Annotated in this window: 98 protein-coding genes, 7 tRNA genes, 1 other RNA gene and 2 pseudogenes (2 of these 108 running past the window's edge); 54 read left to right on the top strand and 54 right to left on the bottom strand. The window is 71.5% G+C overall.

Annotated features, from left to right (window positions below):
• The 5 genes from ACZ3KP_RS18935 to ffs form a co-directional block, all read right to left on the bottom strand.
• On the bottom strand, positions 1-593 hold the 5' portion of the coding sequence (locus tag ACZ3KP_RS18935; protein WP_467500870.1) for a N,N-dimethylformamidase beta subunit family domain-containing protein. Its footprint begins 898 nt before the window's first position; 593 of the gene's 1491 nt are visible here — the first part of the coding sequence; its start codon is at positions 591-593; its stop codon lies off the left edge, out of view.
• Positions 594-844: 251 nt separating this feature from the next.
• Positions 845-2845, bottom strand: a complete 2001-nt coding sequence (locus ACZ3KP_RS18930; RefSeq protein ID WP_467500868.1) for a M48 family metalloprotease — start codon at positions 2843-2845, stop codon at positions 845-847.
• Positions 2846-3141: 296 nt separating this feature from the next.
• Complete coding sequence (gene purD, locus ACZ3KP_RS18925; RefSeq protein WP_467500866.1) at positions 3142-4395, bottom strand: phosphoribosylamine--glycine ligase; 1254 nt, start codon at positions 4393-4395, stop codon at positions 3142-3144.
• An 83-nt stretch (positions 4396-4478) separates the two neighbouring features.
• The gene (locus tag ACZ3KP_RS18920; protein WP_467500864.1) at positions 4479-6791 is read right to left on the bottom strand and encodes a DNA polymerase III subunit gamma and tau; all 2313 of its coding nucleotides are present in this window, start codon (positions 6789-6791) and stop codon (positions 4479-4481) included.
• A 60-nt stretch (positions 6792-6851) separates the two neighbouring features.
• An RNA gene (ffs, locus tag ACZ3KP_RS18915) (signal recognition particle sRNA small type) lies at positions 6852-6950 on the bottom strand.
• A 72-nt stretch (positions 6951-7022) separates the two neighbouring features.
• On the opposite strand from ffs, the gene ACZ3KP_RS18910 reads away from it, so the two are divergent.
• From ACZ3KP_RS18910 to ACZ3KP_RS18895, 4 genes are all read left to right on the top strand, one after another.
• Positions 7023-7107 (top strand) — tRNA-Ser (locus ACZ3KP_RS18910).
• Positions 7108-7365: 258 nt separating this feature from the next.
• A complete protein-coding gene (locus ACZ3KP_RS18905; protein WP_467500862.1) occupies positions 7366-9792 on the top strand; it encodes a helicase-associated domain-containing protein in 2427 nt (808 codons plus the stop codon).
• A gap of 104 nt (positions 9793-9896) precedes the next feature.
• Positions 9897-10112 carry a type II toxin-antitoxin system VapB family antitoxin gene (locus ACZ3KP_RS18900; RefSeq protein ID WP_132835829.1) on the top strand — a complete coding sequence of 72 codons (216 nt, stop codon included), beginning with the start codon at positions 9897-9899 and terminating at the stop codon, positions 10110-10112.
• Positions 10109-10531: a PIN domain nuclease gene (locus tag ACZ3KP_RS18895; protein ID WP_053752750.1), complete on the top strand. Its 423-nt coding sequence runs from the start codon at positions 10109-10111 to the stop codon at positions 10529-10531. Before ACZ3KP_RS18900 ends, ACZ3KP_RS18895 begins: the two co-directional genes overlap by 4 nt.
• Before the next feature lie 101 nt (positions 10532-10632).
• Here ACZ3KP_RS18895 and ACZ3KP_RS18890 read toward each other — a convergent pair whose 3' ends face one another.
• From ACZ3KP_RS18890 to ACZ3KP_RS18870, 5 genes are all read right to left on the bottom strand, one after another.
• Complete coding sequence (locus ACZ3KP_RS18890; RefSeq protein ID WP_467500859.1) at positions 10633-11964, bottom strand: helicase-associated domain-containing protein; 1332 nt, start codon at positions 11962-11964, stop codon at positions 10633-10635.
• Positions 11965-12003: 39 nt separating this feature from the next.
• The gene (locus ACZ3KP_RS18885) at positions 12004-12726 is read right to left on the bottom strand and encodes a hypothetical protein (RefSeq protein WP_467500857.1); all 723 of its coding nucleotides are present in this window, start codon (positions 12724-12726) and stop codon (positions 12004-12006) included.
• Positions 12727-13259: 533 nt separating this feature from the next.
• The gene (locus tag ACZ3KP_RS18880; protein ID WP_467500968.1) at positions 13260-15224 is read right to left on the bottom strand and encodes a copper resistance CopC/CopD family protein; all 1965 of its coding nucleotides are present in this window, start codon (positions 15222-15224) and stop codon (positions 13260-13262) included.
• A 152-nt stretch (positions 15225-15376) separates the two neighbouring features.
• Entirely contained in the window at positions 15377-15979 is a 603-nt protein-coding gene (locus tag ACZ3KP_RS18875) for a GNAT family N-acetyltransferase (protein ID WP_467500855.1), read from the bottom strand.
• Complete coding sequence (locus ACZ3KP_RS18870) at positions 15972-18101, bottom strand: penicillin acylase family protein (protein ID WP_467500853.1); 2130 nt, start codon at positions 18099-18101, stop codon at positions 15972-15974. Before ACZ3KP_RS18870 ends, ACZ3KP_RS18875 begins: the two co-directional genes overlap by 8 nt.
• 107 nt (positions 18102-18208) lie before the next feature.
• Between ACZ3KP_RS18870 and ACZ3KP_RS18865 the strand changes: the two genes are divergently transcribed.
• The 4 genes from ACZ3KP_RS18865 to ACZ3KP_RS18850 all read left to right on the top strand — a co-directional run bounded on the left by ACZ3KP_RS18865 (position 18209) and on the right by ACZ3KP_RS18850 (position 20237).
• On the top strand, positions 18209-18826 hold the full coding sequence (locus ACZ3KP_RS18865; RefSeq protein WP_467500851.1) for an HhH-GPD-type base excision DNA repair protein: 618 nt from the start codon (positions 18209-18211) through the stop codon (positions 18824-18826).
• A gap of 106 nt (positions 18827-18932) precedes the next feature.
• Positions 18933-19583 (top strand): HdeD family acid-resistance protein, encoded by a 651-nt coding sequence (locus ACZ3KP_RS18860; RefSeq protein WP_467500849.1) that lies wholly within the window; start codon positions 18933-18935, stop codon positions 19581-19583.
• Positions 19584-19668: 85 nt separating this feature from the next.
• Entirely contained in the window at positions 19669-20028 is a 360-nt protein-coding gene (locus ACZ3KP_RS18855; RefSeq protein WP_467500847.1) for a hypothetical protein, read from the top strand.
• Positions 20029-20087: 59 nt separating this feature from the next.
• Entirely contained in the window at positions 20088-20237 is a 150-nt protein-coding gene (locus tag ACZ3KP_RS18850; RefSeq protein ID WP_467500845.1) for a hypothetical protein, read from the top strand.
• A 43-nt stretch (positions 20238-20280) separates the two neighbouring features.
• On the opposite strand, the gene ACZ3KP_RS18845 is transcribed toward ACZ3KP_RS18850, so the two are convergent.
• Positions 20281-21828, bottom strand: coding sequence for a helicase HerA-like domain-containing protein (locus ACZ3KP_RS18845; protein ID WP_467500843.1), 1548 nt, complete (start codon positions 21826-21828; stop codon positions 20281-20283).
• A gap of 112 nt (positions 21829-21940) precedes the next feature.
• Between ACZ3KP_RS18845 and ACZ3KP_RS18840 the strand changes: the two genes are divergently transcribed.
• The gene (locus ACZ3KP_RS18840; protein WP_003999914.1) at positions 21941-22237 is read left to right on the top strand and encodes a type II toxin-antitoxin system VapB family antitoxin; all 297 of its coding nucleotides are present in this window, start codon (positions 21941-21943) and stop codon (positions 22235-22237) included.
• Positions 22238-22359: 122 nt separating this feature from the next.
• Positions 22360-23013, top strand: coding sequence for a LytR C-terminal domain-containing protein (locus tag ACZ3KP_RS18835; protein WP_467500841.1), 654 nt, complete (start codon positions 22360-22362; stop codon positions 23011-23013).
• Between the two features lie 157 nt (positions 23014-23170).
• Here the strand turns inward: ACZ3KP_RS18835 and upp are convergent, their stop codons facing one another.
• Positions 23171-23806, bottom strand: a complete 636-nt coding sequence (gene upp / locus ACZ3KP_RS18830) for a uracil phosphoribosyltransferase (RefSeq protein ID WP_046726381.1) — start codon at positions 23804-23806, stop codon at positions 23171-23173.
• A gap of 135 nt (positions 23807-23941) precedes the next feature.
• Here upp and ACZ3KP_RS18825 point away from each other — a divergent pair, with 135 nt between their 5' ends.
• From ACZ3KP_RS18825 to ACZ3KP_RS18785, 9 genes are all read left to right on the top strand, one after another.
• Positions 23942-24139 (top strand): hypothetical protein, encoded by a 198-nt coding sequence (locus tag ACZ3KP_RS18825; RefSeq protein WP_132888574.1) that lies wholly within the window; start codon positions 23942-23944, stop codon positions 24137-24139.
• 442 nt (positions 24140-24581) lie between these two features.
• Positions 24582-25109, top strand: a complete 528-nt coding sequence (locus ACZ3KP_RS18820; protein ID WP_132888231.1) for a tRNA adenosine deaminase-associated protein — start codon at positions 24582-24584, stop codon at positions 25107-25109.
• Between the two features lie 59 nt (positions 25110-25168).
• On the top strand, positions 25169-25600 hold the full coding sequence (gene tadA, locus ACZ3KP_RS18815) for a tRNA adenosine(34) deaminase TadA (protein ID WP_132888232.1): 432 nt from the start codon (positions 25169-25171) through the stop codon (positions 25598-25600).
• Between the two features lie 78 nt (positions 25601-25678).
• Positions 25679-25763 (top strand) — tRNA-Ser (locus tag ACZ3KP_RS18810).
• Positions 25764-25927: 164 nt separating this feature from the next.
• Positions 25928-26104, top strand: a complete 177-nt coding sequence (locus tag ACZ3KP_RS18805; protein WP_165939313.1) for a hypothetical protein — start codon at positions 25928-25930, stop codon at positions 26102-26104.
• A gap of 17 nt (positions 26105-26121) precedes the next feature.
• Positions 26122-26415 (top strand): Dabb family protein, encoded by a 294-nt coding sequence (locus ACZ3KP_RS18800; RefSeq protein ID WP_467500839.1) that lies wholly within the window; start codon positions 26122-26124, stop codon positions 26413-26415.
• Positions 26416-26603: 188 nt separating this feature from the next.
• Positions 26604-27515: an RNA polymerase sigma factor SigF gene (locus ACZ3KP_RS18795; protein WP_358971349.1), complete on the top strand. Its 912-nt coding sequence runs from the start codon at positions 26604-26606 to the stop codon at positions 27513-27515.
• A 384-nt stretch (positions 27516-27899) separates the two neighbouring features.
• On the top strand, positions 27900-28826 hold the full coding sequence (locus ACZ3KP_RS18790; RefSeq protein ID WP_361333084.1) for an RNA polymerase sigma factor SigF: 927 nt from the start codon (positions 27900-27902) through the stop codon (positions 28824-28826).
• A 393-nt stretch (positions 28827-29219) separates the two neighbouring features.
• Positions 29220-29720, top strand: a complete 501-nt coding sequence (locus tag ACZ3KP_RS18785; RefSeq protein WP_467500836.1) for a hypothetical protein — start codon at positions 29220-29222, stop codon at positions 29718-29720.
• 161 nt (positions 29721-29881) lie between these two features.
• On the opposite strand, the gene ACZ3KP_RS18780 is transcribed toward ACZ3KP_RS18785, so the two are convergent.
• Positions 29882-30085 carry a hypothetical protein gene (locus ACZ3KP_RS18780; protein WP_358971357.1) on the bottom strand — a complete coding sequence of 68 codons (204 nt, stop codon included), beginning with the start codon at positions 30083-30085 and terminating at the stop codon, positions 29882-29884.
• A gap of 195 nt (positions 30086-30280) precedes the next feature.
• On the opposite strand from ACZ3KP_RS18780, the gene ACZ3KP_RS18775 reads away from it, so the two are divergent.
• From ACZ3KP_RS18775 to ACZ3KP_RS18760, 4 genes are all read left to right on the top strand, one after another.
• On the top strand, positions 30281-30826 hold the full coding sequence (locus ACZ3KP_RS18775; RefSeq protein ID WP_358971360.1) for a MarR family winged helix-turn-helix transcriptional regulator: 546 nt from the start codon (positions 30281-30283) through the stop codon (positions 30824-30826).
• 95 nt (positions 30827-30921) lie between these two features.
• Positions 30922-33399 carry an MFS transporter gene (locus ACZ3KP_RS18770; RefSeq protein ID WP_467500966.1) on the top strand — a complete coding sequence of 826 codons (2478 nt, stop codon included), beginning with the start codon at positions 30922-30924 and terminating at the stop codon, positions 33397-33399.
• A gap of 130 nt (positions 33400-33529) precedes the next feature.
• Entirely contained in the window at positions 33530-34351 is an 822-nt protein-coding gene (locus ACZ3KP_RS18765; protein WP_132888238.1) for a YceI family protein, read from the top strand.
• Between the two features lie 64 nt (positions 34352-34415).
• Positions 34416-34889 (top strand): PPOX class F420-dependent oxidoreductase, encoded by a 474-nt coding sequence (locus ACZ3KP_RS18760; protein WP_358971366.1) that lies wholly within the window; start codon positions 34416-34418, stop codon positions 34887-34889.
• Between the two features lie 97 nt (positions 34890-34986).
• Here ACZ3KP_RS18760 and ACZ3KP_RS18755 read toward each other — a convergent pair whose 3' ends face one another.
• The 7 genes from ACZ3KP_RS18755 to ACZ3KP_RS18725 all read right to left on the bottom strand — a co-directional run bounded on the left by ACZ3KP_RS18755 (position 34987) and on the right by ACZ3KP_RS18725 (position 43625).
• Positions 34987-35721, bottom strand: a complete 735-nt coding sequence (locus ACZ3KP_RS18755) for a TetR/AcrR family transcriptional regulator (protein WP_467500964.1) — start codon at positions 35719-35721, stop codon at positions 34987-34989.
• A gap of 132 nt (positions 35722-35853) precedes the next feature.
• The gene (locus tag ACZ3KP_RS18750; protein ID WP_467500833.1) at positions 35854-38139 is read right to left on the bottom strand and encodes a glycosyltransferase family 39 protein; all 2286 of its coding nucleotides are present in this window, start codon (positions 38137-38139) and stop codon (positions 35854-35856) included.
• Positions 38136-39659 (bottom strand): bifunctional glycosyltransferase family 2/GtrA family protein, encoded by a 1524-nt coding sequence (locus ACZ3KP_RS18745; protein ID WP_467500831.1) that lies wholly within the window; start codon positions 39657-39659, stop codon positions 38136-38138. Before ACZ3KP_RS18745 ends, ACZ3KP_RS18750 begins: the two co-directional genes overlap by 4 nt.
• Positions 39660-39673: 14 nt before the next feature.
• A complete protein-coding gene (locus ACZ3KP_RS18740; RefSeq protein WP_467500829.1) occupies positions 39674-41296 on the bottom strand; it encodes a sensor histidine kinase in 1623 nt (540 codons plus the stop codon).
• The gene (locus ACZ3KP_RS18735; protein WP_046727718.1) at positions 41293-42033 is read right to left on the bottom strand and encodes a response regulator transcription factor; all 741 of its coding nucleotides are present in this window, start codon (positions 42031-42033) and stop codon (positions 41293-41295) included. Before ACZ3KP_RS18735 ends, ACZ3KP_RS18740 begins: the two co-directional genes overlap by 4 nt.
• Before the next feature lie 237 nt (positions 42034-42270).
• Positions 42271-43143, bottom strand: coding sequence for a DUF2797 domain-containing protein (locus ACZ3KP_RS18730; protein WP_467500827.1), 873 nt, complete (start codon positions 43141-43143; stop codon positions 42271-42273).
• A gap of 59 nt (positions 43144-43202) precedes the next feature.
• Positions 43203-43625, bottom strand: a complete 423-nt coding sequence (locus ACZ3KP_RS18725; protein ID WP_467500825.1) for an HGxxPAAW family protein — start codon at positions 43623-43625, stop codon at positions 43203-43205.
• Between the two features lie 119 nt (positions 43626-43744).
• On the opposite strand from ACZ3KP_RS18725, the gene ACZ3KP_RS18720 reads away from it, so the two are divergent.
• From ACZ3KP_RS18720 to ACZ3KP_RS18710, 3 genes are read left to right on the top strand one after another with little or no spacing between them, the layout of a single operon-like run.
• Entirely contained in the window at positions 43745-44236 is a 492-nt protein-coding gene (locus ACZ3KP_RS18720) for a MarR family winged helix-turn-helix transcriptional regulator (RefSeq protein ID WP_467500823.1), read from the top strand.
• Between the two features lie 43 nt (positions 44237-44279).
• The gene (locus tag ACZ3KP_RS18715) at positions 44280-44513 is read left to right on the top strand and encodes a hypothetical protein (protein ID WP_358971379.1); all 234 of its coding nucleotides are present in this window, start codon (positions 44280-44282) and stop codon (positions 44511-44513) included.
• A gap of 44 nt (positions 44514-44557) precedes the next feature.
• Positions 44558-44782, top strand: a complete 225-nt coding sequence (locus tag ACZ3KP_RS18710) for a hypothetical protein (RefSeq protein ID WP_132888247.1) — start codon at positions 44558-44560, stop codon at positions 44780-44782.
• A 20-nt stretch (positions 44783-44802) separates the two neighbouring features.
• Here ACZ3KP_RS18710 and ACZ3KP_RS18705 read toward each other — a convergent pair whose 3' ends face one another.
• The 3 genes from ACZ3KP_RS18705 to ACZ3KP_RS18695 form a co-directional block, all read right to left on the bottom strand.
• On the bottom strand, positions 44803-45633 hold the full coding sequence (locus tag ACZ3KP_RS18705; RefSeq protein ID WP_467500820.1) for an alpha/beta fold hydrolase: 831 nt from the start codon (positions 45631-45633) through the stop codon (positions 44803-44805).
• 247 nt (positions 45634-45880) lie between these two features.
• Positions 45881-45953 (bottom strand) — tRNA-Arg (locus ACZ3KP_RS18700).
• A gap of 201 nt (positions 45954-46154) precedes the next feature.
• Positions 46155-46248: transfer RNA gene (locus tag ACZ3KP_RS18695), tRNA-Ser, on the bottom strand.
• Between the two features lie 192 nt (positions 46249-46440).
• Between ACZ3KP_RS18695 and ACZ3KP_RS18690 the strand changes: the two genes are divergently transcribed.
• Together ACZ3KP_RS18690 and ACZ3KP_RS18685 are read left to right on the top strand one after the other, a co-directional pair.
• The gene (locus ACZ3KP_RS18690) at positions 46441-46863 is read left to right on the top strand and encodes an SSI family serine proteinase inhibitor (protein WP_467500818.1); all 423 of its coding nucleotides are present in this window, start codon (positions 46441-46443) and stop codon (positions 46861-46863) included.
• Between the two features lie 224 nt (positions 46864-47087).
• A complete protein-coding gene (locus ACZ3KP_RS18685; RefSeq protein ID WP_467500816.1) occupies positions 47088-51545 on the top strand; it encodes a hybrid sensor histidine kinase/response regulator in 4458 nt (1485 codons plus the stop codon).
• Between the two features lie 126 nt (positions 51546-51671).
• Here the strand turns inward: ACZ3KP_RS18685 and ACZ3KP_RS18680 are convergent, their stop codons facing one another.
• From ACZ3KP_RS18680 to ACZ3KP_RS18645, 8 genes are all read right to left on the bottom strand, one after another.
• Positions 51672-53327, bottom strand: a complete 1656-nt coding sequence (locus ACZ3KP_RS18680) for a long-chain fatty acid--CoA ligase (RefSeq protein WP_467500814.1) — start codon at positions 53325-53327, stop codon at positions 51672-51674.
• A gap of 110 nt (positions 53328-53437) precedes the next feature.
• Positions 53438-54007, bottom strand: coding sequence for a SigE family RNA polymerase sigma factor (locus ACZ3KP_RS18675; RefSeq protein ID WP_467500812.1), 570 nt, complete (start codon positions 54005-54007; stop codon positions 53438-53440).
• 170 nt (positions 54008-54177) lie between these two features.
• Positions 54178-55344: a lipid-transfer protein gene (locus tag ACZ3KP_RS18670; RefSeq protein ID WP_467500810.1), complete on the bottom strand. Its 1167-nt coding sequence runs from the start codon at positions 55342-55344 to the stop codon at positions 54178-54180.
• Complete coding sequence (locus tag ACZ3KP_RS18665) at positions 55341-55850, bottom strand: MaoC family dehydratase (protein WP_467500808.1); 510 nt, start codon at positions 55848-55850, stop codon at positions 55341-55343. The genes ACZ3KP_RS18670 and ACZ3KP_RS18665 overlap by 4 nt, the downstream gene beginning before the upstream one ends.
• A complete protein-coding gene (locus tag ACZ3KP_RS18660; RefSeq protein WP_467500806.1) occupies positions 55840-56955 on the bottom strand; it encodes an acyl-CoA dehydrogenase family protein in 1116 nt (371 codons plus the stop codon). Before ACZ3KP_RS18660 ends, ACZ3KP_RS18665 begins: the two co-directional genes overlap by 11 nt.
• 1 nt (position 56956) lies before the next feature.
• Positions 56957-57898 carry a bifunctional MaoC family dehydratase N-terminal/OB-fold nucleic acid binding domain-containing protein gene (locus ACZ3KP_RS18655; RefSeq protein ID WP_467500804.1) on the bottom strand — a complete coding sequence of 314 codons (942 nt, stop codon included), beginning with the start codon at positions 57896-57898 and terminating at the stop codon, positions 56957-56959.
• A complete protein-coding gene (locus ACZ3KP_RS18650) occupies positions 57879-59051 on the bottom strand; it encodes an acyl-CoA dehydrogenase family protein (protein WP_467500802.1) in 1173 nt (390 codons plus the stop codon). Before ACZ3KP_RS18650 ends, ACZ3KP_RS18655 begins: the two co-directional genes overlap by 20 nt.
• A 174-nt stretch (positions 59052-59225) precedes the next feature.
• Entirely contained in the window at positions 59226-59543 is a 318-nt protein-coding gene (locus ACZ3KP_RS18645) for a hypothetical protein (protein WP_358971458.1), read from the bottom strand.
• 358 nt (positions 59544-59901) lie between these two features.
• Between ACZ3KP_RS18645 and ACZ3KP_RS18640 the strand changes: the two genes are divergently transcribed.
• A complete protein-coding gene (locus ACZ3KP_RS18640; RefSeq protein ID WP_467500800.1) occupies positions 59902-60846 on the top strand; it encodes a bifunctional DNA primase/polymerase in 945 nt (314 codons plus the stop codon).
• Between the two features lie 43 nt (positions 60847-60889).
• Positions 60890-61089 (top strand): annotated as a pseudogene (locus ACZ3KP_RS18635) (hypothetical protein); the annotation flags it as partial.
• A 124-nt stretch (positions 61090-61213) separates the two neighbouring features.
• Here ACZ3KP_RS18635 and ACZ3KP_RS18630 read toward each other — a convergent pair.
• Positions 61214-61298, bottom strand: a tRNA-Ser gene (locus tag ACZ3KP_RS18630).
• A gap of 197 nt (positions 61299-61495) precedes the next feature.
• Here ACZ3KP_RS18630 and ACZ3KP_RS18625 point away from each other — a divergent pair.
• The gene (locus ACZ3KP_RS18625; RefSeq protein WP_467500798.1) at positions 61496-61987 is read left to right on the top strand and encodes a hypothetical protein; all 492 of its coding nucleotides are present in this window, start codon (positions 61496-61498) and stop codon (positions 61985-61987) included.
• 397 nt (positions 61988-62384) lie between these two features.
• Here ACZ3KP_RS18625 and ACZ3KP_RS18620 read toward each other — a convergent pair whose 3' ends face one another.
• The 5 genes from ACZ3KP_RS18620 to ACZ3KP_RS18600 all read right to left on the bottom strand — a co-directional run bounded on the left by ACZ3KP_RS18620 (position 62385) and on the right by ACZ3KP_RS18600 (position 68542).
• Complete coding sequence (locus ACZ3KP_RS18620; protein WP_467500962.1) at positions 62385-63440, bottom strand: HTTM domain-containing protein; 1056 nt, start codon at positions 63438-63440, stop codon at positions 62385-62387.
• A gap of 79 nt (positions 63441-63519) precedes the next feature.
• The gene (locus ACZ3KP_RS18615; RefSeq protein ID WP_467500796.1) at positions 63520-64284 is read right to left on the bottom strand and encodes a DUF5819 family protein; all 765 of its coding nucleotides are present in this window, start codon (positions 64282-64284) and stop codon (positions 63520-63522) included.
• A gap of 199 nt (positions 64285-64483) precedes the next feature.
• Entirely contained in the window at positions 64484-65671 is a 1188-nt protein-coding gene (locus tag ACZ3KP_RS18610) for an ice-binding family protein (RefSeq protein ID WP_467500794.1), read from the bottom strand.
• 1147 nt (positions 65672-66818) lie between these two features.
• A tRNA-Ser gene (locus ACZ3KP_RS18605) sits at positions 66819-66914 on the bottom strand.
• 164 nt (positions 66915-67078) lie between these two features.
• Positions 67079-68542, bottom strand: coding sequence for a S1C family serine protease (locus ACZ3KP_RS18600; protein ID WP_467500792.1), 1464 nt, complete (start codon positions 68540-68542; stop codon positions 67079-67081).
• A 257-nt stretch (positions 68543-68799) separates the two neighbouring features.
• On the opposite strand from ACZ3KP_RS18600, the gene ACZ3KP_RS18595 reads away from it, so the two are divergent.
• The 3 genes from ACZ3KP_RS18595 (at position 68800) to ACZ3KP_RS18585 (ending at position 71735) form a co-directional block, all read left to right on the top strand.
• The gene (locus ACZ3KP_RS18595; protein WP_467500790.1) at positions 68800-69627 is read left to right on the top strand and encodes a glycerophosphodiester phosphodiesterase; all 828 of its coding nucleotides are present in this window, start codon (positions 68800-68802) and stop codon (positions 69625-69627) included.
• A gap of 218 nt (positions 69628-69845) precedes the next feature.
• Complete coding sequence (locus ACZ3KP_RS18590; protein ID WP_358971517.1) at positions 69846-70484, top strand: ATP-binding protein; 639 nt, start codon at positions 69846-69848, stop codon at positions 70482-70484.
• Positions 70485-70769: 285 nt separating this feature from the next.
• Positions 70770-71735, top strand: coding sequence for a DUF5926 family protein (locus ACZ3KP_RS18585; protein WP_467500788.1), 966 nt, complete (start codon positions 70770-70772; stop codon positions 71733-71735).
• A 367-nt stretch (positions 71736-72102) separates the two neighbouring features.
• Here the strand turns inward: ACZ3KP_RS18585 and ACZ3KP_RS18580 are convergent.
• Positions 72103-72606: pseudogene (locus ACZ3KP_RS18580) on the bottom strand (hypothetical protein); the annotation flags it as partial.
• A gap of 55 nt (positions 72607-72661) precedes the next feature.
• Positions 72662-73336 (bottom strand): bifunctional DNA primase/polymerase, encoded by a 675-nt coding sequence (locus tag ACZ3KP_RS18575; RefSeq protein WP_358971523.1) that lies wholly within the window; start codon positions 73334-73336, stop codon positions 72662-72664.
• A 613-nt stretch (positions 73337-73949) separates the two neighbouring features.
• Between ACZ3KP_RS18575 and ACZ3KP_RS18570 the strand changes: the two genes are divergently transcribed.
• Both ACZ3KP_RS18570 and ACZ3KP_RS18565 read left to right on the top strand, forming a co-directional pair.
• Positions 73950-75335 (top strand): PP2C family protein-serine/threonine phosphatase, encoded by a 1386-nt coding sequence (locus tag ACZ3KP_RS18570; protein WP_467500785.1) that lies wholly within the window; start codon positions 73950-73952, stop codon positions 75333-75335.
• Between the two features lie 89 nt (positions 75336-75424).
• On the top strand, positions 75425-76918 hold the full coding sequence (locus tag ACZ3KP_RS18565; RefSeq protein WP_467500783.1) for an aminopeptidase P family protein: 1494 nt from the start codon (positions 75425-75427) through the stop codon (positions 76916-76918).
• A gap of 59 nt (positions 76919-76977) precedes the next feature.
• Here ACZ3KP_RS18565 and ACZ3KP_RS18560 read toward each other — a convergent pair whose 3' ends face one another.
• The 4 genes from ACZ3KP_RS18560 to ACZ3KP_RS18545 form a co-directional block, all read right to left on the bottom strand.
• Entirely contained in the window at positions 76978-77793 is an 816-nt protein-coding gene (locus ACZ3KP_RS18560) for a triphosphoribosyl-dephospho-CoA synthase (protein WP_467500781.1), read from the bottom strand.
• A 10-nt stretch (positions 77794-77803) separates the two neighbouring features.
• Positions 77804-78775 carry an intradiol ring-cleavage dioxygenase gene (locus ACZ3KP_RS18555; protein ID WP_467500779.1) on the bottom strand — a complete coding sequence of 324 codons (972 nt, stop codon included), beginning with the start codon at positions 78773-78775 and terminating at the stop codon, positions 77804-77806.
• An 81-nt stretch (positions 78776-78856) separates the two neighbouring features.
• On the bottom strand, positions 78857-79432 hold the full coding sequence (locus ACZ3KP_RS18550) for a GNAT family N-acetyltransferase (RefSeq protein WP_467500777.1): 576 nt from the start codon (positions 79430-79432) through the stop codon (positions 78857-78859).
• A 38-nt stretch (positions 79433-79470) separates the two neighbouring features.
• A complete protein-coding gene (locus ACZ3KP_RS18545; protein WP_132888277.1) occupies positions 79471-79920 on the bottom strand; it encodes an ATP-binding protein in 450 nt (149 codons plus the stop codon).
• A 322-nt stretch (positions 79921-80242) separates the two neighbouring features.
• Here ACZ3KP_RS18545 and ACZ3KP_RS18540 point away from each other — a divergent pair, with 322 nt between their 5' ends.
• The 9 genes from ACZ3KP_RS18540 (at position 80243) to ACZ3KP_RS18500 (ending at position 90268) form a co-directional block, all read left to right on the top strand.
• Entirely contained in the window at positions 80243-81103 is an 861-nt protein-coding gene (locus tag ACZ3KP_RS18540; protein ID WP_467500774.1) for a hypothetical protein, read from the top strand.
• A 182-nt stretch (positions 81104-81285) separates the two neighbouring features.
• Complete coding sequence (locus ACZ3KP_RS18535; RefSeq protein ID WP_467500772.1) at positions 81286-82035, top strand: YcnI family copper-binding membrane protein; 750 nt, start codon at positions 81286-81288, stop codon at positions 82033-82035.
• Positions 82036-82152: 117 nt separating this feature from the next.
• Positions 82153-82806 (top strand): SCO family protein, encoded by a 654-nt coding sequence (locus ACZ3KP_RS18530; protein WP_467500770.1) that lies wholly within the window; start codon positions 82153-82155, stop codon positions 82804-82806.
• Positions 82807-82859: 53 nt separating this feature from the next.
• On the top strand, positions 82860-83321 hold the full coding sequence (locus tag ACZ3KP_RS18525; RefSeq protein WP_467500960.1) for a copper chaperone PCu(A)C: 462 nt from the start codon (positions 82860-82862) through the stop codon (positions 83319-83321).
• 14 nt (positions 83322-83335) lie between these two features.
• Positions 83336-85339 carry a copper resistance CopC/CopD family protein gene (locus ACZ3KP_RS18520; RefSeq protein ID WP_467500768.1) on the top strand — a complete coding sequence of 668 codons (2004 nt, stop codon included), beginning with the start codon at positions 83336-83338 and terminating at the stop codon, positions 85337-85339.
• A 7-nt stretch (positions 85340-85346) separates the two neighbouring features.
• Complete coding sequence (gene efeB / locus ACZ3KP_RS18515; protein WP_467500766.1) at positions 85347-86624, top strand: iron uptake transporter deferrochelatase/peroxidase subunit; 1278 nt, start codon at positions 85347-85349, stop codon at positions 86622-86624.
• Between the two features lie 91 nt (positions 86625-86715).
• A complete protein-coding gene (gene pheA / locus ACZ3KP_RS18510) occupies positions 86716-87651 on the top strand; it encodes a prephenate dehydratase (protein ID WP_467500764.1) in 936 nt (311 codons plus the stop codon).
• A 542-nt stretch (positions 87652-88193) separates the two neighbouring features.
• A complete protein-coding gene (gene serS, locus ACZ3KP_RS18505; protein ID WP_467500762.1) occupies positions 88194-89471 on the top strand; it encodes a serine--tRNA ligase in 1278 nt (425 codons plus the stop codon).
• The gene (locus tag ACZ3KP_RS18500; protein ID WP_467500760.1) at positions 89468-90268 is read left to right on the top strand and encodes an HAD family hydrolase; all 801 of its coding nucleotides are present in this window, start codon (positions 89468-89470) and stop codon (positions 90266-90268) included. Before serS ends, ACZ3KP_RS18500 begins: the two co-directional genes overlap by 4 nt.
• Before the next feature lie 19 nt (positions 90269-90287).
• Here the strand turns inward: ACZ3KP_RS18500 and ACZ3KP_RS18495 are convergent.
• The 6 genes from ACZ3KP_RS18495 to ACZ3KP_RS18470 form a co-directional block, all read right to left on the bottom strand.
• Positions 90288-90393: transfer RNA gene (locus tag ACZ3KP_RS18495), tRNA-OTHER, on the bottom strand.
• Between the two features lie 230 nt (positions 90394-90623).
• Positions 90624-90836, bottom strand: coding sequence for an SGM_3592 family protein (locus tag ACZ3KP_RS18490; protein WP_467500758.1), 213 nt, complete (start codon positions 90834-90836; stop codon positions 90624-90626).
• 85 nt (positions 90837-90921) lie between these two features.
• The gene (locus tag ACZ3KP_RS18485; RefSeq protein ID WP_132888287.1) at positions 90922-91641 is read right to left on the bottom strand and encodes an ABC transporter permease subunit; all 720 of its coding nucleotides are present in this window, start codon (positions 91639-91641) and stop codon (positions 90922-90924) included.
• A 10-nt stretch (positions 91642-91651) separates the two neighbouring features.
• Complete coding sequence (locus tag ACZ3KP_RS18480; RefSeq protein ID WP_467500755.1) at positions 91652-92563, bottom strand: ABC transporter ATP-binding protein; 912 nt, start codon at positions 92561-92563, stop codon at positions 91652-91654.
• A complete protein-coding gene (locus tag ACZ3KP_RS18475; protein WP_132888288.1) occupies positions 92560-93468 on the bottom strand; it encodes an ABC transporter permease subunit in 909 nt (302 codons plus the stop codon). Before ACZ3KP_RS18475 ends, ACZ3KP_RS18480 begins: the two co-directional genes overlap by 4 nt.
• Complete coding sequence (locus ACZ3KP_RS18470) at positions 93458-94423, bottom strand: ABC transporter ATP-binding protein (protein WP_467500958.1); 966 nt, start codon at positions 94421-94423, stop codon at positions 93458-93460. Before ACZ3KP_RS18470 ends, ACZ3KP_RS18475 begins: the two co-directional genes overlap by 11 nt.
• Positions 94424-94640: 217 nt before the next feature.
• On the opposite strand from ACZ3KP_RS18470, the gene ACZ3KP_RS18465 reads away from it, so the two are divergent.
• From ACZ3KP_RS18465 to ACZ3KP_RS18445, 5 genes are all read left to right on the top strand, one after another.
• Positions 94641-96401: an SDR family oxidoreductase gene (locus ACZ3KP_RS18465; protein WP_467500753.1), complete on the top strand. Its 1761-nt coding sequence runs from the start codon at positions 94641-94643 to the stop codon at positions 96399-96401.
• Positions 96402-96555: 154 nt separating this feature from the next.
• Complete coding sequence (locus tag ACZ3KP_RS18460) at positions 96556-97131, top strand: RNA 2'-phosphotransferase (RefSeq protein ID WP_358971571.1); 576 nt, start codon at positions 96556-96558, stop codon at positions 97129-97131.
• Between the two features lie 19 nt (positions 97132-97150).
• Positions 97151-97618, top strand: coding sequence for a hypothetical protein (locus tag ACZ3KP_RS18455; protein WP_467500750.1), 468 nt, complete (start codon positions 97151-97153; stop codon positions 97616-97618).
• Positions 97619-97704: 86 nt separating this feature from the next.
• Positions 97705-98607: an LLM class flavin-dependent oxidoreductase gene (locus ACZ3KP_RS18450; protein ID WP_467500748.1), complete on the top strand. Its 903-nt coding sequence runs from the start codon at positions 97705-97707 to the stop codon at positions 98605-98607.
• A gap of 72 nt (positions 98608-98679) precedes the next feature.
• Entirely contained in the window at positions 98680-99567 is an 888-nt protein-coding gene (locus ACZ3KP_RS18445; RefSeq protein ID WP_467500746.1) for a Cof-type HAD-IIB family hydrolase, read from the top strand.
• Here ACZ3KP_RS18445 and cydD read toward each other — a convergent pair.
• The 4 genes from cydD to hisC all read right to left on the bottom strand — a co-directional run bounded on the left by cydD (position 99564) and on the right by hisC (position 107122).
• Positions 99564-103172 (bottom strand): thiol reductant ABC exporter subunit CydD, encoded by a 3609-nt coding sequence (gene cydD / locus ACZ3KP_RS18440; protein ID WP_467500744.1) that lies wholly within the window; start codon positions 103170-103172, stop codon positions 99564-99566. The genes ACZ3KP_RS18445 and cydD overlap by 4 nt on opposite strands.
• Before the next feature lie 92 nt (positions 103173-103264).
• Entirely contained in the window at positions 103265-104272 is a 1008-nt protein-coding gene (gene cydB, locus ACZ3KP_RS18435) for a cytochrome d ubiquinol oxidase subunit II (RefSeq protein ID WP_467500742.1), read from the bottom strand.
• Between the two features lie 18 nt (positions 104273-104290).
• Positions 104291-105799, bottom strand: a complete 1509-nt coding sequence (locus tag ACZ3KP_RS18430; RefSeq protein WP_467500740.1) for a cytochrome ubiquinol oxidase subunit I — start codon at positions 105797-105799, stop codon at positions 104291-104293.
• Positions 105800-106042: 243 nt separating this feature from the next.
• Positions 106043-107122, bottom strand: coding sequence for a histidinol-phosphate transaminase (gene hisC, locus ACZ3KP_RS18425; RefSeq protein WP_467500738.1), 1080 nt, complete (start codon positions 107120-107122; stop codon positions 106043-106045).
• A gap of 460 nt (positions 107123-107582) precedes the next feature.
• Between hisC and ACZ3KP_RS18420 the strand changes: the two genes are divergently transcribed.
• The 3 genes from ACZ3KP_RS18420 (at position 107583) to ACZ3KP_RS18410 (ending at position 111090) form a co-directional block, all read left to right on the top strand.
• Positions 107583-108695: a LacI family DNA-binding transcriptional regulator gene (locus ACZ3KP_RS18420; protein WP_132888298.1), complete on the top strand. Its 1113-nt coding sequence runs from the start codon at positions 107583-107585 to the stop codon at positions 108693-108695.
• 255 nt (positions 108696-108950) lie between these two features.
• On the top strand, positions 108951-110039 hold the full coding sequence (locus ACZ3KP_RS18415) for a metallophosphoesterase (RefSeq protein ID WP_467500735.1): 1089 nt from the start codon (positions 108951-108953) through the stop codon (positions 110037-110039).
• Positions 110040-110220: 181 nt separating this feature from the next.
• A complete protein-coding gene (locus ACZ3KP_RS18410; protein WP_467500733.1) occupies positions 110221-111090 on the top strand; it encodes a hypothetical protein in 870 nt (289 codons plus the stop codon).
• A 99-nt stretch (positions 111091-111189) separates the two neighbouring features.
• On the opposite strand, the gene thiC is transcribed toward ACZ3KP_RS18410, so the two are convergent.
• Complete coding sequence (gene thiC / locus ACZ3KP_RS18405) at positions 111190-112992, bottom strand: phosphomethylpyrimidine synthase ThiC (RefSeq protein ID WP_467500731.1); 1803 nt, start codon at positions 112990-112992, stop codon at positions 111190-111192.
• Positions 112993-113232: 240 nt separating this feature from the next.
• On the opposite strand from thiC, the gene ACZ3KP_RS18400 reads away from it, so the two are divergent.
• Positions 113233-113599: the beginning of a YibE/F family protein gene (locus tag ACZ3KP_RS18400; RefSeq protein ID WP_467500729.1), read on the top strand. Its footprint extends 1139 nt past the window's final position; only the first 367 of its 1506 coding nucleotides appear in the window; the start codon lies at positions 113233-113235; the stop codon falls past the right edge of the window.

The raw sequence follows: 113599 nt of genomic DNA, 5'->3' as shown, positions 1-113599 counted from the left end.
AGCAGGAGCAGCAGGTCGGCCGGGTGGTTGTCGCGGACCGTGAAGGGGACGTGCGAGCGGTAGCCGTCGGCCGTGGTCAAGACGGCGACGTACGCGCCGATGCTCCAGTACGACGGGACCTGCAGCCGCCAGGACAGCCACCAGTGGTGGCAGGAGACCGTACGGTCGGCGGCCAGCGGGGGCGGCTGCACGATGCCGGACAGCCGGGGACTGGTGGTGATCTTCGCCGCGCCGTCGCCCTCGTAGTGGCCGATGCGGTAGATGTCGACGCTGAACTCCTGCGGCGGGTCGACCGTGACGTGGAAGTCGACGGCCTCGCCGGGGGCGACCGCGCCGGTCGAGGTGAACCCCTTGATCTGACGGTGCACGTCGTCCGCCGAGCGGGGGCCGACGGCTTTGCGCGGTGCGGGGATCCGCGGGTTGCCGCCGGTCGGCTGGACGCCCGGGTCCACGTACCACGGGACGACGTGTCCGGTGTCGTCGAAATACGTCTCGCTGCCGCGCAGCCAGGGGACCGGCCCCAGGCCGAAGGGGTCCGTGACGGCGTGCGCGAGTGCTCCCGACTCCCAGCGGCGGATGTGGTCCGATGCCATGGTGGCTCCCCTCCCTCGTGCCCCCGTGAGGTGTGCTGATACGAGTCGACGTGCGCTTGCTGTTCGGGCGGTGGCCGTGGCGCCTGTCCTCGTGTCGCCTCGTGCCGGATGCGTTTGTCTTATGTCGGATGCGCTTGCCATTCACCGAACGGTCCAAGCACATCACATAACGCACGCGTCCTGTCACGGTTCGTTGCGAATTTGCCTTAAGTGGAACAGTTCGCTCCGTTAAGGCGTCGGAACGCCCCAGGTCAGACCAGCCGGACGGGCTTCTCGGGGCGTATCCCGGACTCGACCAGCCAGGCCCGGAGCGGGGCCGGGTCTCCCTCCTCGATGAGGCTGAGGACTCTGGGCGTCAGGTCGGCGGCCCGCACGCCGTCGACCAGCAGGGACGGGCCGTCGAGCCAGTCCAGGCCGGGGGTGGCCCCGGCGGTGTCCATGGCCGCGCAGCACACCATCGCCTTGACGTGGTCGGCGAGGAGTTCCCGGGCGGTGCGCGGTGGCTGGAGCGGGAAGAGGGGCAGCGCGCCGTCGTCCCAGAGGGGGCCGCCGAGGCCCGCCTGCCCGGCGGTGCCGACGGGGCCGGGGCGGGCGGCAGCGGTGGCGGTGGCGCCGACGGCCGCCTGCTCGCGTTCCTCCTGGGCGAGAGCGGCGGTGAGACCGGCGGCGAGAGCGACACTGCGCTCGGTACCGGTGGGCTCGTCGTCGTAGGGCGGGGGGTGCTCGGTGTCGGCCGGGGGGTGCTCGGTGCAGGGCGGAAGGTGTTCGGTGTCGGTCGGTTGGTGTTCGTCGTGGAGCGGGGGACGGTTCGCATCGGCCGGGAGGGGGCCGGCGTACGTCGGGAGGTGCTCCGCGTCGGCCCGGAGGCGGTCCCCTTCCGTCGGGAAGTGCTCGGCGCGGGTCGAGGGCCGGTCCCCCTCGGCGGGGAGGTGCTCCGCGTCGGCCCGGAGGGGGTTCTCGTGGGTGGTGCGGTCGGGGGTGGCGGTCAGGTGGTCCAGGACCCGGGCCAGGGTGGGGCCGCCGGGGTCCGGCGCGCCGGGGTCGAGGGTGGCCCGGACGCCCAGGGAGTCCAGGACGCGGTGCAGCCTGGCCGCCTCCGTCCGCCAGATGCGGTCGACGACCTCGTCCGGATACTCCTGCCAGTCCACCGGCGCCCAGGCCGGGCCGGGCTCGGCGGGGCCGCCGTGGAAGAGGCGGGCGGCGAGCAGCGAGGCGGCCTCGTCCACCAGCCCCGGCTCCTCCAGCAGGTCACAGGCCGGCCGCTCACCCAGCCGGGAGGCGAACCCCTCGGCCAGCCGGTCCCGCCGGGACAGCTCGGTGAGCGCCGCGACCACGCCCGCGTCCAGCCGGGAGGGCCAGCGGCCCATCCGCCACGCGGGCAGCGCGACCCGGGTGAGCAGCCGGTCCCAGCCCGCGTACGCCAGGCCGACCTGCTCCTGGGCGACGATCCGCAGCCCGTAGTCCACGGCCTGGGCCCGCTCCGCCGCGGCGGCGGCCACCCCGCGCTCCATGAGGGCCGCGTGCTCCCGGCAGCCGCGCAGCAGCAGCCGGGCCACCCAGCCCACTCCCCCACACAGCAGGCGGGCCGCCGGGCGGCGCGGGGACGTCGCGACGGCCACCGCGGCGTCCAGCCCGCGGACGAAACGGCGGGCGGCCGCTATGTCGGGGTGCGCCGAGGGCCCCGTACCGGCGACGACCGGGGCGAGGACCGCGCGGAGCTCGCCCACGCGCATCCACCACAGGAACGGGGAGCCTATGACGAGGACGGGCGCGGCCGGGGCGCGGCGGTGCGCCCCGGGGTCGCCCAGCTCGTCGCCGCGGCGCGGAGCGGGCGGGCCGTGCGCGGGGTGGGTGCGGTCCTCCAGCCAGCTGTCGCAGTCCGGGGTGAGCGCTATCGCGGAGGGCGCCGGGACGGCCAGGCGGTCGGCGAGGTCGCGGACCATCCGGTACAGGTCCGGGGCGGACTCCTCGGGGATCGGGACCGTGGGTGTCACGGCCGGCCGGGCGCGGGCCACGACCACGGCGACCCCGGCGGCGGCCAGCAGGACGACCAGGGCGAGCACGCCGACGACCCAGCGGGCGGTGTCCCAGCCCCGGCCCACGAGGTGGCCGGTGGCACCGCCGGCCAGCAGGATCACCGTGGCCGCCGCGGGGAGCAGCGCCACGGCCAGGGCACGGCCGCGGACGCGCAGCACGGCGAGCGCCCGCGCACGGGCCGCCTGCGCCCCCGCCTCCACACCGATTCCGGTCACGACCGGCCCTCACCCCCTCCCTGTTGTCCTGGCGCTGTCCTGGCTGTGCTCACTCCCCCACTGTGGCACCCGTCACTGACATCGCAATGCCGGTGGGCCAAGTGCCGGAATCCTTGCGCCGCACCCTAGTTGGGGCCCCGGCCCCCGTCAGCCGGATGGGGCATCGGTCACTCGATGGAATGGCTTTGGTCAGAGGTGATCGACAGACAGCAAGGATCAGGCCCCGGATTTCGGGTCCGGGGCCTGATCAGGAACGAGAGAGTCGAAAGGGTGTGGAAAACGACGCCGCCGCGGCGTCAGGCCCCGGCCGCCGCCTTCGCCGCGATGTCCGTACGGTGCTGGGAGCCGTCGAGGCCGATCCGGGCCACGGCGGTGTACGCGCGCTCCCGGGCCTCGGCCAGGTCCGTGCCGGTCGCGGTCACGGAGAGGACGCGCCCACCGGCGCTGACGACCGCGTCACCCTCGTGCTTCGTCCCGGCGTGCAGGACGTAGGCGTACGGGGCGTCCTCGGCGGCCACCGCGTCGAGACCGGTGATGGGGTCGCCGGTGCGCGGGGTGCCGGGGTAGTTGTGGGAGGCGACGACGACGGTGACCGCCGCGTCCTCGGTCCAGCGCAGCGGGGGCAGGTCGGCGAGGGTGCCGGTCGCGGCGGCCAGCAGGACCCCGGCCAGCGGCGTCTTCAGCCGGGCCAGGACCACCTGGGTCTCCGGGTCGCCGAAGCGGGCGTTGAACTCGATGACCCGGACACCGCGCGAGGTGATCGCGAGGCCGGCGTAGAGCAGCCCGGAGAACGGGGTGCCGCGCCGCCGCATCTCGTCCACCGTCGGCTGGAGAACCGTCTCCAGGACCTCGTCCACCAGCTTGGGGTCGGCCCAGGGCAGCGGGGAGTACGCCCCCATGCCGCCGGTGTTCGGGCCCTGGTCGTCGTCCAGGGCACGCTTGAAGTCCTGGGCGGGCTGGAGCGGCAGGACCGTCTCGCCGTCGGTGATCGCGAAGAGGGAGACCTCGGGGCCGTCGAGGAACTCCTCGATGACCACCCGCTCGCACCCGGCGGCGTGCGCCTTGGCGACGTCGAGGTCACCGGTGACGACGACGCCCTTGCCGGCGGCGAGCCCGTCGTCCTTCACGACGTACGGCGCCCCGAAGGCGTCGAGGGCCTCGGCGACCTCCTCGGCGTTCGTGCATACGTACGAACGGGCGGTGGGCACTCCGGCCCCCGCCATCACGTCCTTGGCGAACGCCTTGGACCCTTCGATCCGCGCGGCTTCCCCGGAGGGGCCGAAGACCGGGATGCCCGCTTCGCGCACGGCGTCGGCGACCCCGGCGACGAGCGGGGCCTCCGGGCCGACCACGACGAGGTCGGCGCCGAGTTCCCGGGCCAGCGCGGTGACGGCGGCACCGTCGAGGGCGTCGACCTGGTGCAGCTCGGCCACCTCGGCGATGCCGGCGTTGCCGGGAGCGCAGTGCAGCGCGGTGACGTCGGGATCGAGGGACAGGGAGCGGCACAGGGCGTGTTCGCGGGCGCCGCTGCCGATGACGAGGACCTTCACGGGGCCAGCGTAGCCGGGCGGGTCGGCTGGAGGTTCCTCCAAGGGTGGGGCCGCGGACATGACTGCCCTCCCGAGGCCCCCCGCTACTCGTTCCGGATCTCCTCCACCACGGTCGCGCCCAGCTCCCGGATGATCAGTTCGGGGCCGGAGAGGGCCGACTCGTCGAGGTCGGGGTCGTCCTCCTCCGGGATGTCGTCCTCGGGGGACACCGGGGGCGGTTCCGGGGCGCTGGGCGGAGGGGCGGCGGGCGTCGGGGCGGCCACCGGTGCCTGGGCCGTCGCGGTGGGCGGCGAAGACGCCGGCTGGGGGGACGCCGGGCGGCCCGGAGCGGCCGCGGCCGGGCCGCCGTAGCCGCCGTATCCGGATGCCGCCGGTGCGCCGCCGTAGCCGCCGCCGGGCTGCCCGCCGCCGTACCCGGAGCCCGCCGGGGCGGATCCGACCGGGCCGCCGCCTCCGCCACCGCTGCCCGTGGGGTCGACGACCGCGTCGATCCGCCACTGCACGCCGAACTGCTCGGACAGCGCCTGCCGCAGCACGTCCTCGCTGCCGCTGCTCGCGAAGTTGTCGCGGGCGCCCGCGTTGACGAAGCCGATCTGGAGAGTGGTGCCGTCGAAGCCGGTGACCTGGGCGTTCTGGCTGAGCAGGATCCAGGTGAAACGGCGGCGGTTCTTGACCGCCTCCAGGATGTTCGGCCACAGGACACGGGGGTCGAGACCGCCGGCGGGGGCCGCCGAAGGAGCCTGGGCCGCCGGGGCCTGGGGGGTGGCCGGGGTCGGCGCGGGGGCGGAGGCCGGGGGTTGCTGGGCCGCCGCCGGGCCGCCCGGACCGGCACCCGCACCCGTGCTCGCGCCCGTGGGCCAGCCGCCGGGACGGCGGGCGCCGCCGCCCGCGGAGGCCGCCGTGGGCCAGGCGCCAGGCGCGGGGGCGGCGGGCGCGGAAGCGGGGCCGGGGGCCGCTGCGGCGGGGGCGGGGGACTGCTGGACCGGAGGGACCGGTGGGACCGGTCGCACGGGCTGTGCCGCAGGCACCGGCGCGGGGGCCGGGGGCTGCTGGACCGGTGTCGGCGCGGGAGGCGTGGCCGTGGGTGCCGCTCCCCCGCGTACGGCGGCCCGTGCCGCCGCCATCCCGCCCCCCGGCGGAACCGGAGGCCCGGCCGGGGCACCACCCGCGGCCTGCGGGTGGGCGTCGGGCCCGGGGACGTACCCCATCGCGGGCGCGGCGCCACCGCCCGAGAAGGTGACGCCCCGCTCCAGCCGGTCGAGGCGGGCCATGACGGACCGCTCGTCGCCGTACGCGGCCGGCAGCAGCACCCGGGCGCAGATCAGCTCCAGCTGGAGGCGCGGGGAGTTGGCGCCGCGCATCTCGGTGAGCCCCGCGTTGACGAGGTCGGCGGCGCGGCTGAGCTCGGCCGCGCCGAAGGTGCTTGCCTGGGCCTGCATGCGTTCGAGGACGTCGGCGGGGGCGTCGAACAGCCCCTTCTCCGCGGCGTCCGGGACGGCGGCGAGGATGACCAGGTCCCGCAGCCGCTCCAGCAGGTCGGCGACGAAGCGCCGCGGGTCGTTGCCCCCCTCGATGACGCGGTCCACGACCTCGAAGGCGGCGGCACCGTCCCCGGTGGCGAACGCCTCGACGACGGAGTCGAGCAGGGACCCGTCCGTGTAACCGAGCAGCGAGGTGGCCATGGCATAGGTCACACCCTCCGGGCCGGCCCCGGCGAGCAGCTGGTCCATGACGGACATGGAGTCACGCACGGACCCGGCACCGGCCCGCACGACGAGCGGCAGCACGCCCTCCTCGACGGGGATCTGCTCCTTGCCGCACACCTCGCCGAGGTACTCCCGGAGCGTCCCCGGCGGCACCAGCCGGAACGGGTAGTGGTGGGTCCGCGACCGGATGGTCCCGATGACCTTCTCGGGCTCGGTGGTGGCGAAGATGAACTTCAGATGCTCCGGGGGCTCCTCGACGACCTTGAGCAGGGCGTTGAAGCCGGCCGACGTGACCATGTGGGCCTCGTCGATGATGTAGATCTTGTAGCGGCTGCCCGCGGGTCCGAAGAAGGCCTTCTCGCGCAGGTCACGGGCGTCGTCCACACCACCGTGAGAGGCCGCGTCGATCTCGATGACGTCGATGGATCCCGGGCCGTTCCTGGCGAGGTCGCGGCAGGACCGGCACTCACCGCAGGGGGTCGGCGTCGGACCCTTCTCGCAGTTCAGGCAGCGTGCCAGGATCCGCGCGCTGGTGGTCTTCCCGCACCCACGCGGCCCGCTGAACAGGTACGCGTGATTGACCCGGTTGTTCCGCAGCGCCTGCTGCAACGGGTCGGTGACATGCTCCTGCCCGATGACCTCGGCGAACGACTCCGGGCGATAGCGGCGGTACAGCGCGAGAGACGACACACCTACGAGGTTATAGGCGCCCACTGACAACCCACCCCGCCGAAGACCCCCGGCCCGGCGAACGCAAGCGCCCCCCACGCACCCGCCAGAGCCAACCTACCCTTGCTGCCTTCCGGCCCTGGGGGAGTTCAGTCAGATAGCGCCGCGTGAGGGGCTCTGCATAGAGTACCCGACGTCAGCGGGTAGGAACGAGTTCGCGAGCACTCCTCTCGGTCATGTAATGTTCCCACCGGAGGATTCGCCTAGAGGCCTAGGGCGCACGCTTGGAAAGCGTGTTGGGGGCAACCCCTCACGAGTTCGAATCTCGTATCCTCCGCAGTTGCCTGAACAGGCGAAACGAGGAGCCGAGCCGCAATCGCGGCTCGGCTCCTCGGCGTGCACTGGTTGCAGTTTTGGTTGCATTTATATATGCCCATCAAGGACATTTCGGTGAGCGGGCAGCCGGATCTTCTCCTGCCGTGGGCTCTGTCTTCGTACGGCATCTGAGGATCATGGAACTGCGCCATCCTTGGGCTTGGCGCCGAAGCGGCTTCGGCCCGCCCGTGACGTTCTCTGCCTGTCGAGGTGCACCCTCATGAAGTCCCGATCGACGCTTGCGACCTGGCTGAGCGAACTCGACCGTTCCCGCCTGTCACGCGTACTCGCCCTGCGGAAGGACGCGGCCGCCTCTCCGGAACCACGCTCGCTGGGGGAACTGGCGGACCGTCTCCAACGTCCGGGGTCCGTGGCGCTCGTCCTGCCGCGCCTCACGCTGCCGTGCTTGCAGGCCGCCGAGGCGCTGGCAGCCTTGGGAGCACGAGCGACCCGCGACAGCCTCGCAGAGTTGCTCGGCTCGACATCCCCTGCAGCGGTGCAAGCTCTGGACGCGACCCTGGAGGCGCTGTCGGATCGGGCGCTCGTGTGGCACGACGGCAACGAGGCACTCCGCATGTCCACGCCCTTGCGGCAGGCGTGGAGCACGCCCCTGGGACTTGACGCCCCGCTGGAGGAGCTGCTGGCCGGCACCACCTCGGAGGAACTGCGCGGCATGCTGGCTGTCCTGGGTATCAAGCCACCCGGCACCAAGCAGCAGCGACTCGCGGCTCTGGTGGAGCATCACAGTGACGCGGAACGGGTCGCCGCGCTGGTGGCGGGGGCACCGGCGGCCACGCGGAAGTTGCTTGAGCAGAGCGCCAGGTCCACGCCACGTCAGTCACCGTTCGTCGTGTTCGGGGCTCCTGGCCGCGACCTCCAGCCGGGCGCCCGTTGGGCACTCGACCGCGGGCTTCTGTTCCAGGACCGTCACCAGTACGGGCCCGTCCGGATGCCGGTCGAGGTGGCCTTGGCTCTGCGGGGGCCCAATTGGCACGCTCCGTTCGAACCTCTGCCGCCCGTCCCACAGTTGGTGCCCGTCACCTCCTCGGAGGTGGAGCGGGAGGCCGCGGTGGCCGCCACCGCGTTCGCGGCCCAGGCAGCCTCCGTCCTTTCAGCGTGCGCGACCGCCCCACCGGTCCGGCTGAAGTCGGGCGGGATCGGCGCGCGGGAACTGGCCCGGCTCGGCAAGGCCGCACAGGCGGAGGACGCCGTCGTACGCATCGCCCTGGAGACCGCGTACGCCGCCGGCCTGCTGGCCCGCGACGGTGATCGCGTACCCCCCACCGAGGCGTACGACACCTGGGCCGAGCAGGAGCCCGCAGAACAGCTCGCCGTACTGCTCCGGGCATGGCGGGACTTGCCGCTCACCCCCGCCCGGGCGCGCGACGAAGACAACAAGGCGCTTCCCGCGCTCGCCGGCGCGCCCGCCTGCGGCGGCTGTCTGCAAGCCCGCCGCGGGCTGCTCTCCGCGGCGGCAGGGCTCCCGGCAGGACAGGGCATGAAGGTCGCTTCGGAGCTGGGGCCGCTCGTCGCCTGGCACCGTCCGCTCGCCGACGACGCCTCGCCCGAGGACACGGCACCGTTCAGCACCGTGATCCGCGAAGGCGAACTGCTGGGCGTGCTGGCACGGGGTGCGCTGTCCCCGCTCGGTGCCCACCTGGCGGCCCAGGCCGACGAAGAGCTCGACATCACGGCCCGGCGGCTGCTGCCCCCCGCGACCACGACGGCCCGGATCGGCGCCGACCTGACCGCCGTCGTCACCGGCACCCCGTCCGCGCGGCTCTCGGCGCTGCTGGATTCGATGGCCGACCGGGAGACCAGGGGGACGGCGTCGGTATGGCGCTTCAGTGCCGGCAGTATCCGCCGGGCCCTGGACGCCGGCCGTACGCCGGACGCCATCGCAGCCGACCTGGCCGGTAGCTCCGCCACGGCCCTGCCACAGCCGCTGACCTATCTCATCGCCGACACCGCGCGAGGTCATGGACGGGTGCGCATCGCCCCCGCGGCCTGTGTCATCCACGGCGACGAACCCGCGCTCCTGGCCGAACTCGCCGCCCACCGCGCACTGTCCAAGCTCGCCCTACGGCAACTCGCCCCCACGGTCCTGGTCAGCGGCAGCCCACCGGCGACGACTCTCGCCACGCTCCGTGCCGCGGGCTACGCCCCGGTCGCCGAGACCGCCGGGGGAACGGTACGTATCGAGAAACGCCAGCCGCAGAGGGCCGCCGCCGTCCCGCCGCCGCGAGGGAACGTCGGTCGGCGCGGCCCCCGGACCACCGCGACCCGCGCCTCGGACGCGCCCACCTGCACCGAGATGGATGCCCTGGCCGACCACCTGCTCAAGGCCCCGCCGACGGCACCGGAACCCGACCCGTTCGGCAGTGGGGTGCCGTTCGCGACGGACACCGAGGAGATCGTCGCCGGATACGCGAAGCACCTGTCGTACAGCGACGTCCGCCAGGTCGCCCATGCCATCGACACGGGTGCGGCCATCACGGTCGAGTACATCGCCACCTCGGGCAACCGGACCGTACGGACCCTCAGCGACCTGGAACTCGACCCGCCCTACCTCGACGCCTGGTGCCACCTGCGCGAGGCGGAACGCGTCTTCACTCTCTCCCGCATTCATGGCGTGATGCCCGCGTAGGACTCGACGGTCAAGGCCGGATGCCCGGGCGCCCAGTGTGCGCATCTTCCGGACACCTCGCGAGATATACTTGCCCCCACATTTGATATCAGGGAGGTCGCTAAATGAGTCGGACTGTTATCGACCTGGACGACGAGCTGGTCGCGGACGTGGCCAAAGCCCTCGGGACGAGCACCAAAAAGGAGACGGTCAACACCGCTCTTCGCGAGGTGCTGGAGAGTCGACGTCGTGCCCTGGCTCTCGCCCGGCTGCGGGCCGCGGCCGAGGACGGCGCGTTCGATCTGGAGCTGTTCGAGAGCAAGGGGAACTACCGCCGGTGAACGCGGCCCAATTCCTGATCGACACCAGCGCGCTCGCTCGGTTCATGCGCGAGGACGCGGAGCAGTACGGCTGGGACCAGGCGGCAGCCGCCGGGCTCATCGCCACCTGCCCGATCACCGAGCTTGAGTTCTTCTACAGCGCCCGGTCGGCCGCCGACAGGGCGCGCGGCATCGAGGACATGCGCCTGATCTTCGGCTGGGTTCCCGTCGACGACCGCGCATACGACCGCGCCTGGCAGGTCCAGGAAGCACTCACCAAACAGGGAAAGCATCGCAGTGCGGGTGCGGTGGATCTCGTCGTCGCCGCGACGGCCGAACTGCAAGGGCTCACCCTCCTGCACCGCGACCACGACTTCGCCTGCATCGCGGCAGTGACCGGCCAGGCTCTCCAGTGGTACGGCCCGGAGAGCGGCAAATAGCCGGGCGGTGGTTGCAGTTCTGGTTGCATTCACCTCCGTACAGCACCGTTCAGTGCACCCGGCCCAACCCGAGATGCCCCAAAACGGCTCTCCTCGTGCCATCAGGCCAGCGGGTAGCCCAGGGTCAGGGCAGCCTTGCGGAAAGCGGGCAGCCGGTCTGGGGAGACCGCGAGGTGACGCTCGCCGATTCGGGTACACAGCACGCGCAGGCGGCGGTCGCTGATGACGAGGGCCGCGAGTGCCTCGTCCGCGCACTCGATGAGATGGATCTGACCTGTGTCGCGGAGTCGGCCGGTGCGGCGGCCGGTGTCGTCGAGCAGAGTGGTGACGGTCTGAGGTACGGGGTGTGAGGCGGCCTGGTTCAGGTAGTCACGGAGCTCGTCGAGGGTGTGCCCGCGGTCGAGGGCGTGCAGAAGAGAAGCGGTGGTGAGTGTCCAGACCCGGTCGGCTTTCCGGTCGGAGAAGGCGTCCAGGAGGAGTGTGTCGGCGCAGGGCAGTCCGTCGAGGGCGACGATGTCGAAGTTCGCGAGGACGGTGACCCTGCCCGTCGGGACGGCCGGGGCGGGAACCTGGGCAGGAACGTAGTCGTCCGTGAGTCCGGCGGCGTGGGCACCCAGGGGATTGAGGCTGAGTGCGGACAGGCCGTCGTAGCGGCTGAGCCGGTCGAGGTAGTCGGCACCCCAGTTGTCCTGGTAGTCATCGCGGGCGCCCGCCGGGGGTACGTACTCGATGTCGATGAGGCCGAGCGTGGCCGCGTACTCGAAGAGCACCGCCAGGGTGTACCGGCCCTGGAGGAGGGACCAACCGTGGTAGCCGTCGTAGCCGAGGCTGCCGTATTGCGGATCCTCCAGGTGCAGCTTCCACAGGGCGCGGTCGCTGCGGTGGACGACTGGATCCAGACCGGCCGCGCGCATGTCCGTGAACAGGCCGTCGATGGGCATCCACTCACCCGGGGTGAGGCCGGCCAGCGCCTGGCCAACAAGGTTGCGGCGCGGTTTGGCGGCGGTCAGGACGTTCGCCGCGCGCTGGCCCTTGATCTCCTCGACGCGGGAGAACTCGTCCAGGAGGCTGTTGTTCAGCCAGCGCTGCCACAGCTGAGAAATGGTCAGGTGCGGCGGCCGGGTCAGCGCGGCCCGTCCGCGCGTGGTCAGCACCAGCCGACCGCCGGTGAGCTGGGCGAGACCGCCTGCCTGAAGCAGCATCGGCCAGGCGAAGGCGGCGATGGCCTCGTGCGGATAGAAGTCGCCCCCGTCCAGAACGTCGGCGACCGCCGAGACGGTGGCGGCGCTGGGGCGGCGGGTCTTTTCGCTGCACCGCAGCTTCCCTGTCATGCACAGGCGCAGCACCGTCAGCAGGTTGGCCTGCGCCTCGTGCTCGGTGTGCCGGACCCGTGGAGCGCCGGCGGGCTCCTGTTGCTCTTCGACCGGTATCACTTCTCGTGTTCCCCGCCTCGTGCCGCTCGTGTCCCGTTCCTACGGATGGGCAACGTAGTCGTAGTTACCCGGACCGCAGGTGCGCTCCAGGGTCTTGACCACCTTGCGCGGGTCGTCGTAGGGGCCGGAGAAGTAGAACGGCTTGCCGTCCCGGCCGAAGCCGATGACGGACCGGTCGCCGGGCGGGGGACCCAGGTGCACCGCCGCATCCGCGAAGCCGCCCGCGGGCTCGAAGCCGAGACCGCGGGCGTAGGCGACCGCATCGTGCACGATCGTCTGCGCCTGCTCCACGCCGATCGGCAGCGGCCGGTGATCGAATGCCGAGTAGTACATCTGTACGTAAGCGGTCAGGGATCCGGACCCCATCACCTCGGGGTCGGTGACGTTCTTGACGCCCAGGCAGTACACGTCCACCAGGAAGCCGGTGACGGTCACCCTGCTGGCACGTTCCTGGCGGGCCAGGAGAATCTGGGCGAAGCCGCCCGTGCCCGGGGCCGGCTGCCGGCCGAGGGGGTCGGCCGCCGCCCACTCCGGGGCTGCGGCCATGTCCAGTCCCGCGCTCCAGCCCGCGTTGACCCAGCAGCCCACCACCGGCCGCTCATCCGGCGCGGTGTTCGCCAGTGCCGCCTCGGCGACCCGTCTGACCAGCTCGGTGGCCCGGGCCGGGCGCAGCCCCAGCGCCTTCGCGATCTGCTTCGGCGCGCTGCCGCGCTCCCTCATCTCCCGGACCCGGGCCAGCAGTTCCTCGTCGCGCGTTGTCACCGTCGCAGTCTGCCAGTTCCGTGTCGCCCCATGCGAAGCACTGGGTGCGTCGGCGGTGCTGCCATCTTGGGTTCGGGTGATACGTGACACGCACCGGAACGGGCAGGTCAGCGTGGGTGAGACACGCATGAGGAACACCCCGCCAAGCTGGAGTGGCTCGGACTTCGGTCCGTCACGGAATTCACCCCTGCCCGTTTCACGCCGGACGAGGCCAACACGCGGCTGCTGCACCTCACGGCACCATGAAGACGAGGCGTCCGGCCACAGCCGTTCACGGCCCTGGGTGCTACCGACTGGTCCCCCGGCCCCGCCGCGCTCGGACAAGGACGTACGGGCCGGCCTTCCCTCCCCGGCGTTCGGGTCTTGCCGTTACCGGGCAGTCTCCTTGCCGACAAGGGCGCCCCATGAGGTGGCGGCGGGAGCACATCCGGTCGGCGTGCGGCGCGAGTTGGCCTGAAGTGATCGGTCATGCGCGTCTTCCCCCTCCCCGTACTCGACTGAAAGAGGGCTGGTCGAGCGCGCAGCCGACTGCGCTAAGCGGCGATCCTGATCTTCTTCGTCACGGTCACCTGGTCCAGGTCGGAGATCCGCACGGTCACGTTCATCGTCCACTCGCCCGCGATGGGGATGCTCACGGCGTTGGTGGCCCAGTAGCCGCCCCGGTCCGCCAGGCCCGCGGGCAGCGGGCCGATCTTCTGGGCGGCGAGGGTGAAGGAGAGGCGCAGCTCCGGGACGGTGGAGATGCCGCCGTCGGGGCCGAAGACGACCGCCTCCACCGAGTTCTTGCCGACCCGGCCCGGGTCCAGGGTGATCTGCACCTTGCCGTGGCCGTTCGGGGTGCCCACGTCGAAGGGGACCATGGCGACGGCCGCCGTGGGGATGCCGAGCGCGCCCGACGCCGTGCCCGACTCGGCCGCCTCGGCCGCCGCCCGGCCGGGCAGGGTGCCGGTGAGGATCGTGGTGAGGACCAGGACCAGGACACCGACGCCGACCTCGGCGAGGACCGAGCGGCGCAGGGCGGCGCGGAGGTCGGAGCCGGGTGGAAGGGCCTGCTCCGCGGAGGCCTCCGCGTCGGTCCGCCGCGGTTCGGACGCGACCGTCTCCGCCGAGGACGGCCCGGCCGCCGGGGACCGGGACGCCGAAGCTGCGGACACCGGCGGTTCGGACACGGGGACGTCGAGCGACGGGACTTCGGATGACGGGACTGCGGATGACGGGACTGCGGACGACGAGGCCTCTGGTGATCGTGCCGCCAGGGCGCCGACCGTTTCCGGGACCCGGGTGCGGGCCGGTGCCGCGGTCCGGGCCGCCGCCAGCTTCGCCGTCCAGCGGCGGGACTGGGAGGCCGCCCCCAGCAGCAGGGTCACGGCGGCGAGCTTGAGGAGCAGCAGCCTGCCGTACGACGTGTCGGTGAGCGCCTGCCAGGAGCCGAGGCCCCGCCAGGACTGGTAGACGCCGGTGACGACGAGGACCGCCACCGAGACGAAGGCCACCCGCGAGAAACGGGTGACGACGACGGCGGGCAGCGGGGTGCTGCCCCGCTGGAGGGTGATGAGGAGGGCCGTGAGACCGCCCAGCCACAGCGCCATCGCCAGCAGGTGCAGGACCGTCGAGGTCATCGCCAGGGGGACCTGGATACCGGCCGAGGCGTGCTCCGCCGCCGCCCAGGTCAGCGCCAGGGCGACGGCGAGGGCGGTGCCCGCGGCCAGGACGGGACGGGTCGGACGGAGCGGGCGCGACCGGTCCGCGCCCCCACGGCCGAGGAACAGGTGGAGGCCCGCGACGACCGCCAGGAGCGCCACCCTGGCCAGCAGGGCCAGACCAGGGCGGCCCGTCGCCGACGTGGCGAGGGCGGACAGGTCGAGGGCGGTCACCGGGGAGGTGCCTTCCTCGTACGAGGAGCGCAGGACCAGGAGGAAGAGGCTGGCCCCCAGCAGGACCCACCAGGCCGTCCGGACCGGTGTGCGCAGCGGCACCGGGTCCGGCGGGCGGCACAGGGCGACGAAGGCGGCCGCGCCGATCAGCAGCGCCACGGCGAGGTACGCGAGGTAGCGGCCGATGTTGTAGAGGCCTTCGGTGACCGGGTTCTCGACCGGGCCGGTGGGGACGGCCGCCACGGTCGCCGACGGTTTGCCCACGGAGAAGGTGAGGGCACCGGAGACCGGGTGGCTGTCCGCCGACACGACCCGCCACGCCACGGTGAACGTGCCGGTGCCGAGCTTCTTCGGGAAGGTGATCCGGGCGGTGTCCGCGCCGGCCGGGCCGTGTTCGGCGGCGCCGGTGGTCACCCGGTGGTTGGTGGGGTCGTACACCCGGAACGAGTCGTCGAGCAGGCCGACGGACTCGGTGAACGTCAGGGTGACGGAGCCGGGGGCCGACTTGAGCACGGCGCCGTCGGCTGGGTCGCTGCCGCGCAGGGCCGCGTGGGCGGAGGCGGGGGCGGCGGAGGCGAGGAACAGGGCGGTGAGGAGGGTGCCCAGGAGGGCGGCCGTCCGCAGGGCCGCCCTGTGGGGGGTTGCCCTGCGGGGGGCGGTGGGGCGCCGTCGGTCGTGGTGTTCGCGCACTTCACCCGCTCCGAGTTCGGAAACACGTGTTCTTCGGTCATACGGATGGGAAGCGCCCGGCACTCATTTCACCCGGCACCCATCGTTCACCGCGGGTCGTCCGGGTGGGCCGCCGTGCGGGGGAGAAACGCCAGTCGGGCGCGCTTCTCGGGCAGGTACACGTCCGGGAGGTCGATCTCCGGGAGCACGACGGCCGGGCCGAGCTCGAAGCCCTGGCTCCGGAAGCGGGCGATCGCCTTCTCGTTGCGGACGTCCGGGTCCACGACGATGCGGCGGCGGTCCAGGGCGCGGAAGACGTACTCGGTGAAGACGCGGAGCAGGGACCCCGTCCAGCCGGGTCGGGGACCCTCGGGTCCGGCCGGGGCGAGCAGGACGTGCACGCCGATGTCGCCGGGGCGGGCGTCGTAGCACTCGCTCACCCGGTCCGCCTGCGGCTCGTACGTCTGGAGGAGCGCGACCGGGACACCGTCCCTCTCGGCGAGGTGGGCGTGATGGGTGTCGAGGCCCGCCATATGGGTGTAGATGTCGGCGACCTGGGCGCGGGTGAGGCCGGTCATGCCCCAGAAGGCGGCGCGTTCCTCGGTGACCCAGGAGTGCACGGTGTCGGCGTCGCGTTCCGGGTCGAGCGGGCGCAGGCGCACGGTGCCGAAGCCGGTGACGGTGTGTTCGAAGGGGGGCTGTTCAGGCATCGGTCTCTTCGGTCTCTTCCGTGTCGGTGAGGTCCACGCGTTCCAGTTGGTCCCAGTCGGTGACGACCGGGACCAGGTCCCCCGAGAGCCACAGGGGGAGTTGGTCGTTGTGGTGGGCCGCGCCCGGGACGCCGTCCGCGCCGAGCGGGACCACCCAGAGGCTGTCGTCACGGCGGGCCAGGTCCCAGACGTAACGGGCGGCCGGGCCGCGCACCGCGAGGTCGGTGACGCCCGGGACGGCGGAGGTGCACAGCACGCAGTCGTGGTCGCCGGAGAGCGCGGGACCCTCGTACGGCTGTCCGGGCAGCGCCTGCCAGGGGGCGAGGCGGTGCGTGTCGCCCCACGTGCGGGCGGGGCGGTCCGCGGCGACGTCACCGGCCACGTCCGCGGCGACTTCTTCGAGCGCGGCGCGTACGGCGGCGGGGCGGTCGATGCCGTACAACTCCTCCGCGCTCAGCAGGTGTTCCAGGGCGAAGCCGATCCGCGGGGTGAGGGCGAGCCAGGGGAGCAGGGGCTCCGGACAGGCGGGGGACGGGGATTCGGCGAGGGGGGCGAAGGCGGGGTGGACGGCGAGGTGCCGTACGACCGCGGAGCGTACGGCCGCGTAGCCGGCGGCGGCGGTGCTGCCGGCGTCCATCCGGTGGTCCCAGGCGAGCAGGCGGTCGCGGAGACCGGCGGCCTCGGGGGTGAGGTGGTCGAGCGCGGCGATGCGCTCCAGGAGGGGGGCGGCGGAGGCGAGGTGGGTGTCCATGTGGATCGCGGGCAGGTCGGCGGCGGACCAGGTGCGGCGCCCGTCGAGGAGGGCGCGGATGCGGTCGGCGCGGTGGGGCGGGGCGAACTCGACGCCGAGGGCAGCGGCAAGGCCGCGCTGGTTCGCCATCACGGCGGCGCCGTCGGTGAGTTCGCCGTACGGCATCTCGTGCCAGCCCTGCCATGCGTGGCCGGGGAGCCAGGCGGGGGCGAGCCGGGTGCGGTTGGTGCGGGAGCGGACGGGGACGCGGCCGGCGACGCGGTGCAGGGTGCCGCCGGCGGTGTCGGCCGCGTGGACGACGTTCACCGGCTCGGCCCAGGCGTCGAGGGCGCGGTCGACGTCGGCCACGCTGCGGGCGCGGAGGAGGGGGAGGAGGGCGGTGAAGCCGAGGTCGTGGGTGACGCGGGGCGGGTAGCGCAGGGCCAGCGCCTCGGCCTCGCCGTCGGCGGCCGGGGGCAGGGGGGTGATCAGGGGGCCTCGGGGGGTTTCGATCACCTCGATCTCGAGCGGGGGCCGTCCTGCCACCGGGACCGTCTCCGGGTGCCGATGGGCCGGACTCCAGGTGCCGTCCGGGCCGAGCGCCTCCACCCCGTTCTCCGTGCGGCGCAGGCGCTCCCGGTAGAGGTCCTGGTAGTCGGCCATCGCGTTGGTGATGGCCCAGGCGACCGTGCCCGTGTGCGCGAAGTGGGCGATGCCGGGGACGCCGGGGACGGCCAGGCCCACGACGTCGAACTCCGGGCAGGAGAGCCGGATCTGCTGGTAGACGCCGGGGGCCTCGATGAAGCGGTGGGGGTCGCCCGCGATCAGCGCCTTCCCGGTGGTGGTACGGGCGCCCGTGAGCAGCCATCCGTTGCTTCCCGCGGTGGCCGGGCCGTCCGTGGCGAAGAGCGGGACCGACTCCTGGCCCAGGTGCCGTGCGGCCTGCTCGCGCCACAGCTTGGCGGGGAAACCGGCGAACAGGATGTGGGTGGCCAGCCAGACGGCGAGCGGGTGCCAGGGCTCCCAGCTGCCGGGGGCCAGTCCGGTGCGGGCGAACTCGGGGGTACGGGCGGCACCGGCCGCCAGCCCCTCGTTCACGCCGGTCGTGTACGACCGTACCCACTCCGCCGTCTCCGCATCCCGTGCCTCCAGCGCCTCGAAGCAGCGTCTCGCGGTGTCCGCGAGGCGGGCGTGGCGGACGAGGACGTCCCAGGGGGCGGCCGGGGCGCCGAGGAAGGACGCCGACGTGCCCTGGGCCCGGTGCCGTTCCGTCTCCAGTTGCCAGGCCCGGTCGTGGGCGGTGACCCGGCCCTGGGCGCGGGCGAGTGCGCGGGCGTTCCCCGCGCGCAGATGAGGGATGCCCCAGGGGTCTCGGTACGTCTCTGCGGTCACCCTGCGACACTCCTTCTATGAGGTTAGCCTTACCTAATCAGATAGGTGGGGGAATCGTACGCGAGGGACGGAGTGCGGGGCAGGGTCGGGCGCGGGATCATCGAGCCATGGACGCCCATGCCGACGCCGCCGCCAGCCCTGCCCTGCGTCTCGCCCAGGACGCCGAGGCCGACGAACTCCTCAGCCGCAGCAGGCTCGCCGCGCTCGTCGGCATGCTGCTGGACCAGCAGGTGCCGATGGAGTGGGCGTTCAAGGGGCCGGCGACGATCGCACGGCGCATGGGCGCCGATGACCTGGACGCGCACGAGATCGCCGCACAGGACCCGGAGGCGTTCGCCGCGCTGCTCTCCGAGAAGCCCGCGGTCCATCGCTATCCCGGGTCCATGGCGAAGCGGATCCAGCAGCTGTGCCAGTACCTGGTCGAGCACTACGGCGGGGACGCCGAGGGCATCTGGCGCGGCGTCGACGACGGGGCGGAGCTGTTGAAGCGGCTCCAGGAACTGCCCGGGTTCGGGAAGCAGAAGGCGCAGATCTTCCTCGCGCTGCTGGGGAAGCAGTTGGGGGTGCGACCGAAGGGGTGGCGGGAGGCGGCGGGGGCGTACGGGGAGGCGTCGGCGTTCCGGTCGGTGGCCGACATCACCGGGCCGGAGTCGCTCGCGAAGGTCCGGGCGCACAAGCAGGAGATGAAGGCGGCGGCGAAGGCGATGAAGGGGGCGAAGGGGTGAAGGGGGCGAAGGGGAGTGGGGCCGAGTGACCTGCGCTCCTTCTGGTCGTCACCCGGTCGGGCTCCCTGTGGTGGCGGTGACGGATGGCGGGGGCTCCCCTTGATGCATGACCGAGCCCCACAGCACCGGGCCCGCCGACGACGACCGCAGGGCGCACGCCTACGGTGTCGGGCGGCATGAGGCCGAACCACCGTTCGAAGGGCCGCTGCACGCACTCGCCCAGGCCGCCTGGGGGACCATCCTGGTCACCGGGATCGCCTCGCTGGTCCTCGGCATCCTGGTCCTGGTGTGGCCCGGCACCACCCTGCTGGTCGCCGGCGTGCTCTTCGGTGTCTACCTGCTGGTCAGCGGCGTTTTCCAGCTGGCCGCCGCCTTCGGCACGCACAAGACGACCTCGCTGCGCGTGCTGGCCTTCATCAGCGGCGCGCTGTCGATCCTGCTGGGCCTGTTCTGCTTCCGCGGCCCGCTGGAGTCGGTCCTGCTGCTCGCCCTGTGGATCGGGATCGGCTGGCTGATCCGCGGCATCACCCAGACGATCGCCGCCGTGCACGACCCGGCGATACCGGCCCGCGGCTGGATGATCTTCCTCGGGATCGTCACCTTCATCGCCGGCATCGTGCTGATCGTGTCCCCGTTCAAGTCGGTCGCCGCACTGACCCTGGTCGCCGGTGTCTGGCTGGTGGTGGTCGGCATCGTCGAGATCGTCTCCTCGTTCGGCCTGCGCAGCCGCGCCGGGCACATCCCGCGCACCGTGTGAACAGCGTCAACCCCGCGCCTCGCAGGTACGCCGAGCGAGCGGTTCTGCCACCCGGCGCGATGAACACCGCCCACGGCGCGGGGAGATGACCATCATGAGCGGCGGCCCCACCCACGGTCGCCCGCGGTCCGGCCACGCCCGGCTGCGGGCGCTCGTGGCGCTGCTGTTCGCCCTGCTGCTGGCCGGCGTCCCCACCGCTGCTCCCGCGGCGACCGCCCCCGTCACCGCCGCCACGGCCGGGGCCGCCGAGCACGACGTGCCCGACAGCCCGCTGCGGCCACCCGCCCGCACCGTCCACCGCGCCGACGTACCCCAGCGCCCCGCGCCGCTCCCGGCCGCGGGGTCCGACGACCCGGCCGACCGCGACCGGCGGCGCGCCTGCCCGGCCGCCCCGCGTCCGCCGTATCCCGCACCCCTGCTGCGCACCGTGGTCCTGCGCTGCTGACCGACCCGACACCCCGCTCCCCCTGTCAGGTCGGTCCGCTCTACGCAAGGAACACCGCCATGCCCTCAGACCCGTACGCCGTCCTGCGCGCCCTGCTGCGCGCCGAGGCCGTCCGCAGCACGCCGAAGCCCCGGGAGAAGACGGCCGAGCCGCCGAGGCCGCGGCCCCAGGAGCAGAGCCCGCGGCCCCAGGAGCAGAAGCACGGCTGAGCCCTCGGGACGGAGCCGGGTCGCCCGTGCCGGACGACCCGGCTCACCGGCGTCTGCGGGCCGTCCCGAAGAGGGAACGGGTGATCTCCCGGCCGAGCTGGGTCCCCACCGAACGCGCGAGGGACTTGAACATCCCGCTCTTCACGACCTGTTCGACGAGCGAGGGCTCTTCCCCGTGCCCCGCGTGCTTCTGCCCGGCCGCCGGGGGTGCGTGCCGGAGCTTCTCGAACGCCGACTCGCGGTCCACAGCCTGTGCATAACGTCCCCGCAGGTCGGACGCCCCGACCGCGGCGTCCAGTTCGGCCGCGTCGACGGGACCCATCAGGGACTCCGGGGCCCGCAACCGGGTCGCCGCGACCGGGGTCGGGGCGCCGTTCTCACTGAGCACGGTGACCACGGCCTCGCCGGTGCCGAGCCCCGTGAGGAGCTCCGCGAGATCGTACGGCGACCTCGGGAAGGTCCCCACGGTCGCCTTCAGCGCCTTCTGGTCCTCCGGGGTGAACGCCCTGAGCGCGTGCTGGACACGGTTGCCCAGCTGGGCGAGGACATCGGACGGCACGTCCTTCGGGGTCTGCGTGACGAAGAAGACGCCGACCCCTTTCGAGCGAATCAGGCGCACGGTCCGGGTGATCGAGTCGAGGAACGCCTTCGACGCGTCGTCGAAAAGCAGGTGCGCCTCGTCGAAGAAGAAGACCAGCTTCGGCTTGTCGGCATCACCGATCTCCGGGAGGTCGTGGAAGAGGTCGGCCAGCAGCCACATGAGGAACGTGGAGAAGAGCAGGGGTTGGTCCTGGACGGCGGGGAGTTCGAGGACCGAGACGATGCCGCGGCCGTCCGGTGCCGTACGCAGGAGGTCGGCCGTGTCGAACTCCGGCTCGCCGAAGAAGTCCGTCATGCCCTGCGCCTCGAAGGCGGTCAGGGAACGCAGGATCACGCCCGCCGTGGCCGTCGAGAGGCCGCCGATGTTCCGCAGCTCGGCCTTGCCCTCGTCCGAGACGAGGAAGGCGACCACCGCGCGCAGGTCCTTGAGGTCGATCAACTCCAGGCCCTTGGTGTCCGCGTAGTGGAAGATCAGGCCGAGGGACTGTTCCTGGGTGTGGTTGAGCTGGAGGATCTTGGCCAGGAGCAGCGGGCCGAAGCTGGTGATCGTGGCACGGACGGGCACGCCGTGGCCCTGTCCGCCGAGCGCGAGGAACTCCGCCGGGAAGCCGGCCGCAGTCCACCGCTGGCCCACCTCGGCCGCCCGGTCCAGCACTCTCGCGCCGCCCTGCCCGGGGCGGGAGACACCGGACAGGTCCCCCTTGACGTCCGCGAGGAACACCGGGACGCCCTGCGCCGAGAGCTGCTCGGCGATCAGCTGGAGCGTCTTGGTCTTGCCGGTGCCGGTGGCGCCCGCGACCAGCCCGTGCCGGTTCAGCACGGGCAGGGGGATGCGGACCTGGACGTCGGGACGGCACTGCCCGTCCCACAGGAGGGCGCCGAGGTCCAGCGCCGGGCCGGTGAAGGCGTACCCGGAGGCGATCGCGGCGACCGCGGCGGGGGTCGGGGCGCCGGCTCCTGCCGTTCCCGCGGGTTCGGCGGCACTCGTCATCGGACCCCCAGTTCCGCTTTCGCCTTTTTGATGACCTTTACAACGTCTTTTCCAGCGTCGCACTCGGTCGCCATGGCTGCGCCCGGAACGTCAGGACCGGTAGGCTTTCCGTGTGATCTTCAAGCGCATCGGAAACGGCCGGCCGTACCCCGACCACGGCCGGGAGAGCACCCGGCAGTGGGCGGACGTCGCACCGCGCCCGGTCCGCCTCGATCAGCTCGTGACGACCAAGGGCCAGCTCGACCTGGAGACCCTCCTCGCCGAGGACTCGACGTTCTACGGCGACCTCTTCGCGCACGTCGTGAAGTGGCAGGGCGACCTGTACCTGGAGGACGGGCTGCACCGCGCGGTCCGCGCCGCCCTCCAGCAACGGCAGGTGCTGCACGCGCGCGTGCTCGAACTCGACTGACACCGAGCGGACACCCGCTCGCCGTCCGCCGTTGCGCGCCGGTTGCCCCTTTCGGGTTGGACCGGGCACCGTCGGATGATCATCTATTAGTCAACGCACCCGTGGCGCACTACGCTGCGCTCATGAGCATGCTGACTCCCCCCGGCATGGGCGGCCAGTACCGGATCACTGGGGACAAATACCCACGCATGCGCCCACGCCGGCGGCGTACCCGGCTGACCCTCTCCGTGGTCGCCTCCGTCACCGCGCTCGGCCTGGTCGGCTGGGGCACACTGCAGCTCATCGACGTCTTCACGGGTGGCGGCGGGAAGGCCTCGGCGGCCGGTTCCGCGGGGGACTGCGTCAAGCAGGCCGCCGCGAGCCCGAGTCCCGCGGCGGGGGCGTCCGCCGCCGCGTTTCCGAAGCCCGCGCAGATCACGGTGAACGTCTACAACGCGACCACCCGCACGGGCCTGGCCAAGGACACCGCGGACGCGCTCAAGAAGCGCGGGTTCCGGATCGGCGACGTCGGGAACGCGCCGGCGAAGTTCGACGCGAAGGTCAAGGGGACGGCGGTGCTGCTCGGTCCCGCCTCCGCCCTGAAGACCTCGCTGCCGGTCCTGGCCACCCAGGTGACGGCGGCCGACCAGCGCACGGAGGCGGGCCGCAAGGGCGCCGCGGTGGACCTGATCATCGGCGACGCCTTCAAGTCCCTCACCCCCCAGGCGACGGCCGACAAGGCGATCACCGCCCTGGCGGCCCCCCAGCCGAAGGCGACGACCAAGAAAGCCTGCTGAACGCGGCACATCCCCGCACCGCCAGCCGAAGCCCACCCAGGGGCGCTGGGGGCACCCCCGGCCGAAGGCTGGGGGAGGAACTGCGCGACCAGCCACAACGCACCCGCGGCCGCCGCAGAACCGCACCCCCACGGCGACCGCGCGAACCCCCGGAGGGCTACTCCGCCGCCCCGTACAGCCGGTCCCCCGCGTCCCCGAGGCCCGGCACGATGTAGCCGTGCTCGTTGAGGTGGTCGTCGACCGCCGCCGTCACCACCGTGACCGGCGTCCCCGCCAGCTCGCGTTCCATGACCTCGACGCCCTCGGGGGCGGCCAGCAGCACCACCGCGGTGACGTCGTCGGCGCCCCTCCTGATGAGCTCACGGATCGCGGCGACCAGCGTGCCACCCGTGGCCAGCATCGGGTCCAGGACGTACACCTGACGCCCGGAGAGGTCCTCCGGCATCCGGGAGGCGTACGTGGACGCCTGGAGCGTCTCCTCGTTGCGAATCATGCCCAGGAAACCCACCTCGGCCGTCGGCAGCAGCCGCACCATCCCGTCCAGCATGCCGAGCCCGGCCCGCAGGATCGGCACGACCAGCGGACGCGGCCGGGCGAGCTTGACGCCGGTCGTGGCGGCCACCGGGGTCCGGATGTCGACGGCCTCGGTCCGCACGTCCCGGGTCGCCTCGTAGGCGAGCAGGGTGACCAGTTCGTCGGCGAGCCGCCGGAACGTCGCGGAGTCGGTGCGCTGGTCGCGCAGCGTGGTGAGCTTGTGGGCGACCAGGGGGTGGTCGACGACGTGGAGACGCATGCCGACAACAGTAACCGCGCCCGACCGCCCCCCGCGCAGGTCCGTGCTGCCGCACCCGGACATCGGACCTGGCATCAAACCGGCCGTCCGGGGGAAAGTGGGAGTGTCGAAGTGGGGTGATTCGACGTGCCTGAACTGTCAGGACAGCCTGGACAGCCCGACCGTGGCTATGGCGCCCCGGAGGGCGAGACCGAGGCCGAGCGGCGCCGCCGCCGGGCCCGGTTCCTGCGCGAACTCGCCGAGGCGCGGGCGCTGCGCGACCGCGTCCAGCCCCGCCGGGCGAAAGTGGCCCGGCTGCGACACGCGATGCGGATGAGGACGTTCCGTTGGTAGCCCTCGACAGGAGTCCACGGACCGGCAGGAGCCCGTGAGGGCCGGCAGCAGCCCGTGAGAACCGGTAAGAGCCCGCGAAGGGCCGAAAGAGTCGGTAAGAGTCCACAGGAGTCGTCACGCCGATCCTTCGGCAAAGATCCACTGCTTGCGGCCCGTTGCGGTCCGGCACGGGGAAGGCCGTGCGTGGGCCGCGGCAAAACCCGCGTACGATCCGCAGGTGGCGGCAACGAGTGCGCTGGTGACTGCGTTCAGGGACGCATGGATGGCTCTTTGCATACGTGCGATCAAAACTGCCAGACACAGGGAGCCGAAGACGTCCCCTGAACGCCTTGTTTCTGCCACGATTCCGAGTGGGTGGGGCTCGGAGCCCAGCTCTTCCCGCCCAGAACCTCCGCCGGGGGGACCCCCAACCGGCACGCCTAAGACCAGTGGGAGAGTCACGGTGTACTTCGCCGCACTGCTCGCGCGCACCGAAGACGGGTGGGAAGCGAGCGACACAGAGCTCGACGATGTGGAGACCCTGTCGGACCTGGCCGATCTGGCCCGGGAATCGGCCTCGGAGGCCGACGACACGGTGCTCGTCTTCATCGAGCAGGAAGACGCGTGGTTCGGTGTCGTGCGCGTCGACGGTGAGGAGGACCCCCGGGTCTTCGTCTCCAACGCCGCCGCCGCCGCCCGCAGCTCGTACGGCGAGCTCCTGCTCACCGACGAAATGCTCGGAAGGGAGCCCAAGGACGACACCGACGTCCTGGACTCCCTCGACCTCGACGGCACCGAGGACGGTGAGCCGGAGCCGGAGGAGGACGACGACTCGGACGGCTCGGCCGTGCCCTCGGGCCCGGTGGGCGACCCCGGCATCCTCGACGACCTGGGGGTGACCGCCAAGGAACTGCTGTCGCTCGACGAGGACGCGCTCGGCGAGATCGCCGAGGCCCTGGGCGCCTCCGACGTCCTGGAGACCGTCCGCTGACGCTCCACCACCAGGCACCCGGGTCCCCCGACCCGGTACGCGACCGCTGGCGGGCCGCGATGCGGCTCGCCCTGGACGAGGCAGGCCAGGCCGTCCAGGGCGGGGACGTCCCCGTCGGCGCCGTCGTGCTGTCCGCGGACGGTACGACGGTCCTCGCGACCGGGCACAACGAACGCGAGGCCACCGGCGACCCCACCGCGCACGCCGAGGTCCTCGCACTGCGCCGGGCCGCCGCGGCGCTCGGCGAATGGCGGCTCACCGGCTGCACCCTGGTCGTGACGCTGGAGCCCTGCACGATGTGTGCCGGCGCCCTGGTCCAGGCCCGGGTCGACCGGGTCGTCTACGGTGCCCGCGACGAGAAGGCGGGCGCCGCGGGGTCCCTCTGGGACGTCGTACGGGACCGGCGGCTCAACCACCGTCCCGAGGTCGTCGAAGGCGTCCTCGCCGGGGAGTCCGCCCGGCTGCTCACGGAGTTCTTCCGCACCCGCTGAGCCGCCGTTCCGGGGTCCGCCCCGGGCCCCTGAATACCGATTTCAGCGCACGGCCCCCGGTGCTGTAAGGTCTCCCTCGGTAGCGTGTCCGAGCGGCCGAAGGAGCTCGCCTCGAAAGCGAGTGTGGCGCAAGTCACCGAGGGTTCAAATCCCTCCGCTACCGCTGTGAAGCGAAGGGCCCGGTCCAATGGACCGGGCCCTTCGTCATGTTCCGGTCGCCTCGGGAGCCGGAGAAAAATCCGGGTACCCCTCGCGCCACTGGTCATACAAAACGATCGGACCGTTACACTCGCGCCCGGCAACAGGGGATAACCAGGGGAGAGGCCGGTGGCGGTGAACGCCAAGAAGATCGCCGTCTACGCGCTCGTGGTCTTCGCGCTGTACGTCATCATCACGGACCCGCCCAGGGCGGCGGCCTGGGTCCAGATAGTCTTCCAGGGCATATCGGACGCCGCGAAGGCCGTCGGCGACTTCTTCACCTGGCTGGCCAACGGGGCGAAGTAGACCCACCGGGAGTACCCATGATCCGCCACCTGGTCCTCTTCAAGCTCAACGAGGGCGTGGGGCGCGACGATCCGCGCGCCGTCGCGGGCGCCGAGGCCTTCGCCGCGCTCGGCGGCAAGATCGGGGAACTGCGCTTCTGGGAGTGCGGCTGGAACATCACCGACCGCCCCGTCGCGCACGACTTCGCGATCAACTCGGCGGTGGAGGACGCGGACGCGCTGAAGCGCTACCTGGAGCACCCGGACCACCAGGCGGCCGCCGCGCAGTGGCGGGAGTTCGCCACGTGGGTGATCGCCGACTACGAGTTCTGAGCACCCCGTCCGATTCGGATCATGGCCCTCCGCCGGGAACGACGGGGGGCTTTCGTGCGCTTATGCCCCAACTAACCGCCATTCAACCTCAACACGAGGTGATGGGGTGCTTGCACACAGTGCACATGTCTTGTGATGCTATGACCGCTTTTGACGGATGATTGACCGATGAAGAGGTGGCGTTGACCGTGTCGGCCAGTTCTGCGCCGCCCCAGGAAGAGGCGCCCGCCCCCGCCCAGCCCGCCGGTCAGAGCCCACCACCGGCCCAGCCCCAGCCCACGTCCCAGCCCGCGACCCAGCCCCCCGCCCAGGCGCCCGCACCGCCCCCGGAGAAACGTCGCGGCGCCGACACCCGGGCGCTGACCCAGGTGCTCTTCGGGCAGCTCAAGGAGCTCAGGCCGGGCACGCCGGAGCACAACCGCGTGCGCGCGGCGCTCATCGAGGCCAACCTCCCGCTCGTACGCTACGCGGCCGCCCGTTTCCGCTCCCGCAACGAGCCGATGGAGGACGTCGTCCAGGTCGGCACCATCGGGCTGATCAACGCCATCGACCGCTTCGACCCGGACCGGGGCGTGCAGTTCCCGACGTTCGCCATGCCGACCGTCGTCGGCGAGATCAAGCGCTACTTCCGCGACAACGTCCGTACCGTGCACGTCCCGCGCCGGCTGCACGAACTGTGGGTCCAGGTGAACAGCGCGACCGAGGACCTGACCACCGCCTTCGGCCGCACCCCGTCCACCGCCGAGATCGCCGAGCGGCTGCGGATCAGCGAGGAGGAGGTGCTGTCCTGCATCGAGGCCGGCCGGTCGTACCACGCGACCTCCCTGGAGGCCGCCCAGGAGGGCGACGGACTGCCGGGCCTGCTGGACCGCATCGGGTACGAGGACCCGGCCCTGGACGGCGTGGAACACCGCGACCTGGTCCGCCACCTCCTGGTCCAACTCCCCGAGCGGGAACAGCGCATCCTCCTCCTGCGCTACTACAGCAACCTCACCCAGTCCCAGATCAGCGCGGAACTCGGCGTCTCCCAGATGCACGTCTCCCGCCTCCTCGCCCGCAGCTTCCAGCGCCTGCGCTCGGCGAACCGCATCGAGGCGTAGGGCCCTTCCCCGGACCTGCCGCCGGACCTGCCCCCGACCCCGCCCGCGCCCGTCCGCGCCCACCCCGAATCCGTTACCGGGCCGAGACCTGACCGCGGGGGCCCGGCGGGGTCATTACCGCAAAAAGGATCGAGCCATCACCGTCGCGAGCGAATCGCTCACCAGCACACTTCCCGACAGTTGAGGGACGAAAAACCGTCAGACCCCTTGCACGCAGGGCTGATTCACATTTCACATGTCGACATGTCACTACAGCGTGTTGCCGACATGTGACATTCTGCCGGAAGCGCGTTTGCCGGGGCTCAGGCTCCGGTATTCAGGTGAAGGCACCGCTCCTCGCCGGGGAGCGTCGCCGCGACCGTCCCGCGACCCAAAGGGGGTGGCATGTCCGCAGAACAGGGCAGCTCGAAGGTGCTCATGCCCACGAACAGCGAGGCAGCGCCCAAGGAGCTCGACGCCATCGACGTGCTCGACAGCATCGATGGCGCCATCGCCGGCGCTCCGGCGCTGGAGGCCACGCCGGCCCAGGAGCTTCCGGCCGTCTCGGAGAGCCTCGACACCCGCACCCTGTCCCGCTCCCTGTTCCTGCGGCTCGCCGCACTCGACGAGGACAGCCCCGAGCGTGCCTACGTCCGGGACACCCTGATCGAACTCAACCTCCCCCTCGTGCGCTACGCGGCGGCCCGCTTCCGCAGTCGCAACGAGCCGATGGAGGACATCGTCCAGGTCGGCACCATCGGCCTGATCAAGGCGATCGACCGCTTCGACTGCGAACGCGGCGTGGAGTTCCCGACGTTCGCGATGCCGACCGTCGTCGGCGAGATCAAGCGGTTCTTCCGGGACACCTCCTGGTCGGTCCGCGTCCCGCGGCGCCTGCAGGAGCTGCGCCTGGCTCTCACCAAGGCCAGCGACGAGCTCTCCCAGAAGCTGGACCGCTCGCCGACGGTGACGGAGCTGGCGGCGGTCCTCGGCGTCTCCGAGGAGGACGTCGTCGACGGCCTCGCGGTGGGCAACGCGTACACCGCCTCGTCCCTCGACTCCCCGGCCCCCGAGGACGACGGCGGCGAGGGCTCCCTGGCCGACCGCCTCGGGTACGAGGACACGGCCCTGGAAGGCGTCGAGTACCGCGAGTCCCTGAAGCCCCTGCTCGCCAAGCTGCCGCCCCGCGAGCGCCGGATCATCATGCTCCGCTTCTTCGCGAACATGACCCAGTCCCAGATCGGCGAGGAGGTCGGCATCTCCCAGATGCACGTCTCCCGCCTGCTGACCCGCACGCTCGCACAGCTGCGCGAGGGCCTGATCTCGGACTGAGGGCTCCCGACCGAGAACCGAGGGCTTCCCAACTGACGGAGCGTCAGCCACACTGGCCCGATGCCTCCCCGCTGGACCCGCACCGGCCACCGGCCCGCCGACCCGAAAGCGTCGGCGGCCGCCGCGGCCCCCGGGCGGTCCCGCCGGGAGGCTTCTGGCGGGTGGGGCACGGTGGTGGGGTGGTCGGCGGCCGGTCTCTGTCTGGTCTGCCTCCTCGCCGCGTGCGGGAGCGGCGGCGGTGGCTACACCGCGGTGGGACCGGCGGGCGGACCCACGGGGACGGCGGCGCGACCGACGGGGACGGTGACGTTGGTTCCGCTGGACGGGCCCCACGGGACGGCGGACCGGTCGGCAGGGTCACCGAGCGGTCCGACGGGCGGATCACCCGCGCCGGTGGACGCAGCGGCCTCCGGGGCGGGCCCGTCGAGCGCGGCGGGCGGCCAGGACGGGGCCGACGGGTCGGGCGACCCGGCGGGCGGGCCGGACGGAGCGGGCAACTCGGCGGACGGACCGGCAGGTTCGGTTCCGGCGCCTTCCGCCTCCCCCTCCGGCTCCGGCTCCGGCTCCGCGGTGCCCGGCACCCCCGCGCCCGCCGCCCTCACCTGGAGCGCCCCCACCCGCGAGACCACGGACAAGCGCTGGTGCGAGAAGGTGACGGTCACCTTCCGCAACTCCGGTGGCACGGCCGTCCGTTCCGGGACGATCGCCCTCGGCACGCACATCATCGACCTGCTCGGCATCGACTGGGCGACCGTCGGTTCCGCCCAGCGCCTCCCGGTCCCGATCGCCCCGCACTCCCGTACGGACGGGACCTGGACGGTCTGCGTCGACGCGTGGCGGGTGCCGCTCGGCATGCACGTCGAGACCCGGATCGTGGGGGTCGACTGGAGCTGAGGGAGCCCCGCGCGGGCCCGGCCTCGGCGCGGGCCCGGCCTCCACGCGGGTACGACGAAAGCCCGGGGCGGGGAACCCCGGGTTCTGCGTCGCGCCGCCGCCGTGACCGTCGTACCGACGACCCGACCGCGGTCGTATGAAGTGAGCGCGCGCCAGGCGACTTACATGAGCGCGAGCCAGGCGACCGCCGCCACCACGACCACCGCGGCGACGACGCCGAGGATCAGGCCGAGGCGGGGACCGGAGGAGGAGTAGGTGGTCGCCGTCTGCTGGGAGGTCTGCGGGGCCTCGTCGACGAACGCGCGGAACATCTGGGTGCTGCCGGCGGGGTCGTAGTTGCCCTGGGGGCCCTGGGTGTTAGCCATGGCCCGAGACACTAGCGAATCCGAGGTTGTGGCCCAAGTGGGGGGCCACCCGCAGCCGCATCCGTCCCCACCTGCGCATTTACGTTCGCAATACTTGCCTTTGCCAAGTTTTTATCCCCATCCTGGGCCAACTTATTTGCCTGTGGCAACCAAGCAGTTCTATGGTTGCCCCAAGCAACGAATACGGGAGGTGTGATGGCGGAGCAGGCGCAGTTCGAGGAGCTGGCACGTCAGCTCAGCGCCGTCGGAGCCGTGAAACGGGACCTCGCGCGGATCCTGCCGCACGAGTGCCCGGCAGGATCCGCGGCGGTGCTGACGCTGCTCGGCCGCCACGGCTCCATGCGCATGAGCAAGCTCGCCGAGCTGCTCGCCGTGGACATGTCCGTGACCAGTCGGCACGTGGCGCACGTGGCCGAGCGCGGCTGGATCGAGCGCTCCGCCGACCCGGCGGACAAGCGTTCCCGGATCCTGCACCTCACCCCCGCGGGCGAGGCGACCCTCCAGGACCTGTCCCGGCGCAGCACCGAGCTGCTCACCGAGCGGCTGAGCGACTGGAGCGACGAGGAGGTCGAGCAGCTGATCCGGCTGATGACCCGGCTCCGCGCCAGCTTCGGCGACTGCCGGGCCACGGGCCCGCACCCCCGGCCCGCCGCCGGGTCCACGCTCGCCTCGGCCGCCCGCGCCCCCACCCCCGTACTCGAAGCTCCCGTTCTCGAACCGACCACCCGTACACCCGCATAAGACGTAAGAAAAGGAAGCCCATGGCAACGACCACACCAGCCGGTGTGCGGGCTCACGCCAAGCACGGGGGAGGCAGCTCCGCCGAGCAGGCGCCGATGTCCCACCGGCAGATCATGGAGGCCATCTCCGGCCTGCTGCTCGGCATGTTCGTGGCGATCCTGTCGTCCACGATCGTCACCAACGCCCTGCCGCACATCATCACCGACCTCGGCGGCGGCCAGTCCGCCTACACCTGGGTCGTCACCGCCTCGCTGCTGGCGATGACCGCCACCACCCCGCTGTGGGGCAAGCTCGCCGACCTGTACAGCAAGAAGGCGCTCGTCCAGATAGCCCTGGTCATCTACGTCCTGGGGTCCGCGGCGGCCGGTCTGTCGCAGAACGCCGGCATGCTCATCGCCTGCCGTGTCGTCCAGGGCGTCGGCGTCGGCGGTCTGTCGGCGCTCGCCCAGATCGTCATGGCCGCGATGATCTCGCCGCGTGAGCGCGGCCGTTACTCCGGCTACCTCGGCGCGACCTTCGCCGTCGCCACCGTCGGCGGCCCGCTGCTCGGCGGTGTCATCACCGACACCTCGTGGCTGGGCTGGCGCTGGTGCTTCTACGTCGGCGTGCCCTTCGCCGTCCTCGCGCTGATCGTGCTCCAGAAGACCCTGCACCTGCCGGTCGTGAAGCGGGACGTCAAGGTCGACTGGGCCGGCGCGTTCTTCGTGGCCGCCGCCGTCTCCCTGCTGCTGGTCTGGGTCACCTTCGCCGGTGACAAGTACGACTGGATCTCCTGGCAGACCTACACGATGATCGGCGGTGCGATCGTCCTCGCGCTGATCTTCGTGCTCGTCGAGTCGAAGGCCAAGGAGCCGATCATCCCGCTGCGGCTGTTCAAGAACCGCACCATCACCCTGGCCTCGCTGGCCTCCCTGTTCGTCGGTGTCGCGATGTTCACCGGCACGGTGTTCTTCAGCCAGTACTTCCAGCTGGCCCGCGACAAGTCCCCGACGATGTCCGGCGTGATGACGATCCCGATGATCGGCGGTCTGTTCATCTCCTCCACCGTCTCCGGCCAGTTCATCACCCGCACCGGCCGCTGGAAGGCCTGGCTGGTCAGCGGTGGCGTCCTGGTGACGGCGGGCCTCGGCCTGCTCGGGACCATCCGCTACGACACGGCGTACTGGAAGATGTCGATCTTCATGGCGCTGCTGGGTCTCGGCATCGGCATGATGATGCAGAACCTCGTGCTCTGCACCCAGAACCAGGTCGCCCCGAGCGACCTCGGCTCGGCCAGCTCCACGGTCACCTTCTTCCGCTCCCTGGGCGGTGCGGTCGGCGTCTCCGCGCTCGGCGCGGTGATGGCCCGCCGGATCACGCACTACGTGACCGAGGGCGCCGCCGCACTCCCCCACAAGTACCAGGCCGCCCTGGCCGGTTCCAGCTCGTCCAGCGACAGCCTGCCGGACCTGGGCAAGCTGCCGGCCCCGCTGCGCACCCTCATGGAGAGCGCCTACGGCCACGGCATCGCCGACGTCTTCCTGATCGCCGGCGGACTCGCCGCCCTCGCGTTCCTGATCAGCCTGTTCATCAAGGAGGTTCCGCTGAAGACCAAGGGTGGGCTCGCGCAGGCGGCCGAGCAGGAGCAGTCGGCCGAGGCACCGGTGGCAGCGGCCACCGCCGAGGCGCCCGTCGCGGCACCCGTCGCCAAGCAGCAGGTCCCCAGCTGGGCCGCCCCCGTCGTGAACGGCGGCGCGGAGACCGCCGCCGAGGCCACCCGGCAGGTGACCGCCGTGGCCACCCTCGACATCCCCGAGCAGTCGGCGGGATCCGGCGGTACCCCGGTGCACGGCTTCGTGCGCGGCGCCGAGAGCGTCCCGGTCCCCCAGGCCGCGGTCACCCTGATCTCGCTCGCCGGCCGCCAGCTCGGCCGCTCGGTCGCAGGCCACGACGGCTCCTACCGGCTGGACGCCCCCGGCACCGGCTCGTACGTGCTGATCGCCTCCGCCGACGGCTACCAGCCGCAGGCCTCCACCGTCGTGGTGGGCGAGGACGCGCTGTCGTACGACATCCTGCTCAGCGGCACCAGCGGGCTGAGCGGTGTGGTGCGCGGCGCGGGCAGCGCGCTGCCGGTCAAGGACGCCATGGTCATCGTCACCGACGTCCGCGGCGACCTGCTGGCCACCGCGGCCACCGGTGAGCAGGGCGAGTTCCGCTTCGGCGAGCTGGTCCCCGGGGTCGTCACGGTCGCGGTGAACGCGGCCGGGTACCGCCCGCGCGCCCTCCCGGTCGAGATCGGCACCACCGGAGTCACCCGGATCGAGGTCGACCTGGACGCCGGCGCCCGGCTCCAGGGTGTCGTACGGGCCCCGCACGGGCCGCTGGCCGATGCCCGCGTGACCCTCGTGGACGCGGCCGGCAACGTGGTCGGCACCGCCACCACCGGCGTGGACGGCGCGTACGCCTTCGCCGACCTCGACGGCGGTGACTACACCGTGATCGCGACGGGCTACCCGCCGGTCGCCACGGCCCTGCACGTCACCGGCGCCGGTGCCGACGGCCACGACATCGAACTCTCCCACCCGGGCGAGTAGTTCGCACTCCGGCCCGCGGCGGGCGCGCCCACAAGGAGGCGCCTGCCGCGGGCCGGTTCCATAAGACCAATTTGTAATCGTCTGACCGTCTGACCACATGACGGTTCGAGTGTTCGCAGGGAGAGACGGGATGGGACTGACCGCGAGGATCCGTACCCGGGACGGATGGGCCGTGTCGCACGCGGTCGTCACGGTGACCGACATGACCGGCAGCCAGGTGCTGCGCGCGGAGGCCGACGACGAGGGCACGGTCCGTGACCCGAACCCGCTGGCGCCCGGGGCGTACACCGTCATCGTCACGGCCGTGGGCTACGCGCCCGCCGCCGCCAGCGCCATCGTCACCGCGAGCGGCCGCGCCGAGATCGGCACGGTCACGCTGGCCCGGCAGGGCGGCACCGAGTTGCCGCCGCCCGGCCCGTGGACCGTGGACCCGGCGCACTCCACGGTCGGCGCGGTCGCCCAGCACCTGGGCATCTCCAGCGTGCGGGGCCGTTTCACGGACTTCTCCGCCGCCATCGAGATCGCCCCTGACGACGTCACCAAGTCCCGTGTCCAGGCGGTCATCCGGGCCGCCTCCATCGACACCGGCAACGGCATGCGCGACACCCACCTGCGCTCCGCCGACTTCCTGGACGTCGAACGCCACCCGGAGATCACCTACGTCTCGACGGGCGTGACGGCGGCGGGCTCGGACCGCTGGACGGTGCACGGCGAGCTGTCCCTGCGCGGTGTGGTGCGCCCCGTCGACCTCGACCTCGCCTACCTCGGCACCGGTGCCGACCCCTGGGGCGGCACCCGGGCCGCGTTCCGCGCGACGACCGAACTGCACCGCGAGGACTTCGCCATGAACTACAACCAGGTCGTCCAGGCGGGCATCGCCGCGATCGGCACGACCCTGAAGGTGGAGCTGGAGGTCCAGGCGGTGCAGGGCGAGTCGCTGCCGCAGGCGTGAGGGGGGCCCAGGGTGGGCCCAGCAGGGACAGGCTGAGCGGGCGCCCCGGGCCTAGGCTGGCCGCATGGCACCGAACATCGCGACGAACACGTCCGTCTCCCTCGACGAACTCCTGGACTTCGTACGACCCCGCCACCGCGCGATCCTGCTCACCCGGCGCGCCGACGGGAGCCCGCAGGGGTCCCCGCTGACCTGCGGGGTCGACGACTCCGGGCGGATCGTCGCCTCCACCTACCCCGAACGGGCGAAGACGCGGAACGCGAAGCGGGACGAGCGGGTGAGCGTGATCGTCCTGAGCGACGACTGGGACGGGCCGTGGGTCCAGGTGGACGGGCGGGCCGAGGTCCTCGACTCTCCCGAGTCGGTGGAGCCGCTGGTGGAGTACTTCCGGAACATCTCCGGGGAGCACCCGGACTGGGACGAGTACCGGGCGGCGATGGTGCGCCAGGGGAAGTCGATCATCCGGGTGACGCCGGAACGGTGGGGGCCGGTGGCCACCGGAGGGTTTCCGGCGCGGCTGGCCTCCCCGGACGCCTAGGGGGTCGGGGGTACAGCCCGGTTCACGACTGCAGGTCGTACGTGGTCGATCGCGCAGTTCCTCCCCCAGCCTTCGGCCGGGGGTGCCCCCAGCGCCCCTAGGCAGGGCGACTCACCTTTGCTTCAATGCCTGCGATCAGGAGGTCCAGGGCGAAGGCGAAGTCCCTGTCCCGCATCTCGGCGACCGTGTCGCCGCCCCTTGCCGCCATGAGGTCCCTCGACTCCTCGATGATCCTCGCCGTGTCCGGGACCTCCGTCACGGCGTCCATCGTGGAGTCGACGTACTCGTCGGCCGTCATGCCGGCCGCCGCCACCCGCGCGGCGAAGTGACTCTCGATGGTGCCGTAGCCGTAGACGAACTGGAAGACGGCCGAGATCGCCCCCGTCACGCCGTGTGCGGGCAGGCCCGTGCGGCGGACCACCCGCTGGACCACGCGGGAGAACGCGAGCGCGTGGGGGCCGATGTTGAGGTAGCGCCCGGCCAGCGGGGAGAGCCAGGGGTGGCGGACCAGCAGGGCGCGGTACTCCGAGGCCAAAGCGCGCAGTTGATCGCGCCAGTCGCCGACCGCTGCGTCGGGCAGGGTCAGCTCGCCGAAGGCCGCGTCGAGGGCGAGTTCGAGCAGGTCGTCCTTGGTGTCGACGTACCAGTACACGGACATCGCGGTCACGTTGAGCCCGGCCGCCAGCCGCCGCATGGAGAACTTGTCGAGGCCGTCGGCGTCGAGGAGCCGGACGGTGGCGGAGGTGATGCGGTCCCGGTCGAGCCCGGAGGGCTGCCCGCTCCGCGCACCCTTGCGGGCCTTCTCCTCCAGCCACACACTGGCCCGCGCCATCGCGCCCTCTTCCGCCAAGACGATCACTTCCCAAGATGCTAGAGCTGCGGCGCACCCGCGAACCGACACCTACCCCCGAAGGGCGGTGGCCGAAGCCACCGCCCTCGTGTCGCCCGGTCGATCAGGCGGCCGTCAGCTGCCGCTCGCCTTCTGCGTGAGGTCGTAGAAGGTCGACGAACCCACCGTCACCTTCTTGAAGTTCTTCTCGACCCACGAGGTGATCTGCGAGGAGGTACCGGTGCTGCTGCCGCCCATGCCGCCGCCCGAGCCGGACGAGATGAAGTAGTGGATCCTTCCGTCCGCCACGTACTTCTTGAACTGGGCCAGCGTCGGGGACGGGTCGGTCCCGTTGAAGCCGCCGATCGCCATCACCGCGTCACCGGTGGAGAGCTGGTAGCTCGCCGCGTTCTGGGCGCCGATGGCCGCCGCCACCCAGGTGTACTCGGACGCGTCCTGCTCCAGCAGCTTCTTGGCCTGGGAGCTGACGGTCGCGCCGTTCAGCAGGCCGCCGACGCCACCGCCGCCGCCCATGCCACCGCCGTCGCCCATCCGACCGCCGCCGGGGAAGCCGTTCCCGTTCTGCTTGGTGCCGTTGCCCTGCTGGTTCTGGGTGCCGCCGGTGCCTCCGGTGCCGCCGGTGCCGTTCTGGCCGGGCATGCCGCCGGTGCTGTTGCCGGTGCCGCCGGGGAAGCCCTGCTGGTTCTGCTGACCCTGCTGGTTCTGCTGGTTCTGCTGGTTCTGCTGGTTCTGCTGGTTCTGGCCGAAGCCGCCACCGCCGCCCATGCCACCGCCCATGCCACCGCCGCGCATCCCGCCGCCACCGGGGCCGCCGCCCATCGTGCTCGCGCCCGCCGGACCCGCCGTCACGATGGAGCCGGTGTGGCCCGTCTGGAGGGTGCTCAGGGTGTAGGCGGTCGGGCCCGCCAGCGCGGCCACCAGGCCCACCGCCGCCGCCCCGAGGGCCAGCCGGCGACTGATCCGGCCCGCGAAGACCAGGCCGAGCGCGGCGGCCAGACCGCCGATCAGGACCAGGTACTTGAGCCAGGGCAGGTAGTCCGAGGTGCGGTTGAGCAGGACGTACCCCCAGACCGCCGCCGCGACCACGGAGCCGGCGAGGGTGATCGACGCCCACAGCTCGGCGCGCTGCTTCCACAGCTGGTCGGCGCCCATGCCGAGCACGGCGGCCAGGTAGGGGGCCAGGGCGACCGTGTAGTACTGGTGGAAGATGCCCGCCATGTAGCTGAAGACGACCATGGTCATCAGCAGCGAGCCGCCCCAGACCAGGAACGAGGCGCGGGTGGCCGAGGTCCGCCTCAGCCTGCGGGTGGCCACCAGCCCGGCGACCAGGAGGATCAGGGCGCTGGGCAGCAGCCAGGAGATCTGGCCGCCGATCTCGGAGTTGAACATCCGGTTCCAGCCGGTCGCGCCCCACTGACCGGTGCTGCCGTTGCCGCCGCCACCGCCGCCGACGCTGCCGGTCTCGTCGCCGCTGAGGCGGCCGAAGCCGTTGTAGCCGAAGGTCAGCGACAGGAAGCTGTTGTCCTGCGAGCCGCCGATGTAGGGGCGGGAGGAGGCCGGCCAGAGTTCGACGATCGTGACCCACCAGCCGCCGGAGACGACGAGCGCGCCGGTGGCGACCGCCAGCTGGCCGAACCGCTTCTTCACCGACACCGGTGCGCAGACCGCGTACACGATCGCGAGCGGCGGCAGGATCAGGATGGCCTGGAGGGTCTTGGCGAGGAACGCGAAGCCGATCGCGGCCCCGGCCCACACCAGCCACTTGGTCCGGCCGTCCTCGACCGCGCGGACCACCATGTAGCAGGCGACCGCCATGAGCAGCGCCAGCATCGCGTCCGGGTTGTTGAACCGGAACATCAGCGCCGCGACCGGAGTGAGCGCGAGCACCGCGCCCGCGATCAGACCGGCGGCGGGGCTGAACCGGCGGCGCACCGCCGCGTACACGACGGCGACCGTCGCGACGCCCATGAGGACCTCGGGGACGAGGATCGCCCAGGAGTTGAGACCGAAGATCCGGACCGACAGCTCCATCGGCCACAGGGAGGCCGGGGGCTTGTCCACGGTGATCGCGTTCCCGGCGTCCAGGGAGCCGAAGAAGAACGCCTTCCAGGACTTGCTGCCCGCCTGCACGGCCGCCGAGTAGAAGGAGTTGGCGTAGCCGGAGGCGCTCAGGTCGTACAGGTAGAGCAGGAGGGTGGCGGCCAGCAGGCCGAGGAAGGCCGGGCGCACCCAGCGGGGGTCCTCGGGACGGCCGCGCCAGAGTCTCCGGACGAAGGGCTGGCGGGGCTCGCCCGACTCCGGCGCCGAGGCCTCGGGGGCGTGGTGCGGCGGCGGGGGAGACGTGGGGGGAGACGTGAGGGGCGGTCCCCACTCGGTGGGCTGGTCGGTGTGGATGGTCATCGGGGTTCCCCCGGCTCGGTGTCGTGGGGACGCACCGGCTGCAACTGCATGGTGCTGTCCCTCCAGGTGCCGTCCGCGGCTTCACCGGCGCGGAATCGGGTGGTCGTGGTGCCGCTCTGGGCGTAGGGGGCGCTCTGGGCGTAGGGCTGGTGCGTCGGGCGCTGCGGGAGCGGGTCCTGCGGCCCGCTCGGCTGCCGGTACGGCTGGAGTCCGCCGGTCGGGTAGGCCGGGGACGACGGGGCGGACGCGGCCACCGCAGTCGGCTCCGCCCCGGGTGCGCCGTCGCGGTCCGGGAAGACCCAGGCGCGGAAGAGCAGGAAGCGCAGCACGGTCGCCGCCAGGTTGGCGGCGATCAGGACCGCCAGTTCGGTGGAGTGCGAGGGGTCGCTGCTCGCCGCGTTCAGGGCGGCGAGGGAGCCGCTGGTCAGCGCGAGGCCGATACCGAAGACGACCAGGCCCTGCGCCTGGTGCCGGACCGCCCCGCCCCGGCCGCGCACCCCGAAGGTGAGGCGCCGGTTGGCCGCCGTGTTCGCGACCGCCGACACCAGCAGCGCGAGCGCGTTGGCGACCTGGGAGCCGGAGAACGACCGGAAGGCGCTGTAGAGGACCAGGTAGAAGAGGGTGGACAGGCCGCCGACCACGCAGAACCCGACGAGCTGGCGGGCCAGGCCCTTCGGCACGTCCTGGACGTCGCGGTCGCGCGGGTCGTCGCCGAACGGCCGGGTGAGCCGGTCCAGCGGCAGCGCGCCCGTGGTCAGGGCCTTGCCGACCCGCCACACGCCCTTGAGGTCGTCGGTGGCGGTCTTCACGATGTGCACGGTGGAGTTCGGGTCGTCGACCCAGTCGACCGGCACCTCGTGGATGCGCAGCCCCGCGCGCTCGGCCAGCACCAGCATCTCGGTGTCGAAGAACCAGCCGGTGTCCTCGACGAGCGGCAGCAGCACCTGCGCGACATCGCGCCGGATCGCCTTGAAGCCGCACTGCGCGTCGGAGAAACGGGCCTGCAGGGAGCCGCGCAGGATCAGGTTGTAGGTACGGCTGATGAACTCCCGCTTGGCACCGCGCACCACGCGCGACGAGCGGGCCAGCCGGGAACCGATCGCCAGGTCGGAGTGGCCGGAGATGAGCGGTGCCACCAGCGGCAGCAGCGCGTTCAGGTCGGTCGACAGGTCCACGTCCATGTACGCGAGGACCGGCGCGTCCGAGGCGGACCAGACGGTCCGCAGCGCCCGGCCGCGGCCCTTCTGCTCCAGCCGGAACGACGTGACCTCGGCCAGGTCCGCCTCGAGCCGCCGCGCCACCTGCGGGGTGGTGTCCGTGGACGCGTTGTCCGCGATGGTGATGCGGAAGGCGTACGGGAAGGTGCGCTTGAGGTGATCATGCAGTCTGACGACGCAGGGACCGAGGTCCTTCTCCTCGTTGTAGACGGGGATCACTACGTCCAGGACAGGCGTACCGGCGTTTCCGGCCGGGAGGTGCTCCCGCGCCGGCAGAGTGCCGGGAGAAGAGTCGGTTCGCATGGGAACGACTCTGGTCAGGCGCCCTGTTCCACCCATGTGGTGGCACTGTGCTGCGCCTGTGAGTGCGATTGCCAGTTGGTTTCGGGGTCCGGCTGGGGAGCCGCCGGGGCGAGCGCGGGCAGGTACAGGGTGAACACCGTGCGGCCGGGAACGCTGTCGACGGTGACCGCGCCGCCGTGCGCGGACGCGACGGCCTGCACGATGGCGAGGCCCAGACCGGTGGACCCGGTGGACCGCGACCGCGCGGAGTCGCCGCGCGCGAACCGTTCGAAGACGTGCGGCAGCAGGTCCGGCGGGATGCCCTGTCCGTTGTCCTCGACGTCCACGCACGTCCAGGGGCCGCGCCGCTCGACACGGGCGGTGACGGTGGTCCCGGGCGGGGTGTGCTTGCGCGCGTTGCCGAGCAGGTTGACCAGCACCTGCTGGATGCGGGCCGCGTCCGCCGACACCAGGGCCGGCTCGTCGGGCAGGTCGAGCCGCCAGTTGTGGTCCATGCCGGCCGCGCGCGAATCGCTGACGGTGTCGACGACCAGCGGAATGAGGTCGGTGTGCTCGAACTGGAGCGGGCGGCCGGCGTCCAGCCTGGCCAGCAGCAGCAGGTCCTCCACCAGGAGGGTCATCCGGCCGGCCTCGGACTCGATACGGCCCAGCGCGTGCCGGGTGTCCGGACCGACCTGCTCCCGTCCGCGCCGGGTCAGCTCGGCGTAGCCGCGGATGGAGGCGAGCGGGGTGCGCAGCTCGTGGCTGGCGTCGGCGACGAACTGCCGTACCCGCATCTCGCTCTGCTGGCGTGCGTGCAGCGCCCCGTGGACGTGGTCGAGCATGCGGTTGAGCGCGGAGCCGACCTGGCCGACCTCGGTGTGCGGGTCGCACTCCGACTCCGGAACCCGCTCACTGAGGTTCACCTCGCCGGTGTGCAGGGTGAGTTCGGAGACCCGGGTGGCGGTGGCGGCGACCTTGCGCAGGGGACGGGTGGCTACGCCGACGATGACGGTACCGGCGAGGGTGGCGGCGATCAGGCCGGACACGGTGAGGCTGATCTCGACCAGGATGAGGGTGCCGATGGTGCCGTCCACGTCGGAGGTGGGGATACCGACGTAGTAGGTGCCGTTGTTGCCGGTGACGTACTGCACCTGGTAGCTGCCGAGGCCGGGAATGTCGACGGTGTGCGGTTCACCGTCCTTGGTGACGGAGCCGATCACCTTGAGCTCGGCCGCGGTGAGGGCCGCGGGCTCCATCTGCGTGAAACCGGCGGAGTTGTTCTGCTTGGTGCCGACCTGGCCGCTGGTGATCGCCCCGTTCTCGACCTTGGCCGCGAGGGTCTTCGGCGGGTTCGGCCCCAGGCTGACGAACTTGCCCAGATCGGTCGTCCGGGGCACGAGCCCCTTGTCCTCCGGGTTGTGGTCCTTGCCGTCGGGACCTCCAATGGGCCCGCCGGAGGCACGCCCGGCGACGTCGCGCAGGTTGTCGTTCAGCTGCCCGTACAGGTGGTCGCGCAGCACGAGGGTCGTGACCGTCCCGATCACCGCGCAGACCACGGCGATCAGCGTCACGGACACGACGACGAGCCGGGTCCGCAGCGTGCGCGGCTTTCCCGCTCGTCGCTTCTGTGCCCGCGGCCGTCGTCGCCCGCTCATGACGCGGCGGGCTTGATCAGGTAACCGGCGCCGCGCCGGGTGTGGATCATCGGCTCGCGGCCCGCGTCTATCTTCCGCCGCAGGTACGAGATGTACAGCTCGACGACGTTGGCCTGGCCGCCGAAGTCGTAGGACCACACCCGGTCCAGGATCTGCGCCTTGCTGAGCACCCGCCGTGGGTTGCGCATGAGGAAGCGCAGCAGTTCGAACTCGGTGGCGGTGAGGTGGATGCCCTCCCCGGCCCGCGAGACCTCGTGGCTGTCCTCGTCCAGGGTGAGGTCACCGACGACGAGCACGGAGTCGGAGCGCCGGTCGGCGGCACCGGAGCGGCGGATCAGCCCGCGCAGCCGGGCCACGACCTCTTCGAGGCTGAAGGGCTTGGTGACGTAGTCGTCGCCGCCCGCGGTGAGCCCGGCGATCCGGTCCTCGACCGCGTCCTTGGCCGTGAGGAACAGGACGGGCACGTCGGGGAGTTCGCGCCGCAGCCGGCCCAGCACCGTGAGGCCGTCCATGTCGGGCAGCATCATGTCGAGGACGACGGCGTCGGGGCGGAACTCCCGGGCGGTCTGGATGGCGCCCTGACCATCGCCCGCACTCCTGATCTGCCAGCCCTCGTACCGCAGGGCCATGGAAAGGAGTTCGGTGATCGACAGCTCGTCGTCCACCACAAGCACGCGGACGGGGCTCCCGTCCGGCCTCAGCAGTTCGGTGCGCCCCTGGGGCGAGGTCGTGGTCATGGTGGACACCATGGCGGGGCCCTCTGAGAACACGCTTTCAGCAATCTGTGTTTTCCCTGAGAACCACACAGGCGCCTCTCAGGGAACGCCTGGGAACCCCCTCACGTGCGCACGGACTCCTCGCCACGACCGCGCACCGCTGTGCGGATCATGTGGGTCCCCCGTGCGCCGCGGGCCTGGCATGAAGCGCGGATGAGACCCTGATGAGAGCGTACCGGGCCGGACTTCCCCCGGCTGTCAGAAGAGCCCCTCCTGGGGCGCCGCGAACTCCCGTACCACCAGGGGCGGCAGGCCGCCGTCCGGCTCCGCGACGGCGGTCAGGTGCCAGCCGGGCAGCAAGCGCGTGTCGAGGACGATCACCCCGCTCCGGGTGGCGAGGTGCAGGTCCGGCCCGGCGGCCGCGACGAGTTCGCCGCTCACCCCGGCACCGGGAGCGAGCCCGACCACCTCACCCACGGCCGCGGGGATCCCGGCAAGCCCGAACACCCGTACGTTATCGACGACTTGACAGGGCTCCGGCACCAGCGCCTCCGGCCACCCGCCCAGCGCGAGGGCGCGCGCGTGCAACAGCTCGATCTCGGCTGCCCGCTCCCCCTCGCTCGCGGGCAGCAGGGACCGTACGACGCGCTTGTCGCGGTACGGGATCCGGTCGGGCACCTTGAGCGCGGCGCGGAGCAGTTCCTCGGTCCGCCGTGCGGCCATCAGCGGCCCGGCACCCAGCCAGCTGAAGCAGACGGCACCCTGCTCGAAGAGCCGCGCCGATCCGCGCTCGACGGCGGTGATCCCGACCTTGACCATCCCGGGCCCGAACCACGCGAGATACACGTGGTACGGCCGCGGGTCGTCGGCGACGGTGTCGGCGGCGACGGAGTGGGCCCGGTCCAGCCGCGCGCACTCCTCGCACCGCGCGCCGGTGCTCCGCGCCGGCACGGCCGCCCGGACCGGACAGGGGTTCCCGCGCGCCCCCACGCACTCCCGGGCACCCCCCTCGACGGCCTTGAAGGCGACCCGTCTCCCCCGGACGAGCGGACTGCGCCGCCCACCGCTCCACACCAGCACGGGCCCGTCGTCCGACCACCGCAGTCCCGAGCATCTCCACAGCTGTGCCATCACTCGCGAGGGTAGAGGGCGGTACTGACATCGGGGGCATCGACGGCCGGGCTCCCCGGTCAGCCACCGGCCTCCGCGACGGCCGCCTCCGGTTCCCCCGCGAGCACGGCACCCCCGTCGCCGCCCGTCCCCTCCGCGCTGTCCGCGCCGTCCGCGCCGTGCGCCGGCCGGAGCTCGGACGCCGTACGAGGTCCTCGGCCCGCCAGCCGGCAGGAGACGCATCCGGGGTGGCCGTCGCGGGCGCCCGCGTCACGCACCCCGAGGGCCCACTGCGCCCTGGCCCGCGGTCCCGGCGGCTTGCCCCAGCCGGCCAGGTGCAGATACCAGGTGACCAGGACACTCACGGCACACACCGCGAGCCCGGCGACCAGGACGGGGACCGAGACCGCACACACCGCCACCCCCAGCAGCCCGCTGCCGACCGTCGCGATCGCCGTTCCGGTCCACCCCGCGACCGTGTGACCTTCGTCGTGCTGACTCACGTGACCGACTCCCTCTCCAGGGCCGACTAGAATCCCTCACAACGTAAGAAATTTAACCCCTGAATCTCTCACATGCTAAGGGAATTCGGGAAGTCGTCGACGAGGAACCGGGAACGACCATGCAAGGCACACCTCGACCGCCCGCCGACCCGGCCCACGCCCTGTCCGCGATGGACCACCTCATCGCGGCCCACCTGATCGGCCAGCAGGAACTGGCCCGGCGGCTCGGGCTGAGCGTCACGGACCTGACGTGCTTCGGGTTCGTCCTGGAGGCGGGCGACGACCTGCTGACGGCGGGCGACCTGGCCGCCCGCGCCCATGTGACGACCGGCGCGGTGACCGGCATCCTCAACCGCCTGGAGCGCGCGGGGTACGTCACCCGGCGCCCCGACCCCGGGGACCGCCGCAGGGTCCGCGTCGCCGCGCTCCCGGACGCCGTCACCCGCGTGACAGGCGTGTACGCCGGCCACTACGCACGCCTCACCGAACTGTTCGCCGACTACAGCCCCGAGGAACTGGCCACCCTCACCGACTGGTTCACGCGTGCGACCGCCCTGGCCCACGACTACCTGGAGAAGATGAAGCGGACCGACTCGGCGGACCCCTGCTGACGGCCGCTGGCCTGAAAAATCGAACACATGATTGAATCCGGTCATGCGAACGTTCCCCGACGACCTCGCCCGGGCCCAGCAGGAGTGGAGTGCCGTCTACCGGCGGCTGGCCGCGCGCCCCGGCCGCACCGAACTGCGCCGGCGCCTGTACCGGCTGTCGGTCCAGGTCTTCTTCCACCCCCACTGGCAGCAGCACCGCCCGGACCCGGCGGCCTGGCGGGAACTGCGTGACCGGGCCCGGCCGTACGGGGACACGGGCGAGCGGTTCCGACCATGACGCACTGGAATGCGGGACCGGCCGTCCCGGACGATCCTGAAGACATGTCCGGACCGATTCGCGTGATCATCCACCCGCCGTCCCCCACCGGCGGCCGGCGTGTCCGCGTGGACGGCGAGATCCTCGGCCTGGCCCACAACGCGGCCGACGTCGCGGAGTTCCTCCGCCGCGCCGGACTGGAGATCGATCCCGCGGAGGTCGCGGAGGCACCGTGGATCGACTGGCGGGGACCGGGCCCCGACCACTGGGGCCCGGAACCCACCGACTGACCGGCCCCGGCCCGCCGGGATCAGGAACGGATGAACGCGAGGATGTCCGGGTTGAGGACCTCCGGGTGGGTCGACAGCATCCCGTGCGGATAGCCCTCGTAGGACTTGAGGGTCCCGTTCCTCAGAAGCTTGACCGTCAGGGGCGCCGAGTCGTCGTACGGGACGACCTGGTCGTCGGTTCCGTGCGCGACGAGGACGGGCACCTCGATCTGCCGCAAGTCCTCGGTGAAGTCGGTCTCGGAGAACGCCGCAACGCACTCGTAGTGCGCGTTCGCCGCGCCCATCATGCCCTGGCGCCACCAGTTGTCGATCAACCCCTGCGACACCTGCGCTCCGGGACGGTTGAAGCCGTAGAACGGCCCCGAGGGAATGTCGATGAACGACTGCGCCCGGTTACCGGCGACGCCCGCACGGAAGCCGTCGAAGACCTCCATCGGCAAGCCGCCCGGATTGGCCTCCGTCTTCAGCATCAGCGGTGGCACCGCACCCACCAGGACCGCCTTCGAGACACGGCCGGGCTTGGCGCGGGCGACGTAGCGGGCGACCTCGCCACCGCCGGTGGAGTGGCCGATGTGCACGGCGCCCCGCAGGTCGAGTGCGTCGGTCAGGGCGGTCACGTCCGCGGCGTAGGTGTCCATGTCGTGGCCGGTCGCGGTCTGGGTGGAGCGTCCGTGGCCACGGCGGTCGTGGGCGACGACTCGGTAGCCCTGCGCCAGGAAGAACAACATCTGGTTGTCCCAGTCGTCGGCGCTCAGCGGCCACCCGTGGTGGAAGACGATCGGTTCCCCGTCCCGAGGACCCCAGTCCTTGTAGAAGATCGTGGTGCCGTCGTCGGTCGTGACTGTCCCCATCGCAGATCCTCCGCTCGTCCAGGCGCACCCCGGTCCCGGAGGAATGGGTGGGGGGTACGCGGGACTTCACGCCCAGTTGGCGCGGTCCGGATGCATGGCCCACGTTACGCGCTGCCCCTGCGGGCCACATCCGCAGCTTGTCGACGTCCGGGCCTCCGCCGGCCGGATGGACCGAGAGCAGGGGCCCGAGAACTGGGATGGATGTCAAAGGCCCCGCCGGGCGAACCGGCGGGGCCTTTGATCTGTGTGCACTCGGCAGGATTCGAACCTGCAACCTTCTGATCCGTAGTCAGATGCTCTATCCGTTAAGCTACGAGTGCTTGTTGTTCTATTTTCTGTCTTCGATCCTTGCCCTTCCGGGCCGCTCTCGGCGACAGGAAGAACAGTACATGACTGCCGCCGCCATGTGAAATCCGTTAGGCATACCCCTTGCGACCTGCGAAAACATGGTCAGCGAGGGTTGGTGGGCCCTGGATGCACCGAAGCCCCGGTCCAGGTGGACCGGGGCTTCGGTGATCAGGTGGCGGAGGCGGAGGGATTTGAACCCTCGATGGGCTTTAAGGCCCAAACCGCATTAGCAGTGCGGCGCCATAGACCGGACTAGGCGACGCCTCCAGCACAGCCGCCCGCGTGAGCGCGAGTGGTGCGTGCAGATGATGACACAGTCGAGCGTGCTGTCACCAATCGGCTCCCACGGTACTAGGCAGCCGGGGCGCAGGGCAAAGGCCTTTGGCCGGCGGGGCGCCGCGCCGCGCCGCCGTACGACGTCGCGCGCAACGTCCGGGCGAGCCGCGCGTTGGGCAGGACATGGCCCACCTCACCGTGCGCGGCGCCCTCGGGGCCGTCGCCGCCGTCCTCGGATTCGTCCCGGCGCTGCCCGCGCCCGCCTCCGTCGCCGTACCGGCCGACCACCTCACCGTCGCCGTGCGGCATGCCGGGGGCGGGCGGGACGGGACGTACGAACTGTTCTGTCACCCCGGCGCCGGCAGTCACCCGGACGTGGACGGCGCGTGCCAGGCGCTCGACCGGAACACCCGCTGGGGCCGGGACACCTTCGCCCCGGTCGCCCCGGGCACCGCCTGCACCATGATCTACGGCGGCCCCGCCACCGCCCATGTCACCGGCACCTGGGCGGGCCGTCCGGTCGACGCGACGTATGACCGCAGCAACGGCTGCGAGATCGGACGCTGGAACCACCTGGTGCCGCTGCTGCCCGACCTCGGTCCGTGAACCCACGGCGCGACGCCCCGCCCCCGCCAAGGTCCCGCGGAGGTGTGACGGAGGTGAGGCGCGTCGGTCACATGTTCGCCGTCACTTCGTCGTGCGACCTCCCTCTCATCCGGCGCCGTGACCGGAACCGGTGCCTTTAGACTCCCTCGCGTGACACGTCGCGGGCCGGTTGGCAAGATGGCCCGAGCGGTCGGCAAGGTGCGGTAACAGGGAGGAAGCGTCTCGTGAGCAGCAGGCCATCCCGAGGCGCTGCTCGCCTCGCAGCCATACTGGACGCGCTGCCGGACGCGTTGGTGCTGGTCAACGCCAACGGAACCGTCGTCAACGCGAACACCATCGCCCTGGAGGCCTTCGAGGCCCCGGGAACGGCGCTGGTCGGGCGCGGGCTGCTCGACCTGCTCCCGGAGTTCGACTCGCGGCTCATCCCGGGCTCGATGCGGCGCCCCGACCACATGGACCCGCGCGGCCGGACCAAGCCGACCCGGATGGTGGCCCGGCGGACCGACGGCACGGAGTTCCCGGTCGAGGTCACCAGCGCCAACCTGGAGAACGGTCAGCAGGCGTACGACGGTCACGGCTACAGCGGCGACGAACTGCTGATGATCGTCGTACGGGACCTGACCGGCACCGTCGACACCGAGGCCGAGCTGGCGCGTTCGCAGCGGCAGACCGAGATGATCCTGCGCGCCGCGAGCGAGGGTGTCGTGGGCACGGACACGGACGGACGGATCGTCCTCGTCAACCCGGCCGCCGCCCAGATACTGGGGTACCGGGCCGGTGAGCTCGGCGGCAAGGAGCTGCACAACCTCGTGCTGCACTCGCGCGCCGACGGCTCACCGTTCCCGTTCGCCGAGTCGCCGCTCGCCGACACCCTGCGCTCCGGGCGCAAGCACCGGGTGCGCGGGCAGGTGCTGTGGGCCAAGGGCGACAAGCGGGTGCCGGTCGACCTGACGACCGCGCCGGTGCGCGACGGCGACCAGCTCGTCGGCGCCGTGATGACCTTCACCGACCGGCGGCCGTACGACGCCGTCGTCGACGAGAAGGCCGCCCTGGAGAAGGCGCACGCCGAGGAGCTGGAGAGGCTCTCCGAGGAGCACGCCTCCGACCTGACCGCGCTGCGCCAGAAGCACGTCACCGAGGTGGAGGAGCTGCGCGAGCGGCACGCCGAGGAAGTGGCTGCGGGCGAGGACCGGTACGCGGCGCTCGGCGAACGCGAGAAGGACCGCTACGAGGCCCTGCACGGACGCCACGAGCAGCTCCTGACCCTGCTCGCGCAGTCGCTGCGCGGCCCGCTCGACGAGCTGCGCCGCGAACTGGCCACGCTCGCCGCCGACGACGCCGGGCAGCTGTGGCCCGAGGCCAATCAGGTGCTCCACCACCTCTCGGCCGGTTACTCACGGATCACCCAGCTCATCGACAACGTGCTCGGCTACCAGCGGCTGGACGCGGGGGTCGAGGACATCACCCGTACGAAGGTGATGCTGGACGCCGTCGTCGCCGCCGGTGTGGACGGCGCGGTGGATCTGATCGGCCCCGGTCGGGTGCAGTTCGCAGTGCACGCGCCGCCCATCGAGGCCGAGGTGGACCCGCGGCTGCTGGCCGTCGCGCTCGCGCATCTCATCGCGGACGTGGCCGGCGTCGACGCGACCGGCAACTCGCCCGTCTCGGCCGGCGGATATATGGACAACACCGTCGTCGTCGCGGCCGCCCAGCGCGGCGAGGTCGTACGGATCGAGGTGCGCGGGCCGTACACCGGGGGAGACCCGGTGCACGAGCCGATCGTGCGCGGGATCGTGCGCGCGCACGGCGGGGTGCTCCAGACCCACGAGGTGCCCGGCATGAGCGGCAGCGCGTTCGTGCTGGAGGTGCCGATCGGTGCGGGCGCCGGGGCCGTCGCCGCGCCGCCCGGGGCCGAGGTGGCCATGTTGTCCGCCGCCGACGAGACGGCTGCCGCCGGCCGACGGCGGGCCCGGCGGTCCTCCGTCGACGCCTTCCTGGAGAGCGACGTCCCCGGCGAGGCCGGGGAGGCCGGGGAGGGTGAGGCACCGGGCGTGCCGACCGGACGGCGGCGCAGGCGTACCGCCGAGGCGATGGAGCAGGAGAGCGGACCCGCCGCGCTGGAGAGCGCGGAACCGGGGTCCGGCGGGACCGGACGGCGGCGCGGGCGTCCGGCCGACGGCGACGCCGGGGTGGCCGGAGTGGCCGGAGTGGCCGCTGAGGGTGCTGTGGTGACGGCGGCCGAGCAGGGGGCCGGTACGGCCGCCTCCGGTACGGGTCTCGGCGGCACCGTTCCGCCGCAGGGTGTGCCCGCGCCCGCGTCGGGACATCGCGGGCGGCGGGATTCCGACGAACCGCACGCACTGCCGCCGGCGCTGCCTCCAGCGGGGCAGACCACCGGGCAGGCCGCCGGACAGACCGCCGAGGAGCAGCCGAGCGGACGCCGACGCCGGGCGCTGGCCGCGGCCGCGGAGCGGGCCGAGCAGCAGGAGGCCCAGCAGGCGGGCCCCCGGCCGGTGTTCGCGCTGCCGCCCGCCGAGGCCGACCGCACCCCAGAGCCGACCGGGGCGGCGGGCGACGAGGGCCGGCACGACGCCGCGGCGCCCGACCAGGACGAGGACCACACCCCGCCGCAGCCCCACCCCACCAGCGCACCGACCGGCCGACGACGCCGCGCCGTGGGGCAGCCGATGGAGGCGGGGGGCGGGACCGGGGCCGGGGCCGGCATGCCCGGTGTGCAGGAAGTACCCGGAGTGCCGGGTGCGCCAGGAGTGCCCGGGGTGCCGGGTGCGCTGGGTGCGCCGGGGGTGATGAGCGCGGCCGCAGTGCCTGGGGCTGGGGTGCCTGGGGCATCCGGGGTGTCCGAGCTGCAGGCCGTACCGACGGTGCCCGCGCAGGCGGTGGCGCCCGGACAGCAGGTTCCCGCCGGGGCGCAGCCCGTACCGCCCGCGCAGCAGGTTCCCGCCGGACAACCCGTTCCCACCGGGCAGCCCGGACAGGGCATCCCGGTTCAGGCCGGGCCCGCCGGACAGGTCGCCGTGCCGACCGGTCTGCCCTTCGGCCAGGCGGTGCCAGGGCAGCAGCCGGGCCAGCCGGTGCCCCCGGTGCAGGCAGGTCAGCCCGGCCAGCCGGTGCCTCCGGTGGTGCCGGGCGCGGCCCCGGTACCGGCGCAGGCCCAGCCGCAGAGTGCCGTACCGGTGGTCCCCGGCCAGCCGGTACCGGCGCAGGCGCAGGCCCAGCCGCAGAGTGCCGTGCCGGTGGTCCCGGGCCAGCCGGTGTCGCCCCAGCCGGGCCCCGCACAGCCCGGGCAGCAGCCCGTACCGCCCGCGCAGCCCGCCCCGGCTGCCCAGGACGCCCAGGTCCCCGCCCAGCCGCTTCCGGCGCAGGCCGCGCCCGCTTCCGTACCGCAGCAGTGGCCGGGCGCCGACGACGCGGTCGCCGCCCCGCAACCGGCGCGCGCCGCGCAGCCGTTGCCCGCCGAGGCGGCGGCGACGGCCGTGCCGGTGGACCCGGATTCCACACAGGGCCGGGCGTTCAGCGTGCGGACGTTGGGGCAGGGTGTGCCGTTCTCACGGCAGGCCGCGCAGGTGCAGCAGCCGACGGCGACCCCGCCGCCGCACCAGCCCGGCGGCAACGGACGGCGCCGCAAGCTGGGCACGCGCCCGGACCCGGCCCCCGGTGCCGAGCAGGCGCGGCCCGAGCAGTCGGCGCGCCCGCATCCGCCGGCCGAACAGCCGGTGACCGCCTCGCCCGTGACCGCCCCGCCGGTGCCTGCCCAGCCGCTGTCGCAGCCGTCGCCGGCCGGGCAGTCCCGGCTGGCGGGTGCCACCGACGGCGCCGGCCGGTCGTACGCCATAGGCGCGCCCGACGTGAACGCGGCCGAGGGCCCCGAACCGCTGGACGGCCCGGGTGGCGCGGTCGAGGTCGCGGACCCGCCGCGTCCGCAGCCACTGGACGACGAGCTGCCCCCGGAGCCGCTGGACAACCCGCGCCGGCTGCTGGTCTGGCCGGCGCCGGACGTCACCACCCAGCAGGCGCTGAGCGACCGCGGCTACCGGCCGGTGATCGTGAACTCCCGGGACGAGGTCGACGCGCAGATCGCCGCGTTCCCGGCGGCGCTGTTCGTGGACCCGCTGACCGGGCCGATCACGCGCACCGCGCTGCAGTCGCTGCGGCAGGCGGCGGTGGCGGCCGAGGTGCCGGTGATGGTCACGGCCGGGCTGGGACAGGCGACGCGCGAGGCCGCGTACGGTGCCGATCCCGCCGTACTGCTGAAGGCGCTCGCGCCCCGGGACAGCGAGCAGCATCCGCCGCGGGTGCTGCTGATCGAGGAGCACGCGGAGATCGCGCTCGCGCTGACGTCGACGCTGGAGCGGCGCGGCATGCAGGTGGCGCGGGCGGCGAGCGACGCGGACGCGGTGACGCTGGCGGGGCAGTTGCGGCCGAACCTGGTGGTGATGGACCTGATGCAGGTGCACCGCCGCCAGGCCGGGATCATCGACTGGCTGCGTGCGAACGGGCAGCTGAACCGGACGCCGCTGGTGGTCTACACGGCGGCGGTCGACCAGGCCGACCTGCCGCGGCTGGCGTCGGGCGAGACGGTGCTGTTCCTCGCGGAGCGGTCGACGAGTGCCGAGGTGCAGAGCCGGATCGTGGACCTGCTGGCCCGGATCGGTACGAACTGAGGAGCGCCGTCGGGGAACTGCCGACCTTCGGCTCACGGTTGTCCGTGGCTGGTCGCGCCCACGCGGCGGCAGCCGCACATCGGCCGCCGCCCCGCGCCCCTGACGGGGCGCTTCAGCGCGGGGCGCTCAGAGGCTGGTGACGTCCAGCTCCCCCTCGGCGTACCGCCTCCTGAGCACCTTCTTGTCGAACTTGCCCACGCTCGTCTTCGGCACCGCCTCGATCACGGTCCACCGCTCCGGCAGCTGCCACTTGGCGATCTTCCCCTCCTCGGCCAGGAAGATGCGCAGGGTCTCGAAGGTGGCCGTGGAGCCCTCCCGCAGGACGACCGTGGCCAGCGGGCGCTCGCCCCACTTGTCGTCGGGGACGGCGACCACGGCCGCCTCGGCGACGTCGGGGTGGGACATCAGCGCGTTCTCCAGCTCGACCGAGGAGATCCACTCGCCGCCGGACTTGATGACGTCCTTAGCGCGGTCGGTGAGGGTGAGGAAGCCGTCGGGGGAGATGGTGCCGACGTCACCGGTCTTCAGCCAGCCGTCCTCGCTGAACTTGTCGGCGGGGCGCAGCGGTTCGGCGTCGGGGCCGTTGTAGTAGGCGCCCGCGATCCAGGGGCCGCGCACCTCCAGCTCGCCGGCCGACTCGCCGTCCCAGGGCAGGCGTTCGCCGCCGGGGCCGCTGAGCCGTGCCTCGACACCGGCCGGGAAACGGCCCTGGGTGAGGCGGTACGCGAACTCCTCCTCGGTGCCCACCACATGGGCGGGCGGGCGGGCGATCGTACCGAGCGGGGAGGTCTCCGTCATGCCCCAGGCGTGGCAGACCCGCATGCCCAGCTTGTCGAAGGCGGTCATCAGGGACGGCGGACAGGCCGCGCCGCCGATGGTGACCTGGGTGAGGGAGGAGACGTCACGCGGGTTGGCGGTGAGTTCGCCGAGCAGGCCCTGCCAGATGGTGGGGACGGCGGCCGCGTGCGACGGACGCTCCTTCTCGATCATCTCGGCGAGCGGGGCCGGCTGCAGGAACCGGTCCGGCATGAGCAGGTTGACGCCGGTCATGAAGGTGGCGTGCGGCAGACCCCAGGCGTTGACGTGGAACTGCGGTACGACCACCAGCGAGGTGTCCTGGTCGGTCAGGCCCATCGACTGGGCCATGTTGACCTGCATGGAGTGCAGGTAGATCGAACGGTGGCTGTACACCACGCCCTTGGGGTCGCCGGTGGTGCCCGAGGTGTAGCACATGGCGGCGGCCCGGCGTTCGTCCAGCTCCGGCCAGTCGTACGTGGTCGGCTTCCCCGCGATCAGCTCCTCGTACTCGTGTACGGCCGCGGTGGCGCCCGCCAGCGGGGAACGGTCGCCGGGGCCGGACACGACGATGTGCCGGACCGTCGGCAGCTTGGACAGCAGCGGGGCGATCATCGGGATGAGCGAGCCGTTGACGAGGACGACCCGGTCCGCGGCGTGGTTGACGATCCAGACCAGCTGCTCGGCGGGCAGCCGCAGGTTGAGCGTGTGCAGGACCGCGCCCAGGGACGGGATCGCGAAGTACGCCTCGGTGTGTTCCGCATTGTTCCACATGAGGGTGGCGACCCGCTCGTCGTCCCGGACCCCCAGGTCGTCGTGGAGGGCGTGGGCCAGCTGGGCGGCGCGGGCGCCGATCTCGGCGAAGCTGCGGCGGTGCGGTTCGTCCTCGCCCGTCCAGGTGGTCACCTGTGACGCACCGTGGATCGTCGACCCGTGGGTCAGGATCCTGGAGATCAGCAGCGGTACGTCCTGCATGGTGCTCAGCACGGCGTCCTCCCGGGGGCGTCATTGCCTGCTCGGTGGTGAAGGGGCTGCGCTGATTCTGCTCACATACCACTCGGTATGTCACTAGGAGAAGGGCAACAAAGCGCGGCCGGTCACCGGGCGAGGACCAGCTCCGGGTCCTCGCGCAGCTTGCCGAGCGCACGCGACACCGCCGACTTGACCGTGCCCACCGACACCCCGAGCACCTCGGCCGTCTGCACCTCGCTCAGGTCCTCGTAGTACCGCAGCACGACCATCGCCCGCTGCCGCGCGGGCAGCTTCATGATCGCCCGCCACATGGCGTCGTGCAGCGCCTGCCGCTCGGCCGGGTCGTCCTCTCCGGGCACCGGCTCCGGCTCGGGCAGTTCGTCGCACACGAACTCGTCGACCCGGCGCTTGCGCCACTGCGAGGTCCGGGTGTTCAGCAGGGCCCTGCGCACATAGCCGTCGAGCGCCCGGTGGTCCTCGATCCGCTCCCAGGCCACGTACGTCTTGGCGAGGGCGGTCTGGAGGAGGTCCTCGGCGTCGCTCGGGTTCCCGGTCAAGGACCGGGCGGTTCGCAGCAGCACCGGCTGGCGGGCCCTGACGTACGACGCGAACGACGGATACGCCCGCTGGTACGGGCCGGTCCGCCTCGCCGAGACGGCGGCGTCCGAAGCACTGGTGCAGACGGGTGTGGTCATGGCTCCACGCTATGAGTGAGCGGTACTCCGGCGTATCGGCCGCAGGTCCCGAAGGCGAGTCCCCCTCAGGTTGTAGGGGTGGGGCTGCCTACACCTCCTGAAGGTGGAGTACGGGCGCGGACTCCTGCGGGTTTACCCCTGCGGGCGCCCTGCGGACCACACTGCCGGGTTCACCCGTCCGAGGTCAGCACCAGGCCGGACGTCGGCACCCCCGTACCGGCCGTGACCAGGACCCGGTCCGCCCCCGGTATCGGGTTCGCGGCCGTGCCGCGCAGCTGGCGCACCCCCTCGGCCACCCCGTTCATCCCGTGCAGGTACGCCTCCCCGAGCTGGCCGCCGTGGGTGTTCAGGGGCAGCCGCGCGCCCGCCACGAAGTCCGCCCCCTCCCCTCGGCCGCAGAACCCGAACTCCTCCAGCTGCATCAGCACGAACGGGGTGAAGTGGTCGTACAGGATGCCCACGTCGATGTCGGCCGGGGCGAGCCCCGAGGTGCGCCACAGCTGCCGGGCCACCACGCCCATCTCCGGCAGCCCGGTCAGGTCGTCCCGGTAGAAACTGGTCATCTGCTCCTGGGCCCGGCCCGCCCCCTGCGCGGCCGCCGCGATCACGGCCGGCCGCTGCGGCAGGTCGCGCGCCCGCTCCACCGAGGTGACGACGAGGGCCTGGCCGCCGTCCGTCTCCTGGCAGCAGTCCAGCAGCCGCAGCGGCTCGACGATCCAGCGCGAGGCCGCGTGCTCGGCAAGCGTGAGGGGACGGCCGTGGAAGTAGGCGGCCGGGTTGGTCGCCGCGTATCCGCGGTCCAGCACGGCCACGTGCCCGAACACCTCCGGGGTCAGCCCGTACGTGTGCAGGTAGCGCTGCGCCGCCATCGCCACCCAGGACGCCGGGGTGAGCAGTCCGAACGGCAGCGCCCAGCCGAGCGCCGCCCCCTCCGCCGACGGCTCCCGGTGCTGCACCCCCGAGCCGAAGCGGCGGCCCGATCTCTCGTTGAAGGCGCGGTAGCAGACCACCACCTCGGCGACCCCGGCCGCGACGGCCAACGCCGCCTGCTGGACCGTGGCGCACGCCGCGCCGCCGCCGTAGTGGACGCGGGAGAAGAAGGACAGCTCGCCGATCCCGCATGCCTGGGCCACGGTGATCTCCGGGCTGGTGTCCATCGTGAACGTCACCATCCCGTCCACGTCCGCCGGGGCCAGCCCCGCGTCGTCCAGCGCGGCCCGCACCGCCTCCGCCGCCAGCCGCAGCTCGCTGCGCCCCGAGTCCTTGGAGAACTCGGTGGCCCCGATCCCCACGATCGCCGCCCGCCCGCCGAGCGAGTCCCGGCCCCGCACGCTCACGAGTCCGCTCCGTCCGTGCCGGTACCGGTGCCGGTGACGGTGTCCGTGTCCGTGTCCGTGTCCGTGTACGTGTACGTGATGGTGACCGTCACCGTGGCCTCGGTGAAGGCCACGGTCACCGTGCCGGTCACGTGGTTGCCGATGCCGTTGGCGCCGACCACCCGGACCGTCGCCGAGCCCGCCTCGCCGTCCAGCTCCTCGATGCGGCCGGTCAGCACCATCGTGTCCCCCGGGTAGTTGGGCGCGCCGAGCCGGATCGCGACCTTGCGCAGCTCCGCGGTCGGGCCGAAGCAGTCGGTGACGTACCGGCCGACCAGGCCGTTCGTCGTCAGGATGTTCATGAAGATGTCCGGTGAGCCCTTCTGACGGGCCAGTTCGGCGTCGTGGTGCACGTCCTGGTAGTCCCGGGACGCGATCGCCCCCGCCACGATCAGCGTCCGCGTGATCGGGATCTCCAGCGGCGGCAGCTCGGTGCCCACCCCCGGCCGTGTCGTCTCAACTCCCACTCGCGATCATCTCCCCCAGCTCCTGGAGCACTTCGCCCCCGCTGCCCAGATACGCGTCCAGCTGGCGCCCCCACAGGAAGTGCCGGTGCACCGGATGCTCCACGTCGGCGCCCGCACCGCCGTGCAGGTGCTGCCCCGTGTGCACCACCCGCTGCCCCGCCTCGGACGCCCACCAGGCGGCGGTCAGCGCGTGCGTCGCGTACGGCAGCCCCTCGTCCCTGCGCCAGGCCGCCTCGTACGCCGTCACCCGTATCGCCTCGATGTCCATGTGGGCGTCCGCGGCCCTCAGCTGCACGGCCTGCCGGGTGGCGAGCGGGCGCCCGAACTGCTCGCGGGAGTTGGTGTGCGCGACCGCCCGGGCGAGGGAGCCCGCACAGACCCCGGCCTGGAGTCCGGCGAAGGCGGTGCGGGCGGTGGCGAGGACGTCGGCGTAGGGGGAGGGAGTGGGGGTGGCCGTGGGGCTGGGGGCGGAGTCGGGGCCGGGGCCCGGTCGGGGATGGTGGGCGCCGAGGGGTTCGGCGGATGCGTCGTGGAGCGTGAGGCGTCCGGCCGACCAGGGGGCGGTCAGCTCGGTCTCCTCGACGCCGGTGCCCTCTCCGAGCGCCACCAGCCACAGCCGCCGCCCGGCGTCCGCGACCAGGACGTGCGTGGCGTCACGCAGCCACGGGACGACGGGGACGGTACCGCTCAGCCCCGGGCGCCCCCCGGGCCGTACCGCGGATGGCGCGGGCGCGGACGGTCGTACCGCCGGCTGGGCCGGGAACGCGCCGGTCACCACCAGCGTCCCGTCGCCGATCCCGGGCAGCAGCCGCTCCCGCTGTTCGGCCGTACCGTGCGCGGCGATCGCCAGCTGCCCGTACACACAGCTCGCCGCGTACGGCACCTGGGCGGTGGTGCGGCCCTGCTCCTCGAGGAGCAGTACCAGCCCGAGGAGGCCCAGCTCCGATACCGCGGCCACCAGCCCGGCCGCGGTGAGGGCCTTCCACAGCTCCGGGTCACTGCCGGTGCCGGCGGCCCGCAGCCGTTCGTGGGTGGCGAGGTCGGCGAAGATCCTGGCGGCCAGCTCGCGGGCCTCGGCCTGGGGTTCGGTCGGCGTGAAGTCCATGTCAGACCTGCCCTTCGAGACCGTCGACGACCCGGAAGACGGGCAGGGTCAACGCCCCGTCCCCGTGCTCGTCCCCGTCCCCGTAGCGGCGGAACTCCACCCGTACCGGCAGCCCGATCCGCACCTTGTCGTACGGCACCCCGACCACGTTGCTCACCATCCGCACCCCCTCGGCCAGCTCGATCAGGCCCACGGCGTAGGGAGGGTCGAAGGCCGGGAAGGGCGGGTGGTGCATGACGACGTACGAGTAGACCGTGCCCTGCCCGGACGATTCGACGGTGTCCCAGTCGAGGGAGCCACAGGCGTTGCACCCCGGCAGCCAGGGGTGGCGCAGGGTGCCGCAGCCGGTGCACCGCTGGATGAGCAGGCGCCCCTTCGCCACCCCCTCCCAGAAACCGGCGTTGTCCCGGTTGACCACCGGGCGGGGACGCCGGGGCCGGTCGGCGGTCGGCCTGGCACGCGGGGCGTACTTGAGGATGCGGAACCGGTGGGTGCCGACGAGGTCGTCACCGACCCGGACGTCCGTGCGGGTCGTGACGAAGTGGCCCGTGCCCAGCCTGGTCGTCTTCCGGTCGGACACCGACTCGATCACCGTGTCGAAGACGATCTCGTCCCCCGGCCGCAGCGGCCTCAGATACTCCTGCTCGCAGTCGGTGGCGACCACCGAGGTGCAGCCGGCCCCGTCGAGCAGCGCCATCAGTTCGTCGTACGCGCCGGTGCGCCCCAGGTGCCCCGACAGACCGCCCATCGTCCAGGCCTGGAGCATGGTGGGCGGGGCGACGGCCGCAGGGCCCCGGTACGCCGGGTGGGTGTCGCCCATCGCCTCGCACCAGTGCCGGATCATCGGCAGGTTGACCGGATCCCGGCCCACGCCGGAGACGGCGGCCGGGTGCCCTTCGTACCCCCTCAGCCGTGCCGTCAGCTCATCGCTCCCGTCGGTCACGGCCACCCCTCCTCATCCCGAGCCGCATCGTCGCGACGATCTCCCGCTGCACCTCGCTCACCCCGCCCCCGAACGTGTTGATCTGCGCCGCCCTGTTGAGCCGCTCCAGCTCGCCGTCCTCGAACGCCCCCGGCGAACCGGGCCGGACCCAGGCCGCCTCGCCGACGATCTCCTGACACATGCGATACGTCGCGACTGCCGATTCCGTTCCCGCGAACTTCACTCCACTGGCCTCCGCGGGGGCTACCCGGCCCGCCCCCGCGTCCGCCACCAAACGCCAGCTGAGCAGGCGATTCGCCGCGAGCCTGGCATGTGCTTCGGCCAGCCGAAAACGAATCCAGGGCTCGTCAACACGGCGCCGGCCCGTCACCGGATCGGGGATGCGGGCGGCGGCGAGCGCGGTCGCGTAGTGGTCCTCGGCCTGCATGGCGGTGGCGGCGAGGGCGACCCGCTCGTGGTTGAGCTGGTTGGTGATCAGCGACCAGCCGTCGTGCTCGGCCCCGACCAGGTTCCCGGCGGGGACGCGGACACCGTCGTAGTACGTGGCCGTGGTGACCTGGCCGCCCACCGTCTCGATCGGCGTCCAGGAGAACCCGGGGGTGTCCGTGGGGACCAGGAGGATCGAGATACCGCGGTGCTTGGGCGCCTCGGGGTCGGTGCGGCAGGCCAGCCAGATCCAGTCGGCGTGCTGGGCGCCCGAGGTGAAGATCTTCTGCCCGTCGATCCGCCAGCCGTCGCCGTCCCGCACCGCCCGGGTGCGCAGCGAGGCCAGGTCGGTGCCGGCGGAGGGCTCGCTGTAGCCGATGGCGAAGACCAGGTCGCCGCGGAGGATGCCGGGCAGAAAGCGGGCCTTCTGCTCCGCGCTGCCGTACTTCATCAGCGTCGGTCCGACGGTGTTCAGCGTGACCATGGAGACGGGGGCACCGGCCCGGTACGCCTCGTCGAAGAACACGAACTGCTCGTCGGCGCCGCGGCCTTGACCGCCGTACTCGACGGGCCAGCCGAGGCCGAGCAGGCCGTCCGCGCCGATGCGGCGCAGCAGGGCACGGCGTTCCTCGGGCTCCTCCGGGGCGGGGGACGGGATCAAGGACCGGAAGTACGCGCGCAGTTCGGCGCGCAGCCGCTGCTGGCGTTCGGTGGGGGCCAGATGCATGGTTTCTGACTGTCCGTCAGATGGCGCCCACTGTCAAGGTGAACGGGGCGGCGGCCCCCGGAGGAGGATGGCGGGTTTCGGGAAGCCGGAAAACGCCTGCGCGGCGGCGCCGAAGCACCGCCGCGCAGACGCGTTGCGCCCCCACAGCCCCCCCACCCCGGGATCAGGCGGGACTTACCACAGCCGGGTGAAGTGCACGGCGACGTTGTCGTTGCCCTGCTGGAGGGCCGTCCAGGCGGAGCCGTTGACCTGAGCGGTGTTGCTCTGGGTCGAGGCGCCGTTGCCCACGGCGTTCTGCTGCGTGGTGGAGGAGTTGCCGTTGTTGTTGTGGCCGACCCCGCTGCCGACGACGCCCGCCACACCGGCGTTGGCGCTCGATCCGTTGTCCGCGACCGCCCCGGTGTCCGCTGCCGCCGCGCCGGCGAAGAGCGCCGCGGCGAGCGGGAGGGCGGAGACGGCGGCGAGGACGCGGGCGGTACGGGTGCTTGCCATGTTGTTTCCTCTCGGTGCCCGGCTGTGCCGGAAGTACGTCAAGTAAGGCTTTTTCCGGGGCAGTTGGCCGACCGCCTCGGGGTTGTCATCGACGTCGCGAGATCAGAATTGCCCACCGGGTCCCCGGCGAACAGCCCGGAAAGCCTTATTCGCCCTCAAGCGTGATGACAAGTCGATAAACCCCTTTCACCATCTTTTGTCGACTCTCGGGGCACTCGTGACCTCTCCGGACATCCGGCCCATCAGGCACCTCAAGAGGAGAACCGTTCCGGCACCCCTTCCGGGCGCCACCACCGGCCACGGCGTGTCACAGCGAATCCCCCTTTCCTTTTTCGAACGCACGTACGAACATGGAGGCATGGCCACCACCGACCGGCAGGCCACGACGCTGGCCCTCGCACACGCCCTGTCAGCCGCCGAGCGCGGCCTGTCCGTCATCCCGCTGTCCCGGACCAAGCTCCCGGCACTGCGCTCACCCCACCGTTCCGCACCCGACGACGCCCACCCCGGCCCACGGCCGGGGCCCACCCACCGCGGCACCCGCCCCCTCCCCGACGGCCCGGAACCACCGGCGCCGCCCTGCCACGGCGAGTGCGGCCGCCCCGGCCACGGGGTGTACGACGCCACCACCGACCCCGCCCGCATCCGCGAACTCTTCGCCGCCGCACCCTGGGCGACCGGCTACGGCATCGCCTGCGGACTGCCCCCGCACCGGCTGATCGGCGTCGACCTCGACGTCAAGTCCGGCACGGACGCCACCGGCGCCCTGCGCGAACTGGCGCTGCGGCACCTGTTCACCATCCCGCCGACGGTCGTCGTGCTCACGCCGAGCGGCGGGCGGCACGTCTGGCTGACCGGGCCACCGGACGCCGTCATACCCAACTCGGCGGGCCGGCTCGCCCCCGGTATCGACATCCGGGGCGCCGGCGGCTACCTGGTCGGCCCCGGCTCCCGCACCGACCACGGCGTCTACGCCACCGCTCCCGGCACCGCGCACCTGGTCCCGGCCCCCTGCCCGCCGTCCCTCCTGCGCCTGCTCCTCCCGCCCCCGCGCGCACCCCACCCCGCGACCCACCCCTCGGTCGGCAACCGGGGCCAGGGCCTGGTCCAGTTCGTCCTCGCCGCCCACGAGGGCCAGCGCAACACCCGCCTCTTCTGGGCCGCCTGCCGCGCCTACGAGAACGGCATCGGCCGCGCCCTGCGGGCCCCGCTGATCGACGCGGCGGTCCACACGGGCCTCACGGAACGCGAGGCCCGCGCGACGATCGCGTCGGCCGCACGGATGACGGGGCACCGGGCCTAGCGGCCTCCTGATGCGGCTGGGGGCGCCCCATTGGGCCCTCGGCCGTAGCGCGCCGAGCGGCCGGCTGGGATCGCCGTTCCGCACGGACATGAAGACCCTCGGCAAGCAGGGCGACAGGAAGAGCCGGACCGACGCCGAGGAGGCCCGCACGCCGGGGCGGGCGTCGCCCACCGCATGGCCGCCCTCGGGATCACCGTCGGCCACGCCGTGGAGCGGCCCGAGCCCCGGCAGGCGACCGCCGACCCTTTGCGTGCCCCCTGGGTGCCCGGCAGAACGGGGGACAAGGGGGAACGCCGGTGACCGAGGGGGAGCGCACACGCCGACGGCCCCCGACCGTCTTGCCTGGTCAGGGGCCGTTCGCATCACGCGGTGGGTGTGGGATTTGAACCCACGGTGACTCGCGCCACGACGGTTTTCAAGACCGTTCCCTTAGGCCGCTCGGGCAACCCACCTGCGCACACGCCCACCAGGGACGGAGCGGGTACAGACTACCGGCCTCGGACCTTGCGCGGGGCTCGTGGTCCACACGGGGTCCACAGAAGCGGCCTTGGAGCGGTGGCGAACGCCGGCCCCTGCAGTCACCTCAAGTTTCGCTCTGGAGTCTGCGAAGGGGCCACGGACACCGCCCGCCCCGGGGCACAGTGGGCACGTGATCACTCGATTGGGACGTAGGTGGAAGCTGCGGGGCGGAACCAGGCTACGTCGCCTTGCAACTGGTGCGGGCATCATCCTCGGGCTGATCGGCTACATCCTTCTGCTCCGGAAGGGGCCGTGGTGGCTCGACGGCTCCCACATCCGGCAGAGAGACCTGGAACCGACCGCCGGTGTGGTGATCACAGGTTTTCGAACGATGCTCGTTGCCCTTGGTGCTGCCGTAGTCGCCGGCCTCGGCTTGATGTACACGCATCTGAACCTCCAGCACACGCGTGACAAGGACCGGCAACAGGCCGAACTCACGCGTGAAGGGCAGGTCACGGAGCGCTATGTGGAGGCAATCAAGCTGCTTGGCTCCGACAGCGGGACAGAGCGACTCGGCGGCATCTACGCTCTCGAACGGATCATGAAGGACTCCGAGAAAGACCATCGGACGGTGGTGGAGGTCTCGCCTCGTTCGCACGCAACCGCTGTGAGCGCAGGCTGACACCCACATCGTCGACGTTGATGGCGAGCACGGCATCCTCACCTTCTCGAATTCGCCATCCCGAGACGGAATAGCGGCGTTAGAAGTCCTCTGCCGCCGCCCCAATCGGGACGAAGCTCATCGCGTCAATCTGCGCGATGCGACATTCATCGACTGCAACCTCTGCAGTATCCGGTTCCTTTCACGTGTACGCGCTGATCGTCCGGGTCAGGCCGATACGTCGTACTCGCCACCGTGCTGGATCCGTCCTGGTGGGAGAACCTCATTCTCCCCCGCTGGCCCAGCCGGTTGGAGCATCCGACGTGGAGGCTTAACCACCCCGGCAGCCCTGCTCAGCTCCGGTACCTTGGACAAACTCGCCATCCGCCTGACCGTTCCCCTCGCAGAACGCGGCCCCTCACTGGCTCGGCGATGTGTGCTGCGGCGGCACGAGCGCCAGCTCTCCGCCGGACGGAGTTCCCGCCTCCCTGCCGTGTGTCCGCCAGGTGGTGCCCCGCAGCAGCCGACCGAGAAACCAGTAGAAGCGGTCCGGCAGGAACACGGCATCCGCGACGATCATCGCGCCGGAGAAGAGCGGCAGGCCCAAAAAGAGCGCGATACCCAGGTGCATGCCCAACAGCATTGCCAGCACGGGGTACTTGAGTCTGCCGAAGAGGACGAACGGGAAGGCCACCTGCACCAGCACCGTCAGGTAGCAGACGATAGTGATGAATACGTCGTGTCGGTCCGCCATGGTGGAGAGCTCCGGCCAGGGCCGGAACACGTCGAGGTTCAGGGCGTAGTGAAGGGCACTTCCGTTGCCCCAGGTGGCGCCCTGCACCTTGTACAGGCCCGCGGATCCGTAGAGGAAGCACACCTGGGCGGCGATGACGAGCATGCCGCAGTTGTGCAACACGGCGACCACCGTCTGGCGTGCGTCGCGGAGGTGGCGTCGCAGCTCGCCGGACGGCTGGTCCAGCGGAAGCCGGTGAGTCCTGTCGGCGGATACCAGTCGGGCCCTGCGTGCGTCCAGGGACCAGCGTCGGCCGCATGCGGTGACGACGAGGTAGAGGGCCATGAGGAGGATGAGGTTGTCCCCTCCGTCCGTCATGAAGATCGCCCTGGCATGAAACGAGGCCACCACGACCGCGAAGAGCACGGACACCGCTCTGGTCCGCCAGCCCAGCATGAACAGTGCGGAGATGACGAGGGCCACCGTGTAGCAGACCTCGAAATAGGCCCGGCTGTCGGACAGGGTGAGGATGCTGGCCCACCCGGTCTGGTCGAAGAGTTCCCTGGCCAGTGCCGGCGTCCACGGTGAGCCGGGACCCCAGATCTCGTCGCGGTGGGGAAACTCGCGCAGCAGGAAGGCGAAGTACAGGAACCCGTACCCGATACGCAGAACCGCCGCGGCATACAGGGAGATCGGCTGTTCCAGCAGGAGGGTGAGGAGCGTGAGGATGCGGGTCGGCATGTGCTGCGACGCGTGTACGCCCGCCCGCTCGGTGCCGTGTCCGGGGCGCGAGGGCATGGTTGCCCCGAGCGGTGTCTGCTCAGCCTGCTGCATGGGGGGCCACCTTCCACCAGGGCAGGTAACGGGTGTCCGCGGGCTTCTGTGCTGCCGCGGCAGGTTCGGGGCCCACCGCTGCGGGCGCGGCGACGGGCAGGCCGACCACTCGCAGCTGGATGGACTCGAACGCGCCGTGATGCCGGGCGGCGACGCGCTCCGCCGCGATGTTGCACAGGTATTCCTGGATCATCACAGCGCGCTGGGAGTGCGGCCGATCGTCGCTTCCGTGCGTCTCGAGGTAGGAGGTCCAGGCCCGGCGCAGCATGTTCTGTGCGGTATGGCTCGGGAAGGGGTCGTGTCTCACCGCGGCTGTATCGACGGCGCTCAGGTCAAACCAGCCGCTGACCCGGACGGCGCCATCCGCAGCGGTGTGCATGGTCCGCGCAGAGATCCTCCGGTTGACCGACTCAGGGTCCGGGGCGAAGAGTCGCCAGTTCTGCTCGAACAGCGGGAAGACCCAGGCGTCGACCTGCCGGCTGTATCGCCGGGAAACGGGATTCGGTGGTGCCACCTCCAGGAACACCAAGAGCACGTGCACCAAGGTCATCGCCAGACACAGGACCACGGTGACTCGTACCCCGGCCCTGACGGCGATGGGCGGCTTCGACGGTGTGTCGACGGCAAGTGGTCCGCCGCCCCCGTTCTGTGCGGCTCGCCCGGCGACGGCCCGGTCTGACTCGTCGGCATCCGGTGACGCGACGCCGCCATGCACGGCCCCGTCCGGCCGGTCCCGCCCGACTTCTCTCACTTGTTTCTCCTGAGGTTCGCCGGCGGCGTGCGGCGGAATCGGTGACGATTCGCGCCGTACGCCGTCCGTCCTACTCACGCACGTGGGCGGTGGCCCCCGAGCACACACGCTGCCGGAGACCGCACGCGCGTGATCCAGCTACGCCGTCGCAGATCCCCAGGACGCGCTGGAATCGCTCCGGGCCGCGCTGACCCTCGCGCTAGGCAGGATCACAGCCGTAGCCATAGTCCGTGCCGCCCTGGTCTCCGTAGTCATCGGGCTTACCGGGCTTGCCCGGCTTGCACCCATGGCCGTTTCCACCGGTGGTGCCGGCGGTCGTCGAACCCGTCGTGCCAGCGGTCGTCGAACCCGTGGTGCCGGCGGTCGTCGAACCCGTGGTGCCGGCGGTCGTCGAACCCGTCGTGCCGGCCGTCGTCGAACCCGTGGTCCCGGCGGTCGTCGAACCCGTCGTGCCGGCCGTCGTCGAACCCGTCGTCCCGGCCGTCGTCGCGCCCGTGGTCCCGGCGGTCGTGGTGCCCGTGGTGCCAGCGGTCGTGGTGCCCGTGGTGCCAGCGGTCGTCGAGCCGGTCGTGCCAGCCGTCGTGGTACCCGTCGTCCCGGCGGTCGTGGTGCCCGTCGTCCCGGCGGTCGTGGTGCCCGTGGTCCCGCCCGCGCACTGTGGCCGGGTGATCGTGTTGGTGTCCAGCGTCACGGCACCGTTACGGGCCAGTGCCCGCCCGTCGATCGTTGCGCCTGTCGTGGCAGAGATAGACGTCAGGGCCAAGATGTTGCCGACAAAGGTGGAGTTGGTGCCGAGGGTTGCCGAACTACCGACCTTCCAGAACACATTGCACGGCGAGGCGCCGTTGATGAGAAGCACCCGGCTGGCAGACGCCGTCGTCAGACCCGAACCGACCTGGAACACCCAGACGGCGTTGGGGTCCCCCTGGGCGTCCAGGGTGAGAGTGCCGGTGAGCCCCAGAGTGGAGGAAGCGGTGTAGACGCCCGGCACCAGTGTCAGACCACCAGCGTCCGCAGGAAGGGCACCGTCGGTGGCCTGTCCGGCAGCGTCGTTGTACGCCGTGACCAGGTCGGTCTGGGCCTGGTCGGCCACGGCGTCCGCAGAGTGCTGCGCCCCGTTCACCAAACCAGGAGGGAATCCGGTGATGGACGTCCCCGGACTCACTCCTAGATCCCCGGTGACCACCGAGGGACCGGTGTTGGTGACGGCTGAACCGGCCAGTACCGCAAAGCTGTCCGCCGTGCCCAGCGGCACAGGTGTGGCGATGGCGTTTGCCTGCGTCGGCGTCACAGCGACTACCACAGCAGCGATCACCACAGCAAGTGCCGCCGCGATCCAGACCGACAACGTGCGCCGCAGCGGCGCGACAGGGATATTCAGCGTCATCGAGGGGCCAACTCCTGTGAGGGGATGATGAGGTATGTGGCGTTCTCAGTCGCGCAGAATCGCCAGGTTTCTGCCGCTGGCATATTTATCAGGAACATGGGTCGGGTTACGGTTCATCTGAATGGTTTCGCCAAACTTGACGAGCGAATCATGGAATGCCAGCAATACCTAGTGGGCCGAATGGCGTCAACTGTTCACCCGGGCGGGCGAGGACTACATCACCAAAAAGGACTGCTTCTCCAGGAGAGGCAGTCGGCCAGCGTCACCGGAACAGAGGACGTACCACAGGGAGATCATTCGTACCTGCGCGACACCACTGAGTACAGCCACCTTGCAGGTACCCCAAGAGCGGAACAATTCCGGCGATCTTCCGGGCAAAATGAGCCCGGTAGACCCAGGCTGCGGAATTATCCCCCCGCCGCGATCACGCCGCCGCCGGGTCGGAAAATTCGACGGTGGGACCGATTCAAGAGTACAGGACTACGCAACGCACGAGCACAGCCAAGTCGAATAAGTCATACTGATTCAATTGCATACTAGTTCCCTTTCGCCGGACCCGCAGAAGGCCGACTCCGGTGTTGCCAGAGCCGTTGCCTCGGTTCTCACCCACCGGGATAGCGCTCGCAGGTGGAGAGAAGCAGTACAGGTTCACCGATGCCGAAGGTAAGCGGACGCCTTCGCATCCGGCTCGTTCCGGGTTATCGGCATGCGGCCTTAGTGGCTGATCACCCCTACGAGTGACGGGAGGGTTAAAGAGTTTCGCAGGTGGAACAAATTCGTAGCAGCGCTGTGCGCGGATGCTCCGGATTCCGGTCACCTCGGATATCGTGACGGGCCGGGCCGCAGGCTGTATGCGTTCCCTGCCGTTCCACCGGTGTCCGCCATCGGATACGGGGCACACCCATATCAGCTGTGCCCGCTCCGCGCCGGCGTCGGACCGGACCAGTGGCTCCCGTTCGCCGGGAAACGCGACCTCTTGACTAACTCCAGGTCAATGCAGGGACGGCGATCCACGATCTGGTCCACGCCTGGTCCACACGCAGTGATCCACAACGCGACAGGGCCGGATCGGGGTGAGACAACCCCCATGCAGAAGGGGTGCCCCTCACTGCGGGACACCCCTTCTGACCAGGACGTCTGTGACCTGCGGAGGCGGTGGGATTCGAACCCACGGTGACGCTTTCACGTCACTACGGTTTTCGAGACCGTTAGGCCGCTCGGGCAACCCACCTGTGCCCCATCCCACCTGGAGTGGAGCGCGTACAGAGTGCCGGCCTCGACGGATCCGCGGGACCTTGGCCCGAACAGAGGTCCGCCGTGACGAGGCGCACATCGCGAAGCCCCGGCGTGGGACGCCGGGGCTTGCGCAAGGGTCCGATCCGGCCCGTCCTGCGGGCCGGGTGGGTGTCAGCTGTCGCCCACGCGGGATCCGAGGGTGAGGGTGACCGTGTGTTCCGAGCCGCCTCGCTTGTAGGTGATCTGCACCTTGTCCCCGGGCTTGTGGGTCCAGATCTCGCCGATCAGGGTCGGGCCGCTGTCGATCACCGAGTCGTCGAGCTTGGTGATGACGTCGCCCGGCTTGAGTCCGGCCTTGTCGGCGGGGCCGCCCGACTCGACCGCGGCGGCGCCGCCCGAGCCGGAGTCGGTGATCTGGGCGCCGCCCGACGAGTCCTCCAGGGACACCGAGGCGCCGATCTTCGCGTAGACCGGCTTGCCGGTCTTGATCAGCTGCTGGGCCACGTACTTGGCCTGGTTGATCGGGATGGCGAAGCCGAGGCCGATCGAGCCCGACTGCCCGGTGCTGCCGAGGCCGCCGCTGGACGCGGACTGGATCGCCGAGTTGATGCCGATCACCGCGCCGTCGGCGTCCAGCAGCGGGCCGCCGGAGTTGCCCGGGTTGATGGAGGCGTCGGTCTGCAGGGCGCTCATGTAGGACGCCTTGCTCGACGCGCTGCCGTCGCTGGAGGCGACCGGGCGGTTCTTGGCGCTGATGATGCCCGTGGTGACGGTGTTGGAGAGACCGAAGGGGGCGCCGATGGCGATCGTCTCGTCGCCGACGGCCACCTTGTCGGAGTCGCCCAGGGGCAGCGGCTTCAGGTCCGACGGCGGGTTCTTGAGCTTGATCACCGCGACGTCGTAGCCCTGCGCGTGGCCGACGACCTCGGCGTCGTACTTCTTGCCGTCCGGGAACGTCGCCGTCAGCTTGCCGCCGTCGAGGGCGTCGGCGACCACGTGGTTGTTGGTCACGATGTGGCCCTGGGTGTCGAAGACGAACCCGGTACCGGTGCCGCCGTCGCCGTTGGTCGACTCGGCCTCGATGGTGACCGTGCTGGGCAGCGACTTGTTGGCGACCGCCGCGATGGTGCCGGCGGCGCGCTTGACCTGGGTGACACCGCTGTCGGTGGACGCCGAGACGGTCGTGGAGCCGCTGTCGTCGTTGTTCTTGGCCAGCGTGTAGCCGAGCCCGCCGCCCGCGCCGCCCGCGACCAGTGCGGCCACCAGGACGGCGGCGATCAGTCCGCCGCGCCCGCTGCCCTTCTTCGGCGCGGGCTGCGGCTGCTGGTACGGCTGGTGCGGGTACTGCTGGTCGTAGGGCGAGCCCCAGCCGGCTCCGGCACCCGCCCCGGCGTCCGCGTAGGAAGGGGTCGCGGGCGGCGGGGGCGGCCAGGAGCCCTCGGGAGCCTGCGAGGGGGTGGTGTAGGGGTCACCCGCGGCCGGGGCGGGAGCGCCCTGGGGAGCCGGCGGAATCGGTGCGGTCGGCGCTTCCCCCTCGGACGCGGCGGGCTGCGGGGAGGCAGCGGGAGTCGCCGGCGGCACTGGAGGTGCGGACGGGGCCGGGGGTACCGGGTTGCCCTCGTTCTCGGTGCTCACAGCTTCTCTCCTCGGTCCACGGCTGTTCTTCTCGGTCGCACTCGGTCACGCTCGTTCACGCTTGCTGTCGGTCCGGCGCGATTCAGCTGTGCATGTGCTTTTGTATGCCGTCAGCTTTTCCCACAGGCCGTCAGAGCACCATAAGCGGTGGCTGTGGGTACACGGACAACCTTTATATAGGGCCTGTCCGACAAAAGTTCCCTTTGCCGGCATCGGGGATGCCCCCGGGTACCCCCTCGCGGTGGCACCATGTCGCGGTGACCCACGCACCACAGCATCGCATCCAGGTCGTCGCCCACCGCGGCGCCTCCGAGGACGCCCCCGAGCACACGCTGGCCGCCTACCGGAAGGCGATCGAGGACGGCGCGGACGCCCTGGAGTGTGACGTACGCCTGACCGCCGACGGCCACCTCGTGTGCGTGCACGACCGCCGGGTCAACCGTACGTCCAACGGCCGGGGCGCGGTCTCGGCCCTGGAGCTCGCGGAGCTGGCCGCCCTGGACTTCGGCGCGTGGAAGCGGGGGCCGGCCTGGCGGAGCCGGGACGAGGAGCCCGACTGGGAGTTCCGGCCCGAGGACCGCGCGGACACCGCCGTACTGACGCTGGAGCGGCTGCTGGAGCTGGTCGCGGACGCCGGGCGGCGGGTGGAGCTGGCGATCGAGACCAAGCACCCCACGCGGTGGGCGGGACAGGTCGAGGACCGGCTGCTGCTGTTGCTGAAGCGGTTCGGCCTGGACGCCCCCGTGACGGCCGCCGAGTCCCCGGTGCGGGTCATGAGCTTCTCCGCGCGGTCGCTGCACCGGGTGCGGGCGGTCTCGCCGACGCTGCCGACGGTCTACCTGCTGCAGTTCCTCTCGCCCCGGCTGCGCGACGGACGCCTGCCGGCCGGCGTGGGGATCGCGGGCCCCTCGATCCGGATCGTGCGCAACCACCCGGCGTACATCGAGCGGTTGAAGCGCAACGGCCACCAGGTGCACGTATGGACGGTCAACGAGCCGGAGGACGTGGATCTGTGCGTGGAACTCGGGATCGACGCGATCATCACCAACCGGCCCGGAGCCGTGCTGCGCCGGCTGGGGCGGTGAACCCGCGCGGGCGCGAGAAAAGGGATCTGAATACGTCTCAGATAAAGAGTCACGTAAGGACGTCTCGCACCTCTTGACCCGAACGCCCCCCTCGCCTCATCCTCGCTTCTCGGCCACACCACCGAAATCAAGCCATACGTAGCCGGGCCCGGGGGGTCAGGCGACGGCCCGTCACAGGGAGTGCTCCGGCGCGTTCGGTTCGTATTCGTCCGTGGCGAATGCGTCACCGGACCTTCTTTGGCCGGTTTCCGGTTCGGGCCGATGGGGCATCCACACCGTGGCGTGGGGCAAAGGAGGTCTCGGGGGTGGCGTTGGTGGTGGCACAGGAGGTGCCCACGTCGTCGAGCATGGCCGTACCCCATGGCCCTGCAGGCGTGGGGAAGGCGAGACACCGTATGCGCGATCAGTTGCGCACGGGCGGCCTTTCGGAATCGGTCATCGACGATGCCGTACTGATCCTCTCCGAGCTTTTGAGCAATGCGTGCAAGCACGGGCGTCCATTGGGGGACGCCCTGGCCGGGGACGGCGACGTCCGGGCCGCCTGGCGGGTGGACCCGCGCGGCCGGCTGGTCGTCGAGGTCACGGACGGCGGCGGGCCGACCCGCCCGGCCCCCATGACCCCGTCGGTCACGGCACACGGCGGCCGCGGGCTGAACATCATCACCGCGTTGGCCGACGACTGGGGCGTCCGGGACAACGCCCGGGGCGAGGTGACGGTCTGGGTCGTGGTGCACGAGGAGGCACGCGATCCGCACGGACGCGACCGCCGCGACGCCCTCACCGCGCGCGTCATGACGCCCTCGGGCCCGGGGACGGCCGACCTGGACTTCGCGGACGCCTTCGAGGACATGGACTGAGCTGCCGGACACGCCCGGTGCCGGGTACGTCCGGGTGCCGGGTACGTCCGGGTGCCGGGTACGCCCAGGTGCCGGGTACGCGTCCGGGTGCCGGGAACGCCCAGGTGCCGGGACAGGTCTGTCCCGGCCCGTTCGCCCCGGCGCCGCGTCCACCGCGAACCGTCCCCACCCCACTCTCCCCTCCCCGCTCCCCGCCACGGCTCCGTCCACAGGTTCCCGTGGTCCGAGGTGCGAACGGCTAGGCTCCCGCCAGTACGAGACGAGCCGTAACCGGGAGACAGCCAGATGGCCAAGAAGCGACCCCAGACGAAGGCCACGCGGCCGCAGCTCAGCGACAGCGAGATCCCGGTCGTCGGCGCCCGCGAACCCTGCCCCTGCGGCAGCGGCCGCCGCTACAAGGCGTGCCACGGCCGGGCGGCCGCGCACGCGGCGACCGAGCTGGTGCACCGCCCGTTCGAGGGGCTGCCGGGCGAGGGCGACTGGGTGGCGCTGCGCGAGCTGGTCCCCGCCGCCACCGTCGAACTGACCCTGAAGGACGGCCTGCCCGAGGGCGTCCCGTCGGTCACCCTCGCGACCGTGCTGCCGATGGCCTGGCCGGCGCTGCGCCGCGACGACGGCTCGGTCCTGCTCGGCCTGCAGAACGACACGGCGTCGGGCGACATCAGCCGCGACCTCGCCGACATCCTGCAGCGCGCCCTGGTCGCCGAGCCGGGCACCCCGGTACAGGGCCGGCGGGCGCCCGCCGACGGCCCCCGGCTGCAGGACCTGCTCGACCCGGAGGGCGCCTTCGAGCCAGTTGTGCACGAGGGCTTCGAGTTCTGGGTGCCGGACGCCGAGAACGCCACCCCGGACGTGGCCGCCTCCCTGGAGCGGGCCAACGCGGCGGCCATCCCGACCGTGAAGCTGACCGGCGTCGACAGCGCCTACTGGTGCGAGACGCCCGAGAAGAACCACCTGCGCTGGGTCATGCCGTACCCCGAGGAGCAGCTTCTGGACGCTCTCGCGCGGCTGCACGCGGCGGGCACGTCGAACCTCGGCGAGGGCACCCGGCTGGTCGGTTCCTTCCGTGCCCACGGTCTCACCGTGCCGGTCTGGGACCTGCCGAGCGGGGGCGGCGCGGCGGACGTGGAGAAGCCGGCCGCGGAGTTCGCCGAGCGGCTCACGACCGCTCTGGCCTCGACGGCGCCGCTCACGGCGGACGAGCGGCGGGCCCGCGGCGGACTGACCAACCGGCAGGTCACGCTCAGCTGACGAGCGGCGCGCACGACAGGCGTGGCTGACCGGCCGGTCAGCCACGCCAGGTGCGTCACCACGGGTGACTCCTGTCACAACTCCCCGACGGGGCAAGCAATTACGTGTCCGAATAGCCGAGATCGAATTTGCGAACCGCCGATCTCTTGTTACCGTCTCAGTAGCCCGGTTGCTGGTGCATCCCCCGTCGCCAGCAACCGGGCCTTTTCATGCCCGCCTCCGGTGTACGGAGCGCAGCCAGACGTCAACTTCCGCTTGACGCGTGGGTGTTGGCGCCGGGCGAGGCCCCGGTGGCGTTTCCCACAGCGGCCCCCGGGCCACCCCCGAAGGCATCCGCGGACGCGCCCGGCGCAGCACTGGAGTCGTCCGTTGAGTTGCTCGCGGAACGCAGCAGCAGCGGCCCGTCGCCGTCCCGCGCCGCGAACTCCGAGACGGCCGTGTAGTCGACCGGCGCGCCCCGGGTGTGCTCCCGGGGCGTCTCACAGGTCGCGGGCTCGTCGTCGGCGCCCGCGGCGCAGTGCGTCTGCACGGTGCGGCCGCGCGGCCCCATCAGGGTCAGCACCGCTTCCAGGTCCGCCCCGGTGGCGTTGCGGTAGTAGGTGCGCGCCCAGGTGTCCGCACCCTGGGTCATCACGCAGGTCTGCGCCTCGACACCGTCGGGGGAGGTGAGTTCGGGGCCGCAGCGGGCGGCGGTGGCCAGGCCGAGACCGAGCACCAGGGGGGAGCGGGCGGGCACCGGCAGCTTCGCGTCGTCGCGCCGGTCGGCCGGGCGTACCGCGGCGTCGCCCACCTGCCCTGCGGACGCCACGGTCAGCGGCAGCGCGACCGCGCACACCGCGACCCCCACCAGGGCGAGCAGACGTACGTTCATGTAGCGGAAGATAACGACCACAGCGGGACAAGCCGCGCTCGCGCGCCCGACATCCTTACAACTCGGGCGCGCTCACACCCGTACGAGTGAGGGCGTCGACCACGGCGTCCACCACGGCCTCCACGTCGGGCACCCAGGGGTTGGCCGAGCCGGGCAGCGGAGCGCGCTCCCAGCGGATGGCACCCTGGCCGGTCTCGGAGGGCGGCAGGGCGAGATAGCCGCCCTCGCCGTGGAAGCGGAGCGAGCCGGGGACGAAGTCCTTGGCGTACAGCAGCTCGCCCAACTGCTCCATCGAGTAGGGCTTGACGAGCAGCGCCCAGCGGGTGGGCGCCGCGACCACCGGACCGAGCCGCATGCCGCGGCGGTCGAGGAGGGTGAGCGCGCGGGAGGCGGCGAGGGCCGGCAGGCTGACCGCGCAGGGCGCGTTCCCGCCGGAGGCGCCGGTGGCGAGGACGATCGGGGCCGTCGGCCGGTTGCCCCACCACCAGCGGACCATGCGCTCGTCGGTGGTGGCGGCGAGCAGACCCGGGTCGAAGGGGTGCGCGCCGGGCACCGTGCACTCCGGGTCGGGGCAGCCGCAGCGCGCCCGGCCCTGTGGGTCCGGGGCCACACCGGGGAGTACGGGCCACTGCCATTGCGTCGCGAAGGTCAGGGCCGCGCCGAGAAACTCAGACCCCTTGTCATTGCGCTTGGACAGGAGCCTGCGTCGCCTTTTGAGGATCTCGCGCATGAGCGCTCGTTCCTTTCCGTTGCACCGCTGGCAACACCGAGGACCACATCACACCATGTGTCGATCACTTCACTGTGCGTACCTGTTGGCGCATCACACCCTTGCGCCGGGCAAGGGGAACCCCGGGGGGTCGAGCGGGGGCCGCACCCGCGTCCCGTACTGCCTCTATCAAAACCACGGACACGGCGTGGGGGTGGCGAAGTCTGGCGTTTTGCCGTTCCGGGTGTTTCTCTCCGCCTCCGCCACGGGAGGATGGGGCACGGTCGTCGATGGTTAAGACGCCCGGGTCCGTCGCCAGGTTCCGGGTGCTCCCCAACCACCCCTGGCCTTCACCGAGTACGTACCCATCACGACCGCTGTGACGCTCCGTGGAGCAAGGCCAGTCGACCGCAATGAACCGTTACCCGAGTCAGTTTTAAGCCAACTTTGCCTTTGCGCAAGGCTCCGGGAGACACCCTCACAAGGTCTCACGGACACCAGAGATCCCAGCAGGACAATGCTGGACATCTCCTTACGAGTGCGTGTACATGTGGAGACACTGCTAGCGGCGCAGAAAGACATGGGGGTTTGCGATGCTTTTGAGCAGTACGCACGGGTCTGAGAGCCGGACACGATGAGCGCCCCGCATCCTCCGAAAGTGGCTGGAATCGATTCAACGGTTCCCGCGCCCACCCACACTGTCGCGCCGATTCCCCCCGCCCCGGGCGCACCACCCGTCCCGAAGGCCCCTGCGGCCCCGGCCCCCGGCACCCTCCTCCAGGACCGGCTGGCCGGCTGGGTCTCCGACCTCACCACCCTCCATGAACTGACCGAACGGTTCGCCCGGACCGACGGACCCGAGACCGCCCTCCAGGAACTGCTGCGCGCCGGTGCCGCCCTCGTGGGCGCCCGGCGCGGTCTCGTAGCGCTGGAACCCGCCGACGCTGCCGGCCCGCACACCACGATCGGCCTCGGCCTCGGCCGCGCCGACCTCGGCCACCTGGAGACCGTCCCGCGCGGTGCGCTGCCGTACGACACCGGCACCACCGCCGAGATCGTGCACCCCGACCTGTTCGCCGAGGACGGTCTCGACCCCCGGCACCGCGAGGTCGCCCTCCGCCTCGGCTACGCCGCCAGCTACGCGCTCCCCCTCACCACCGCCGCCGGTACCCGTCTCGGGGCGGTCGTCTGGTTCTACGACGAGCCGGCCGAACCGCACGAGCGCCGACGGCACCTGGTCGGCCTGTACGTGCGCCATGCGGCCGAACACCTGGCCCGGCTGCTGGAGGTGGCGCGCACGCGCGCGTGCATGGCGACCATCGCCGAGGAACTGCTGCCCTCCCGGCTGCCCCGGGTGGCCGGCGTCCAGCTCGCCGCCCGGCACCGCACCGGCCCGCGCGGCGGCGGCGACTGGTACGACGCGCTGCCGCTGCCGGACGCGGCCCTCGGTCTCGCGGTCGGTTCGGTGACCGGCTCCGGACCGAGCGCGGTCGCCGCGATGGGGCGGCTGCGGGCTTCCCTGCGCGCGTACGCCGTGATGGAGGGCGAGGACCCGGTCGCGGTCCTCTCCGACCTCGAACTGCTGCTCAGGCTGACCGAGCCGGCCCGGTCCGCCACCGCCCTGTTCGCGTACTGCGAACCCGCGCTGCGCAAGGTCACCCTGGCCGGCGCCGGGCACAGTCCACCGCTGCTGATCGGCGCGCACCGCACGGTGTTCGCGGAGACCTCGGTGTCCGCGCCGCTCGGGATGCTCGCCTGCTGGGAGGCGCCCAGCGTGGAGATCCAGGCAGAGGCGGGCGAGACGGTTCTGCTGTACACCGACGGGCTGCTGCACCGTACCGGCGACCCCATGGACCGCGCCTTCGCCCGTCTGCACACGGCCGCCGCGAGCGTCCCCCGGGCGCTGCGCCACGACCCCGGGGCGATCGCCGACCACGTGCTGCGCACGGTGCTGCCCGACGGACTGGACACGGCCGACAGCCAGGAGGACGTCGTCCTGCTGGCAGCCCGCTTCGACTGACCGGACGGAAGACCAGGAGTCCACCTCGCCGGGAGTCCACCTCGCCGGGAGTCCTACGACCCTGGGACGCCGTTCGGTACGAACGTACGATGGACGGCATCCGCAGCAGTGTCGAGGAGGATGACGTGGCCGACGAGCTCACCCCGGAGACCCCGGAAGAGAGCGAAGAGCCGATCAAGCAGCGCAAGAACGGCCTGTACCCGGGCGTGTCCGACGAGCTCGCCGAGAGCATGAAGTCCGGCTGGGCCGACACGGAGCTGCGTGACCTGACCCCGGTGGAGCAGGCCGCGCACACCGCCCGCCGCCGCGCGGAGCTGTCCTCCCGCTTCCCGGGCGAGCGCCTGGTGATCCCGGCCGGCAACCTGAAGACCCGTTCGAACGACACGGACTACCCGTTCCGGGCGTCGGTCGAATACGTCTACCTCACCGGCAACCAGACGGAGGACGGCGTACTCGTCCTGGAGCCGAAGGACGACGGCCATGTGGCCACCCTCTACCTGCTGCCCCGCTCCGACCGGGAGAACGGTGAGTTCTGGCTCTCCGGCCAGGGCGAGCTGTGGGTGGGCCGCCGCCACTCCCTGACCGAGTCCGAGACGCTCTACGGCATCCCCGCCGCCGACGTACGCGAGCTCGCCGACAAGCTGCGCGAGGCCACCGGCCCGGTCCGGGTCGTACGCGGCCACGACGCCGGCATCCAGGAGGCGCTGACCGACAAGGTCACCGCCGAGCGCGACGAGGAACTGCGCGTCTTCCTCTCCGAGGCCCGCCTGGTCAAGGACGAATGGGAGATCGGCGAGCTGCAGAAGGCCGTCGACTCGACCGTGCGCGGCTTCGAGGACGTCGTGATGGTCCTCGACAAGGCCGAGGCCACCTCCGAGCGCTACATCGAGGGCACGTTCTTCCTGCGCGCCCGCGTGGAGGGCAACGACATCGGTTACGGCTCCATCTGCGCGGCCGGCCCGCACGCCTGCACCCTGCACTGGGTCCGCAACGACGGCCCGGTGCGCTCCGGCGACCTGCTCCTCCTGGACGCGGGCGTCGAGACGCACAGCCTGTACACCGCCGACGTCACGCGCACGCTCCCGGTCAACGGCACGTACAGCGAGCTCCAGAAGAAGATCTACGACGCCGTGTACGACGCGCAGGAGGCCGGGATCGCGGCGGTGCAGCCGGGCGCCAAGTACCGCGACTTCCACGATGCCGCGCAGCGGGTGCTGGCCGAGCGGCTCGTCGAGTGGGGGCTCGTGGAAGGGCCGGTGGAGCGGGTCCTGGAGCTCGGGCTGCAGCGCCGGTGGACGCTGCACGGCACCGGGCACATGCTCGGCCTCGACGTCCACGACTGCGCCGCCGCGCGCACCGAGACGTACGTGGAGGGCGTCCTGGAGCCGGGGATGGTGCTGACCGTCGAGCCGGGGCTCTACTTCCAGGCCGACGACCTCACCGTGCCGGAGGAGTACCGGGGGATCGGGGTCCGGATCGAGGACGACATCCTGGTGACGGAGGACGGGAACCGTAACCTGTCCGCGGGGCTGCCTCGGCGGTCGGACGAGGTCGAGGCGTGGATGGCTTCGCTCAAGGGCTGACGCGTGCGCTGAACGGCCGGGTACCGGGAGGTGCCCGGCCAGGCGCTCCGGTCGCGGCGTCACAGAGAAGGCAAGGCGTCCAGGAACAACGCTCCGGTCAGCAGGCCCGCGCTGCCCCTCGGGCTCCAGCCCTTCTCGTGCAGGTCCGTGTCCAGGGTGCGCAGTGCCGCCGCGCCCGCCGCTGTCGCCGTGCCGCCCGCCTCCAGTACTTCCCGTGCGCCTGCCTGGACCTGGCGCAGTCCCAGCGGGCCCGCGGTGTAGAGGAGTTCGGTGTCCTGGAGCGTGGACATCACGGTGAGGAGGGCGTCCAGGCGGGCCTCGTTCTCGGTGGCGCCCGCCCTTCGGGCCGTCGCCAGGGCCTCCACCGCGCGCCGGACGTGCGGGAACCCGGCCCTGGCCTCGCCCCTGGCGCCGGGCGCGCCGTACTTCGCGGAGATCGTCGCACCCCGTGAGGGGCGCTTGGGGGCGCCCTTGTCGTTGAACGCGGCGATCCCGCGGGCCGTCGCGGCGATCTCGCGGACCTTGGCCCGGGGATTCAGGGCGGCCGCGGCGACCAGGAGGCCGAGCGCCCACAGCGCGCCCTTGTGGCCGCCGCCGGCCAGGCGGACCGAGTGCTCGGTGCACCGGCCGATCGCGCCGAGTTCCGCCCGCAGCACCGGCGTGGGTGTGCCCGTGCGGCGGGCGGCGGCGGCCATCGCCGCGAGGCCGGGCCCGAGCGCCCTGGCCGACCAGCGCAGACTGTCGTGCTCCCGGCGCCTGCTGCGGGCGTCCAGGTCACGCGGGTCGGGCAGGCCCGGCTTGGGGGCCAGCGCCAGCTGACCGGTGAGCGCGGCCACGGCGGCCAGCGCCAGCGCGTCGTCCTCGCGACGTGTCATGTCCCTTGCCCTAGGCGGAGGCGGAGGCCGAGGGGGAGGCACTGTCGGTCGGGGTGCCGCTGCCGGTCGGGGCGCCGCTCGGCGGGGTGCCCGTGGGCGCGTCGCTCGGGGCACCGCTGGGAGGCGTCCCGCCCCCACCGCTGCCGGCGCCGGTGTTCTCCGCGTCCGGGTCGATGGCCAGGGTCAGGGAACCCTTGTAGCCCTTCGACGGATCCTTCTTGTGCACCGCCTTCAGGGTCAGCAGACCGCTGGCGGCGCCGCCGCCGTCGTACACCATGTCGTCGGCGAGGACGGTGTAACTGCCGGTGTGCTTCGCGTAGGGGTCGAGCGTGAAGATCTCCTCGGCGATGTCGTCGGCGAAGAACAGCTGACCGGTGTAGTTGACCGTGCCGCCCTCGTACGTGCCGTCCTCCTTCGCGCCGCCGGTGTGCACCTTGACGTGGATGTGGCAGGTGCGCGGGGTGTACCAGCCGGGGAAGATCGTCTCGAACTTGACGACCCCGTTGGCGCCCGCGAGCTGGTAACCGCGCAGGTAGGTCTGGTCGTCGGCGGAGTCGCCCTCCTCGCTCTCCGCGGGGGCGGAGCCGCCGGGGTTGGCGGTGGTGTAACCGGAGTAGTAGCCCCAGGCGTCGCAGTGCCAGATCTCGACCGCCGCGCCCTTGACGGGCGTGCAGCCGTCGGTGGCGTCCACGACGGTCAGGCGGAGGGTCAGCGGGACGCCTGCCTTGCCCTCGGTGATGTCCTTGCGCACCAAGGCACCGTCGAGGTAGTACGGGCCTTCCGTGACGCTGCTCATCAGCGTCAGGCACTCACTGCTGGTGGAACTCGCGGAGGCCGTGGCGTCCGCGTCGGTGCCGTCGGCGGTGTCGGCGAAGGCCGTCTGGAAGCCGGCGACCGCGAGGCCGCCGGCCGCCACCGTGCCGCCGGACACCACGAGGGCGCGACGGCGGGTGATCGACCTGTCTTTGTGGTTTCCCGTCATGGCCGACGAAGCTAGGAACCCCGTTTGTCAGGGGCATGGGCCGGAGCTGGCAGGGACCTGTGAACGCCCGGGAAGCCCCGGTCACAGAGCCGGGTCGTGGTGGTGCAGGATCCGCTGGAAGAGCCGGCTGTCCCGCCATTCTCCATTGATGTGGAGATACTGCGGGGCATCACCGATCGTCTCGAATCCACATTTCTTCAGCACGCGTTGTGACGTCGTGTTGTCGATGAGGGTGGACGCCTCGATCCGATGGAGTCCGACGACCTCCTCGGCGATCTCACAGACCCGTTCCAGCGCGGCGGTGGCCAGCCCGCGGCCCTGTTGGTCACCGGCCACCCAATAGCCGACGTAGGAGCTGCAGAAAGGACCGAGGGTAATTCCGGAAAGAGTGATCGCGCCGACGATCCCGCCGGTGCGGACCGACTCCATGAGCAGCGGCAGCATGACCCCGTCCGCGGCCTGTTTCAGCAGGCCATCGATGCGTTCGGTCTGACCGTCGACGGTGAAGAAGGAATCGGGTCTGACCGGTTCCCAGGGTGCGAGGTGACTGCGGTTGACGGCATACGCGGAGCACAGTGCTTTCGCGTCACCGAGAGCAATGGGCCGCAATATGACGTCGGGCAGGATGAGGCTTTCTTTGATCTTACTGAGAATCATGCGCGCACCCTAGCGCGCGGGTTATCCGGGAGCGAGAGTCATGCCGAAAGCAGGGAAGGATCTTTCTTCCACTTGAGGATCTTGTCGAAGCTGACCACCGTGCCGCTGCGGCCCGGTTTGCTGCCGATGTGGACGTGATCGGCGAGTTCTCTGATGAGACAGAGCCCCCGGCCGTGCTCGGCGTCGGGACGGGCGGGCCTTATGTCCTGGGTGCGGGCGAACCCGGGGCCGACCCCCGGCCCCGAATCGGCCACCTCGATACGGCACTTCTCGCCGTCCAGGTAGGCGGTGACCCGGTACGCCTCGGAGGGACGGCCGGCGCCGCCGTGCTCGACGGCGTTCGCGCAGGCCTCGCTGAGGGCGACGGAGAGGTCGTAGGAGATGTCCGGGTCGACGCCCGCCGTTTCCATGGTGCCGATCAGCAGCCGGCGGGCGAGCGGCACGCTCGCGGCCTCACGCCGCAGATGGAGTGACCACCAGATGCTCATGCTCCAGCCTCCCGGCCGCGGCTCGACATACCGATACCTATTGCCAGCTGTGCGCGCGTGTAAGCACTCCGTTCATGTGAGAACGCCCATCCGGGGGATGCGCCCGGGGAGGTTTCGGTGTATGAGCGGCTGGTTCGGCACAAAACGATCTTCCGCTTCTGCCTCTCCTTCCCCGTCGGCGAGCCGCCCGCCGCCCGGCCGGCCGCCTTCCGCTTCCGGCGCCGGACGGCTCCTGCGGGGCCTTCCGACGTCTCCGGCGGTAACGGAATCTTCCGGACCTGCCGTCAAGGGGGACCGGGTCCAGTGCGATGATGAGCCCGCCATGACTGCCCCCCGCCCGCGCGTCGCGCGCCCCGGAAGCGGACTGCGGCTCCCGCGGGCCGCGGTGTTCGCCGCGCTCTGCGTCATGCTGGCCGCGGCGGGGCACACCATGGCCTCCTGCGCGACCGTTCCGCTGTGGACGCTCGGGGTGGGCTTCCTGAGCACCATGGCGCTCGTCGCACCGCTGACCGGGCGGGCCCGCTCGCTGCCGGGGACCGTCGCCCTGCTGGCGGTCCTGCAGAGCGTGCTGCACACGCTGTTCGGGCTCGGCCAGCACGGCGGTACGGCGATGGCCGCCGGCTCCGCGATGTCCTCCGGCTCCTCGTCGCCCGCGGACGACGCGACGCTGGTCCAGCGGGCGGCCGAGCTGCTGTGCGGGGCCGGGGCGGCGCAGATCAGCCCCGCCCACGCGTACAAGATCCTCTCCGCGGCGCATCTCGGCACCTCCGGACCGGTTCCCGGCACCTCCGGCCCGGCCATGGACATGAGCGCGATGGCCCACGCGTCGGACGCCACCGGATCCTCCGCTTCCCTGCTGCCCTCCGTGCCGATGCTGCTCGGACATCTGCTCGCGGCCGTCGTGGCCGGGTGGCTGCTGCGGCGGGGCGACCTGGCGCTGCTGCGACTGCTCGACCTGTCGGCGCACGGGGTCACGGAGGGGGCGCTCGTACGTTCCCTGCGCGGCGCGCTCGCGCTGGCGTGCGCACTGTGCGCCGGGCTTGTCGCCGGGCCCGAGGCGCTCGCGCGGGGCGGTCGTGGCGCGGGCTGGGACGAACCGCCCGCCCCGCGCACCGTCACGCTCCAGCACTCCCTGCTCCGGCGCGGGCCGCCGACGGCCGCCGCACTCGACCTCGCCGCCTGACACGACACGACCAGAGCACTCCCCCGGGGTTCGTCCGGAGGGGCCGGCCGCCGTCGTGCGGCACGCCCGTGCGCGCTTCCCCCCGATCGCCGACGGCCGCCTGTGATGCGCCACCGACGGCGGACGGGACCGTGCGCGCACCCCCACCGACAGAACTCACTCAGAGTGGAGTGCTCCCCGCCATGAAGGCTTCTCGTATCGCCGCCGTCACCGCTGCCGCGGGTACGGCCGTACTCGCCGTCTCCTCGCCCGCGTTCGCGCACGTCAGCGTGCAGCCCGAGGGCACCGCCGCCAAGGGCGGTTACGCGGTCATCGACTTCAAGGTCCCGAACGAGCGCGACGACGCCTCGACCACCGAGGTCGAGGTCACCTTCCCCGCCGACCACCCGATCGCCTCCGTGATGCCGCAGCCGATGGCCGGCTGGAAGATCGACGTCACCAAGTCCAAGCTGGCCAAGCCGCTGGTGATGCACGGCGAGAAGATCGGCGAGGCGGTCACCAAGGTCACCTGGACCGCCACCGACGGCAAGGGCATCCAGCCGGGCTACTTCCAGAAGTTCCCGCTCTCCGTGGGCGCCCTGCCAGAGAACACCGACGAACTCGTCTTCAAGGCGCTCCAGACGTACTCCAACAAGGAGGTCGTCCGGTGGATCGAGGTCCAGCAGAAGGGCCAGGAGGAGCCGGAGAACCCGGCCCCGGTCCTCGCGCTGTCCGCCGCCACCGGCGACCACCACGGCACCGCGGCCGCCGAGGACACCGCCGCGGAGACCTCCGCCAGGACCGGGACCACGGCCTCCGACGACTCCGGTTCGTCCGGCGGCAGTGACACCACCGCCCGCGTCCTCGGAATCGTCGGCATCGTCGTCGGCGCCGCCGGGGTCGCCTACGGCGTCGCCGCCGGACGCCGCCGGTCCACGGGCTCCGAGGCCTGAGCGCCCTTCCGTATCGCGCACAGGGGGTCGTGCGAGGCTGTCGGAGTTCCGCTGCCCCGTAGCTGCCCCGTACGACCCCGGTGCGTGCCGGATCTCTCACATCTGGGACATTTCTCTATGCGCAAGAAGACGTTCGCCGCGGCCGCCCTGCTCGCCGCCGCCACCCTGACCCTCTCCGCCTGCGGCAGCGGCGACGACGCCAAGTCACCCGTCACCGTGGTCTCCGGCGACACCTCGAACAAGGCCGCGACCATCCTGGACCAGCCCTTCGAGAAGCCGGACCTGGTCCTCACCGACACCCAGGGCAAGAAATACGACCTCCGTGCCGAGACCAAGGGCCGGCCCACGCTGGTCTACTTCGGCTACACGCACTGCCCCGACGTCTGCCCGCTGACCATGAACAACCTCGCGGTCGCCAAGAAGGCGCTGTCCAAGGCCGACCAGGCGAAACTGCGGGTCGTGTTCGTCACCACCGATCCGGCCCGTGACACCCCGTCCGAACTGGGCAAGTGGCTGAAGGGCATCGACCCCACCTTCGTCGGCCTGACCGGCGACTTCGCCACCATCCAGGCCGGTGCCCGCACCCTCGGCATCTCCATCGAGCCGACCCACAAGGACAAGAAGACCGGCAAGGTCGTCTCGGTGCACGGCACCCAGGTCATCGCGTTCTCGCCGAAGACCGACGGCGGTTACGTCCTGTACGGCGAGAACGCCACCGTCGACGACTACACCAAGGACCTCCCCAAGCTGATCAAGGGGGAGAACCCGTGAAGCGTCCGGCGCGGACCGCGGGCCGTCCGGTCCTGACCGGGCGGCGGCTCGCCCTGACCGGAGTGGCCGCGACCGGTGCGGCCCTCGCGGGCGCGCTGGCACTCGTGGGCTGCGGCGGCTCGGGGGCGTCGGGTTCCTCGGGCGCCGTACTGTCCGTCGGCGCCTCCTACATGCCCCAGCCGGTCACCGCCGACATGGCCGCCGGGTTCCTGACGATCACCAACAAGGGCGACACGAAGGACGAGCTGACCTCCGTCACCAGCGACGCCGCGGGTGAGATCACCATGCACGAGACCGCCGGCGGCGCGATGCAGGAGGTCGGCTCCTTCGAGGTGCCCGCCCACGGTCAACTCGTGTTCAAAAGCGGCGGCAACCATCTGATGTTCGAGAAGCTGAAGCGCCGCCCGGAGCAGGGCGACACGATCACGGTGAGACTCAAGTTCGCCGAATCCGGTCCGCTCACCGTCGAGATGCCGGTGAGGTCCGCCACGTACAACCCGTCGACCGGACACTGAGGGAGAGACCGACCTTGACGCGGACCATCACCCCCCGCCTGCGCACCCTGGTGCTGCTGTTCCTCGCCGTCACCGGCGCGCTGCTGGCGGGCGCCGGGCCGGCCTCCGCGCACGCCGCGCTGACCGGCAGCGACCCCGCCCAGGGGGTGGTGGTCCCGACGGCACCCGACCAGGTCTCGCTCACGTTCTCCGAGAACGTCTCGATGAACAGCAACTCGATCCGGGTCCTCGACCCCCGGGGCAAGCGGGTGGACACCGCCAAGCCGGACAACCTGTCCGCTACCACCTACGGGGTCCAGCTCAAGAGCGGCCTGGGCAAGGGCACGTACACCGTCGCCTGGCAGGTCGTCTCCGCGGACAGCCACCCCGTCGCCGGCGCCTACACCTTCTCGGTCGGGGCGCCCTCCAAGACCGTCGCCTCGGTCGGGAACCAGGACGCGGGCGGCGGAGTCGTCGGCTGGCTCTACGGCTTCGGGCGCTACCTGTCGTACGCCGGGTACATCGTGCTCGTCGGCGGCGCCGCCTTCGTGCTCGCCTGCTGGCAGCGCGGCTCCGGGGTACGGGCCCTGCAGCGGCTCGTCGTCGGCGGCTGGCTGACGCTGACCGCGTCCACCCTGTGGCTGCTGCTCCTGCGCGGCTCGTACACGACCTCCGGCAGCGTAGGCGACATCGTCGACCTGAACCTGCTCGGCCAGGTCCTGGGAACCAAGCCCGGCGCGGCCCTGGTCTCCCGGCTGCTGCTGCTGGCGGCCGCCGCGCTGTTCATCGCCGTGCTCTTCGGGGCCTACGACAAGCGCGAGGAGGGCACCGAGAAGCGCGACCTGACCTTCGGGCTCGCCATCGGCGGGACCGTGGTGGCCGCCGGGCTCGCGGCGAGCTGGGCCATGGCCGAGCACGCCTCCACCGGACTCCAGCCGGGCATCGCGATGCCGGTCGACGTGATCCACCTGCTCGCCGTGGCCACCTGGCTGGGCGGCCTCACCGCCCTGCTGGTCGCCCTGTACCGGGCGCCCGCCGAGGCACCGGTCGAGTCCGCGGCCGTACGGCGTTTCTCCCGGGTCGCCTTCGCGAGCGTGCTGGCGCTGGTGGGCACCGGCATCTACCAGTCCTGGCGCCAGCTGGGCTCCTGGTCCGCGTTCACCGACACCACGTACGGAGAGCTGCTGCTGGTCAAGATCGGTCTCGTGGCGCTGCTCGTCGGCATCGCGTCCGTCTCACGGCGCTGGACGGGACGGCTGGCGGACCCGGCGGTCGCGAAGGCCCGGAGGTCGAGCGGCCGGGGTGCCGCAGCCGAGGAGCAGCCGGCCGCCGAGGAGGAGAAGGAGACGGTCAAGGCGTCCGCCGCCGCGAAGAAGGCCTCCGGAGCCCGTGCCTCGGGGACCTCCGAGGACGTGCCCGCCGGAAAGGCCGCCTCCGGCGCCGACGACCCCGAGCGCGCCGCCCAACTGGCCCGGCAGCAGGCCGCCAAGGACGCCGCCCGGCAAAAGCGCGTCCGCGACGCCGACCCGGACCGCTTCGGCCTGCGCCGTTCGGTCCTCGCGGAGGCCGGGGTCGCCGTCGTCCTGCTCGCGGTCACCACCGTGCTGACCCAGACCGAGCCCGGCCGTACCGAACTGGACGCCAAGGCCGCCGCCGCGTCCTCCTCCTCGTCCTCGTCGTCGGACTCCTCGTCCGGTGGTGCGCTGACCCTCGACATGTCCTTCGACACCGGCGGCAAGGACGGCAAGGGCGTCGTCCGCGTCGACCTCGACCCCGCGACGGTGGGCAGCAACGAGATGCACGTCTACGTCCAGCGACCCAACGGGCGGGCCTTCGACGTCCCCGAGGTGAAGGTCTCCTTCACTCTCGCCGCCAAGAAGATCGGGCCGCTTCCCGTGGCACCCGACCACGTCACCACCGGGCACTGGTCCGCCAACGGAGTGCAGATCCCCATGGCCGGCGACTGGACCGTCTCCGTGACCGTGCGGACCTCCGACATCGACCAGGTGACCGTCTCCAAGCACGCGCAGATCGGCTGAACGCACCATGGCTGAACAGTCCCAGTCCCTTCGTCCACCGGTCACCGGCGAGACCCCGTCGACGCCTCCGGCCGGCGGCGTCAGCCGGCGCGCGCTGCTCGGCACCGCCGGGGCCACCGGGCTCGCGCTCGGCGCGGCGGGCGCGGGCGTCGGCTACGCCGCCGCGCCCGCCCGGGCCACCCCGCTCAGCTCGGTGGGCTCCGGCCGCGCGATGTTTCACGGGAAACATCAGCCGGGCATCACCGAGGGCCTTCAGGCGCGTGGTCATCTGATCGCCTTCGACCTGGCGGCGGGCGCGGGCCGCACCGAGGCCGCCGCGCTGCTGCGCCGCTGGTCGGCGACGGCCGGCCGGCTGATGGCGGGCGAGCCGACGACCCACGACGACACGGACGTGGCCAGGGACGCGGGTCCCTCGTCGCTGACGATCACCTTCGGCTTCGGCAACACCTTCTTCGCCCGTACCGGGCTGGAGAAGCAGCGGCCGTCGGCCCTGGACCCGCTGCCCGACTTCTCCTCCGACCATCTCGACAAGGCGCGCAGCAACGGCGACCTGTGGGTGCAGATCGGCGCCGACGACGCGCTGGTCGCCTTCCACGCCCTGCGCGCGATCCAGAAGGACGCCGGCAGCGCGGCCAGGGTGCGCTGGCAGATGAACGGCTTCAACCGCACCCCGGGCGCCACCGCCCACCCCATGACGGCCCGCAACCTCATGGGCCAGCTGGACGGCACCCGCAATCCGAAGCCGACCGACTCCGACTTCGACCAGCGGATCTTCGTGCCCTCTTCGGGGGAGCCCGCGTGGATGGCGAACGGTTCCTACGCCGTCGTACGACGGATCCGCATGCTTCTCGACGACTGGGAGAAGCTGTCGCTCGCGGCCCAGGAGAACGTGATCGGACGGAAGAAGTCGAACGGGGCGCCGCTGTCCGGGGGGACCGAGACGACGGCCATGGACCTGGAGAAGGCCAGGGCGGACGGCGAGTACGTGGTCCCGGTCAACGCCCACGCCCGGATCACACGGCCCGACCAGAACGGCGGCGCGGCCATCCTGCGGCGCCCGTTCTCGTACCACGACGGCATCGACGCGGACGGGACGCCCGACGCGGGGCTGCTCTTCGTCTGCTGGCAAGCGGATCCGCTGCGCGGCTTCGTGCCGCTGCAGCGGAAGCTGGACCGCGGGGACGCCCTGTCGCAGTACATCCGGCACGAGGCGAGCGGGCTGTTCGCGGTGCCGGGCGGGGCGGCCGACGGGGAGTACGTGGGACAGCGACTGCTGGAGGGGTGACACGGGCCCTCTCAGGTTTCAAACCACCCGGTCGAGTGGTTCCGGTGAGACAGGTCGGCCAGGCATGGCTGCGCCCATTAGGGTGAGGGACATGCCAGCGAGCTATGCGTATCTCGGTCCCGAAGGCACCTTCACCGAAGTCGCCCTGCGCACGCTTCCGGAGTCCGCCACCCGGGAGCTCGTCCCGTACGTCTCCGTGCAGTCCGCCCTGGACGCCGTCAGGAACGGCGAGGCCGAGGCCGCCTTCGTGCCGATCGAGAACTCCGTCGAGGGCGGAGTCACCACGACCCTCGACGAGCTGGTCGCGGGTGAGCCGCTGATGATCTACCGCGAGGTGCTGCTGTCGATCACCTTCGCGCTGCTTGTCCGGCCGGGCACCAAGCTCTCCGAGATCAAGACGGTGACCGCCCATCCGGTCGCCCAGCCGCAGGTGCGCAACTGGCTGCGCGCCCACCTCCCCGAAGCCCTGTGGGAGTCCTCCGCGTCGAACGCGGACGGTGCCCGGCTGGTCCAGGAGGGCCGCTACGACGCCGCGTTCGCCGGTGAGTTCGCGGCCGAGCGGTACCACCTGGAGGCCCTGGAGACCGGGATCCACGACGCGGAGAACGCGCAGACCCGGTTCGTGCTCGTCGGCCGTCCGGCTCGGCCCGCGGCCCCGACCGGCGCGGACAAGACCTCGATCGTCCTCTGGCAGAACGAGGACCATCCCGGCGGGCTGCGTGACCTGCTCGGCGAGTTCGCCACCCGGGGCATCAACCTGATGCTCCTGCAGTCCCGGCCGACCGGTGCCGGCATCGGCAACTACTGCTTCTGCATCGACGCCGAGGGCCACATCTCCGACCGGCGGGTGGCGGAGGCCCTGATGGGGCTGAAGCGGATCTGCCGCCAGGTGCGGTTCCTGGGCTCGTATCCGCGGGCGGACGTCCGTCCCGGCGAGACCACGGGGCCGACGCTGCCGGGGACTTCTGACGCGGAGTTCATGGCGGCTTCGGACTGGGTGGCACGCTGCCAGGACGGCCGCTTCTAGCCGGTCGTACAGCCAGTCGTACTCTCGTATCTTCGTTATCCACAGAAGTTATCCACAGGCGCTCTTCTCGACCTGGGGACAAGTCGACAGGGACGCACGAACCTGTCGACAAATCGGCCTACGTTCCCTCGGCGGGACCCCGCTCGCTCACATCACCCTTCGTTCACTCGTTTCCCTTGGTTCATCTTCTGGAGCGACGCCTTTCCACTCGAAAGTGGGTGTTGTCCTGGTTTGGGAAGGGAATTCCTCCCTTCGCACGAGGCTTGCGGAGTGATCGATTTCGAAGTCCACACCCCTTCCACACACCCTGTGGATAACTCTCACGGGGGCGTGGATACCTGTGGACAACTCGGCCCCCAAGTCCCGTTCTCCGCAAGGATTTCGAGTCAACCGAGGGCCGGAGACGTGCCCCGTCCCAGGGAGTGAGACACTTTTTATTGACACGATCGGCAATTCACCCATAACGGAACGTAAGCCGTGAATCGGAACACGTGGGAATAGTGAGTCGTGGGGGGCAACCCCGCACCGGTAGCCTTGACTCCGTGATTGACCTTCGCCTGCTCCGTGAGGACCCCGACCGTGTGCGCGCGTCCCAGCGCGCCCGTGGAGAGGACGTCGCGCTCGTCGACTCCCTCCTCTCTGCCGACGAGCGGCGCAGGTCGTCCGGCGTCCGCTTCGACGAGCTGCGCAACGAGCAGAAGACGCTCGGCAAGCTCATCCCCAAGGCCTCCGGCGACGAGAAGGCCGAGCTGCTGCAGAAGGCGAGCCAGCTCGCCGCCGACGTCAAGGCCGCCGACGCCGAGCAGCACGAGGCCGACGAGGAGACCAAGCGCCTCGCGCTGCAACTGGGCAACCTCGTGCACCCCGACGTCCCGGTCGGCGGCGAGGAGGACTTCGTCGTCCTGGAGACGCACGGCACCATCCGCGACTTCGGCGCCGAGGGCTTCGAGCCCAAGGACCACCTGGAGCTCGGCGAGGCGCTGGGCGCCATCGACGTCGAACGCGGCGCCAAGGTGTCCGGCTCCCGCTTCTACTACCTCACCGGTGTCGGCGCCCTCCTCGAGCTTGCGCTGGTCAACGCGGCCATCGCGCAGGCCACCGAGGCCGGGTTCACCCCGATGCTGACCCCGGCGCTGGTCCGTCCGCGCGCCATGGAGGGCACCGGCTTCCTCGGCCAGGCCGCCGAGAACGTGTACCACCTGGAGAAGGACGACTACTACCTGGTCGGCACCTCCGAGGTACCGCTCGCCGCGTACCACATGGACGAGATCCTCGACGCCGACCGGCTGCCGCTGCGCTACGCGGGCTTCTCGCCCTGCTTCCGCCGCGAGGCGGGCACGTACGGCAAGGACACCCGCGGCATCTTCCGCGTGCACCAGTTCGACAAGGTCGAGATGTTCTCCTACGTCGCCCCCGAGGACGCGGAGAACGAGCACAAGCGGCTCCTGGACTGGGAGAAGCAGTGGCTGACCAGCCTCGAACTGCCCTTCCAGGTCATCGACGTGGCCTCGGGCGACCTCGGCGCGTCGGCCTCCCGCAAGTACGACTGCGAGGCGTGGATCCCGACCCAGGGCAAGTACCGCGAGCTGACGTCGGCCTCCAACTGCGACAGCTTCCAGGCCCGCCGGCTGTCCGTCCGGATGCGCGACGGCAAGAAGGTGCAGCCGCTCGCGACGCTCAACGGCACGCTGTGCGCCGTTCCGCGCACGATCGTGGCGATCCTGGAGAACCACCAGCTGGCCGACGGCTCGGTGCGCGTGCCCGAGGTGCTGCGCCCGTACCTGGGCGGCCGGGAGGTCCTGGAGCCGGTGTCCCGGTGACCTCGTTCCCCTACGGGCTCATCGCCACCGATCTCGACGGGACGCTGCTGCGCTCCGACGAGTCGATCTCCCGGCGCACCCGTGAAGCGCTCGCCGCGGCCACCGCGGCGGGCGCCGCGCACATCGTCGTCACCGGCCGCGCGGTCCCCTGGACCCGGCACATCCTCGACGACCTCGGCTACGACGGCCTCGCCGTCTGCGGCCAGGGGGCGCAGGTGTACGACGCCGGGTCGCACCGCCTGCTGACGTCCGTGACCCTGGACCGTCAGCTGGCCGGGGTCGCGCTGGCGAAGATCGAGGCCGAGGTCGGCCCGCTCCACCTGGCGGCGAGCCGGGACGGACTCGACGGTGATGTGCTGGTGGGCCCGGGGTACGCCGTGACCGGTCACCTTCCGTCGACCCCCTTGACGGACGCCGCGGACCTGTGGTCGGCACCGCTGAACAAGATCTACATACAGCACCCCGACCTCTCCGACGACGAACTGGCCGAGGCCGCGCGCCAGGCGGCCGGCGGGTTCGTGAGCGTGGCCATGGCGGGCGCGGGGATCGTGGAACTGCTCCCGCTGGGTCTGTCGAAGGCGACGGGTCTGTCGCTGGCCGCACGCCGGCTCGGTCTGAAGGCGGCGGACACGATCGCCTTCGGCGACATGCCCAACGACATCCCGATGTTCGCCTGGGCCGCTCACGGGGTGGCCATGGCCAACGCCCATCAGGAGCTGAAGGCCGTGGCCGACGAGGTGACGTCCTCCAACGAGGAGGACGGCATCGCGGCGGTCGTGGAGCGTCTGCTCGGCTGAAGCGGGCCTGCGGGTTCCGCGGAGGATGCACGGATCGAACGTGCGCGGGCTGCTCAGGCCCGACCACGACTCGCGTCTGTTGGAGCACAGTGCGAGCCGGTGCCTTTCCACTCGGCCAATCCTCCGGGTGGGCGGCCCACGCGAGAGCGACCATCGCGTGCTCGAAGCGGCCGCCCCGGGCAGCTACACGGCGATCCGCCGAAGGCTGCCCTGTCGGGAGCGGGACGTACTGTCGTGCAGGGACATCGTCCGGCTCCTCTCCCCGATGGTGGGCTGACACCACTACTGTGCCGAGGGGCCGAGTCGGCCGCCAGTGATTATTCGTGGGGCGGCCGCGCGCGGCCGCCCCACGGCCTCACCGGCGCCACCACCTGCGCCGCCCCTTGCTGAAGAACCACCCCGCCGGTGGTTCGTCCGACCGCCACGGCTGGGGCTCCGGCCTCTCCGCGCGCCACCGCGCCGCAAGCATGCGTGCCCGCGCGGACGGCTCCGAGGTCTCGGCCGACCGTATGAAGTCCTCGTCCAGGACGACGCCGTCCCAGTCGGCGCCTTCGAAGCCCTCAGCCATCCCCGTCCCTCTCCACAGAACGTCCCCCTTTTGACCAGTCTGCCCGGCGGCAGGTGAAGCCCCCGTCAGTAAAGAGGCAGGCCGTCTACTCCTCGCCCGCCAGCGTCAACGAGCGCAGCTTCTGGCCCGCGAACCAGGTCGCCAGGACGGTGACCACCACCAGCAGCACGGTGGCCGTGGTCAGGGACACGTCGGACGTGACCAGGTCACCACCGGTCACCTTGTGGGCGACCGCCAGGGACCACTGCTGGACGCTCAGTGTGCGCGCGCCCGGGACGAGGGAGCCGAACAGCGCCTCCCAGACCAGGGCGTAGACGAGCCCGAAGACCACCGCGTGCCGGGAGACCGTGCCCAGCAGCAGGAAGAGCGCCGCGTAGGCGATCGACGCGACCAGCGCGGCCACCGTGTAGGCGACGGCGATCTGCTGGCCGTTGCCGTTGAGGACGAAGCCCGCGATCAGGGTCGGCAGGGCCGAGAACACCATGGTGACGGCGATCGCCACGATCAGCTTGGTGAAGATGATCGTCGGCCGTTTGATCGGCTTGGACAGGAGGTACACCACCGAGCCGTCGTCGATCTCGGGGCCGATCGCACCCGTGCCCGCGATGACGCCGATGAGCGGCACCATGGTCGCGAGGGCGAGGCCGCCGAGCAGGTCGGCGGCCGTCTGGTCGTCGGCGCCGGCGAGGCCGCGGACGACCACGGAGATCACGATCAGCAGCAGGGGCAGGGCACCCAGGATGAGGGCCCGGCGACGGCCGAGCAGGGCCCGGTAGGTGAGCCGGGCGACTGTGGGGTCGTACATCTTCGGCCTCCTACGCCGCGACCAGATACGAGAACACGGATTCGAGGGACTCGTCGGACGGCGAGACCGTGAGCAGCCGGATGCCGTGGTCGCGGGCGACCTTCGGCAGCAGCGCGGTGAAACGGCCGAAGTCGACGGCCTGGATGCGCAGCGCACCCTCGGTGACGTCCACTTCGATGCCCGAGGTGGAGGGGTCCGCGATGAGCGCCGCCGCGAGCGCGCGGTCGTCGCTGGAGCGGACCAGGTAACGGTGCGGGCGGTCGGTCATCAGACGGCGGATCTTGCGGAAGTCGCCGCTGGCCGCGTGCCGGCCGGCCACCACGACCTCGATGTGCCAGGCGAGCTGTTCGACCTCTTCGAGGATGTGGGAGGAGAACAGGACCGTCCGGCCCTCGTCGCCCATCCTGCGCAGCAGGTCCATCAGCTGCATGCGCTGGCGCGGGTCCATGCCGTTGAAAGGCTCGTCGAGGAGGAGCAGGGACGGGTCGTGGACCAGGGCGGACGCCATCTTCACGCGCTGGCGCATGCCCTTGGAGTACGTCTGGATCTTGCGGTCCTGCGCGTACTCCATCTCGACCGTCGCGAGCGCCCGCTGGGCCGCCTTGGCACCGAGTCCGTGCAACTCGGCGTTGGCGACCACGAACTCACGGCCGGTGAGGAAGTCGTACATCGCCTCGCGTTCGGGGACGATGCCGATGTGCTGGTAGATCGCCTCGTTGCGCCAGACCTGCTGCCCGTCGAGGGTGACCGTACCGGTGGAGGGGGCGAGGAAGCCGCCCATCATGTTGATGAGGGTGGACTTTCCCGCGCCGTTCGGGCCGAGCAGGCCGGTGACCCCGGGGCCGATGGTCATGGTGATGTCGTTGACGGCGACCACGTTGCCGAACCAGCGGGAGACGTGGTCGATGGAGAGTGTGGTCACAGTCCCACCTTCTTGTAGCGGCGCAGCAGCAGGCCGTAGGTCGCGGCGACGAGACCGAGGATGACGAGCAGGTACACCACGCCCTGGGCGTGGGTGGGACCGTCGCCGCCCGGGAAGGTGTTGGTGCCGCCGAGGAAGGCGGTGCTCAGGCCGCCGATCAGGGTGACCGGTGAGAACAGGCCGATCCACGGGACGGCGCCGGCGCTGCCCTGGGAGTCGGCGATGGCCTGGAGGGTGGTGACCGCGCCGTAGGAGATGGTCAGTACGGCGATCACGGCGGCGATGCCGAAGCCACGGCGCGGGGTGACCGACGCGATGACCAGGCCGATGCCGGCGAACAGCAGGGACAGCAGGGCCACCGAGAGCAGTCCCTGGCCGAACTCCTTGGTCTGGTGGGCGAAGCCCATCTTGGCGAGCAGGGCGCCCACGTACAGCACGACCAGCGGGGCGCCGGTGAGGATGAACATGGCCGAGGCGAGGGCCGCGAACTTGGCCTGGACGTAGTCGGCGGTCTCGATGGGCCGCGAGAAGTACAGCGGGACGGTCTTGAAGCGCAGGTCGCGGGAGACGGCCTGGGGTGCCTGCGAGGCGACGTACAGGCTGATCACGGCCTGCATGATGATCGCGTACCGCGAGTAGGTCACCGGCAGGTCGTGCGCCTTGGTGGCGACGGCGACGGCGACCATGATGGCCGCCGGCACGCACATCACCGCGAACAGCAGCATGGGCAGGACCTTGGACTTCACCGAGCGGCCGAGGCCGTAGGAGCCGCGCAGGGTCTGCGAGTAGAGGGAGACGCGGGCGTAGGCGCGGCCGAGGCGCGGGCCGTCGTAGCCGCGGTAGCCGATGTCGTGGATACGGGACTGGTCACCCGCGGGGGTGGCCAGGGGCTGCTCAACCGCCATGGACGGTCGCCTCCTTCCGCTGCTCGTCGCTGCTGGTGAACACTTCGGAGATGTGGTGTCTGCGCTGCTCCATGCGCACCAGGCCGAGGCCCAGGTCGGCGACGACGTCCCGGACCAGGTCGTAGGTCTCCTCGCCCTGGGCGGTGAGCAGCAGGATGTGGCCGGCGCCGGGGAGGCCTGCGCCCTCGTTGTCCGTCTCGATCCCGCGCGCGGTGAGCGCGTCACGCACCGCGCGGGTGCCGTCGGGGTGCTCGTCGCTGTCGGTGACCTCGATCGCGAGGGTGGTGGTGGTCTGCGTGAAGTCCGTGGTGGAGCTGGACCGCAGCAGCTTGCCGCCGTCCACGACGACCACGTGGTCGCAGGTGCGCTCCAACTCGCCGAGCAGGTGCGAGGTGACCAGGACCGAGATGCCGAAGTCCGTGTGGATGCGGCGGATCAGGCCGAGCATCTCGTCGCGGCCGACCGGGTCGAGGCCGTTGGTCGGCTCGTCCAGGAAGACCAGCTGCGGGTCGTGCACCAGGGCCTGGGCGAGTTTCACGCGCTGCTTCATGCCGGTCGAGTAGCCGCCGATGGGGCGGTACCGCTCCTCGTAGAGGCCGACGTGGCGCAGGGTGTCCGCGGTGCGCTCGCGGGCGGCGGTGGGCGGCAGGCCGGACATCCGGGCCATGTGCACGACGAACTCGGTGGCCGAGACGTCGGGCGGCAGGCAGTCGTGCTCCGGCATGTAGCCCACCCGCTCGCGGATGGCCGCGCCCTTGGTCGCGACATCCAGGCCGAGCACCTCGGCGCGGCCCTCCGTCGCGGGGGACAGACCCAGCAGGATCTTGATCAGGGTGGACTTGCCGGCGCCGTTGGCTCCGACGAGTCCGGTCACACCGGGTCCGATGTCCACGGACAGCCGGTCGAGCGCGGTCACCCGGGGGAACCGCTTGCTCAGGCTTTCGGTCGCGATCACAGTCACAACGTCGAAGGTAGTGACCTGGACCACGTCCGGTCGTCAGACCCGAGAGCCGTCTTCACATCACTCTCGAGTATTACGGCGCCCTAGGGGATCCCCTTCCTGAGAGCTACCCAGAGTTATCCCCAGCCCCTGGGCGTCCTGTTGACGATGCCTCTAACAACTGCCACATTCACGGGTGTCACGGGCACACGCGGCGCTGGGCGGAGGACAAGTGACGGGCATCGAAGACGCGCGGGAACGGCGGGTGCGTACGGGCGGCGTCGACCTGTGCGTGCTGGAGCTGGGCGATCCGTCGGCCCCGACGGTCGTCCTCGTCCACGGCTACCCGGACAGCAAGGAAGTGTGGTCCGAGGTCGCGACCCGGCTGGCCGCCCGCTTCCACGTCGTCCTGTACGACGTCCGCGGCCACGGCCGCTCCACCGCCCCGAAGCCCCTGCGCGGCGGTTTCACCCTCGCCAAGCTCACGGACGACTTCCTGGCGGTCGTCGACGCGGTCAGCCCCGACCGCCCGGTCCACCTCGTCGGCCACGACTGGGGCTCGGTGCAGTCCTGGGAGTTCGTCACGGTGGCGCGCACCGCGGGCCGGATCGCTTCCTTCACCTCGATGTCCGGTCCGTCCCTCGACCACTTCGGACACTGGATCGACGCGCGCGTGAAGCGTCCGACGCCCCGCCGGGTGGGCCAGCTCCTCGGCCAGGGCGCCAGGTCCTGGTACGTGTACCTGCTGCACACCCCCCTCGTCCCCGAACTGGCCTGGCGAGGGCCCCTCGGCAAGAGCTGGCCGAAGCTGCTCCAGCGGGCCGAACGGCTGCCCGCGGGCGACTACCCGACCGCGTCCCTGCGCTCCGACGCGGCCCACGGGGCCTGGCTGTACCGCGACAACGTCCGGCCCCGGCTGCGCCACCCGCGCGAGGACGCTCACGCGCACGCGCCCGTGCAGCTGATCACGCCCCTGGGCGACGCTTTCCTGTCCGAGAGGCTCTACGACGACCTGGACCGCTGGGCGCCCCGGCTGACCAGGCGCACGCTGCCCGACAAGCACTGGATCCCGCGCACCCGGCCGGACCAGGTGTCCGCCTGGATCGAGGAGTTCGTGCTGTCGGTCGAGGAGGACCCGGAGCGGGAGCCGAGGCGTTCGGATCCGCACGCCCAGCGATTCGGGGGGCAGCTGGTGCTGGTCACGGGGGCGGGCAGCGGCATCGGGCGGGCGACGGCGCTGGCGTTCGCCGAGGCGGGCGCGCGGGTGGTGGCCGTGGACCGGGACGGGGAGGCAGCCGCTCGCACCGCCGAGCTGTCCCGGCTGGCCGGCGCGGCGAACGCCTGGGCCGAGACCGCCGACGTCTCCGACGAGCAGACGATGGAGAAGCTCGCGGAGAAGGTGCACCGTGAGTACGGCGTGCTGGACGTGCTGGTCAACAACGCGGGGGTCGGGCTGTCGGGCTCCTTCCTCACGACGACACCGGAGGACTGGCGGCGGGTCCTGGACGTGAACCTGTGGGGTGTGATCCACGGCTGCCGGCTCTTCGGGGCCCGGATGGCGGAACGCGGGCAGGGCGGTCACATCGTGAACGTGGCGTCCGCGGCCGCCTATCAGCCCTCCCGCGCCCTGCCGGCCTACAGCACGTCCAAGGCGGCGGTCCTCATGCTCTCGGAGTGCCTGCGCGCGGAACTAGCCGACCGGCGCATCGGCGTGAGCGCGATCTGCCCGGGCTTCGTCAACACGAACATCACGTCGACGGCTCGCTTCACAGGGGTCGGCGAGGCGGAGCAACGGCGCCGGCAGCAGCGGTCGGCGCGGTTGTACGGGATGCGGAACTATCCACCGGAGAAGGTGGCTTCGGCGATCCTGGACGCGGTGGCACGCGACCGGGCGGTGGTGCCGGTGACCCCGGAGGCACGGGCGATGCGGGCGCTGTCGCGGTGGGCACCCCGGTTCTCGCGCCGGCTGGCAAGGGTGGAGCCGAAGTTGTGAGCGACACGGACCACACCTGCGGCGCCGGCGCCGAATCGCCCAGCGGTTGTCCACAGTGACGCCAATTCCCCTGTGGATAACCGCACTTGTTTGTGGATCAAACCTCGCAAGGAAAACAACTGCGTGATTCGCGTCTCCCCGGCACTCTGATGATGTGAACGACAAGAAGACCTTCAGGCAGGACGAAGAGCGACGCACCGTGAAGGTGTCGAAGTACCTCTCCAAACACCTGCGCCACCAGCCCGACCGCATCGGGCTGACGCTGGACGAGGCCGGCTGGGTGGAGATCGACACCCTGCTCGCGGCGACCGCGGCACAGGGGTTCCCCATCAGCCGCGAGGAACTGGACCGCGTGGTCGCCGACAACGACAAGCAGCGCTTCGCGATCGACGGCACCCGGATCCGGGCCAGCCAGGGCCACAGCATCGACGTCGACCTCGGCCTGCCCCCGGTGACCCCTCCGCCGTACCTCTACCACGGCACCGTCGCACGCCACCTGGACGCGATCCGGACCGCCGGGCTCAAGCCCATGAACAGACATGACGTACACCTGTCGGCCGACCGTGAGACCGCGACACGGGTGGGGGCCCGGCGCGGGCGCCCCGTCGTGCTGTCGGTCGACGCGGGCACGATGCACCGGGACGGCCACGTCTTCCACCTCAGCGCGAACGGAGTGTGGCTGACGAAGGCCGTGCCACCCGCCTACCTGCGTTTCCCCGAAGCGCACTGAGCCCGGCATCATGAGTGGTATGGACCATTCGGGTTATGACCGGGAACACCTTCCGACGACCGAGGCGGCCGTCGACGCTCTCCAGGTGATCGGCACCCAGTACGGGCGGGAGATCGAGGTCACGCACGACATCGGCGCCGACCGGACCTCGCGACGCACCGCGGCGGCCTTCGGTGTGGTCACGGACCCGGACGGTTCGCTGCCCCACGAGGCGTACGCCGAGTTCGGCGGGGTGCCCCGGGTGAGCGTGTGGCTCCATCCGGAGGACGACGCCCTGATCACGGTCGAGGGGGTCGAGTTCCACGACGTCCCGCGCGACGACGTTCCCGGCTTCCTGCACTCCGTCTTCGGCGGCCTGACCCACGTCCGCGCCCGCCGCTTCCCGCCCTCCGCCGCGCTGGTGGTGCCACTGCCCGGCGACCGCACGTACCGGGAGCACCTCGCCGCGAGCCTGCTCACGCCCTGGCTGAGCAGCCGCATACGGTGACCGTCCGTCGCGCAGTCGGTGACCGTCCGCAGCGCTGTCGGTGACCGTTTCGTCCCCTGCCGGTGCGCCCCCTTAGTCTCGGACCCATGAGTCTGCGTCTGAGCACCGTGATCCTGCCGTACCGCCGCTGGAGCGAGGGCGGCTCCTCCGCCTGGACGCGCGCCGAGGAACTGGGCTTCCACACCGCGTACACCTACGACCACCTGTCCTGGCGCAGCTTCCGGGACGGCCCGTGGTTCGGTGCCCTCCCGACGCTGACGGCCGCCGCGGCCCGCACCGAGCGGATGCGCCTCGGCACACTGGTCACCTCCCCGAACTTCCGCCATCCGGTGACGCTCGCCAAGGAACTGATCTCCCTCGACGACATCTCCGGCGGCCGGGTGACGCTCGGTATCGGCGCGGGCGGCACGGGATTCGACGCCACCGCACTGGGCCAGGAGCCGTGGACGCCGCGCGAGCGGGCCGACCGGTTCGCCGAGTTCGTGGCCCTGCTCGACCGGCTGCTCACCGAGGACACGGTGACGTACGAGGGTGTGTTCTACTCGGCGGGTGAGGCGCGCAACATCCCGGGCTGTGTCCAGCGGCCCCGGCTGCCCTTCGCGGTGGCCGCCACCGGCCCGCGCGGGCTGAAGCTCGCCGCACGGTACGGCCAGGCATGGGTGACCACCGGCGACCCCAAGCTGTTCGAGACGGGCACGCCCGAGCAGTCCCACGAGGCGCTGCGCGGGCAGCTGGGCAGGCTCGCGGACGCCTGCGCGGCGGCCGGCCGGGACGTGTCGGAGCTGGACCGGGTGCTGCTCACCGGCTTCACCCCGGATCGTGACCGTCCGCTGCGCTCGCTGGACGCCTTCGTGGACTTCGCCGGCCGGTATCAGGAGCTGGGCTTCACCGAGCTGGTGATCCACTGGCCCGTCCCGGACTCGGTGTTCGCCGCCGAGGAGAAGGTCTTCGAACGGATCGCCATGGAGGCCCCGGCCCAGCTCGGCTGAACCCACGGCTGAACCCGGTCCGGAGTCGTCTGTGTCTCATCTGTGCACACTGACGCACTGCCGTGCGGGCATATGCGCGAGAATGGCCCGGTGACCTCAGCGACCCGACAGCCCGAGACCCCTGCCTTCGCGGCCCCGCCCCGGCTGATCGCCACCGATCTCGACGGCACCCTGCTGCGCGACGACAAGTCGGTCTCCACGAGGACGGTCGCCGCGCTGGCCGCCGCCGAGGAGGCGGGTATCGAGGTGTTCTTCGTCACCGGCCGTCCGGCCCGCTGGATGGACGTCGTCAGCGACCACGTCCACGGCCACGGCCTGGCGATCTGCGGCAACGGCGCCGCCGTCGTCGACCTGCACGGCGGCCCCGGAGCCCACCGCTTCGTGAAGGTGCGCGAACTGGCCAGGGATAACGCGCTGGACGCCGTACGGCTGCTGCGCGAGGCCGCGCCCGGCACGGTGTACGCGATCGAGCAGACGTACGGCTTCCACCAGGAGCCGGCCTATCCCAAGCTGCACATGGAGATACCCGACCATCTGCTGGCCGCCGAGGACATCCTGGCCGTCGACGGGCCGAGCGCCGGCGAGCCCGTGCTCAAGATCCTCGCCTACCACTCCGACCTGGACCCCGACGCCTTCCTCACCATCGCCCGGCTCGCCGTCGGCGAGCGTGCCACCGTCACCCGGTCCAGCCCCAGCGCCCTGCTGGAGATCAGCGGCCCGGGTGTCTCCAAGGCGAGCACGCTCGCGATGGAGTGTGCCGAGCGCGGTATCTCGCACGAGGAGGTCGTGGCCTTCGGCGACATGCCCAACGACGTCGAGATGCTGACCTGGGCCGGACAGTCGTACGCGATGGGCAACGCCCACCCCGAGGCCGTCGCCGCCGCCTCCGGCCGCACGGTCGCCAACAACGAGGACGGTGTGGCGGTCGTGATCGAGCAGCTGCTGGCGGCCCGCGGCTAGGGCGTCCGGGCCGAGCCCGCGACGCGGCCCTGGAGCAGCTGGTCCCGCGGTTCCAGCAGCGATTCCGCGGCGGCCTCCCGCTCCGCCATCACACGCAGCGGCCCGGCCACCGCGGCCAGTTCCGCGTACGGCCCGCGCTGCACCACCCGGCCCTCGTCGAGCACGATCACCTCGTCCACCGCGGCCAGGCCCGCCAGCCGGTGCGTGATGAGCAGCGTGGTGCGACCCTCGGTGGCCGCCAGCAGATCGGCCGTGAGCGCGTCCGCCGTGGGCAGGTCGAGATGTTCGGCGGGCTCGTCCAGGACGAGCACCGGGAAGTCCGCGAGCAGTGCCCGGGCGAGCGCCAGCCGCTGTCGCTGCCCGCCGGACAGCCGTGCCCCGTGCTCGCCGACCAGGGTGTCCAGCCCGTCGGGCAACCCGTCCACCCAGTCGAGCAGCCGGGCCCGGCCCAGCGCGTCCCGCAGGTCCGCCTCGCCGGCGTCCTTCCGGGCGAGCAGCAGGTTCTCCCGCACGGAGCTGTCGAAGAGGTGCGCGTCCTGGGCGCACAGTCCGACCAGCCGCCGCACGTCGTCGCTGTCCAGGCCGTACGCGTCCACGCCGGCGACCGTGTAGGAGCCCGAGTCCGGGTCGAGGAACCGCAGCAGGACCTGGGCGAGGGTCGTCTTGCCGGAGCCGGAGGGCCCGACCACGGCGATCCTGCGCCCCTCCCGCAGGGTGAGGTCGATGCCGGCGAGCGCGTCCCGCCCCTGCCCCTGGTGCCGGGCCGTCAGCCCCTTCAGTACGACGGGGAAGGGCGTGGTCGGGGCCTGACGCGGACGCTCCGGCTCATGTACGGGCTCGGGCGCGTCCAGCACCTCGTGGATGCGCTCGGCGCTCCTGCGCACCCGCTGACGGTGCCGCACGGCCAGCGGCAGTCCCAGGACGGCCTCGAAGGCGGCCAGCGGAGTGAGGACGACGACGGCCGTCGCCACCCCGCTCAGCCGCCCGTCGGCGACCCCCTGCGCGCCCAGCAACGCGGCGGCGGCGACGGTGAGCCCCGTCAGAAGGGTGGTCAGGCCGTCCCCGAGCGCGGTGGCGGTGGCGGCCCGCGAGGCGATCCGGGTGAGCGTGCCGTCGGCCTGCCGGGCCTCGTCCCGGCGGCCGGGCAGCGCACCGGCGACCGTCAGCTCGGCGGTGCCGGTGAGCAGGTCGGTGACCCGGGTGGCGAGCAGTCCCCGGGCGGGCGCCAGCCGGTGCTCGGCCCGCCGGGCCACAGCCGAGGTCACCAGCGGAACCCCCACGCCGGCGGCCAGCAGCCCCACCGCGAGCGCGGCTCCCGCAGCGGGCAGCAGCCATGCGGTGAACCCCACCGCCCCGGCGGACACGGTCACGGCGACACCGGCGGGCAGCAGCCACCGCAACCAGTAGTCCTGGAGGGTGTCCACGTCGGCGACCAGCCTGCTGAGCAGATCGCCCCGCCGGGTCGCCCGCAGCCCGGCCGGGGCGAGCCGCTCCAGCCGCCGGTACACGGCGACCCGGGTCTCGGCCAGCATCCGCAGCACTGCGTCGTGCGACACCAGCCGTTCGCCGTACCGGAACACGGCCCGTCCGATCCCGAAGGCACGCGTGGCCGTCACGGCGACCATGAGATACAGCACCGGCGGCTGCTGGGAGGCCCGCGAGATCAGCCAGCCGGAGGTCGCCATCAGCCCGACGGCACTGCCGAGCGCGAGAGCGCCGAGCAAGAGGGCGAGCAGCAACCGCCCCCGCCGGGCCCCGGCCGCGGCACGAACCCGCCGAAGCGGGTCCCTCCCGGCCTTCCGCACCCGACCGAGCCCCTGTGCCGCAGCGCCTTCCAGCCCACCGGACCGCTCGTCGGCCTCGCCTTCCAGCCCACCGGTGCGGCCATCGGCCTCGTTCTTCGACTGGTCGAGCGGGGTGGTGAGTGGGCGATGGTCCTGGGGCGTCCGGGGGGCGAGGACCGTGGGGGCCTCGGTGCCGGAGAGCCTGACCACCCGGTCCGCCGCGGAGAGCAACGCCGGCCGGTGCACCACCAGGAGCACGGTCCGCCCCTCGGCGAGCCGTCGTACCGCCGAGACGACCTCCGCCTCGGTCACCCCGTCCAGCGCGGCCGTCGGCTCGTCCAGCAACAGCACGGGCCGGTCCGCGAGAAACGCCCGGGCCAGCGCCAGTCGCTGCCGCTGCCCGGCCGACAGACCGGCGCCGTCCTCACCGAGCACGGTCCCGGCGCCGTCGGGCAGCGCGTCCACGAACTCCAGGGCCCCCGCGTCCCGCAGCGCCCCGCGCACCGCGTCGTCGTCCGCGTCGGGACGCGCGAGCCGTACGTTCTCGGCGATCGTCCCGGCGTACAGGTGCGGCCGTTGCGGCACCCACGCGACCTTGGCCCGCCAGGCCTCCAGGTCGACGTCGGCGAGGTCGGCGCCCCCGATCCGGACCCGCCCCCCGGTCGGCCGTACGAACCCCAGCAGCACGTGCAGCAGCGTGGACTTGCCCACTCCGCTCGGGCCCACCAGGGCGACGGTCTCCCCGGGCGCCACGGTGAAAGAGACGTCGGCGACCGCGTCCGCCGACCGGCCCGGATAGCGGACCGTCACCCCTTCGAAGGCCAGGGAGGCTCCGGCGGGCACCTCGCCCGCTCCCTGGGCCGGCACCGGCGTCTCCAGCACGGCGAAGATCTCCTCGGCCGCCGCAAGCCCCTCCGCCGCGGCGTGGAACTGCGCGCCCACCTGGCGCAGCGGCAGATACGCCTCCGGCGCGAGCACGAGGATGACGAGCCCGATGTACAGGTCCATGTCGCCGTGCACCAGGCGCATGCCGATGGTCACCGCCACCAGTGCCACCGACAGGGTGGCGAGCAGTTCCAGCGCGAAGGACGAGAGGAAGGCGATCCGCAGGGTCCGCATGGTCGCCTGCCGGTACTCGCCGGTGATCCGGCGGATGGACTCGGCCTGCGCCTTGGCCCGGCCGAACACCTTCAGCGTGGGCAGCCCGGCGACCACGTCCAGGAAGTGGCCGGACAGCCGGGACAGCAGCTTCCACTGCCGGTCCGTCCGGGACTGCGTGGCCCAGCCGATCAGGACCATGAAGAGCGGGATGAGCGGCAGGGTTCCGACGATGATCGCCGCGGACACCCAGTCCTCGGTGACGATCCGTGCCAGTACCGCGACCGGCACGACCACCGCGAGCCCCAACTGCGGCAGATAGCGGGAGAAGTAGTCATCGAGGGCGTCGACGCCCCGCGTGGCGAGCGTGACCAGCGACCCTGTCCGCTGGCCGCTCAGCCAGCCCGGGCCGAGGGCGACCGCCCGGTCGAGGAGCCGTCCTCGCAGCTCGGACTTGACCGCCGCGCTGGCCCGGTGCGCCGCGAGTTCGGTGAGCCAGGAGACCAGGGCACGGCCGACAGCGACGGCCACCAACAGCAGCAGAGGGGTGCGGAGTTCGGAGACCGAGTGGCCGTGCTGGAAGGCACCGACCACCACTTCCGCGATGAGCATGGCCTGCGCGATGACCAGCCCGGCACCGAGGGCACCGAGGCCGACCACGGCCGCCAGGAAGAGGCGGGTGGCGCGTGCGTAGCGCAGCAGACGGGGATCGATTGGTTTCACGTGAAACACACCCTTCGGCCCGGAGAGGGTGTTTCACGTGAAACATCACGCGTCACCGTGACGGCCGCCATGAGACACCCTTTCCCTCGGACTCAGTGCGCGGCTTCGGTCGCGATGTGCTGCGTACCGATCCGCTTGCGGAACACCCAGTAGGTCCAGCCCTGGTAGAGCAGCACCAGCGGCGTGGCGATCGCCGCCAGCCAGGTCATGATCTTCAGGGTGTACGGGCTCGACGAGGCGTTGGTGACCGTGAGACTCCAGTCCCCGTTGAGCGACGACGGCATGACGTTCGGGAAGAGCGACAGGAAGAGCATCGCCACGGCGGCCACGATGGTGACGCCCGACAGGGCGAACGCCCAGCCCTCCCGGCCCCGCAGATTCGCCCCCAGGGCGCCGACCAGCGCGGCCACGGCCACGACGACCGCCACCAGGCTCTTGCCGTCACCGCTGTCGACCTGGGTCCACAGCAGAAAGACCAGTGCCAGAACGGCGGTGAGAAGACCGACCTTGGTCGCCAGCTTCCGCGCCCGTACCCGGATGTCACCGACGGTCTTGAGCGCCGTGAACACAGCACCGTGGAAGGTGAAGAGGGTCAGCGTCACCAGCCCGCCGAGCAGGGCGTACGGGTTGAACAGGTCCCAGAGGGTACCGACGTACTCGAAGTGCTGGTCGATCTTCACGCCTCGCACGATGTTCCCGAACGCCACGCCCCACAGGAACGCCGGGATCAGCGAGGTCCAGAAGATCGCGGTCTCCCAGGTGCGCTGCCAGTTCTCCTCGGGCCGCTTCGCCCGGTACTCGAAGGCGACCCCTCGGACGATCAGGCATACGAGGATGACCAGCAGGGGCAGATAGAAGCCGGAGAAGAGCGTGGCGTACCACTCGGGGAAGGCGGCGAAGGTCGCGCCGCCCGCGGTGAGCAGCCACACTTCGTTGCCGTCCCAGACAGGGCCGATCGTGTTGATCAGGACGCGCTTCTCCAGCCGGTCACGAGCGAGCAGCTTGGTGAGGATGCCGACCCCGAAGTCGAAACCCTCCAGGAAGAAGTAGCCGGTCCACAGGACGGCGATGAGGACGAACCAGACGTCGTGAAGTTCCATGACAGCGTCTCCCTCGGCCTAGTACGAGAAGGCCATCGGCTTGTCGGCGTCACGAGCCTCGCCGCCGATCTTCGTGGGCGGGTTCAGGTCGGCCTCGGTGAGCTCGGGCGGGCCGGCCTTGACGTACTTCACGAGCAGCTTGACCTCGACCACGGCGAGGACGGCGTAGAGCGCGGTGAAGGTGATCATCGAGATGAGGATCTCCGTCTGGGAGACGCCGGGGGAGACGGCGTCACGGGTCTGCAGGACGCCGTAGACGACCCAGGGCTGACGGCCCATCTCTGTGAAGATCCAGCCCCAGGAGTTCGCGATCAGCGGGAAGCCCAGGGTCCAGATCGCCACCAGCCAGTACAGCCTGCCGAGCTTCGGGCTGAGGGCCTTGTTCCTGAAGAGGACCAGGTTCGGCACCTCGTCCTCGCCGACCCTCAGGTGCTGGGGCAGCATGAACTTCTTGCGGGTCAGCCAGAGCCCGGCCAGGCCGATCGCGAAGGACGCCATACCGAAGCCGATCATCCAGCGGAACGCCCAGAAGGTGACGGGGACGATGGGCCGGTAGTCACCCGGACCGTACTTCTGCTGCTCGGCCTTGTTGGTGTCGTTGATGCCGGGGACGTACGAGTTGAAGTCGTCGTCGGCGAGGAAGGACAGTACGCCCGGGACGGAGAGTTCGACGGTGTTGTGGCCCTTGCTCACGTCGCCGTAGGCGAAGATCGAGAACGGCGCGGAGTTCTGCCCGTCCCACAGGGCCTCGGCGGCGGCCATCTTCATCGGCTGCTGCTTGAACATGACCTTGCCGAGGGTGTCGCCGCTGACCGCGGTGAGCAGTCCGCCGATCACCACGGTGATCAGACCGAGCCGCAGCGAGGTCTTCATCACGCTGATGTGCTTCTTGCGGAACAGGTGGAAGGCGGCGATGCCCACCATGAAGGCGCCGCCGGTCAGGAAGCAGGCGCTCAGCGTGTGGAAGGCCTGGGCCAGCGCGGTGTTCTGGGTCAGCACGGCCCAGAAGTCGGTGAGCTCGGCCCGCCCCTTCGCCTTGTCGATCTTGTAGCCGACAGGGTGCTGCATCCACGAGTTGGCCGCGAGGATGAAGTACGCGGACAGGATCGTGCCGAGGGAGACCATCCATATGCAGGCCAGGTGGATCTTCTTGGGGAGCTTGTCCCAGCCGAAGATCCACAGCCCGATGAAGGTGGACTCGAAGAAGAACGCGATCAGCGCCTCGAACGCGAGCGGGGCGCCGAAGATGTCGCCGACGAACCGCGAGTAGTCCGACCAGTTCATGCCGAACTGGAACTCCTGCACGATGCCGGTGACGACCCCCATCGCGATGTTGATCAGGAAGAGCTTGCCCCAGAACTTGGTCGCCCGGAGGTACTTCTCCTTCTCCGTGCGCACCCAGGCGGTCTGCAGGCCGGCCGTGAGCGCTGCCAGCGAGATCGTCAGCGGGACGAACAGGAAGTGGTAGACGGTGGTGATGCCGAACTGCCAGCGCGCCAGTGTCTCCGGCGCCAAAGCCAGGTCCACGTCGTCAGTCTCCTTACGTCGCCGAGGTACAGCGGCATTTGCCCCCTTTGTTACGTGCATCACGGAGCAAACGGGACACGCTTGTGAATGCATTCACATTCACAAGCCATTATGACGCACTGATTGTCGGAACCCGAAGGGGGGTGGCGCATGAGCCGTCCGGCACCCTGTCGACACACGTACGGGGCCGCTCGGCCCTTTCACCGGCCGCACGACCCCGCACACCTTGGACACCGCCAGGGGTCAGAGCTCCTTGCGGAAGCCCTCCGCCACCTTGAGGAAGATGTCGTTCGCCTCGTTCTCGCCGATCGTCACCCGCACGCCCTCGCCCGGGAAGGGCCGGACGACCACACCATGCTCCTCGCAGGCCGCCGAGAAGGCCGTCGTGCGCTCCCCCAGTCGCAGCCAGACGAAGTTGGCCTGGCTCTCGGGCACGGTCCAGCCCTGGGCCCGCAGCGTGTCGACCACCCGCTGCCGTTCGCACACCAGCGAACCGACCCGGCCGAGCAGCTCGTCCTCGGCCCGCAGCGAGGCGATCGCCGCCTCCTGCGCGAGCTGGCTGACGCCGAACGGCACCGCCGTCTTGCGCAGCGCCGCCGCCACCGGCTCATGGGCGATCGCGAAGCCCACCCGGAGCCCGGCGAGGCCGTACGCCTTCGAGAAGGTCCGCAGGACGCAGACGTTCGGCCGCTCACGGTAGATCTCGACACCGTCGGGCACCTCGGGGTCGCGGATGAACTCCCGGTAGGCCTCGTCGAGGACCACCAGCACATCGTTCGGCACCCGGTCGAGGAACCGTTCCAGCTCGGCCCGCTTCACCACCGTGCCGGTCGGGTTGTTCGGGTTGCAGACGAAGACCAGGCGCGTGCGGTCGGTGACGGCGTCCGCCATCGCGTCCAGGTCGTGCACATCGCCGGGCGTGAGCGGCACCTGGACCGATGTGGCACCGCTGATCTGCGTGATGATCGGGTACGCCTCGAAGGACCGCCACGCGTAGATCACCTCGTCGCCCGGGCCGCTGGTGGCCTGGATCAGCTGCTGGGCGACGCCGACCGAGCCGGTGCCGGTGGCCAGATGGCCGAGCGGGACGCCGAAGCGGTCCGACAGCTCGTTCATCAGCCCGGTGCAGGCCATGTCGGGGTAGCGGTTGAAGGCGGCGGCAGCCGCGGTGACGGACTCCATCACGCCCGGCAGCGGAGGATAGGGATTCTCGTTGGAGGAGAGCTTGTACGCGACCGGGCCGCCGGCCGCCGCCGGCTTGCCCGGCTTGTAGGTGGGGATTCCCTCCAGCTCGGCGCGCAGCTTGGGGCTCGTCTCGCTCACCGCAGTCCTCCTCACGACCACCGGCGGACCGTCCACGCCGCCAGCATCCAATACTGCTCACCTTATGAGGATTCGGCGCCGCTGCGTACAGCCGCGGATCAGCGAAGAGCCACGTGGCAGCGACTGAGGAGAGGGCGACGGCCTGCCTCATCCGTCCCATCGGCATCACGGGCATCACCGCACGAAGGCGCACGTATCGGGGGCGCGCCCTACATATATCTACGCGCCGGTGGCTCACGCCGTAGCGCGCATCACCCGTGCAGGTGAGTTGAGACCTCTTCGAGACATCGGGCACTTGGCAGGCCCATCCGCGTCGACAAGTTACGTCTCACCACCGGATCGTTCAACTGACTTTTTTTCTAAGGTAGTTGACCTCTTTTGACCTTGCAGAAACGTGCCTGTCAACGCGCGCATATGCGTCCGCACTACCCCACCGCATGAGCCCTACTATCGGCTCGCCATGACAGCAGCAGGGAAGCACCAGGTGAGCCGCGCGGAAACCTCTCGGCGAGGCAACCGGCCGGGCCGGGCGGGCATCAGAGACGTGGCCGCCGCCGCCGGAGTCTCCATCACGACCGTCTCCGACGCCCTGAACGGCAAGGGCCGGCTTCCGGACGCCACTCGGCGCCACGTCCGCGAGGTGGCCGACCGGCTGGGATACCGCCCCTCGGCCGCCGCCCGGACCCTCCGTACCGGCAAGTCGGGACTCATCGGCCTGACCGTGACGACGTACGGGGATGAACCTTTCACCTTCACCGAGTTCGCGTACTTCGCCGAGATGGCGCGGGCCGCCACCTCGGCCGCGCTCGCCCGCGGCTACGCCCTGGTCATCCTGCCCGCGACCTCACGCCACGACGTGTGGTCGAACGTCGCCCTGGACGGCACCGTCGTCATCGACCCCTCCGACCAGGACCCGGTCGTCAGCGAGCTGGTCCGACAGGGGCTGCCGGTGGTCTCCGACGGCAGGCCGGCCGGTTCACTGCCGGTCACGGCCTGGGTGGACAACGACCACGAGGCCGCCGTACTCGGCATCCTCGACCACCTCGCCGACGCGGGTGCCCGCCGGATCGGCCTGCTCACCGGCACCACGACGGACACGTACACGCATCTGTCGACCACCGCCTACCTGCACTGGTGCGAACGCGTCGGCCAGGACCCGGTGTACGAGGCGTACCCGGCGCACGACCCGTGCGCGGGAGCCGTCGCCGCCGACCGGCTGCTCGCCCGCCCCGACCGGCCCGACGCCGTCTACGGCCTGTTCGACCCCAACGGCACGGACCTGCTCGCCGCCGCCCGCCGCTACGGTCTGCGGGTCCCCGACGACCTGCTGCTGGTCTGCTGCAGCGAGTCCACGGTGTACGCCAACACCGAACCGCCCATCACCACGCTCTCGCTGAAACCGCGCCGGATCGGCACGGCGGTGGTGCAACTGCTCATCGACGCGATCGAGGGGGTCGAGTCCGACCATCCGGTCGAGCAGGTGATACCGACCGAGCTGATCGTGCGCACTTCTTCCCAGCGACGGGCGCCGCGCACCACGGTCAGCCCGCCGCGGGCGCCGGAGGAGGAGTAGCACGGACACGCGGAGGTACGGCCGGCTCACCTGCCTGCCGCCGACGGACGGGGGACGGCGGGTGAACGGCCGACAGGCGAAGACCCTCCCAACCGGGGCGAAAGCCGCATCGGACCGGGGCCGCGCCCCGATTCACCACCCCTGGGTCATCACACGGCGCGACGGGCATTCCTATGATGGGCCCACGACACCGCGGGCCGCTGCGACCAGGCAGTCCGAACCGGTGCAGTTGCGGCGCGATGGTGGAGGGGTCTGATGACTCAGGGGGCCGGTCAGGGACCCGAGGTGGAGCGGACGGCGACGGTGCGCGACTTCCGGGTGCCCGCATACGTCAACGAGACCGGTCCGTACGTCCACGGCACCCACCCCGGTGAGGCCGCCCCGGCGCTCGACGAGCCGTATCCCGAGGGCTACCCGGAGGAGTACACCCCGACCCAGCGCGACCTGCCGGTGATCAACCGCGGCGACACGCTCCAGCTGCCGGTCGAACCGGCCGCCGCCGCGGCCCCACAGCCCGCGGACGGCCCCGGCCCGCTGTACGTCGTCGGCGACGTGCACGGCTACATCGACGAACTGCTCGCCGCACTGGCCGAGCAGGGCCTGATCGACGCCGACGGACACTGGTGTGCGGGCACCGCCCGGCTGTGGTTCCTCGGCGACTTCACCGACCGCGGCCCGGACGGCATCGGCGTCATCGACCTGGTGATGCGGCTGTCCGCCGAGGCGGCCGCGGCCGGCGGCTACTGCAAGGCCCTCATGGGCAACCACGAGCTGCTGCTGCTCGGCGCCAAGCGGTTCGGCGACACTCCCGTCAACTCCGGCGCGGGTACCGCCACCTTCCAGGCCGCCTGGCTGCTCAACGGCGGGCAGAAGACCGACATGGACCGGCTCCAGGACCACCACCTCCAGTGGATGGCGCGCCTGGACGCGGTGGAGGAGGTCGACGGCTACCTGCTGGTGCACTCGGACACCACCGCCTACCTCGACTACGGGGACTCGATCGAGGCCGTCAACGACACGATCCGCGAGACCATCACCCGTAATGACGCGGACGAGGTCTGGGATCTCTTCCGCAAGTTCACCAAGCGCTTCTCCTTCCGCGACGAGGGGGGTGCAGACGCCGTCCGTTCCCTTCTCGATACGTACGGGGGCACCCGCATCGTTCACGGGCACAGCCCGATTCCCTATCTGCTGGGCGAAGTCGGCTCCGAGGACGACGAAGAGAGCACCAGGCCCGTCGTGAAAGGACCGCACATCTACGCGGACGGACTCGCCATCGCCATGGACGGCGGAGTGACCATGGCCGGAAAACTGCTGGTGAGGCAACTCCCGCTGGACGTCTGAGCTTTCGGTACGCTGTTCTGTCCCTCCGGCGTCACACGCGGGCCACCCCCAATTTCCGGCAACCCCCTGTCACCGCGTGCCTTAACGGCTCTACCATCGGTTTATCCGTAGCAGGCTCCCCTCCGTTTCTGCCCGACGGTTCGCCGGCGTGCGAGCCACAAGCCCTACGGAGCATCGGGGGATGCACATGAACAGCGTTCCGCAGCACCTGCACAGCGAGGACCGCCAGGAATACGAGCGGATCCTCGATGAGGCGCTGCGCTCCGCCCCTTACCGTCCCGAACTGGCCGGTTCCGGTCGGCATTTGAACACCGAACAGCTGCGCACCATGGCGCTCAACGCCACCGCACTCATAGCGGCGGCCGCGGCGGCCGAGTACCAGCACTATGTGAAGGTCCGCGAGGAACTGCGCAATCCGGCGCGGTCCACCCCGGCCCCCGTCCGGCAGCCGGACTCCGCCGAGTCGGCCGCGGGCGGTCCCCTGGGGCTCGCCACCACCCTCGGCGAAGCCGCCGAGTCCACCGGCGCCGGGGGTTTCGCCCTCGCCCTGGTCCTGGCGCCGGTGCTCGCCGGCACCGCCGCCGCGATCTTCCTGCTCGTCGGCTACGTCCTGAAGATGCTGGATCCGGCCCCGGCGTTCGCCAAGACCATGCTCACCGCCGGCTGGGTGTTCGGCGCCGTGACCGCGGCCGCCATCCTCATGGCGGGCGCGGGACTGCTGCTGACCGCACTGCGCAACAGCCCCTCGCTGGAGGCGGGGGCCTACGGCGAACCCGACGGCGAGGTGGCCAAGGCCCGGCAGGCCTGGCGGGACGCCCTGCTGGAGCGCGGCATCCTGCCCTTCCTGCGGGAAGCGCTGGCCACTGACGCCGGTACGGCCGAACTGCACCGTACGGCCCCGTCGGGCCCGGCGGGACGGATGCCGCGCCTCGGCTACGACCGCCCCGGCTTCAGCACCGACGACGGCGCGTCTCCCGCTCCCCGCCCGAGCTTCAGCAGCCCGGACTACACCAGCCCGGACTTCGGAGGCCCGGAACACCAGCCGGAATAGCCCGGCCTGCGCCCCCTCCCGGGGGCGCAGGCCGGACACCCAGCCGAGCCGGCGAGCGCTCCTGGGCCGCTCAGCCAGGCGAGCGTTCCTGAGCCGCCCTCAGTCGGCGATCGGCAGGTACACCCGGTTCCCCGACGCCGCGAACTCCTTGGACTTCTGGGCCATCCCCTCCTCGATCTCGGCCCGACTGCCACCATGTTCGCGGCGGATGTCCTGCGAAATCTTCATCGAACAGAACTTCGGACCGCACATGGAGCAGAAGTGGGCGGTCTTCGCCGGCTCCGCCGGGAGGGTCTCGTCGTGGAACTCGCGGGCCGTGACCGGGTCCAGGGCGAGGTTGAACTGGTCCTCCCACCGGAACTCGAAGCGGGCGTCGGACAGGGCGTCGTCCCATTCCTGCGCGCCCGGGTGTCCCTTGGCGAGGTCGGCCGCGTGAGCCGCGATCTTGTACGTGATGACGCCCGTCTTCACGTCGTCCCGGTTGGGAAGGCCCAGATGCTCCTTGGGTGTGACGTAGCAGAGCATCGCCGTGCCCCACCAGGCGATCATCGCGGCACCGATACCGGAGGTGATGTGGTCGTACGCCGGTGCGACGTCGGTGGTCAGCGGGCCGAGCGTATAGAACGGAGCTTCATCGCAGATCTCCTGCTGAAGGTCGATGTTCTCCTTGATCTTGTGCATCGGAACGTGGCCCGGGCCCTCGATCATGGTCTGTACGTTGAAACGCTTGGCGATCCGGTTGAGTTCCCCGAGCGTGCGGAGTTCCGCGAACTGTGCCTCGTCGTTGGCGTCCGCGATGGAGCCGGGGCGCAGGCCGTCCCCCAGCGAGTAGGTGACGTCGTAGGCGGCGAGAATCTCGCAGAGTTCTTCGAAGTTCTCGTACAGAAACGATTCCTTGTGGTGTGCGAGGCACCAGGCCGCCATGATCGACCCGCCGCGCGAGACGATGCCGGTCTTGCGGTTCGCCGTGAGCGGGACGAACGGCAGCCGGACGCCCGCGTGGACGGTCATGTAGTCCACGCCCTGCTCGGCCTGTTCGATGACCGTGTCCTTGTAGATCTCCCAGGTCAGCTCCTCGGCTCGGCCGTCCACCTTCTCCAGGGCCTGGTAGAGGGGCACCGTCCCGATGGGGACGGGGGAGTTGCGCAGCACCCACTCACGGGTGGTGTGGATGTTGCGGCCGGTGGAGAGGTCCATGACCGTGTCGGCGCCCCAGCGGGTCGCCCATGTCATCTTCTCCACCTCCTCCTCGATGGAGGAGGTGACCGCCGAGTTGCCGATGTTGGCGTTGACCTTCACCAGGAACCGCTTGCCGATGATCATCGGCTCGGTCTCCGGGTGGTTGACGTTGGCCGGCAGCACGGCCCGCCCCGCCGCGATCTCCTCACGGACGATCTCCGGCGCGACATTCTCCCGGATGGCCACATACTCCATCTCGGGCGAGATCTCCCCGCGGCGCGCGTACGCGAGCTGGGTGACCGCCTCTCCGGGCCGGCCACGGCGCGGCTGTCGCGGACGTCCCGGGAAGACCGCGTCCAGGTTGCGCAGACCGCCGCGCGGTGCGGTGTGCTTGATCCCGTCGTCCTCGGGACGGACCGGCCGGCCCGCGTACTCCTCGGTGTCACCGCGGGCGATGATCCAGTTCTCCCGCAAGGGGGGCAGTCCCCGGCGGACGTCGGTCTCGACGAGCGGATCGGTGTACGGGCCCGAGGTGTCGTAGAGGGTGACCGACTGCCCGTTGGTGAGGTGCACTTGACGGACCGGCACGCGCAGGTCGGGGCGCGAGCCCTCGACATACCCCTTGTGCCAGCCCACGGACTGTCCGGCCTCGCGTGACGTTTCGCCCGTGGCGGGCGCTTCATCCTGGTTGGAGGCAGGCGTGCGTGCGTCCTTGTTGGTCATGAGACCTACTCCCTACGCCGGCATTACCCGGTAACAGGTTCGGCGGTCGACGCAGCGGCTTCCGTCGAGCGGTGTTCCTGTGGAAGTTCACTTGTTCCACGTGAAACATCGCGAATACGGAGGTCAGCGCCCTCTCAGCCCGGTGCTCCGAGCTCCCGCGTGTGCAAAGGTGCCTCCACGCTAGCGTCAATTCGGGCGCGGTGAACAGGGGGCCTCTGCCGTTCTTGCGATGATCGGGCGGTGACCACGACACAGCGGCCCCCCCATCCGCCTCCTGACCCACAGCGCGGCAACGGCGCGGCAAGGGGCGGCGGACCGGGCCCGGATGGCCGTGCTGCCGGTGCCGGGCATGCCCAGTACGCACACGGGTCCGGCCAGGAGCACGCTCATGACCACGCTCCTGATCAGACCTCCGGTGCCCATCACGGTCATGGACACCGCGGAGCCGGCGGCGGGCACGGCCACTCGCACAGCCACGGTCCGGCCGCACCCGTCTCGAAGCATCTGCGCAAGGTCATCGCGGCGATCCTGATCCCCTTCACCGCCGCGGTGGTGGTCGGCCTGGTCGTGCTGTGGCCCGGCGGTGCTCCGCCGCACGAGCGCACCG

This window comes from Streptomyces sp. NPDC020958 (genome assembly GCF_055562175.1).
This window is presented reverse-complemented; position numbering and strand designations above follow the sequence as displayed.

What these genes read in the sequence shown, in the direction of transcription:
- ACZ3KP_RS18760 (WP_358971366.1), top strand. Translation starts at nt 34,416, where the DNA reads ATGGCACCGAACATCGCGACGAACACGTCCGTCTCCCTCGACGAACTC.
- ACZ3KP_RS18610 (WP_467500794.1), bottom strand. Translation starts at nt 65,671, where the DNA reads ATGACGCTGAATATCCCTGTCGCGCCGCTGCGGCGCACGTTGTCGGTC.
- ACZ3KP_RS18410 (WP_467500733.1), top strand. Translation starts at nt 110,221, where the DNA reads ATGCACATGAACAGCGTTCCGCAGCACCTGCACAGCGAGGACCGCCAG.
- ACZ3KP_RS18555 (WP_467500779.1), bottom strand. Translation starts at nt 78,775, where the DNA reads ATGACGGGAAACCACAAAGACAGGTCGATCACCCGCCGTCGCGCCCTC.
- ACZ3KP_RS18710 (WP_132888247.1), top strand. Translation starts at nt 44,558, where the DNA reads ATGTCCGGACCGATTCGCGTGATCATCCACCCGCCGTCCCCCACCGGC.
- ACZ3KP_RS18705 (WP_467500820.1), bottom strand. Translation starts at nt 45,633, where the DNA reads ATGGGGACAGTCACGACCGACGACGGCACCACGATCTTCTACAAGGAC.
- ACZ3KP_RS18540 (WP_467500774.1), top strand. Translation starts at nt 80,243, where the DNA reads ATGACTGCCCCCCGCCCGCGCGTCGCGCGCCCCGGAAGCGGACTGCGG.
- ACZ3KP_RS18575 (WP_358971523.1), bottom strand. Translation starts at nt 73,336, where the DNA reads ATGCGCGAGATCCTCAAAAGGCGACGCAGGCTCCTGTCCAAGCGCAAT.
- ACZ3KP_RS18545 (WP_132888277.1), bottom strand. Translation starts at nt 79,920, where the DNA reads ATGAGCATCTGGTGGTCACTCCATCTGCGGCGTGAGGCCGCGAGCGTG.
- ACZ3KP_RS18750 (WP_467500833.1), bottom strand. Translation starts at nt 38,139, where the DNA reads ATGACCATCCACACCGACCAGCCCACCGAGTGGGGACCGCCCCTCACG.
- ACZ3KP_RS18790 (WP_361333084.1), top strand. Translation starts at nt 27,900, where the DNA reads ATGTCCGCAGAACAGGGCAGCTCGAAGGTGCTCATGCCCACGAACAGC.
- ACZ3KP_RS18720 (WP_467500823.1), top strand. Translation starts at nt 43,745, where the DNA reads ATGCAAGGCACACCTCGACCGCCCGCCGACCCGGCCCACGCCCTGTCC.
- ACZ3KP_RS18755 (WP_467500964.1), bottom strand. Translation starts at nt 35,721, where the DNA reads ATGGCGCGGGCCAGTGTGTGGCTGGAGGAGAAGGCCCGCAAGGGTGCG.
- ACZ3KP_RS18905 (WP_467500862.1), top strand. Translation starts at nt 7,366, where the DNA reads ATGAAGTCCCGATCGACGCTTGCGACCTGGCTGAGCGAACTCGACCGT.
- ACZ3KP_RS18645 (WP_358971458.1), bottom strand. Translation starts at nt 59,543, where the DNA reads ATGGCAAGCACCCGTACCGCCCGCGTCCTCGCCGCCGTCTCCGCCCTC.
- ACZ3KP_RS18640 (WP_467500800.1), top strand. Translation starts at nt 59,902, where the DNA reads ATGGCCACCACCGACCGGCAGGCCACGACGCTGGCCCTCGCACACGCC.
- ACZ3KP_RS18675 (WP_467500812.1), bottom strand. Translation starts at nt 54,007, where the DNA reads ATGACCACACCCGTCTGCACCAGTGCTTCGGACGCCGCCGTCTCGGCG.
- ACZ3KP_RS18800 (WP_467500839.1), top strand. Translation starts at nt 26,122, where the DNA reads ATGATCCGCCACCTGGTCCTCTTCAAGCTCAACGAGGGCGTGGGGCGC.
- ACZ3KP_RS18775 (WP_358971360.1), top strand. Translation starts at nt 30,281, where the DNA reads ATGGCGGAGCAGGCGCAGTTCGAGGAGCTGGCACGTCAGCTCAGCGCC.
- ACZ3KP_RS18650 (WP_467500802.1), bottom strand. Translation starts at nt 59,051, where the DNA reads ATGCATCTGGCCCCCACCGAACGCCAGCAGCGGCTGCGCGCCGAACTG.
- ACZ3KP_RS18730 (WP_467500827.1), bottom strand. Translation starts at nt 43,143, where the DNA reads ATGGCACAGCTGTGGAGATGCTCGGGACTGCGGTGGTCGGACGACGGG.
- ACZ3KP_RS18855 (WP_467500847.1), top strand. Translation starts at nt 19,669, where the DNA reads ATGACCATCATGAGCGGCGGCCCCACCCACGGTCGCCCGCGGTCCGGC.
- ACZ3KP_RS18455 (WP_467500750.1), top strand. Translation starts at nt 97,151, where the DNA reads ATGGACCATTCGGGTTATGACCGGGAACACCTTCCGACGACCGAGGCG.
- ACZ3KP_RS18570 (WP_467500785.1), top strand. Translation starts at nt 73,950, where the DNA reads ATGAGCGCCCCGCATCCTCCGAAAGTGGCTGGAATCGATTCAACGGTT.
- ACZ3KP_RS18865 (WP_467500851.1), top strand. Translation starts at nt 18,209, where the DNA reads ATGGACGCCCATGCCGACGCCGCCGCCAGCCCTGCCCTGCGTCTCGCC.
- ACZ3KP_RS18850 (WP_467500845.1), top strand. Translation starts at nt 20,088, where the DNA reads ATGCCCTCAGACCCGTACGCCGTCCTGCGCGCCCTGCTGCGCGCCGAG.
- ACZ3KP_RS18535 (WP_467500772.1), top strand. Translation starts at nt 81,286, where the DNA reads ATGAAGGCTTCTCGTATCGCCGCCGTCACCGCTGCCGCGGGTACGGCC.
- ACZ3KP_RS18445 (WP_467500746.1), top strand. Translation starts at nt 98,680, where the DNA reads ATGCGCGAGAATGGCCCGGTGACCTCAGCGACCCGACAGCCCGAGACC.
- upp (WP_046726381.1), bottom strand. Translation starts at nt 23,806, where the DNA reads ATGCGTCTCCACGTCGTCGACCACCCCCTGGTCGCCCACAAGCTCACC.
- ACZ3KP_RS18770 (WP_467500966.1), top strand. Translation starts at nt 30,922, where the DNA reads ATGTCCCACCGGCAGATCATGGAGGCCATCTCCGGCCTGCTGCTCGGC.
- ACZ3KP_RS18490 (WP_467500758.1), bottom strand. Translation starts at nt 90,836, where the DNA reads ATGGCTGAGGGCTTCGAAGGCGCCGACTGGGACGGCGTCGTCCTGGAC.
- ACZ3KP_RS18735 (WP_046727718.1), bottom strand. Translation starts at nt 42,033, where the DNA reads ATGACCACGACCTCGCCCCAGGGGCGCACCGAACTGCTGAGGCCGGAC.
- ACZ3KP_RS18475 (WP_132888288.1), bottom strand. Translation starts at nt 93,468, where the DNA reads ATGGCGGTTGAGCAGCCCCTGGCCACCCCCGCGGGTGACCAGTCCCGT.
- ACZ3KP_RS18590 (WP_358971517.1), top strand. Translation starts at nt 69,846, where the DNA reads ATGCGTCACCGGACCTTCTTTGGCCGGTTTCCGGTTCGGGCCGATGGG.
- pheA (WP_467500764.1), top strand. Translation starts at nt 86,716, where the DNA reads ATGCCAGCGAGCTATGCGTATCTCGGTCCCGAAGGCACCTTCACCGAA.
- ACZ3KP_RS18900 (WP_132835829.1), top strand. Translation starts at nt 9,897, where the DNA reads ATGAGTCGGACTGTTATCGACCTGGACGACGAGCTGGTCGCGGACGTG.
- ACZ3KP_RS18835 (WP_467500841.1), top strand. Translation starts at nt 22,360, where the DNA reads ATGAGCATGCTGACTCCCCCCGGCATGGGCGGCCAGTACCGGATCACT.
- ACZ3KP_RS18450 (WP_467500748.1), top strand. Translation starts at nt 97,705, where the DNA reads ATGAGTCTGCGTCTGAGCACCGTGATCCTGCCGTACCGCCGCTGGAGC.
- ACZ3KP_RS18415 (WP_467500735.1), top strand. Translation starts at nt 108,951, where the DNA reads ATGACTCAGGGGGCCGGTCAGGGACCCGAGGTGGAGCGGACGGCGACG.
- thiC (WP_467500731.1), bottom strand. Translation starts at nt 112,992, where the DNA reads ATGACCAACAAGGACGCACGCACGCCTGCCTCCAACCAGGATGAAGCG.
- ACZ3KP_RS18860 (WP_467500849.1), top strand. Translation starts at nt 18,933, where the DNA reads ATGACCGAGCCCCACAGCACCGGGCCCGCCGACGACGACCGCAGGGCG.
- ACZ3KP_RS18845 (WP_467500843.1), bottom strand. Translation starts at nt 21,828, where the DNA reads ATGACGAGTGCCGCCGAACCCGCGGGAACGGCAGGAGCCGGCGCCCCG.
- ACZ3KP_RS18740 (WP_467500829.1), bottom strand. Translation starts at nt 41,296, where the DNA reads ATGAGCGGGCGACGACGGCCGCGGGCACAGAAGCGACGAGCGGGAAAG.
- ACZ3KP_RS18745 (WP_467500831.1), bottom strand. Translation starts at nt 39,659, where the DNA reads ATGCGAACCGACTCTTCTCCCGGCACTCTGCCGGCGCGGGAGCACCTC.
- ACZ3KP_RS18550 (WP_467500777.1), bottom strand. Translation starts at nt 79,432, where the DNA reads ATGATTCTCAGTAAGATCAAAGAAAGCCTCATCCTGCCCGACGTCATA.
- ACZ3KP_RS18560 (WP_467500781.1), bottom strand. Translation starts at nt 77,793, where the DNA reads ATGACACGTCGCGAGGACGACGCGCTGGCGCTGGCCGCCGTGGCCGCG.
- ACZ3KP_RS18765 (WP_132888238.1), top strand. Translation starts at nt 33,530, where the DNA reads ATGGGACTGACCGCGAGGATCCGTACCCGGGACGGATGGGCCGTGTCG.
- efeB (WP_467500766.1), top strand. Translation starts at nt 85,347, where the DNA reads ATGGCTGAACAGTCCCAGTCCCTTCGTCCACCGGTCACCGGCGAGACC.
- cydB (WP_467500742.1), bottom strand. Translation starts at nt 104,272, where the DNA reads ATGGAACTTCACGACGTCTGGTTCGTCCTCATCGCCGTCCTGTGGACC.
- ACZ3KP_RS18780 (WP_358971357.1), bottom strand. Translation starts at nt 30,085, where the DNA reads ATGGCTAACACCCAGGGCCCCCAGGGCAACTACGACCCCGCCGGCAGC.
- ACZ3KP_RS18690 (WP_467500818.1), top strand. Translation starts at nt 46,441, where the DNA reads ATGGCCCACCTCACCGTGCGCGGCGCCCTCGGGGCCGTCGCCGCCGTC.
- ACZ3KP_RS18485 (WP_132888287.1), bottom strand. Translation starts at nt 91,641, where the DNA reads ATGTACGACCCCACAGTCGCCCGGCTCACCTACCGGGCCCTGCTCGGC.
- ACZ3KP_RS18585 (WP_467500788.1), top strand. Translation starts at nt 70,770, where the DNA reads ATGGCCAAGAAGCGACCCCAGACGAAGGCCACGCGGCCGCAGCTCAGC.
- ACZ3KP_RS18620 (WP_467500962.1), bottom strand. Translation starts at nt 63,440, where the DNA reads ATGCCGACCCGCATCCTCACGCTCCTCACCCTCCTGCTGGAACAGCCG.
- ACZ3KP_RS18875 (WP_467500855.1), bottom strand. Translation starts at nt 15,979, where the DNA reads ATGCCTGAACAGCCCCCCTTCGAACACACCGTCACCGGCTTCGGCACC.
- ACZ3KP_RS18565 (WP_467500783.1), top strand. Translation starts at nt 75,425, where the DNA reads ATGGACGGCATCCGCAGCAGTGTCGAGGAGGATGACGTGGCCGACGAG.
- tadA (WP_132888232.1), top strand. Translation starts at nt 25,169, where the DNA reads ATGCGGCTCGCCCTGGACGAGGCAGGCCAGGCCGTCCAGGGCGGGGAC.
- ACZ3KP_RS18715 (WP_358971379.1), top strand. Translation starts at nt 44,280, where the DNA reads ATGCGAACGTTCCCCGACGACCTCGCCCGGGCCCAGCAGGAGTGGAGT.
- ACZ3KP_RS18660 (WP_467500806.1), bottom strand. Translation starts at nt 56,955, where the DNA reads ATGGACTTCACGCCGACCGAACCCCAGGCCGAGGCCCGCGAGCTGGCC.
- ACZ3KP_RS18530 (WP_467500770.1), top strand. Translation starts at nt 82,153, where the DNA reads ATGCGCAAGAAGACGTTCGCCGCGGCCGCCCTGCTCGCCGCCGCCACC.
- ACZ3KP_RS18420 (WP_132888298.1), top strand. Translation starts at nt 107,583, where the DNA reads ATGACAGCAGCAGGGAAGCACCAGGTGAGCCGCGCGGAAACCTCTCGG.